This window comes from Olsenella sp. An290 (assembly GCF_002159535.1).
In the GTDB taxonomy this organism is placed as follows: domain Bacteria; phylum Actinomycetota; class Coriobacteriia; order Coriobacteriales; family Atopobiaceae; genus Thermophilibacter.
The window spans coordinates 1-84,579 of sequence record NZ_NFIU01000009.1; the positions used below are offsets into that span (position 1 = coordinate 1).

65 protein-coding genes and 6 tRNA genes are annotated in these 84,579 nt (G+C 65.8%); 50 read left to right on the forward strand and 21 right to left on the reverse strand.

Annotated features, from left to right (window positions below):
• Positions 1 to 133: 133 nt before the first annotated feature.
• The 3 genes from B5F84_RS06275 to B5F84_RS06285 form a co-directional block, all read right to left on the reverse strand.
• A tRNA-Lys gene (locus B5F84_RS06275) sits at positions 134 to 209 on the reverse strand.
• A 46-nt stretch (positions 210 to 255) separates the two neighbouring features.
• Positions 256 to 1,521: an aminopeptidase gene (locus tag B5F84_RS06280; protein WP_087322054.1), complete on the reverse strand. Its 1,266-nt coding sequence runs from the start codon at positions 1,519 to 1,521 to the stop codon at positions 256 to 258.
• Positions 1,522 to 1,613: 92 nt separating this feature from the next.
• Positions 1,614 to 1,688: transfer RNA gene (locus B5F84_RS06285), tRNA-Gly, on the reverse strand.
• Between the two features lie 124 nt (positions 1,689 to 1,812).
• Between B5F84_RS06285 and B5F84_RS06290 the strand changes: the two genes are divergently transcribed.
• Positions 1,813 to 2,352 carry a biotin transporter BioY gene (locus B5F84_RS06290; protein WP_087321952.1) on the forward strand — a complete coding sequence of 180 codons (540 nt, stop codon included), beginning with the start codon at positions 1,813 to 1,815 and terminating at the stop codon, positions 2,350 to 2,352.
• 790 nt (positions 2,353 to 3,142) lie between these two features.
• Here the strand turns inward: B5F84_RS06290 and B5F84_RS06295 are convergent.
• Positions 3,143 to 5,668, reverse strand: a complete 2,526-nt coding sequence (locus B5F84_RS06295; protein WP_087321954.1) for a hypothetical protein — start codon at positions 5,666 to 5,668, stop codon at positions 3,143 to 3,145.
• Positions 5,669 to 5,829: 161 nt separating this feature from the next.
• On the opposite strand from B5F84_RS06295, the gene B5F84_RS06300 reads away from it, so the two are divergent.
• On the forward strand, positions 5,830 to 6,798 hold the full coding sequence (locus B5F84_RS06300) for a WYL domain-containing protein (RefSeq protein WP_087321955.1): 969 nt from the start codon (positions 5,830 to 5,832) through the stop codon (positions 6,796 to 6,798).
• The gene (locus B5F84_RS06305; protein ID WP_087321957.1) at positions 6,788 to 7,759 is read left to right on the forward strand and encodes a WYL domain-containing protein; all 972 of its coding nucleotides are present in this window, start codon (positions 6,788 to 6,790) and stop codon (positions 7,757 to 7,759) included. The genes B5F84_RS06300 and B5F84_RS06305 overlap by 11 nt, the downstream gene beginning before the upstream one ends.
• On the opposite strand, the gene B5F84_RS06310 is transcribed toward B5F84_RS06305, so the two are convergent.
• On the reverse strand, positions 7,726 to 10,665 hold the full coding sequence (locus B5F84_RS06310) for a helicase C-terminal domain-containing protein (RefSeq protein WP_087321959.1): 2,940 nt from the start codon (positions 10,663 to 10,665) through the stop codon (positions 7,726 to 7,728). The genes B5F84_RS06305 and B5F84_RS06310 overlap by 34 nt on opposite strands.
• Positions 10,662 to 11,636: a D-alanine--D-alanine ligase gene (locus B5F84_RS06315; protein ID WP_087321961.1), complete on the reverse strand. Its 975-nt coding sequence runs from the start codon at positions 11,634 to 11,636 to the stop codon at positions 10,662 to 10,664. Before B5F84_RS06315 ends, B5F84_RS06310 begins: the two co-directional genes overlap by 4 nt.
• 103 nt (positions 11,637 to 11,739) lie before the next feature.
• Between B5F84_RS06315 and rlmN the strand changes: the two genes are divergently transcribed.
• A complete protein-coding gene (gene rlmN / locus B5F84_RS06320) occupies positions 11,740 to 12,819 on the forward strand; it encodes a 23S rRNA (adenine(2503)-C(2))-methyltransferase RlmN (protein WP_087321962.1) in 1,080 nt (359 codons plus the stop codon).
• Between the two features lie 77 nt (positions 12,820 to 12,896).
• Here rlmN and B5F84_RS06325 read toward each other — a convergent pair whose 3' ends face one another.
• The 9 genes from B5F84_RS06325 to rpmH form a co-directional block, all read right to left on the reverse strand.
• Positions 12,897 to 13,142, reverse strand: coding sequence for a hypothetical protein (locus B5F84_RS06325; protein ID WP_143786064.1), 246 nt, complete (start codon positions 13,140 to 13,142; stop codon positions 12,897 to 12,899).
• Complete coding sequence (locus tag B5F84_RS06330) at positions 13,143 to 14,009, reverse strand: ParB/RepB/Spo0J family partition protein (RefSeq protein ID WP_239378286.1); 867 nt, start codon at positions 14,007 to 14,009, stop codon at positions 13,143 to 13,145. It lies immediately after the preceding gene.
• Entirely contained in the window at positions 14,002 to 14,802 is an 801-nt protein-coding gene (locus B5F84_RS06335) for an AAA family ATPase (RefSeq protein ID WP_087321966.1), read from the reverse strand. Before B5F84_RS06335 ends, B5F84_RS06330 begins: the two co-directional genes overlap by 8 nt.
• A 142-nt stretch (positions 14,803 to 14,944) precedes the next feature.
• Positions 14,945 to 15,682, reverse strand: coding sequence for a 16S rRNA (guanine(527)-N(7))-methyltransferase RsmG (rsmG, locus tag B5F84_RS06340; RefSeq protein ID WP_158094504.1), 738 nt, complete (start codon positions 15,680 to 15,682; stop codon positions 14,945 to 14,947).
• 106 nt (positions 15,683 to 15,788) lie between these two features.
• Positions 15,789 to 16,367 (reverse strand): R3H domain-containing nucleic acid-binding protein, encoded by a 579-nt coding sequence (locus B5F84_RS06345; RefSeq protein ID WP_087321969.1) that lies wholly within the window; start codon positions 16,365 to 16,367, stop codon positions 15,789 to 15,791.
• Positions 16,368 to 16,427: 60 nt separating this feature from the next.
• Positions 16,428 to 17,186 carry a YidC/Oxa1 family membrane protein insertase gene (locus B5F84_RS06350; RefSeq protein WP_087321970.1) on the reverse strand — a complete coding sequence of 253 codons (759 nt, stop codon included), beginning with the start codon at positions 17,184 to 17,186 and terminating at the stop codon, positions 16,428 to 16,430.
• Between the two features lie 19 nt (positions 17,187 to 17,205).
• On the reverse strand, positions 17,206 to 17,442 hold the full coding sequence (gene yidD, locus B5F84_RS06355; RefSeq protein ID WP_087321972.1) for a membrane protein insertion efficiency factor YidD: 237 nt from the start codon (positions 17,440 to 17,442) through the stop codon (positions 17,206 to 17,208).
• Positions 17,443 to 17,763 (reverse strand): ribonuclease P protein component, encoded by a 321-nt coding sequence (gene rnpA / locus B5F84_RS06360; protein ID WP_087321973.1) that lies wholly within the window; start codon positions 17,761 to 17,763, stop codon positions 17,443 to 17,445.
• A 9-nt stretch (positions 17,764 to 17,772) separates the two neighbouring features.
• The gene (gene rpmH / locus B5F84_RS06365) at positions 17,773 to 17,907 is read right to left on the reverse strand and encodes a 50S ribosomal protein L34 (RefSeq protein WP_072373740.1); all 135 of its coding nucleotides are present in this window, start codon (positions 17,905 to 17,907) and stop codon (positions 17,773 to 17,775) included.
• 342 nt (positions 17,908 to 18,249) lie between these two features.
• On the opposite strand from rpmH, the gene B5F84_RS06370 reads away from it, so the two are divergent.
• From B5F84_RS06370 to gyrA, 7 genes are all read left to right on the forward strand, one after another.
• Positions 18,250 to 19,311 (forward strand): ATP-binding protein, encoded by a 1,062-nt coding sequence (locus tag B5F84_RS06370; RefSeq protein ID WP_087321975.1) that lies wholly within the window; start codon positions 18,250 to 18,252, stop codon positions 19,309 to 19,311.
• A gap of 65 nt (positions 19,312 to 19,376) precedes the next feature.
• Positions 19,377 to 20,930, forward strand: a complete 1,554-nt coding sequence (gene dnaA / locus B5F84_RS06375; protein WP_087321977.1) for a chromosomal replication initiator protein DnaA — start codon at positions 19,377 to 19,379, stop codon at positions 20,928 to 20,930.
• Between the two features lie 265 nt (positions 20,931 to 21,195).
• Entirely contained in the window at positions 21,196 to 22,296 is a 1,101-nt protein-coding gene (dnaN, locus tag B5F84_RS06380) for a DNA polymerase III subunit beta (RefSeq protein ID WP_087321978.1), read from the forward strand.
• 7 nt (positions 22,297 to 22,303) lie between these two features.
• Positions 22,304 to 23,395 carry a DNA replication and repair protein RecF gene (gene recF, locus B5F84_RS06385; protein WP_087321980.1) on the forward strand — a complete coding sequence of 364 codons (1,092 nt, stop codon included), beginning with the start codon at positions 22,304 to 22,306 and terminating at the stop codon, positions 23,393 to 23,395.
• Entirely contained in the window at positions 23,385 to 23,921 is a 537-nt protein-coding gene (locus tag B5F84_RS06390; protein WP_087321981.1) for a hypothetical protein, read from the forward strand. The genes recF and B5F84_RS06390 overlap by 11 nt, the downstream gene beginning before the upstream one ends.
• A 152-nt stretch (positions 23,922 to 24,073) precedes the next feature.
• Positions 24,074 to 26,110 (forward strand): DNA topoisomerase (ATP-hydrolyzing) subunit B, encoded by a 2,037-nt coding sequence (gene gyrB / locus B5F84_RS06395; protein ID WP_239378288.1) that lies wholly within the window; start codon positions 24,074 to 24,076, stop codon positions 26,108 to 26,110.
• 112 nt (positions 26,111 to 26,222) lie between these two features.
• Positions 26,223 to 28,979 carry a DNA gyrase subunit A gene (gene gyrA / locus B5F84_RS06400; RefSeq protein WP_087321985.1) on the forward strand — a complete coding sequence of 919 codons (2,757 nt, stop codon included), beginning with the start codon at positions 26,223 to 26,225 and terminating at the stop codon, positions 28,977 to 28,979.
• Positions 28,980 to 29,326: 347 nt separating this feature from the next.
• Here the strand turns inward: gyrA and B5F84_RS06405 are convergent, their stop codons facing one another.
• Positions 29,327 to 29,860 (reverse strand): bifunctional nuclease family protein, encoded by a 534-nt coding sequence (locus tag B5F84_RS06405; protein ID WP_087321987.1) that lies wholly within the window; start codon positions 29,858 to 29,860, stop codon positions 29,327 to 29,329.
• Between the two features lie 144 nt (positions 29,861 to 30,004).
• On the opposite strand from B5F84_RS06405, the gene B5F84_RS06410 reads away from it, so the two are divergent.
• The 5 genes from B5F84_RS06410 to B5F84_RS06430 all read left to right on the forward strand — a co-directional run bounded on the left by B5F84_RS06410 (position 30,005) and on the right by B5F84_RS06430 (position 38,418).
• A tRNA-Ile gene (locus B5F84_RS06410) sits at positions 30,005 to 30,081 on the forward strand.
• A gap of 86 nt (positions 30,082 to 30,167) precedes the next feature.
• Positions 30,168 to 30,243, forward strand: a tRNA-Ala gene (locus tag B5F84_RS06415).
• A 157-nt stretch (positions 30,244 to 30,400) separates the two neighbouring features.
• A complete protein-coding gene (locus tag B5F84_RS06420) occupies positions 30,401 to 30,823 on the forward strand; it encodes a hypothetical protein (protein WP_087321989.1) in 423 nt (140 codons plus the stop codon).
• 67 nt (positions 30,824 to 30,890) lie between these two features.
• Positions 30,891 to 32,729, forward strand: a complete 1,839-nt coding sequence (gene typA, locus B5F84_RS06425) for a translational GTPase TypA (protein WP_087321991.1) — start codon at positions 30,891 to 30,893, stop codon at positions 32,727 to 32,729.
• 487 nt (positions 32,730 to 33,216) lie between these two features.
• The gene (locus tag B5F84_RS06430) at positions 33,217 to 38,418 is read left to right on the forward strand and encodes a discoidin domain-containing protein (protein ID WP_087321993.1); all 5,202 of its coding nucleotides are present in this window, start codon (positions 33,217 to 33,219) and stop codon (positions 38,416 to 38,418) included.
• A gap of 430 nt (positions 38,419 to 38,848) precedes the next feature.
• Here B5F84_RS06430 and B5F84_RS06435 read toward each other — a convergent pair whose 3' ends face one another.
• Entirely contained in the window at positions 38,849 to 39,628 is a 780-nt protein-coding gene (locus B5F84_RS06435) for a TRIC cation channel family protein (protein WP_239378292.1), read from the reverse strand.
• Between the two features lie 143 nt (positions 39,629 to 39,771).
• On the opposite strand from B5F84_RS06435, the gene B5F84_RS06440 reads away from it, so the two are divergent.
• The 23 genes from B5F84_RS06440 to B5F84_RS06550 all read left to right on the forward strand — a co-directional run bounded on the left by B5F84_RS06440 (position 39,772) and on the right by B5F84_RS06550 (position 65,390).
• A tRNA-Ser gene (locus tag B5F84_RS06440) sits at positions 39,772 to 39,862 on the forward strand.
• Positions 39,863 to 39,903: 41 nt separating this feature from the next.
• Positions 39,904 to 39,993: transfer RNA gene (locus tag B5F84_RS06445), tRNA-Ser, on the forward strand.
• Positions 39,994 to 40,211: 218 nt separating this feature from the next.
• Positions 40,212 to 41,474: a DUF4013 domain-containing protein gene (locus B5F84_RS06450; protein WP_087321995.1), complete on the forward strand. Its 1,263-nt coding sequence runs from the start codon at positions 40,212 to 40,214 to the stop codon at positions 41,472 to 41,474.
• 416 nt (positions 41,475 to 41,890) lie between these two features.
• A complete protein-coding gene (rpsF, locus tag B5F84_RS06455; protein WP_087321996.1) occupies positions 41,891 to 42,178 on the forward strand; it encodes a 30S ribosomal protein S6 in 288 nt (95 codons plus the stop codon).
• A 46-nt stretch (positions 42,179 to 42,224) separates the two neighbouring features.
• Positions 42,225 to 42,731, forward strand: coding sequence for a single-stranded DNA-binding protein (gene ssb, locus B5F84_RS06460; protein ID WP_087321997.1), 507 nt, complete (start codon positions 42,225 to 42,227; stop codon positions 42,729 to 42,731).
• A 39-nt stretch (positions 42,732 to 42,770) separates the two neighbouring features.
• Positions 42,771 to 43,043, forward strand: a complete 273-nt coding sequence (gene rpsR, locus B5F84_RS06465; RefSeq protein WP_072373695.1) for a 30S ribosomal protein S18 — start codon at positions 42,771 to 42,773, stop codon at positions 43,041 to 43,043.
• Between the two features lie 28 nt (positions 43,044 to 43,071).
• Entirely contained in the window at positions 43,072 to 44,154 is a 1,083-nt protein-coding gene (locus tag B5F84_RS06470; RefSeq protein WP_087321999.1) for a DUF2232 domain-containing protein, read from the forward strand.
• A gap of 15 nt (positions 44,155 to 44,169) precedes the next feature.
• A complete protein-coding gene (rplI, locus tag B5F84_RS06475) occupies positions 44,170 to 44,697 on the forward strand; it encodes a 50S ribosomal protein L9 (protein WP_087322001.1) in 528 nt (175 codons plus the stop codon).
• A gap of 517 nt (positions 44,698 to 45,214) precedes the next feature.
• Positions 45,215 to 46,567: a replicative DNA helicase gene (gene dnaB / locus B5F84_RS06480; protein ID WP_087322058.1), complete on the forward strand. Its 1,353-nt coding sequence runs from the start codon at positions 45,215 to 45,217 to the stop codon at positions 46,565 to 46,567.
• 126 nt (positions 46,568 to 46,693) lie between these two features.
• Positions 46,694 to 47,974, forward strand: coding sequence for an adenylosuccinate synthase (locus B5F84_RS06485; protein ID WP_087322003.1), 1,281 nt, complete (start codon positions 46,694 to 46,696; stop codon positions 47,972 to 47,974).
• A gap of 15 nt (positions 47,975 to 47,989) precedes the next feature.
• Positions 47,990 to 48,958 (forward strand): DegV family protein, encoded by a 969-nt coding sequence (locus B5F84_RS06490; RefSeq protein ID WP_087322005.1) that lies wholly within the window; start codon positions 47,990 to 47,992, stop codon positions 48,956 to 48,958.
• The gene (gene purD, locus B5F84_RS06495) at positions 48,955 to 50,241 is read left to right on the forward strand and encodes a phosphoribosylamine--glycine ligase (protein ID WP_087322007.1); all 1,287 of its coding nucleotides are present in this window, start codon (positions 48,955 to 48,957) and stop codon (positions 50,239 to 50,241) included. Before B5F84_RS06490 ends, purD begins: the two co-directional genes overlap by 4 nt.
• An 857-nt stretch (positions 50,242 to 51,098) precedes the next feature.
• A complete protein-coding gene (locus B5F84_RS06500) occupies positions 51,099 to 51,812 on the forward strand; it encodes an NUDIX hydrolase (protein WP_087322009.1) in 714 nt (237 codons plus the stop codon).
• Positions 51,813 to 52,242: 430 nt separating this feature from the next.
• Positions 52,243 to 55,392 (forward strand): fibro-slime domain-containing protein, encoded by a 3,150-nt coding sequence (locus B5F84_RS06505; protein ID WP_143786065.1) that lies wholly within the window; start codon positions 52,243 to 52,245, stop codon positions 55,390 to 55,392.
• A gap of 60 nt (positions 55,393 to 55,452) precedes the next feature.
• Positions 55,453 to 56,910, forward strand: a complete 1,458-nt coding sequence (locus B5F84_RS06510) for a SpaH/EbpB family LPXTG-anchored major pilin (RefSeq protein WP_087322013.1) — start codon at positions 55,453 to 55,455, stop codon at positions 56,908 to 56,910.
• Positions 56,911 to 57,026: 116 nt separating this feature from the next.
• On the forward strand, positions 57,027 to 57,842 hold the full coding sequence (locus B5F84_RS06515) for a class C sortase (RefSeq protein WP_087322015.1): 816 nt from the start codon (positions 57,027 to 57,029) through the stop codon (positions 57,840 to 57,842).
• Between the two features lie 135 nt (positions 57,843 to 57,977).
• The gene (locus B5F84_RS06520) at positions 57,978 to 58,499 is read left to right on the forward strand and encodes a hypothetical protein (RefSeq protein WP_158094505.1); all 522 of its coding nucleotides are present in this window, start codon (positions 57,978 to 57,980) and stop codon (positions 58,497 to 58,499) included.
• Positions 58,500 to 58,523: 24 nt separating this feature from the next.
• Positions 58,524 to 58,811, forward strand: coding sequence for a helix-turn-helix domain-containing protein (locus tag B5F84_RS06525; RefSeq protein ID WP_087322018.1), 288 nt, complete (start codon positions 58,524 to 58,526; stop codon positions 58,809 to 58,811).
• Between the two features lie 490 nt (positions 58,812 to 59,301).
• The gene (locus tag B5F84_RS06530; RefSeq protein ID WP_087322020.1) at positions 59,302 to 59,934 is read left to right on the forward strand and encodes a hypothetical protein; all 633 of its coding nucleotides are present in this window, start codon (positions 59,302 to 59,304) and stop codon (positions 59,932 to 59,934) included.
• A 122-nt stretch (positions 59,935 to 60,056) separates the two neighbouring features.
• Complete coding sequence (locus B5F84_RS06535) at positions 60,057 to 60,449, forward strand: sortase (protein WP_087322022.1); 393 nt, start codon at positions 60,057 to 60,059, stop codon at positions 60,447 to 60,449.
• Positions 60,450 to 60,562: 113 nt separating this feature from the next.
• Positions 60,563 to 62,338, forward strand: coding sequence for an ABC transporter ATP-binding protein (locus B5F84_RS06540; protein WP_087322024.1), 1,776 nt, complete (start codon positions 60,563 to 60,565; stop codon positions 62,336 to 62,338).
• Between the two features lie 256 nt (positions 62,339 to 62,594).
• Complete coding sequence (locus B5F84_RS06545; protein WP_087322025.1) at positions 62,595 to 63,392, forward strand: hypothetical protein; 798 nt, start codon at positions 62,595 to 62,597, stop codon at positions 63,390 to 63,392.
• A 132-nt stretch (positions 63,393 to 63,524) separates the two neighbouring features.
• Complete coding sequence (locus tag B5F84_RS06550) at positions 63,525 to 65,390, forward strand: DUF6273 domain-containing protein (RefSeq protein WP_087322027.1); 1,866 nt, start codon at positions 63,525 to 63,527, stop codon at positions 65,388 to 65,390.
• 103 nt (positions 65,391 to 65,493) lie between these two features.
• Here the strand turns inward: B5F84_RS06550 and B5F84_RS06555 are convergent, their stop codons facing one another.
• Positions 65,494 to 66,378 carry a PfkB family carbohydrate kinase gene (locus B5F84_RS06555; protein WP_087322028.1) on the reverse strand — a complete coding sequence of 295 codons (885 nt, stop codon included), beginning with the start codon at positions 66,376 to 66,378 and terminating at the stop codon, positions 65,494 to 65,496.
• Positions 66,379 to 66,578: 200 nt separating this feature from the next.
• Between B5F84_RS06555 and purE the strand changes: the two genes are divergently transcribed.
• Genes purE through purN form a run of 5 tightly spaced genes read left to right on the forward strand, consistent with a single transcriptional unit; the run spans position 66,579 to position 71,476 of the window.
• On the forward strand, positions 66,579 to 67,040 hold the full coding sequence (gene purE / locus B5F84_RS06560) for a 5-(carboxyamino)imidazole ribonucleotide mutase (protein WP_087322030.1): 462 nt from the start codon (positions 66,579 to 66,581) through the stop codon (positions 67,038 to 67,040).
• 14 nt (positions 67,041 to 67,054) lie between these two features.
• Entirely contained in the window at positions 67,055 to 68,212 is a 1,158-nt protein-coding gene (gene srtB, locus B5F84_RS06565; protein ID WP_239378294.1) for a class B sortase, read from the forward strand.
• 13 nt (positions 68,213 to 68,225) lie between these two features.
• On the forward strand, positions 68,226 to 69,779 hold the full coding sequence (gene purF / locus B5F84_RS06570) for an amidophosphoribosyltransferase (RefSeq protein ID WP_087322031.1): 1,554 nt from the start codon (positions 68,226 to 68,228) through the stop codon (positions 69,777 to 69,779).
• Between the two features lies 1 nt (position 69,780).
• Positions 69,781 to 70,863, forward strand: a complete 1,083-nt coding sequence (gene purM, locus B5F84_RS06575; protein WP_239378295.1) for a phosphoribosylformylglycinamidine cyclo-ligase — start codon at positions 69,781 to 69,783, stop codon at positions 70,861 to 70,863.
• Positions 70,853 to 71,476 carry a phosphoribosylglycinamide formyltransferase gene (gene purN / locus B5F84_RS06580; protein ID WP_087322035.1) on the forward strand — a complete coding sequence of 208 codons (624 nt, stop codon included), beginning with the start codon at positions 70,853 to 70,855 and terminating at the stop codon, positions 71,474 to 71,476. Before purM ends, purN begins: the two co-directional genes overlap by 11 nt.
• A 136-nt stretch (positions 71,477 to 71,612) precedes the next feature.
• Here the strand turns inward: purN and rlmD are convergent, their stop codons facing one another.
• From rlmD to B5F84_RS06595, 3 genes are all read right to left on the reverse strand, one after another.
• The gene (gene rlmD / locus B5F84_RS06585; protein ID WP_087322037.1) at positions 71,613 to 72,833 is read right to left on the reverse strand and encodes a 23S rRNA (uracil(1939)-C(5))-methyltransferase RlmD; all 1,221 of its coding nucleotides are present in this window, start codon (positions 72,831 to 72,833) and stop codon (positions 71,613 to 71,615) included.
• A 330-nt stretch (positions 72,834 to 73,163) separates the two neighbouring features.
• Entirely contained in the window at positions 73,164 to 74,132 is a 969-nt protein-coding gene (locus B5F84_RS06590) for a hypothetical protein (RefSeq protein WP_087322040.1), read from the reverse strand.
• A 291-nt stretch (positions 74,133 to 74,423) separates the two neighbouring features.
• Positions 74,424 to 76,325: a C69 family dipeptidase gene (locus B5F84_RS06595; protein WP_143786066.1), complete on the reverse strand. Its 1,902-nt coding sequence runs from the start codon at positions 76,323 to 76,325 to the stop codon at positions 74,424 to 74,426.
• Between the two features lie 214 nt (positions 76,326 to 76,539).
• On the opposite strand from B5F84_RS06595, the gene B5F84_RS06600 reads away from it, so the two are divergent.
• From B5F84_RS06600 to B5F84_RS06625, 6 genes are all read left to right on the forward strand, one after another.
• Complete coding sequence (locus B5F84_RS06600) at positions 76,540 to 77,559, forward strand: SPFH domain-containing protein (protein ID WP_087322044.1); 1,020 nt, start codon at positions 76,540 to 76,542, stop codon at positions 77,557 to 77,559.
• A gap of 12 nt (positions 77,560 to 77,571) precedes the next feature.
• On the forward strand, positions 77,572 to 77,748 hold the full coding sequence (locus B5F84_RS06605) for an Arc family DNA binding domain-containing protein (RefSeq protein WP_087322045.1): 177 nt from the start codon (positions 77,572 to 77,574) through the stop codon (positions 77,746 to 77,748).
• 170 nt (positions 77,749 to 77,918) lie between these two features.
• Complete coding sequence (locus tag B5F84_RS06610; RefSeq protein WP_087322048.1) at positions 77,919 to 79,994, forward strand: elongation factor G; 2,076 nt, start codon at positions 77,919 to 77,921, stop codon at positions 79,992 to 79,994.
• Positions 79,995 to 80,138: 144 nt separating this feature from the next.
• The gene (locus B5F84_RS06615; protein ID WP_087322050.1) at positions 80,139 to 81,323 is read left to right on the forward strand and encodes an FprA family A-type flavoprotein; all 1,185 of its coding nucleotides are present in this window, start codon (positions 80,139 to 80,141) and stop codon (positions 81,321 to 81,323) included.
• Between the two features lie 26 nt (positions 81,324 to 81,349).
• Positions 81,350 to 82,585 carry a beta-N-acetylglucosaminidase domain-containing protein gene (locus tag B5F84_RS06620; protein ID WP_087322052.1) on the forward strand — a complete coding sequence of 412 codons (1,236 nt, stop codon included), beginning with the start codon at positions 81,350 to 81,352 and terminating at the stop codon, positions 82,583 to 82,585.
• 592 nt (positions 82,586 to 83,177) lie between these two features.
• Positions 83,178 to 84,579, forward strand: a 1,402-nt coding sequence (locus B5F84_RS06625; protein WP_204205522.1) for a beta-N-acetylglucosaminidase domain-containing protein, incomplete at its 3' end; no start/stop codon positions are given.

Consider the following 84,579-nt stretch of genomic DNA (forward strand, 5'->3'; position numbering starts at 1 on the left):
GTGGTGATGATTCTAGCACGGGTGCGTGCCGGCCCCGCGGGCAGGGCTACTCCCAGGCCCACTGGCCGTTCACGAAGACCGGGGTCTCCGCGCCGTCCGCGGCGATGCCACAGGGACGTCCGGCGATGATCGGTGGTGCGCCGTCAGGGCTTCGAACCCTGGACCTTGGGATTAAAAGTCCCCTGCTCTACCAGCTGAGCTAACGGCGCGTGGTGATGATTCTAGCACGGGTGCGTGCCGGCCCCGCGGGCAGGGCTACTCCCAGGCCCACTGGCCGTTCACGAAGACCGGGGTCTCCGCGCCGTCCGCGGCGATGCCCGTAATGTTGAGGTCGTCCGCGCCGACCATGAAGTCGACATGCGTGCTGCTCTGGTTGACGCCGCGGGCAAGGAGCTCGTCCTTCCCCAGGTTGGCGCCGCCCTCGAGGCACTCGGGGAAGCCCATGCCCAGCGCCAGGTGGCAGCTTGCGTTCTCGTCGTAGAGCGTGTCGTAGAAGAGCGTGGAGCTCTGTCGGATCGGCGTGTTCTTGGACACGAGCGCAAGCTCGCCGAGACGGCAGGCGTTCTCGTCCGTCTCGATGATGTGGCGCAGGACCTCGCGGCCCTGCTCGGCGTCAAACTCCACGACGCGACCGCCCTCAAAGCGCAGCCAGAAGTCGCGGACGGTCTGCCCGGCGTGAACGAGCGGCAGGGCGGAGTAGACGACGCCGTCGGCGCGCAGGCGATCCGGGCTGGTGAAGACCTCCTCAGTGGGAATGTTGGGGAAGAAGGTCACGCCGCCGCGCGTGCGGCCGGCGCCGCCGTCCCAGACGTGGCCCGCGGGAAGGCCCACGACGAGGTTCGTGCCGTTTGAGGACTCGTAGCGAAGCGCGTCGAAGCGGTGAGAGTTGAGGAAGCGCTTGGTCTTCTCGAAGGAAGCGTTGTGGGTCTCCCACGCGCTCTCCGGGTCATCCCCGTCGGCGCGCGCGACCTCCAGGATGAGCACCCAGAGGCGATAGAGCGCCTCGGCGGGAGAGAGGTCCGGGAAGACCGCGCGGGCCCAGGACTCCACGGGCACGCCGGCGATGCACCAGACGTTGTGCCCAAAGTCCATGCCGTCGCGGAAGGCGCGGCACTCGGTGTTGCGCGCCTTGGCGGCCGCGGCGGGCTTGGCGGGGTCTATCCCCTTGAGCACGGCGGGGTCGGATCCGGAGAGGAAGAGGAAGGCGGCCCCGTCCTCGGCCAGGGAGTTCAGCTGCTCGATCTGCCAGGACGGCGTGTGCTCAAAGAAGCTGAGGTCGCAGTTCTCGTAGGTGAGGCGCATGACCTCGTCATCCTTCCAGATGACGGTGACGTGACCCGCGCCTGCCTGATAGGCGGCGCGCACCACGCGGCGCGCAAAATCCGCGCGCTCCACGGGAGCCTGGAGCACGAGCTCCTGGCCGGGGACCAGCGTGGCGCCCTTGCGCACGAGCAGGTTGGCGTAAAGGTCCAGCTGGTCGGACAGCGCCTCGGTGGCGAGGCGGCATTCCTCGTCGGTCATGGGGAGAGAGGCCACAGGCGTTCCCTTCGTTCGGCAGACGGCGAGAGGGACCCGCCGCATGGAAAGGGCCCCTTTCGGGGCCCGATGTCTTCTGGAGCGGGCAACGGGACTCGAACCCGCGAATGTCAGCTTGGGAAGCTGATGCCTTACCACTTGGCGATGCCCGCGTGCGAGAGGATTCTACCACAGCGCGCAGGCGGGCGGCGCGACACCACGGGCACCCCATAATCGTCCCATCGGGCGTTCGGTATAATCTCACCCGCCTTTTCCGTACGACTCCAAGGGGGTTTCATGTCAGCTCGTCAGATCTGCCGCTGCGGCGTGGCCGTGGCGCTGCTTGCCGTTGCCTCGTACATCTCCGTCCCGTTTGGACCCGTGCCCTTCACGCTTCAGACGCTTGTGCTCGCGCTGCTGCCGGTTGCGCTGGGCGGACGCGACGCGCTCGTTGCCGTGGCGCTCTACCTGCTGCTGGGTGCCGCGGGACTTCCCGTCTTCTCCGGCATGTCCGGCGGCGCGGGTCACCTGCTCGGGCCGACCGGCGGCTATCTCTGGGGCTTTTTCGTGGGAACGGCGCTTGACGCGCTCGTCCTGCGCCTAAGGGCGATTCCCGAGCCCGTTCGCGGCGTGGCGGGCGCGGCCCTTCTGCTCCTGACCTCCTACGTCTGCGGAACGATCCAGCTCATGACCGTCATGGGAATGGGCGTCGAGGCGGCTCTGGCCGCGGCGGTCATCCCGTTTGTCATCCCGGACGTCGTGAAGATGCTTGTGGGCGTGAGCGTGGGATACCGCGTGCGCCGGGCGCTTTCCGTGAGTGCCATGGACCTGGCGTAGCGCGGCCGCGGCGGGTACGTACACGCCTGCCGGGTACGTACACTTGCGGCGGGTACGTACACGCCTGCCGGTTGCGTACACTTTCGCGGGTTACGTACACGTTTGCCGGTTGCGTACACTTTCGCGGGTTACGTACACGACCACACAGGCCATCTACCTGCATGGATGTAAAACCATCAGACAGGCAAGGCCTCTTTTCGTGTACGTAACCACCTGAAATGTACGTAACCGGCGCAAGTGTACGTAACCAGACGACAGGGTTGCCGGCGCACGGGGACGCGGACGGGCGCTTCGGGCCGGTACTTGGGTAGGAAGGCGTGACCGGGAAAGGTTTTGGCTTCATAGAGCACATGTGATGGCGAAGGGCTCCGATTCAATCGGGGCCCTTCTCGTTAGCCGTGCGTCGCGAGAAAAACAGCGCCCGCATCCTGCGACCAGCGGAATGCGGTCATCCCCGCGTCCTTTGACCGTAAGGTTTACGTCGGTGCGGGAAAACCTTCCCGGAAGGGTCCTCTCGTACCGTGTCTCTCGTCAAGAGAAAGGAGACACGATGAGGGAAAAGCCTACGAAGCGACCGGCACGGCGAGAAGAACCACGGGGCGGGAGACGCCGACGCGGTCCCGTCTCCCGCCTCACGGGCGGAGACCTCCCTCTTGGGGGCATGCCTCCCGCAACGGGCCACGCCGGGAGGGCACGCGGCCTCGGCAGCCTCTGCACACAAAAATGACGGCGGGCCGCGTGCTGCCCGCCGTCACTGATACCGTATGGGGCGCGATGGTCCCGAGCCGCGCTACGAGCGTCGAATCATCTCGGTCACGATCTCGGTCACCGCCGCGGCCTGATCGCCGGAGACGTTCTCGGCCACGTCATCAGGCGTGCGGCTGAGCGCGGGAAGACCGTTCTCGCCCAGGCCCATGACGGTGACGGAGCGCATGGAGGACCTCATGGCCGGCGTCGCGTCCGTGGACATCCAGTCGTAGTCCTGCTGCGCAAGCTCGTGGTGAAGGTCCTTGGCCGCCCCGGAGAGCAGGCGGACGAGCCTGCGGTCCGCACGACGGGTGGACTCGAGACCCTCCTTCGTGAGCACCGTGAGCTCGCCCGCACCGATGCGGTCGAGGTTCACGATGAAGCAGCCGCGCACCTCGGAGCGATGGTTCCTGAGGAAGGACCTCATGCCCGCATGGTCGAGGGAGGACCCGCCAAGAGCGACGAACCAGATGTCGTGCGAGACGAGGGCGTCATCGCCAAGGCCAAGAACTGCCTCGCGCAGCTCCTCCTCGGTCGGAGCGTCCTCGTCCTCCACAAGACGAAGGCCGTCTCTTGAGGTGGCGCCGCCACGCCAGAGCGGATCGTCCTCGGAGTCGCCGAGCCAGCCACCCTTTCCGGTTGCCTTCTTGGCGGTCTTCTCGGTGGCCTCGCCCTTCTTGGAGGGGGACGCCCCGTCATCGGCAGAGGTCTTCTCGGCCTGGTCCGCAGAGGACTCGGCGTCATCCGCGACAGAGGAGCCACCGAGCTTGGAGAAGAAGCCCTTCACGCGGTCGAGCAGGCCGGTGAGCGGATTCTCCTTGGCCTCGGGCTCGTCGGCGGCCTCGGAAGTGGAGATGGTCTCGATGGGCTCGGGAGCCTGGACCCCCGCGGAGGGAGCTGAGGTGGGAGCGGAGGCGTTGATCCGCTGGGCGGAGGGGTTGGTGTTGAAGGGATCGGAGGAGACGGAGGAGGGGTCGGGCAGGTCAAAGAGGGAAGCGCGACGCGCCATGGGGGAGACCTGCGGGCGATAGCTCGTCTTGCCCCACTCGGGGTCGGCCGGCGCGGTGGGGTGCGGCTTCTCGTCGGGCGTGACGGGCTGAGTCTCGTCAAGCGCAAAGGTCCCCTCGGTGGTGTCGAGCCCCGAGGCGTCCTTCTTGCCGACGCCACGGCTGCCCTCGCCGTCCATCACGAGCGAGAAGCGCCCGTCGGAGAGCAGGTCCTCGCGCGTGGCGCCAAGGTCGTTCTCGGCAGGGGCGGAGGCGACGGGGCGGGACGGCATGGTCGCCTCGGCCTCGTCGGTCACGAGCGTGAGAGAGGAGGTGGACTCAGGGGAGACGGAAGGGGCGGCCTCTGCGGCGGCATCCTCATCAGAGGGCTCGGCCGCCGGGGCGGAGACAACGGAATCGTCAGCCTCATCGGCGGGGGTGGCAGCGTCGGTGGCCCCATCCTTGGAAGGCGCGACCTCCTCGTCGGAGGCGGGCACAAAGGGGAAGAGGCGCGTCTGCTCGAGCTCGGAATCGGGCTCGGGTCCGTTCTCGACCGCGTCGCGCGGCTCCCCCGCCTCTTCGGCGGCGAGCTGCGAGGCGCCCGCCGGCTCCTCGGCCCCGGCCGGAGCCGGCCCGACGACGGCGTCGCGATACTCGATCTCGCACTCCTCGGGGAGGATGGCGAGCGAGCGAAGCACGTCCTCGCCGTGGCGCACGCCGAGTACCTCGACGCGCTCAACGGCGACGGCGGCGGACACGGGCTCGGGCTCGGAGCCGTCCTCGGCGTCGAAGGGCTCCTCAATGCCCTCGGCCGCCTCCTTGCGGCGGGTCTCAGACTCGCGCGGGGTCGGCACGAGGCCGCTCGGACGGACGTTCTCGAGGACGCCGAGCATCGCCGCAACGCCTGACTTGTTGTCGTTGGCGCCGAGGGTGCACGGCGAGAAGCGCTCGTAGATGGCCGCCACGGCCAGAAGCAGTGCGGGGAGGGAGGCAATGATGCCGATGATCCAGAACACGATGCGCGCGGGCGCGGGAAGGAAGCCCATGACCTGAATCAGCGCGCAGACGGCAACGAGAAGGCAGCAGGGCTCGGTGAGCTTGGTGACGAGCGGAAGGTAGGGGGCGATGGGCGTGGAGTAGAGGAAGTTCTCGTGCGGGGTGTCATAGTGGGCAACCACGACGATGGGGCGGTTTCCCTTGGACACGAGCGGGCCCGTGGCGCGGTGCACCGCAATGACGTTCTGGCTGCGGGCCTGGGGGCCGACGGTGAGGGACGGCTCGCGCCCAAAGAGGCGCATCACCACGAGCACCGCAGGAATGATCGCAAGGATGAAGCCCACGACGGTGAGGGCCACGACGCCAAACCCCGACACGAGCACGCCGAGGAACATAACGATGCCGAGAATGGCCGCGGACAGGCCGCCGAGCAGGGGCGCGTCGAACTCCTCGATCGACGGCTCGACCTCGTGCTGGCCCATGAGCCAGGAGATCGTCTGCGCAGCCTGGAGCTCCTCCTGGCTGTTGGCGGGTGCTATGCCCACCTTCTGGTTGAGGTAGTCCAGGTAATCGTGTGTCATGGCCATGCTGGTCGTCCTTTTTACGAGTCTCGGGGACCGAGTTCAGAGGCGTGCATACAATCAAAAGAGTATACGTCTTGTCTTCTTTTTTTCGTGGAAAAGACGCAGATGGGTCGCGCACCGTGCCGAGCGGCGCCGACAGACTGACGGGTGAGGGAGGTTTGGCCGTGAGGCTGACCAAGGACGACGAGCGGGCAAGAAGAATCGGCTCGCTTGCCCTGGAGTTCATGAACGCCGCGGGCCCCCTGCCCTCCTCCGAGATCGCGCGGCACTTCTACCCGGCCCTTTCCCCGGAAAGCTTCCGTCGTGCCTTCTCGCGCGACCGCGAGGCGCTGCTCACCTGCGGCATCGTCGTCGTCGAGCGACGGCGGCCAGGAGAGGAGTCCTCCTGGGAGGTCGACGAGGAGGCCTCCTTCCCCCAGGGGGCCGCGCTCGCGCCCCTCGAGGCCGCGGCGCTTGAAATCTCATGTCAACCCCTACTTGATGACCCGACCTTCCCCTTTGCGCGCGACCTCAGAATCGCCCTCGCCAAGCTGACGCGCTCCTTCGCGGAGGGCCTCGTCGTTGCGCCTGCCCGCCCGGACTCCGAGACGCGGACCACCGCGACCCTCAGGGAGTGCCTCATGGCGCACCACGCGGCGCGCATCGCCTACACGGACGCCCGGGGCCGCGAGTCCGAGCGCCTCATCGCACCCTACGGGTTCTTCTCGCTGGGGCAGGCGCTCTACCTCGTGGCCGCGCAGCTTGACGAGAAGGGCGCGCCCCTTGAGGGACACACCCGAACCTACCGTGCGGACAGGGTCCGGGCGGCCAGCCCGGTTCCAGCCGTTCCCGTTGAGGTCCCGGAGGACTTCTGCGTGGACGACTGGCGGCGGCTCCCCTTTCAGATGGGTGCCGCGAGGGTTCCCTGCACCTTCCTCGTCCCTGCCGAGCGGCAAGATGACGTGGGCCGCATAACCCGCGGCCAGGGCGCCCTTGAGCCCGCGGAGGGCGGCCTTGTCTGGGAAGTGGGCGCGTGCGACCTCACGGCCGCCGCGCGCTGGGCCGTGGCGCAGGGCATCGTGCCCCAGGCTCCGCCCGCACTCGTCGACGCCACCCGTACCATCCTCGAGGAGGTGATCGGGGATGTCGCGTAGGTCCCGGGAGATCGGCCGTCCCGGCTCGCTCAACGAGGCGCGCGAGCTCGTCGCCCTGCTCGCAAGCCTGAGTGACGCCGGCGACGCCCTCACCGCTCAGGCCATCGCCGAGAGGCTGGGCGTCTCGGAGGAGCGAGCGCACCATCTCATGACCCTCGTGATGACCTCGTCCGCGGCGGGCGGCGCCCCGCTCCCGCTCACGGAGGACGGAGCGGGCGAGCTCGCGCTGACCTTCTCGGGAGGCATGCACGGGAGAGCGGTCCGCCTCACGCGAGGGGAGACCACCGCGCTCGAGGCCGCGCTCGCCAAGCTCGGCATCCCGGGAGACGATCCGCTCCGCGCCCGGCTCGCGGGCGCTCTCGCACGTGAGGGGCGGGACCCCGACCTTGTGCGGCGCCACCTTGCCTCCGACGAGGTCGCCACCAACCCCGGCACGCTCGGCGCGTGCTCGCAGGCCTTGGCCCGACGCGAGGCCCTCACCTTTTGCTATGCCTCCCCGTCGGCCCCCGCGGGGGAGCGGCACGTCCTTCCCTCGTCCCTCCGGCACGAGGACGGCGCCTGGTACCTTGACGCCTATGACCTGGGACGTGCCGGGGAGCGCACGTTCCGCCTCGACCGCATGAGCGACGCCCATGCCACCCCGGCCGAGGAGCTGCCCCCGCGGGACGAGAAGGACCCCGCACGCAGCGTCCGCATACGCCTCGACGACCCGAGCCTCATAGACCAGCTGGACTGGCACGGCGCCACCGTCACGCCCCGGCCGGACGGGTCCGTGGAGGCGGAGCTCCCCCTCTACGGCGGGCCCTGGCTCGCGCGGATGGTCGCGGCCTGCGGAAGCTCCGCACACCTGGAGGACGCCGATCTTGCGGAAAGCTCCCGCGCGGCCGCGCGGGAGCTGCTGGGCCGCCTGCCCGCCCCGCAGGGCGCCTACTCGTGCCCTGTACGCCAGAGCCCGATGTAGCGCCCCACGCTCGCCGCCTCCAGCGTGGACACGCTCTTCGAGGGCAGCGAGCTAATGAAGAGCTTCCCGTACCCCTTGGTGGTGAGGCGGGAGTCCGCCAGCACGAGCACTCCCGTGTCGCTCGCCGAGCGGATGAGGCGCCCGGCGGCCTGCTTCACGGAGATCACCGCGTCGGGCAGGGAGTACTTCCACCATGCGCGGGCCTCGCGAAGGTCGCGCTCGCGCACGAGGGGGTCGTTGGGGCTCGCAAAGGGAAGCTTGGGAATGACCACGCAGCGCAGGGTGTCACCGGCGGCGTCAAAGCCCTCCCAGAACGAGCGGAGCGCCATGAGGGAGAGGGCGCGGTCCTCGGTGAAGCGCTGACGGAGACGGCGCGGAGACGAGCCGCGCTCCTGGCACGCCACCTCAAGGCCCTGCGCGGCCAGGCGTGGCCGCAGGCCCTCGTAGACGCGCTCCATGTCGCGTCGGTTGGTGAAGAGCGTGAGCACGGACCCGCCCATGGCAACGTGCACGTCAAAGAGCAGGTTCTCAAGGGCCGGCAGGTAGGCTCGGTCGCTCGGCGCCGGCAGGTCGCGCGCCACCACGACGGACATGTGGCCGTCAAAGTCAAAGCTCGAGTCCAGCCGCACCTCGCGGTGCGCTCCCGCGCCCGGCACGTCAAGCCCGACGGCATGGTTGAAGTGCGAGAAGTCCTCGCCCACGGCGATCGTTGCCGAGGTAAAGACGACGCTCTCCATCTCCGGCAGCCAGCGGCGGGCAAGGTCGGACCCCACGTCGAGCTTCTCCGCCACAAGCCGCTCCTGCGCGATCTTGCGCTTGGAGCGCGTGACCTGCGCGGAGTAGACGTAGGTAGGGTCGGTCCCGGCGCAGATGAGCCTGATGCCCGCCAGAAGGTCCCGCAGGAACCGCGTGGACTCTCCCAGGTCGGCCGCGAGCTGCGGCGCCTCGGCGGCGAGCGCCTCGCCCGCCTCGGCCAGCTGCTTGACCGCCTCCTCGAGCGCGTCTCCGGCGCGGCCGCCCGCCTCCTCGACGGCGCCCCACTCGGCCGTGGCCCGGGCCTCCTCGCCCAGCCAGAGCGTCATGGTGTCGTACCCACCGTCCGCACGGGCAATGCCGGCAAGCTCGTGGACTGCCACGAACAGGTCGGCCACGGCAACCGAGGCGCGCGCCACGCCCGCGGCGGCCTTTGCGAGCAGCCCTGTCACGAGCGTCGAGGACTCGAGCGGCATGACCTGCACCATGAGGTTGTGGATGACGCCCGTCTTGGCTCCGCCCAGAAGCTCGAAGGCGCGCCGGGCCTCGTCACCGGAGACCTCGACGGCCCACTGCCGCCGGGCCTCGGCCTCAAAGCCGTGGGCCTCGTCGACCACCCAGTGGCGGATGGGCGGCAAGATCCTGCCCTCGGCGTCCACGTTTCTCAGCAGCAGCGAGTGGTTGGTCACCACCACGTCGGCGGAGGCGGCGCGGCGGCGCGCGCCGTGGAGCGGGCACTCGTTGGGGAAGTACGGGCACCTGGCGCGCAGGCACTCGCCCGGGGTGGTCGTGAGCATGGCGCGGGGCACGTAGCGCCAGCGGATTCCCAGGGCGTCCACGTCCCCGTCAACGGACTGGCACGCGTAGGCGTAGGTCACCGCTATGGCCGTGAGCATGTCCGCGGCCACGGCGTTGTCCGAGCGCCCGTCGTGCGGGACCACCGCAAGCGGCAGCTCGTCGCGCGCCGCGCGGTCCAGCCGGTGCAGGCACGCGTAATGGTCGTAGCCCTTGAGGCTCGTGAAGGTGAGCCCTCCGGGCAGCGCCTGCGCGAGGGCGGGAAGCTCGTGGGAGATGAGCTGGTCGGTGAGGGCGTTCGTCTTGGTGGCAATGCCAACGGTCACGTTGTTGCGCCGGGCAAAGAGCGCCTCGGGGAGCAGGTACGCCACGGACTTGCCCACGCCCGTTCCCGCCTCGATGGCGCGATGGGTGGACGACGCTAGCGCATCGGCAACCTCGCACGCCATGCTCACCTGCTCCGGGCGCTGCTCCATCTCCCCGTACATCCGAGAGACCACGCCTCCCGGCTCAAAGCCGCGACGAATCTCCTCGGCCGAAGGCGCCAGGAGGGCACCGGCCTCGCTCGCATCCTGCCGCTGCTCGCCGCGCACCTCGCGGACAAGACGCGCACGGTGCGCCTTGAGCGAGAACGCGGTCGGCTCCACGTCCTTCTCGGCCGCCAGGTAGGAGAAGAGGGGCCGGAAGGGCCACGTCACCTCCTCGTGCATGCCGGCGAGAAGAACCAGGAGGCCCGCGGGCAGGTCCGCGAGCGCCTGGAGCAGGAGCGGCCAGAGGCCCGCGAGGGCGTCGACGTCATCGCTCGCGCGGTGCGTCACTGACGCGCAGCCAAAGGCCGCCGCCATGTCTGCCAGGCGGTGCGTGGTCAGGCAGGGAAGCGCGATGCGGGAGAGGGAGAGCGTGTCCACCCAGGTGTCGGAGACAAGGGCTCCGCCGGGCACCGCCTCGATGAAGGTACGGTCGAAGGTCGCGTTGTGCGCAAGGACGGGCGAGCCCGCCACAAAGTCCGCAAGAGCCGCCACCGCGTCACGGGCGCTCGGCGCGTCCGTGACGTCTCGGTTGGTGATGCCGGTGAGGCGCGTGATCTCCTCGGGGATGGGGCCCGTGGGGTGCACGAAGGTCTCGAAGCGCTCCACCACCTCTCGGCCGGAGAGGCGGGCGGCGGAGATCTCGATGAGGTCGCAGTCCCTGAAGGACAGGCCCGTGGTCTCCGTGTCCAGAACCACAAGGTCCTCCTCGAGCGCCCCGAAGTCGCGCCCGGCGGCGCGGGAGGCCAGGCTCAGGTAGCGATCCCGGACCTCGTCGGGCGTGCCGGGAATGATGAGCTCGGAGAGCGGAAGGTTCGTCCCGTCCCTCATGCGCCCGCCGCACTCTCGCGCCCCTCGAGCGCGTATGCCACGAAGCGCGCGCAGAGCTCGGGGAACTCGATGCCACCATGGCGCGCGGAGTCCGGAAGGAGGCTCTCGGCCGTCATGCCGGGGATCGTGTTGGTCTCAAGGATCACGGGCACGCCCTCCGGCGTGACGATGAAGTCGCTCCGCGAGCACCCGCGGCAGCCGAGCGCACGGTGAGCGCGCACCGCGAGGTCCTGGGCCTTGGCGTAGACGCCCGCCTCAAGACGGGCGGGGATGACATGGTGGAGCGCCGAGGGCTCGTACTTGACCTTGAGGTCGTAGAACTCGGCGCCCGTCACGATCTCCACGATGGGCAGGGCGCGGGCGTCGTCGTTGCCAATAACGGGAACCGTGATCTCCGTTCCCTCGACGCACTCCTCAATGAGCACGCGCCCGCCGTCCGCGCCGGCAAGCGCGATGGCGTCGTTCAGCACCGCTCGGTCGGTGACGCGCGTGATGCCGTAGCTCGACCCATTGGCCGCAGGCTTCACAAAGAGGGGCAGGCCCAGCCTCTCCAGGACCTCGTCGATCTGGTCCTCGGTGAGGCGCGTGCCCCCCGCCACATCGACGCCGCGAGGGGCGCGGATGCCCGCGGACGCGTAGACGGCCTTGGAGAGCTCCTTCTCGCTTCCCACGGCAGACGCCGCCACGCCGGAGAACGTGTAGGGGATGTGCAGGATCTCAAGAAGCCCCTGGACGCAGCCGTCCTCGCCATAGCGGCCGTGCATGGCCACAAAGGCCACGTCGTAGCCGCCGCGGGCGAGCCGGGTCACAAAGTCGCTCTCCGCGAGGTCAAGCAGGTCAACCGTAGTGAAGCCAGCCTCCCTGAGCGCGGCCTGGCACTCCCGGGCCGAGCTCAGCGAAATCTCTCGCTCGTCGGACCAGCCGCCGCACACGACGACCACCCGCTTGGTCAGCAGTTCTTCTCTGTCCATCAAAGCTCCTTGCCTGTGCGCCCGTACGCTAGACTCGTTCTTGGACCTATGACCTTCGAGGATACCCCACCACAGAGACGACACGCGGACGCGGAGGAGAAAAATGCGCGCAGACGACGGACAGAACGAGGCAAGCGAGAAGAACGCCCCGCTCAGGGACCTTCATTCCCTCACGCGCGGTGAGCTCGCGGAGCTGCTGTCCTCGCTGGGGCAGCCTGCGTTCAGGACCAAGCAGGTCGAGGAGTGGGTCTGGGTGAAGAACGCCCAGTCCTTTGACGAGATGACCAACCTTCCGAAGTCCCTGCGCGAGGAGCTGGCGCGTCACGTCACCCTGGGCGGTGCCGAGGAGATCGCTCGCCAGGCCTCTATCGACGGAAGCCGCAAGTACCTCCTGCGCTTTCCCGACGGCGTGTCCGTTGAGTGCGTGGGCATGCCCTCGGGCAACCGTCTCTCCGTCTGCGCCTCGACTCAGGCGGGCTGCGCCATGGGCTGCGCCTTCTGCGCGACGGGCTCCGCGGGCCTCACGCGCTCCCTCACCGCGTCAGAGATCTACGAGCAGGTCATGCACGTTCGCGATGACTTCAACACCCGTGTCACAAGCGTCGTTCTCATGGGCCAGGGCGAGCCCTTCATGAACTATGACGAGACGCTCCGCGCGCTTCGCCGCCTCAACTCGCCCGATGGCGCGGGCATCGGAGCGCGCCACCTCACGGTTTCCACCTGCGGCGTCATCCCCCAGATCATGCGCTTTGCCAACGAGCCCGAGCAGTTCACGCTGGCCGTCTCCCTCCACTCCGCGGTTCAGCAGACCAGAAACGCCCTCATGCCCGGCGTTCGCAAGTACTCTCTCATCAACCTCTACAGCGCGATGGGCGAGTACGTGGCCAAGACCGGACGCCGCCCGACGTACGAGTACGCGCTCATTGCGGGCGTCAATGACACCGACAACGAGCTCCAGGCGCTCTGTGACTTCTGCGAGGGGACGCTCGCGCACGTGAACCTCATCCAGCTGAACGACGTCGAGGGCTCCAAGTTCCGTCCGTCCACGCAGCTCAGGGCCGAGGACTTCGTGCGGCGCCTTGCCCGCGTGGGCGTTGAGGCCACCATCAGAAACTCTCGCGGCTCTGACATCGACGCCGCCTGCGGCCAGCTCAAGCAGCGCTCGCTCAGGTCCGGCCGCTAGTCCCTCTTTTATCTCGCGAATGGGCCCCATACTTCTTGTACGGGGCCCATTTTTAGTACATATGTTCTCTTTTGTACCTAGTAGCCGAGCGCTTCCCATTCTTTTCTGGTCTGCTGCCGATTAGGGAGCTCGTCTTCTTCCATGACCTGACCCTCGGCCTGCTCGATGCTCTCGTTGACCTGACGGTAGGCGTCCCGGACGGTAGACACCGTCTTCCTGAGCTCTGCCCGTGCCTCGTCCGTCAGGAGCACGCGATACGCCACTGCCGCGCACGTCCCCAGCACACCAAGAAGAACGAGGGGTCCTATCAGGCCTTTTTTCATTTAGGACCACGTCCTCGGACCGGCGAGCAGATCAACGATCTCACCAAGCTGCTCCTCCGAGGCAAACTCGATCTCAATCTTGTTTTTGCCTCGGACGTTCTTCACACGGACGTTGGTGTTGAGTGCCGTCCTCATCTGCTGGGCCGCACGCTTGAACGACTGCGGCGTCGGTGCGCGATGGGGCCGCTCTGTGGTCTCAAGCTGCGTGAAGAGGGGTGCGAGTGCTTCCGTCTGGCGTACGGAGAGCCGCTCCGCCACGACCTTCTGGGCAAGTCTCACCCGGCCGTCCTCACTGGGAACCGCCAGAATGGCCCGCGCGTGACCTGCTGAGATGCTCCCATCCTCAACATAGGCCTGCACCTCTTTGGGAAGGTCAAGCAGTCGCAGTGTGTTTGTGATCGCAGACCTGGACTTTGAAACGGCCTTGGCCAGCTCCTCCTGCGTAAGGCCCCTCTCCTTGATGAGCTGCTTGTAGCCACGAGCCTCCTCGAGGGGGGTGAGGTCTGCGCGCTGCAGGTTCTCAATGAGGGCAAGCTTGAACACCTCGTCATCCGAGATGTCCTTGATGATGACCGGCACCTCATCCAGCCCCGCTGCCTTGGCCGCCTGATAGCGTCGCTCACCTGCGACAATCTCGTAGTCCATCCCCTTCTTGCGAACAAGCAGCGGCTGAAGCACGCCATTCTGCCGAATGGAGTCGGTCAGCTCAGCAAGGTCCTCTTCCTTAAAGGTCTTGCGCGGCTGCCCCTTGTTCGGCTTGATCTTCGAGAGGGGAAGCGTTGAGTCGTTTCTCATTCCTGCTGTCTCGGCATCTGCCTCGCCAACGAGAAGACCAAGTCCCCTTCCCAGGCCACTTTTCTTAGCCACGTGCAACAACCTCCCTCGCAAGACGCGCGTACGCAAGGGCACCCTTGCTCACCCGTGCGTACTTGCAGACTGGAAGTCCGTGGCTCGGCGCCTCGGACAGCTTCACATTACGCGGAATGACCGTCTTGAAGACCTTCTTGTCAAAGTAGTTCCTCACTTCCTCGACAACCTGGTTGGAAAGCGAGGTGCGGCTGTCGAACATCGTCATGACAATACCAAAGATCTCAAGGTCAGGGTTCTTATCCCGCTGAACCATCTGCATGGACTCCAGGAGCTTTGCCACGCCCTCAAGTGCGTAGTACTCACACTGAATCGGGATGATGAGCGAGTCAGCCGCAATGAGCGCATTGATGGTGAGCAGGCCAAGTGACGGTGGGCAGTCAATGAAGATGTAGTCAAACTCATCCTTGAGTGGCTCCAGAGCCTTCTTGAGCTTCTGCTCTCGCTCCTCGGCAGACACCAGCTCAATCTCTGCCGTTGCAAGCTGAATCGTCGCCGGAACGAGAAAGACATTCTTCACGCAGGTCTCGTGAATCGTTTCCTCAATCGGCTGACCGTGGAGAATGACATCGTAAATGTCGTGCTCCAGCTCGTCCTTCTCGATGCCATAGCCGCTCGTCGTGTTGCCCTGGGGGTCAAAATCGATAATCAGGACCTTCTTCTTGTTCTCACCAAGACACGCGCAGAGATTGACGACGGTCGTTGACTTTCCAACGCCACCCTTCTGGTTGATCACGGCAATGGTTCTGCTGTCGCGCTGCGGAAGCCCGCGCTTGACGTCCTTGTAGCTCATCTGACCCCCTTGTCGTTCTTGTTCCTCTCTACTATACGTTATTGTTTCACGTGAAACCTCATCATCTGATCCTTAACAGAGAACCCCATGTTTCACGTGAAACATGGGGTTCAAACCCGTTCTGAAAACTCTGACAATTACGCTACATTCCCAGCGGTTCCTTCTTCGCCATTCCAGCCTTTCGAGGAAGCTTGATACGCGGCTTCGTTGTCTTCTGGTAGAAGAGAAGCTCACGATGTCCAAGCCCCTGGGGAAGCTCATAGGTTTCACGTGAAACAAACGCAAGCCCACAAATCGCTGCGGCACGCTCAGCTGCGGACAGCTCCTCGTCAGTTGGACGCGCCTTCTCAAGCACCAGGAAGCCAGACTTCTTAAGAAGTGGTGCCGCATACTCAATAAGAACGTTTGACTGGGCAACTGCTCGAGCGAAGACATAGTCAAAGGTTCCAAAGAGCTCACGGGGCAAGTCCTCCACACGGGTGTGTCGAGCCTCGACCTGCGCGCACCTCAGTGCGGAAGCAAATTCTTCAACGGCAGCGATTTTCTTTCCAACAGAGTCGATGAGCAGACCATGAGCGCCCGTCATAATCGCAAGTGGTAGCCCAGGAAAGCCCGCTCCCGTACCCATGTCAACGTATCGCGTCTTCTCGTCCATCTCAACAAGATCACTGGCCATAGGAAGAAGGGAATCGACCAAATGAAGGGTCACAGCCTCCGAGGGATCGGTAATCCTTGTGAGGTTCACCACCTTGTTCTTCTCGATAACCAAGAGAAGGTGATGAACCAGGCTTGATGCCTGCTCGGGACTACAGGCAATCCCAAAGCCCGAGAGCTCATCGATGAGCCTCTGCTCAAGCACATTCGTCGTTTCGATATCCATAGTGAGCTCCTGACAAAAACCCATGCATCAAAAGAAATTGTCACAGAAAAGGGGAGGATGCTCAACACATCCTCCCCTGACCATAGCGTATGTGAGAACCAAGACGCTAGACGGCGGTGATAACCACGTAGCGCTCGGGCTCCTCACCCTCAGAGTGGGTCACCACGCCGTCGTCCTCTCGGAGGGCAAGGTGGATGATGCGGCGCTCATAGGCATTCATCGGCGCAAGAGAGACCTTGGAGTGGCGCTGCTTGGCACGAGCCGCAGAGGAGCGGGCAATGTCCTCGAGCTTCCTGCGACGACGCGTCTTGTAGCCCTCAATGTCAACGACAATGGGGTAGTAGAACTTCAGACGGCTGCTCATGAGCGAGCTCAGGACCATCTGAAGCGCGTCCAGCGTACGACCGTGGCGGCCAATCAGCACGGCAAGGTCTCCACCGTTCACGTCGAGGATGAGCTCACCGCCCTCACCGTCATACTCATCGATGGAGGAGCCCGTCTCGCCAAAGAGTGCGAGAATGGCCTTGAGGTAGGAAACCGCCAGATCCGCGACCGTGTCGGTCTCCTCGTCGGTCAGGGCGATGCCCGCCTCAAAGTGCTCCCTGATGGAAGCGAACTCATCGGAGGCGTCGACGGGCGCGGTTGCCACGTCCTCCTCCACGTTCTGCTTGACTTCGTCCCCCATGACGTCTTCCTCCAAATTAATCAAACTAATTGAGCGATATAACAAGAGCTGAGAGCGTTGTTAGTTCTTCTTGTGCGGACGAGGCTTGCGCTCCTTGCGCACCACGTCGACCTCAATCGGCTTGTTCGCGGCCTCGAGCTCGGCCTCGCGCTTGGCCTTCTCGGTGATGCGCTGCGTGATGACCTTCTGCTGGACGACCTGCCAGAGAGACGAGGAGACGTAGTACAGCAGGACGGCCGCCGGCACACCCCAGCCAAACCAGAGCATCATGAGCGCCATGACGCCGCCCATGGTCATGGTCTGGGTGCGCTGAGACTCGCTCTGGGTCTTGACGCTCATGACCATGGGGATGAACGTCAGGACGCCAAACAGCACGTCAAAGAGGATGTAGGGGACGGCAGCCACCCAGCCGGAGTTCTGGAGCACGGTGGCCACGGACTGAGAGATGGACGGCAGGATGCCAAAGAACGAGGCGTCGGCGGGCACCTGCTTGGCCACGGTGAACAGGCCAAAGAAGACCGGCATCTGAAGCAGGATGGGCAGGCAGCCGCCAAGCGGGTTGAACTTCATCTCGGCGTAGACCTTGCGCATCTCCTCGGACAGGCGCACCGGGTCGTCCGCGTAGCGCTCCTGGATCTCCTGGAGCTTGGGCTGAACGAGCTGCATGCGCACCGTCGACTTGGTCGAGTGCGCCATGAGCGGGGTCAGGATGAGACGGATGATGACCGTCAGGATGATGACGGCCAGGCCCCAGTCCCCGACGAAGCCCTCGATGCTCGCGAGCACCCAGGTCAGAAAGTTAATAAACCATTCCCACATGGTTCCTCCGCTCCGTCCCTCAGGGGACGGGATCGTATCCTCCAGCGTGCAGGGGGTGACACCTCAGCAGCCTCCGAAGGGCGAGCCAGAGGCCGCGCGCGAGGCCGTGGCGCAAAATGGCCTGACGGGCGTACTCCGAGCAGGTGGGCACGTAGATGCACCGGGGGCCCAGCAGAGGCGACAGCCGCCGCTGATAGAAACAAATGGCCCTGTCGGCCGCGCGGGCGGCGACAGAGCCACGACGTCCTCGGTCCATCTAGCGCGCCGCCCGGGCAAGCAGCCTCGAGAGCGACGCCGCGACCTGCTCGGGCGAGCTGTCGTGCGTCCTCGAGGTGGCAAACAGCAATACGTCGCAGCCGCCCCCGGGAAGCGAGCACAGGCGCGCGGCCTCGCGGAGGACGCGCTTGCACCTATTCCTGAAGACGGCGTTGCCAAGCCTCTTGGCTGCGATGAAGGCCACCCTCCCCGGGTGGCCCTCCTCGCACGGTGTCACGCGAATGCGCAGGAGGGCGTCGTTGTAGCGCCTCCCGCGCGAGAAGACCCTCTCAAAATCTCGCTTGGATTTGATGGTCTCCATCGGTCCTTGTTAGACGGTGAGGCGCTTGCGGCCCTTGGCGCGGCGACGGGCCAGGACGGCGCGGCCGCCCTTGGTGGCCATGCGGGCACGGAAGCCGTGGGTGGTGGCGCGCTTGCGCTTGTTGGGCTGGTACGTACGCTTCATAGCTATTCCTCCCGATTGGGTATGAACGTCCTTTAGAGCAATAAGCTCAGAGATTGTAAGGGTCCTGCTCGCCGGCTGTCAATTTCTTCACCCAAGAATCTCCTTGTGACCTTGACAAATCCGCACCCCTGCGCGTGGGACCGCGTGAAACCAATCGCAACCAACTTTGCATAACGGTGAAACGCGTCCGTACAATGCTATGATTTTTCAGCGGCTCTCAGCTGTGTTACTCCTGTTTTCGACATGTTTTTATCCGGTGTTGAAAACTTTCGTTCACATTGAAACCGCAGTGAAAAGTTTTCTTCATCTGTTCAGCGCGTGTTGAAAAGAACGGAGACCAAGGTGCCACGGGACTTCTATCCCTTCGTCGAGAAGGACCACGAGGAGGACGGGAACGGCCCGGACGAGCCCGTGGTCGAGCACCCCGCGCGCATCGCCGTGTACGACGACGTCGCCTCGGCGCCGCGCGTGGTGATGATCGAGCCCCAGGACGTGCGCAGCTACCTCGAGGAGATCACCTCGGCGGTGAGCCGGCTCGTGCGCGAGCAGGGCGGCACCATCCCGTTCATGGTCATCCGCGAGATCGTGGAGAACTTCATCCACGCCTACTTCCAGGCCCCCACCATCACCATCCTGGACGGCGGCAACACCATCCGCTTCTCCGACCAGGGCCCCGGCATCCGCGAGAAGTCGCTCGCCCTCGAGTACGGGACGTCGAGCGCGACGGAGGGGATGAAGCGCTACATCCGCGGCGTTGGGTCGGGCCTTCCCTACGTGCAGCAGTACATGGTCGACAAGGGCGGGAGCCTCGACATCGAGGACAACATCGCGGGCGGCACCGTGGTGACCATCTCCACGCGTCCGCAGGAGGACGCCCGGGCAACGGCAAACGCCGAGGTCACGCCCGACGAGGCGGCGCCGGCCGCGTGGGGGCAGCCCGTATGGCCGCAGCAGGGCGGCGCCTCATGGCCGCAGCAGCCGGCATGGGGGCAGGCGCCGGCCCAGCAGCCCGGCTGGCCCGCATACCCCGCCGCCGCGGGCTGGGCGCAGGGAGCGGTGCCCGCACCGATGCCGGGCGCGCCAGTCGCCGGAGCGGGCGCGCCCGGCCAGGCCTTCCCGCAGCAGCCGTTCCCGCAGCAGCCCTGGCCCGCCCAGCAGCCCGCGGCTCCGGCCGCCCCGGCACCCGCACCCGTGACGCCGCTCGACGAGCGAGCGCGCCAGGCGCTTGCCCATCTCGCCGCGCGCGGCGAGGCGGGGCCCTCCGACCTCACGCAGGCCTTTGGGCAGTCCGCGTCCTCGTGGTCGCGGACCCTCCAGACCCTCGCCCGCATGGGCGCGGTCACCAAGGGGGCCCAGAAGTACCGCCTCACGGAGTATGGGCAGGCGCTCGCCGCATCCTCGTGACGAGGGGTTATCAACAATAGCTATACTGGGTTCCACGCTTTTCAACATTCGTGGATACGGAACCTATGGAACTCACGCTTGAATCCGACGCCGACGCGCTCTGGCAGGACGCGCTCGACCTTCTGGCCGCAGATGACAAGGTGGCCCAGTCATTTGTCGCGATGCTGCGCAACTGCGCTCCCGTCTCGATGGAGGACGGGACGCTGCGCGTGGCAACGCCCATGCGCCTTGTGCACAAGACCGTCTCAAAGAACGCAAGGGTCGTGGAGGAGTACCTCTCCCAGGCGGCCTTCGAGCCGGTGCACCTTGAGGTGGAGTTTGCCTCCTCCGAGGCGGCGCCCCGCCCCCAGCCGCAGAGCTCGAGCATGTCGCCCGAGGAGGTCGCCTCGTGGACCCGCGAGACCGAGCGTCCTTCTCGCCCGCAGACCCCGCAGAAGATCGCCGAGGACACCTGGGACGAGCGCTCTGAGGGCAAAACCGACGAGGAGAACCGCCGGCGGCGCGAGAAGAACCCGCTGGTCGAGGAGATCTCGCCCGCGACCTCCAAGCTCACCTTTGAGCGGTTCGTGCGCGGCGAGGAGAACGACATGGCCTACCAGGCCGCCCTCCAGGTCGCAAACGGCATGAACAGCAACTACAACCCCCTCTTCATCTACGGCAAGAGCGGGCTGGGCAAGACACACCTCCTGCGCGCGATCCAGAACTACATCGCGCGCAACGACCCGTCGCGGCTCTGCGTCTACCGCGACGCCTCGAGCTTCATCACCGACTACACCGAGGCCATGCGCCACTCGGAGCGCTCGGCGGCGTCAGTCCTGAGGCAGAACTACACCGACATCGACGTCCTCATCATCGACGACATCCAGAAGATGGCCGGCAAGGCCGGAACGGTGGGCTTCTTCTTTGACACCTTCAACGAGCTCATCGGGAACGGCAAGCAGATCGTCCTTGCGGCCGACCGCACACCCGCACAGCTCGGCATGGGCAAGGACGGCTTCGACGAGCGCGTGACGAGCCGCCTGGCCTCGGGCTTCTCCATGTCCATCCAGGTGCCGAGCTACGAGCTCAAGCTCCGCCTCATCGAGACCTTCTGCGAGCGCATGCGCGAGGACGCCGAGCGCGAGAACGTGCCGGCGCTCTCGGGCGTGGTCCCCGACGCGGCCATGAGCCACATGGCCGAGCTCGCGGGCACCAACATCCGCGTGATCGAGGGCTTCTGCCAGCGGTGCCTCTTTGCGGCGACGGCCGCCGAGGGGCGCGGCCGCGAGATCAGCCGCGAGGAGATCGGCGCGATCGCCAAGGAGTGCTGGCCGTCGACGATGCGCTCGGTCTCCATCGAGGACGTGCAGAAGGCCGTCGAGAAGGCCTACGACATCGACCACGCGAGCCTCGTGGGAAGCAAGCGCCACAAGAACGTGATGGAGGCGCGCCACGTGGCCATCTGGCTCTCGCGCGAGCTCTGCGACCGCACGCTGGCAGACATCGGCAAGCACTTCGGCGGGCGGAGCCACGCCACGGTGATGCACAGCATCAGCGTCATCGACGAGACCAAGCGCGAGGACAAGGCCTTCTACGACCGCCTCATGCAGATCCGCGACTCCATCGCGGGCAACGCGTGAGGGAGCCGTGTGCGATGCGGCGGGAGGTTCTTGTCGACAACCTTGTCGATATCATGTGGGAAGCGTCTGAAAACCCGCTCGGCCGTGTGGAAAGAGTTTTCGACAGTGAGGGGAGTGTTGGGAGATGTTGAGGGGCACCCGCCCGAGAAGACCCAAGGGCAGCTATCCCTACCTCGCCTTCTAAGGGTTTTTCTACTTTTTGACACGCCCTATTACTACTGCTGTTCTTAAAAGATATCTAGAGAAATAAGAGAAAGGGTCGCACATGAAGTTCACCGTCAGCCAGTCGTCCCTCATGAGGGCCCTCTCCGTGGTGGCCAAGGGCATGGGGACCAACTCGACCCTCCCCATCCTCTCGGGCGTCTACATCCGCGCGCACGAGGGGGCCCTGGAGTTCCAGACCAACAACCTCACCATCTCGATCCGCCACCTCATCCCGGCAAACGTCGAGGAGGAGGGCGAGACCGTGGTCTCGGGCAAGGTCATCACCAACATCGTGAAGACCCTTGCGGACTCGGCGGTGACCTTCGAGGGTGGTGACCGGCAGATTACAGTTTCCTGCGACAAGTCGACCTTCCGGCTCAACACGCTCAACCCTGCGGACTGGCCATCCTTCCCCGAGCTCACGCCCGACCGCACGATCGAGCTTCCGAGCGAGCTGCTCTCCCGGATGGTGGACAAGGTCTACAAGGTGACCTCGCGCGAGACCTCGCGGCCCATCCTCCAGGGCATCCTGCTCACGGTCGAGGACAACACCATTCGCCTCGTGGCCACGGACTCCTTCCGCCTGGCCGTCTGCGACTCCTCCGTGGAGGCCGCGGCGGGCGAGACGTTCCGCGCCATCGTGGGCGGCGCCGTCTTCCACGACGTCCTCACCATGCCCTCCATGACCGACACCATCCAGATCGGGACGACGGAGAGCCAGGTGGTCTTCACCTTTGGCAATACGACCTTCGTCGCCCGCCGCATCGAGGGCAACTTCCCCGACTACAAGCAGCTCCTCCCGCCCTCCTGTGGCACGGCGGTGACCCTGGCCACCGACGAGTTCTCCGCGGCGCTCAAGCGCGTCTCCGTGATCGCGCTGCAGAACGCCTCGGTGCGCTTTGACATCGACGTCGAGGCGGGTCTCATGAAGCTCTCCGCGAGCTCTCCCGAGCAGGGCGAGTCCACCGAGCTCCTGCCCGTCGAGGCCGAGGGTCAGAGCCTTGCCATCGCCCTCAACTACCACTACGTCTTCGACTGCGTGAACGCGGTCTCGGGCGCAGGCGAGCTGCGCCTTGAGCTCCAGGGCCCCACCCAGCCGGGCATCTTCAAGAGCAACGGCAAGGTCAACTACCTCTACCTGCTCATGCCGGTCCGTCTGTAGGCAGCGCGTGGGACTTCTGGTAGCACACCTATCCCTGGCCGACTTCCGCTCCTTCGAGCGCCTGGAGCTTGAGCCGTCGCCCACCACGACGGTGCTCGTGGGCCCCAACGCGGCGGGCAAGACGAACACCGTCGAGGCCCTGCAGATGCTCACCGCGGGCTACTCCTTCCGGCGCCCCTCGCCGCGCCAGCTCGTGCGCGAGGGGGCCAGCTCCGCGCGCATAGACGCTCGCCTCCAGGGTGACGGGCGCGTGGTGGACATGCGCTGTGACGTGGTCGACGGGCGCCGGCAGTTCTCCCGTAACGGGAAGCGCTGCCAGGCGTCCGAGGTGCCCGAGTCGCTCATGTCGGTGCTCTTCTCGCCGGACGACCTGAGCCTCGTGAAGCGCGGCGCGTCGCACCGCCGCCGCGAGCTCGACGACTTTGGCTGCCAGGCGAACCGCGGCTACGCCAACGTCCTCGCCGCCTACCAGCGCTCCGTGGAGCAGCGAAACCGCCTGCTCAAGGAGGAGCGGCCGGACCCGGCGCTGCTCGACGCGTGGGACGCCTCGGTCTCGCTGGGGGGCGCCACGCTCCTCGAGGCCCGCCTCAGGCTCTTTCGGCGCCTGGCCGAGAAGGTCAGTGCCATCTACGGGCGAATCTCCCACGGCGAGCCGCTCGTCTGCTCGTACGAGTGCACGCTCGGCCCGGACGTGGGGGAGCTCGGCAGGGACGAGCTGCGCGAGCTCCTCTGGGAGCGCCTGAGCGCCGGGCGCGCCGAGGACCTGCGGCGTCAGCAGACCTGCGCGGGGCCCCACCGCGACGACGTGACCTTTCTCATTGACGGGCGCGACGCCCGGGCCTTTGGGTCCCAGGGGCAGCAGCGCTCGGTGGTGCTGGCGCTCAAGATGGCGGAGGTCGAGGTTGCCCACGACATCCTTGGCTCGCGGCCGCTTCTGCTGCTCGACGACGTCATGAGCGAGCTCGACGAGCGCCGCCGCGACGCCGTCATCCGTTTTGCCCAGCAGGGCATCCAGACGGTGGTCACCACCACCAACCTGGGGTACTTCTCGCGCGAGCTCCTGGACTCGTCCGAGGTGGTGAGCTTTGATGGCCGATGAGCTGAGCGAAGCCCTGCACCGTCGCGAGGCCTCCCCGAGCGCGCTCGGCGACGTCTTCTCCTCGTTTCTGGAGGAGCGCGCGGGCGCGGCCGGGCGCGTCACGCGGGCCTGGTACGCCGCGAACGGCGACATCGAGCGGGCCCACACCACGGGGACCTTTGTGCGGGAGCCGCGTCGCGGCGAGGCGGGCCCCGTGCTTGTTGTCTACGTGGACTCGAAGGCGCGCGTGACGGACTTCTCCGCCAACCGCGAGGTCTACCTCGCCCGCCTTGCGCACGCGGGGCTCCCCTTCTCGAAGATCGAGTTTCGGCTGAGCAGGTACCCGCGGCGCGAGCCGCAGGCGCCCGCGCGGGAGAAGGGGTCCTTCTCGCCCGCGGCCTCCCGCGCGCAGGTGACGCTGACGGCCGAGGAGGAGGCCAGGATCGAGCGGATGTGCGCCACCTTGCCCGCGTCCCTGCGCGAGAAGGTCTCTGAGGCCATGAGGGCGTCTTATTGCCGTCAGCGCGCTGAACGTGCGGTGGAATAGTCGAAAATCGTGAAGGTGGCCTTAGAATCTCTCTCACGGCCTCATAAGCGGTATCATGACTATGTATGGCTCGGCGATGTGCCGTGGCCTCAACCAATAGTCACCTTCATCGGCACGTCAGGAAGGAACCCCTTCCGGGAGAGGGAGAGCGCGTGACAAAAAAGAACGAGCACGAGTACGACGCCGGGGAGATCAAGATCCTCGAGGGTCTCGAGGCGGTTCGCAAGCGCCCGGGAATGTACATTGGCTCCACGAGCGCGAGCGGCCTGCACCACCTTGTCTACGAGGTCGTTGACAACTCCGTCGACGAGGCGCTCGCCGGCTTCTGCACCAAGATTTCCGTGACCATCCACGCGGACAACTCGATTACCGTCGTGGACAACGGCCGCGGCATCCCGGTGGGCAAGCACCCCGTGAAGAAGATCCCGACGCTCGAGGTCGTCATGACGATCCTCCACGCGGGCGGCAAGTTTGACAACAGCGCCTACAAGGTGTCCGGCGGCCTGCACGGCGTGGGCATCTCCGTCGTGAACGCGCTCTCCAAGCGCCTGGTGGTGCAGGTCAAGCGCGACGGCGGCATCTACGAGATGGAGTTCGCGCGCGGCAAGACCGTCCGCAAGATGGAGAAGGTCGGCACCTCCAAGGCAACGGGCACCACCACGACCTTCTGGCCGGACGAGGAGATCTTTGAGACCACGGTCTACGACTTCGACACCCTGCACGACCGCCTGCAGGAGATGGCCTTCCTCAACCGCAACCTCAAGATCACGCTCACCGACGAGCGCGAGCTCACCCCGCGCGTGGAGGAGTTCTGCTACGCGGGCGGCATCGTGGACTTTGTGAAGTTCCTGAACGAGGGCAAGGAGGTCGCAGACGGCCTCAAGAAGCCCATCTACCTGGCGGGCAGGACCGAGGACGGCACGGACCCGGCCAAGGCGGGCGAGGTCGAGGTGGCCATCCAGTGGAACACCTCGTACTCCGAGACCGTGATGAGCTTTGCCAACAACATCTTCACCCCCGAGGGCGGCATGCACCTCGAGGGCTTCCGCACCGCGCTCACGCGCGTCATCAACGACTACGCGCGCAAGCAGAACATCCTCAAGGAGAAGGACTCCAACCTCACGGGGGACGACATCCGAGAGGGCCTTTCCGCCGTCATCTCCGTCAAGCTCGGCGACCCGCAGTTCGAGGGTCAGACCAAGGCCAAGCTCGGCAGCTCCTTCATGCGCCCGCTCGTCATGAAGATCGTGTCCGACGGCCTGGCCGAGTACCTCGAGGAGCACCCCAAGCAGGGCCGCACGATCGTCAACAAGGCGATGCAGGCGAGCAAGGCCCGCACGGCCGCGCGCAAGGCCCGCGAGGCCACGCGCCGCAAGTCCCTGCTCGAGACCGCGCACCTGCCCGGCAAGCTCGCGGACTGCTCCGTGCGCGACGCCGAGGTCACCGAGCTCTTCATCGTGGAGGGCGACTCGGCAGGCGGTTCGGCCAAGGACGGCCGTCGCCGGGACATCCAGGCGATCTTGCCCCTGCGCGGCAAGATCTTGAACGTCGAGCGCGTGGGCGACCACCGCGCGTTCTCCTCGGACACCATCCAGTCCCTCATCACGGCCATCGGCACGGGCGTGACCGGCGCCGGCGGCGAGGGCGGGGACTTTGACATCTCCAAGGCGCGCTACCACAAGATCATCATCATGACGGACGCCGACGTCGACGGCGCGCACATCCGCATCCTGCTGCTCACCTTCTTCTACAAGTACATGCGGCCGCTCATCGACGCCGGCTACGTGTACGTGGCGTGCCCGCCGATCTTTGGCATCAAGGTCCGCAAGAAGATCCACTACGTCTATCCCAACGGCCGCGAGCCGGAGGAGGAGATCCTCAAGCGCACGATTCGCGAGCTGGGCTTCTCCTACGACGAGGAGGAGGACGAGGACGGCGCCACCAACGGCAAGGTCAAGAAGCGCAAGAAGGCCTACACCGTCCAGCGCTACAAGGGCCTCGGCGAGATGGACCCCAAGCAGCTCGCGTCCACGACGATGGACCCGCGCACGCGCATCCTGCAGCGCGTCTCCATCGACGACGCCGCCGCGGCCGACCGCGCGGTGCGCGAGCTCATGGGCAGTCAGGTGGAGTACCGCCGCGACTACATCGAGCGCCACGCGCACGACGCGCGCTTCCTCGACGCATAGTCACCTCCCGACGGGGTGTGCAAAGGGGACAGGCACCTTTGCACGCTAAGAACCCGTGCAAAGGTGCCTGTCCCCTTTGCACACCAGAGAAAGGCCCCACGTGGCAGACGATATGAACAACACGCCCGACGCGGGCGCCGAGCTCCCCGAGGACCTGCAGCGCCTGCTCGACCGCGCACAGGCCTCCGACGAGGGCGCCGACGTCTACGATCCCGACGAGGAGTCGGAGGACGCCGAGGACGACGACGGCGAGCTCGAGGAGGAGTTCGGCCAGGCCGGGCGCGGCATGGACGCCGGCATCACCGACGAGCACGGCGGAGCCCTCCAGATCTCCGAGTTCGGCCACGAGATGCGCCAGAGCTTCATCGAGTACTCGATGTCGGTCATCACGGCGCGCGCCCTCCCGGACGTGCGCGACGGCCTGAAGCCGGTCCACCGCCGCATCCTCTACGCCATGAACGAGTCGGGCATCTTCCCCAACCGCCCGCACAAGAAGTCGGCCTGGACGGTCGGCGAGGTCATCGGCAAGTACCACCCGCACGGTGACTCGGCCGTCTACGACACGATGGTCCGCCTTGCCCAGTGGTTCTCCATGAGGACGCCGCTCATCGACGGTCACGGCAACTTCGGCAACATTGACGGCGACTCCGCGGCCGCGATGCGATACACGGAGAGCCGCCTGGCAAAGCCCGCCATGGACCTCCTGCGCGACCTGCAGAAAGACACCGTTGACTGGCAGCCCAACTACGACGAGTCCCTCCAGGAGCCGCAGGTCCTTCCCGCGCGCTTCCCCAACCTGCTGGTGAACGGCTCCTCGGGCATCGCCGTTGGCATGGCCACCAACATCCCGCCGCACAACCTCGGCGAGGCGATCGAGGCCGCGTGCCTGCTCATCGACAACCCCGACGCCACGACCGACGACCTCATGCAGGTCATGCCCGGCCCGGACTTCCCCACCGGCGCCGTCATCATGGGCGTCGACGGCATCCGCGAGGCCTACGAGACCGGCCGCGGCTCCATCACGGTGCGCGCCAAGGCGCACGTGGAGTCCACCAAGACCGGCCGCAACCGCCTTGTCTTTACCGAGATTCCCTATCAGGTGAACAAGGGCACCCTGCAGGAGAAGATCGCCCAGCTGGTGAACGAGAAGCGCATCGAGGGCATCTCCGACATGCGCGACGAGTCCAACCAGAAGGGCATCCGCCTGGTCATCGAGCTCAAGAAGGACGTCATCCCGCAGGTCGTCCTTAACAACCTCTACAAGTACACGCAGCTCCAGACCACCTTCGGCGTGATCAACCTGGCGCTCGTGGACGGCGTGCCAAAGTGCCTCACCCTGCGCGAGATGCTGCAGCACTACATCGACCACCAGGTCGACGTGGTGACCCGCCGCACGCGCTTTGACCTCAAGAAGGCGCAGGCGCGCGCCCACATCCTCGAGGGCTACCTCATGGCCCTTGACCACATCGACGAGGTCATCTCCATCATCCGCGCCTCGCGCACCGACACCGAGGCCTCCCAGCGCCTCATCGAGCGCTTTGGCTTCACCCCCGAGCAGACCACGGCCATCCTCGAGATGCGCCTGCGCCGGCTCACCGGCCTCTCGCGCGACCAGATCGAGGAGGAGCTCGCGGGCCTGCGCCGCGCGATCGCCTACTACGAGGACCTGCTCGCCCACGAGGAGAAGATCCTTGCGGTCATCAAGGACGAGATGCGCGAGATCGGGCACAAGTTTGCCGACAAGCGCCGCACGGAAATCTCCGTCGAGGGCACCAAGGAGCTCAACGTCGAGGACCTCATCGCCGACGAGGACATGGTCGTCACCGTCACGCACGCGGGCTACGTCAAGCGCACGCCGGTTGCGACCTACCGCTCCCAGAAGCGCGGGGGCAAGGGCGTCCAGGGCGTGAACCTCAAGGACGAGGACTTTGTCGAGGACCTCTTTGTGGCGTCCACCCATGATTACGTGCTCTTCTTCTCCAACAGGGGCAAGGTCTACCGCCTTAAGGTCCACGAGCTGCCAATCGCGCAGCGCACGGCCCGCGGCACCGCCATGGTGAACCTCGTGCCGTTTGCCGAGGGCGAGCACGCGATGGCCGTCATCACCTGCCGCCACTTCCCCGAGGACGAGTACCTGATGTTCGCCACGAGGAACGGCGTGGTCAAGAAGACCGCCATGAGCGCCTACGACCGCACCCGTCGCGACGGCATCATCGCCATCAACCTCAAGGACGGCGACGAGCTCGTGAACGTGCGCCGCGTCCGTCAGGGCGACAAGGTGGTGCTGGTCTCCACGGACGGCAAGGCCATCCTCTTCCCCGAGTCCGACGTGCGCCCGATGGGCCGCGACACCTCGGGCGTCCGCGGCATCACGCTCAAGGGCGACGCCAAGATGCTCGGCATGGAGATCACCAACGGCAACGGCGACCTCTTCGTCATCACCGAGAAGGGCTACGGCAAGCGCACCCCCATCTCCGAGTATCCCGAGCACAAGCGCGGCGGCCAGGGCGTCTACACGATCGCGATGACCGCCAAGAAGGGCAACCTCGCCGCGTGTCGTGTCGTTGGCCCGCAGCACGAGCTCATGATCGTCTCCGGTGACGGCGTGATCATCCGCGTCAAGGTGAAGGACATCTCCAAGCTTGGGCGCTCCACGCAGGGCGTCAAGGTGATGAACCTGACCGACGGCGACCACGTGAGCGCCGTGGCGCGCATGGTGGCCAGCAAGAAGAAGGCTCCCAAGCACGACGAGAATCAGGGCATGCTCGACCTTGCCTCGGCCGGCGCGCGAGATGCGGACGAGCCCGAGTCCATCGACATCGGTGGCGAGGAGGAGCTCGACGACACGCTGCTCGATGACGAGGAGTAGCAACTGAGAGTCTGCCGAGCGTGCGCTCGGCTAGGAACGCAGGCCCCACCCCCTGGGCGCAAAGCGTGGTCCGGGGGGTGGGGCTTATGGTTGAGCGGCGACGGCGCGGGGGCGGAGCCGCGCCGGTGCGACGGCGCCGCGGTTTGACCGGCGACTGAGTCGCAGCCGCGCGGCTCCTACGAATGTTGGGTACTTTTTTCGCGATGAGCGAAGTACCCAACACTTGAGGTGCATCTCTGAGCTGGGAAAACGCCGGCAGAAAAATGTTGGGTACTTCGCGAGACGCGAAAAAAGTACCCAACACTCGCAAAGTCAAATCAGAACGTGACCGAGCTGGGCGGGAGCGGCTACTCCTCGCCCGCGTTTGGGCTCACGTTGAAGTCCTCGGGGGACAGGCTCTCCACAAACTCGTGGAACTCGGCAAGCTCCCGCTCTTGCTCATCCTTCTCAACCGAGCGGAAGTCGGGAAGCGCCGCCACGGAGAGCACGTCTTCCTCCGCAAAGATGGGGGCCTCCGCCCGCACCGCAAGCGCAATGGCGTCCGACGGGCGCGCATCCACAAGCACCTGCCCGCCATCGTCGCGCAGCAGCTCTACCTGTGCAAAGAAGATGGTCCCCTCAACTCCGACAATGCGCACGCTGGAGCAGCTCGCGCCAAGCGCCTCGATCGAGGAGACAAGAAGGTCGTGCGTCATGGGCCGGCGCCCCTCGCGCGGGTTTACGCCCATGGAGATGGCCGTGGCCTCGATGGACCCGATCCTAATGGGGAGCTGCAGCTCAGGTGAGCCGTCCTGCTCGTCACGGGGTCGGAGTACGACAAGCGAGGGGAGCGGCCCGGAGCCTACCACGACGCTCTCTATGTCCATTCGCCTAAGTGCCACGAACCATCCTTTCTCTTGCTCGCATATCCTACCCAATTGGGCGTGTCGGAACACGCCTCATGTCCCCCGTGAGCGAATCGAAAAGAAAATGCCAAAATCTCGTTGACGCGGCCGGGAGACCTGTGTAATATATCTCCTTGCGTTGGGCCTGTAGCTCAGTTGGTCAGAGCGTCCGGCTGATAACCGGGAGGTCACAAGTTCGAACCTTGTCAGGCCCACCACTTTCCTGACAATAGTCACCCCAGCGTTAGCCGAGTCGCCGCTGGGGTGATTATTCTTTACCGGGACAGGTTGTCCCGGACCCAGAGGGGACGTAGCTCAGCTGGGAGAGCGCGGGCTTTGCAAGCCTGAGGCCGTGGGTTCGAACCCCATCGTCTCCACCATCAGATCGGCCGGGGCCTTCGGGTCCCGGCTTTTTTGTCGTGCCGCTCTTGGGGTGCGCGGAGCTCGCCGGCCGCCCGTCCGCCAGCACCCCCCGCGCCCCGCGCACCAGCCCCGCTGCGGTATCATTCGGGCGAGAAACACGACGTAAGGAGTGCCATGTCACACAGCGAGGACCGGCGCGAGGGCGTCTCCCCCCAGACCGACGAGCTGGCGAGCGCCCTCATGGGCGACGCGCTCGACCTCATGGCCGCCGGCAGGGAGTTCGAGGTCCTTCTGGTCATCGAGGACAAGGCCGGCGAGGTCACGAGCTATGAGTTCAAGGACGACGGCCCCGAGGCCTGCCTCGAGGGCGCGCACGAGCGCGTGACGTCGCTCCCCCATGCCGTCCGTTACGCCATCGCGTACGAGGGCGCCGTCGAGGATGACTCCGGCAGCTACGCCGACGCGCTCCTCCTGGAGTTCGGAGAGCGCGGTTATCGCAGCTATTCGGCCTACTCGCTCGTGGACGGCAAGGGCGCAGGTGATGGTTTCACGTGGACCGACCCCGCGCCGGCCGGAGAGTTGCCCCCGCTGCTGTAAAGTACCGTATGGCGAGAAATACCAGCCGCCGGCCGAGAAGTGTCGGCGCACAGAGCGAGAGGGACCCATGCGTCAGGAGAACATCAGGAACATTGCGATCATCGCACACGTCGACCACGGCAAGACCACGCTCGTTGACCAGATGCTCAAGGCGACGGACGCCTTCCGTGAGAACCAGCAGGTCCAGGAGCGCGTGCTGGACTCCAACGACCAAGAGCGCGAGCGCGGAATCACCATCCTGGCGAAGAACATCTCTATCGAGTACAAGGGCGTGAAGATCAACGTCATCGACACGCCGGGTCACGCCGACTTTGGCGGCGAGGTCGAGCGCGTGCTGCGCATGGCCGACGGTGCCCTGCTGCTGGTGGACGCCGCCGAGGGCCCCATGCCGCAGACCCGCTTCGTCCTGCGCCACGCCATCGACGCGGGCCTGGCCATCATGATTGTGGTCAACAAGATCGACAAGCCCGCCGCGGAGCCGGAGAAGGCCGTCAACACCTCTCTCGACCTCATGGCCGACCTCGGTGCCACGGACGAGCAGCTCGAGTTTGCCATGGAGCACGTCATCTACGCCTCCGCGGTGAACGGCTTCGCGCGCCTGGACCCCGAGGACGGCAACCAGGACATGTTCCCCATGCTCGACATGATCGTGGACGAGCTGCCCGCCCCCGAGGTCGACGTGGACGGCCCGCTGGCCATGCAGTGCGTGACCATCGACCACTCCGAGTACGTGGGCCGCATCGGCATTGGCCGCATCTACTCCGGAACCATCCACGCCGGCGACAAGATCCTTGTGGTGAAAAACGACGGCTCCCGTGCCATGAGCCAGGTCAAGCAGCTCTTCACCTTTGACTATCTGGGCCGCAAGGAGTGCACCGAGGCCCAGGCCGGCGACATTGCGGCCGTCGTGGGCATCGACTCCACTGACATCGGCGACGTCTACACCGACCCCGAGAACCCCGTCGAGCTGGAGCCCATCGAGATCGACCCGCCCACGCTCTCCGTTGTCTTTGAGCCGTCGACCTCGCCGCTCGTGGGCCGCGAGGGTGATATCGTGGGTGGCCGCCAGCTCAAGGAGCGCCTCATGCAGGAGCGCGAGAACAACGTGACCATGCGCATCGAGGAGCTGCCGGACAAGACGGGCGTCGAGGTGGCCGGCCGCGGCATCCTGCACCTCTCCGTCCTCATGGAGACCATGCGCCGCGAGGGCTTTGAGTTCCAGGTTGGCCGCCCGCGCGTGCTCTTCAAGAAGGACGGGAACGGCAACCTTACCGAGCCCGTCGAGCAGGCCGTGGTGGAGTGCCCGGGCGAGTACTCCGGCAAGGTCATCGAGGTCTTTGGTAACGCCGGCGGCACCATGACCACGATGGACACGGGCACCACCCAGACCCACCTCGAGTTCAAGATCCCCACGCGCGGCATCATGGGCCTCAAGAACCGCATCCTCAACGTCACCCATGGCGAGGCCGTCTTCTACCACACCTTCCTCGAGTACGGCCCCTACGCCGGCGAGATCGGCGTGCGCCAGAACGGTGCCATGATCTCCATGAGCACCGAGAAGGCCGTGGCCTACGCGCTCGGCACGCTCCAGGAGCGCGGCACCCTCTTCGTGGCCCCCGGCGACGAGTGCTACGAGGGCATGCTCGTGGGCGAGCGCTCCAAGGCGGGCGACATGGTCGTGAACATTGCTCGCACCAAGAGCCTGGGCAACCAGCGCTCCTCCACCGCCGACATTGCCGTGCAGCTCACGCCGCCGCGCACCTTCACCCTGGAGGAGGCGCTCGAGTACATCATGGACGACGAGCTCGTGGAGATCACGCCCAAGAGCGTCCGCATGCGCAAGCGCCTGCTCTCCGAGATCGAGCGCCGCAAGTGGGCCGTCCGTAACGGCAAGGTCAAGAAGTAGCAGCCGGCACGACCAACCGCCGCATCTATATATAGATGTCTTCGGCGCCGCGTTCTTCTCGCCCTGGGGCGGGGGACGCGGCGCCTTTTGTTTTCAGCAGAGCGCCGGGCGAGAAGAACCTCACGGCGCATCCCAACAGAACCGTTGAGCGGTCAAAAACAACCGTTCACGGAACGACGGGATAGTCTGCCGTCAGCTCCTTGAGAGGCGGGCGTGAGGCTCAATGCTGCATTTTGCAATCTAATTGGCGGAAATGAGTCATCATTACGTCATATTTTAGTGAGATATGCGACATTGGTACCTCGCTTGTATGACCAATCACTCGCAATGCTTCCCAAAAGCTCGCGGCACGGTTGCCAAACGGCAGCAGAAAGGGAGCAAAACCGTTCCGGCTCTTGTGAGCTAAAGTATCTCTGAATAGCGCTCATTGGGAGTGCTGTGTCGATTTTTGGCGCATGGACAAAGGAAGCTAAAAGGGAGGAAGTGCATGAGCAAGCGTTTTGCAAGGAGCCTTACGGTCTTCTGCATGCTCGCGTTCGCGCTGCTCGTTGCCGGCGCAGGGTTCTTTGCGCGTCCCGCGTACGCGGAGACCGTGAACCTGGCTCTGGGCAAGAGCGTGACGGCGAGCTCGCATGAGGCAGACAACGTTCTGCCCGAGAACGCCGTCGACGGCAACACGACGGACAAGCAGAACTCCAGGTGGGGCAGCAATCAGGGTGATCGCCCCGCATGGATCACCGTTGACCTGGGCCAGAGCTGCAAGATCAGCTCCATCGAGGTCTACTGGGAGCGTCACACGGCCCTCAAGTACGAGGTCCAGATCTCCAACGCCGACGCCAACCCCGGCGTGGACGGCGAGTGGACCACGGTCTACTCCTACGACAAGGAGGAGCCCCCGGCCGATACCCACGAGGTCTTTGAGCTCGATCAGGTGACGGACGCCCGCTTTGTCCGTCTCTATATTGAGAACTACCTCCCGGCCGACCCCACGGTTTCTGGTGACGTCCGCTGGGACACCATCTCTATTTATGAGCTCATGGTGAACGGCGAGGGCACCGGCGAGTCCACCCAGGACCCGCAGCAGAACGTCGCTCTCAACAAGGGCGGCCAGGCGAGCTCCGTTGAGGCCGCCACGCTCGCGGCGGACAAGCTGACCGATGGCGACACGTCCACCAAGTCCTCCCGCTGGAGCAGCTCCGTGGGCGCCAAGCCCTCCTGGGTCTACATCGACCTCGGCGCGTCCTATGACGTGAGCACCATCCGCCTGTACTGGGAGCGCCGCAACGCCACCAACTACAAGGTTCAGATCTCCAACGCCGAGACCGTCCCCACGGACGACTCCGGCTGGACCGATGTCTACACCAGCACCTCCGCTCCCGCGAACAAGATGGAGGACATCACGGTCGCGGACGGCCCGCAGAAGGCTCGCTTCGTGCGCGTCTACATCAGCGACTACGTGAGCGCCGATCAGTACGGCGACGGTGAATGGAACTCGGTCTCCCTCTACGAGATCGAGGTCTACGGCGGCGACGCCCCCATGTCCCCCGGCGACCTTGCCGATCAGATCGTCGTGAACGCGCCCCAGAAGGGTGACACGCGCCTTGACGTGACCATGCCCGAGGCCGAGGGCTACAAGGTCGAGTTCCGTGGCGCCGACTTCGAGCAGATCGTCGACAGCGAGTTCAACATCAACACCCCGCTCGTCAACAAGGACGTGAAGCTCGCCTTCAAGATCACGGACACCACGACGGGCTCCTATCAGCTCGTCGAGCGGACCGTCACCATCCCCGGCGAGTACGAGACCAACCCCGGCGCCGAGGCTCCCGTCATTCTGCCGGAGCTCTCCGAGTGGGCCGGCGGTGAGGGCACCTTCACGGTTGGCGCCTCCACCAAGATCTACTACACCGACGCTTCCCTCAAGAGCGTGGCAGAGCTCTTTGCCGCTGATCTCTCCGAGGTTCTGGGCCTTGACCTCACGGCCGAGCAGGGCGAGGGCGACGGCATCGTCTTCACCCAGAGCAGCGATGCCGAGCATGTGGCCCTGGGCGAGGAGGGCTACACCCTCTCCGTCACCGGCTCTCGCGTCACCGTGACCGGCTCCGCCAACGGTTCCGAGTGGGACGCCACCACGAGCGCCAACTGGGGTGCCCAGACGCTGCTTCAGGCCTTCGAGCAGGGCAAGGGTTCCATGGCTCAGGGCGAGGCGCGCGACTACCCGCTCTACAAGGTCCGCGGCATCATCCTTGACGTGGGCCGCAAGACGTTCACGATGGACTGGCTCGATCAGCTTGCGCGCGAGATGGCGTACTACAAGATGAACGACCTCAACGTCCACCTGAACGACAACTTCATCGGCATCGAGAGCTACGTTGCCGACGGCATCGACCCGGCCGACCTCGAGAAGGGCGCCTACTCCGGCTTCCGCATGGAGTCCGACATCACCGAGGGCACCGAGTACACCTTCGGCGGCAAGCAGTTCACGGCTCGGACTAACCTCACGAGCTCTGACCTCTCCTACACCAAGGACGAGTTCGCGAACTACATCAACAAGTACGCCGAGCTCGGCGTGAACATCTCCCCCGAGATTGACACGCCCGCTCACTCGCTCGCCATCACCAAGGTCTTCCCCGACCTCTCCTATGGCGTGATGCGGCACCGCAACCGCGACCACCTCGACATCATCAACCAGTATGATGCGGTTCTCGACATGGCCGAGACCATCTGGGGCGAGTACGTTGGCGAGGGCGATGCCTTCAGCGGCGCCCGCTACATCAACATCGGCGCCGACGAGTTCAACGTCTCCGGAAAGGGTGACCACGACACCGGCAACGCGCTCGCTACGGGCGTGGCGTACCGCATGTTCGTGAACGACCTCTCCAACTTCATGCTGGACAAGGGCTACACTCCGCGCGTGTGGGGCTCCCTCTCCAACTACTCTGGCGACAACTCGATGGTCGAGCGCGCCGACGAGGCCCAGGTTCTTCTCTGGAACTCTGGTTACGCGGACATCACCGAGATGTACAACATGGGCTACCAGCTCATCAACTGCGATGACGGTACCTACTACATCGTGCCGGGCGCCACGTACTACTATGACTACCTGAACCCGAGCACCATGTACAACGCGGCCATCAACACGCAGAACGCCACCATCCCGGCGGGCGACCCGCAGATGGTCGGCGGCATGTTCGCCGCGTGGAACGACATGATCGATCGCAACGCGCTCGGCATCTCCGAGTACGACGTCTACGACCGCCTGCACCAGTCCATGGGCCTCTTTGCCGCCAAGCTCTGGGGCAAGCCCGCCGACGCCCTCTCCCTTGAGGAGGCCCAGGGTGTCATGAGCAGCCTCGGCCTCGCGCCGGGCACCAACCCGGGCTACGCCATGGACGCCAACGAGGACGGCACCTACGTCCAGCTGGGCATGGATGACCAGACCGACGCCTCCGGCATGGACCGAGGCATCGCCGAGCTCAAGAACGCCACCATCGAGGACCTTGGCTACACGGGCGCCCTCAAGCTCAACGGCGGCGAGTCCTACGCCAAGCTCAACGGCATCGAGACCCTCGGTCTTGGCTCCGACCTGCGCGTGAAGGTCATGCGCACCTCCGACTCCACCGAGGAGCAGGTGCTCTTTGAGTCCCCGTACGGCAAGATCCTTGCCGTCCAGGACGGCACCGGCAAGGTGGGCATCTCCCGCGAGGACTATGACTTCACCTTTGACTACACCCTGCCCGTGGGCGAGTGGGTCGAGCTTGAGTTCAAGAACGTCAAGGACCAGACCTCGCTCTTCGTGAACGGCCAGCTGGTCCAGACCGTTGGCTCGGGCACCCGTGGCGCCGAGCACGCCACCAACATGTTCCCGCTCGCGTACGTGGGCTCCGCCACCAACGCGTTCGAGGGCTACGTGAACGACGTCTACGTGACCGCGTCCCCCGACGTGACCACGACCGAGTACGCCTCCACCATCTCGCTGCTCTATGCCGTCCAGACTGCTGACGCGGTGCTGGCCGAGCAGGACGTCCCGGGCCTCGCCGACGCCATCGAGGCCGCCAAGGCGGTCATCGACCAGGTGAACCCGGAGAAGTCTGCCATCGACACGGCCGCTGCGGCCATCGATGACGCGCTCGCTGGCGCGGATTACGAGAAGGCCGACTACACGATGGTCGAGAAGTACCTCGCGCTCGTGCCCGAGGACCTCTCCGCCTTCACCCCTGAGACCGCCGGTGTCCTCGAGCAGGCCATCGCCGGCATCCGCGAGGGCCTTCCCGCGGGCATGCAGGAGACCGTTGACGGCTACGTGTCCACCCTCGTCGCCGCGCTCGACGGGCTTGAGCTCCAGCCGGCGCGCGACCTCAACTTCATCGACAGCGCCACGCTGACCGCCACCGCCTGCTCGCAGCAGTCCAACAGCGGCGCCGAGGGCCCCGCCACCAACGTCCTTGACGGGAGCGTGTCCACCCTCTGGCACACCCTCTGGAACGGTGACGGCTGCGACGAGCACTGGATCGAGCTCTCCAAGAAGGATGGCTCCCCCATGACGGTGAACGGCCTTGAGTACACGCCGCGCTCCGGCGGCGGCAACGGCACGGCCACGAGCTATCGCGTCGAGGTCAAGAACGCCGACGGCGGCTGGGACACCGTTGCCGAGGGCACCTGGGACACCTCCGGCGCTGCCAAGACGGTCTCCTTTGACACGGGCTACACCACCACGGCCGTGCGCCTGGTGATCGTTGAGGGCGTGGGCGGCTTTGGCTCCGCTGCCGAGATCCGTCTTGGTGACGGTGCCGTGAGCGCCGACGTCGAGGGCCTGCAGTCCGTCGTCGACTTTGCCAAGACGCTCACCGAGGGCGAGTTCACCACCGAGTCCTGGACCGCCTACCAGGAGGCCCTGGCCGCCGCTCAGGCGCTTCTCGACACCGAGAACCCCGATGCGACGCAGGTCGAGGCCGCCAAGGCCAACGTCCTTGCCGCTCAGGTGGCCCTGCGCTTTGTTGCCGAGGACCCCGAGCCCGAGCCTGAGCCCGAGCCGGTTGACAAGACCGTCCTTACGCAGCGCGTCGCGACGGCCGAGGAGCTTGCTGCCAGCGGCTCCTACACCGACGAGTCCGTCAAGGCCCTGCAGGATGCGATCGACTCCGCCAAGGAGGTCCTCGCTCAGGATGACGCCACGCAGGAGGCTGTCGACGCCGCTGACGCCGCGCTCGCGGCCGCGATTCGCGACCTTGTCGAGAAGCCCGGGCAGACCGTCGACACCTCCGAGCTCAAGGACGCCATCAACGACGCCGCCTCGCTCGTGAAGGACGACTACACCGCTGAGTCGTGGGCTGCCTTCGAGGAGGCCCTCAAGGCCGCCAACGAGGCGCTCACCTCCGACGACCAGGCCAAGATCGACGCTGCCCTTGAGGCGCTGAACGAGGCCAAGGCCGCGCTCGTCGAGGCCACCACGCCTGGTGGCGGCGAGGAGCCTGGTGGCGACCAGAAGCCTGGCGACACCACGCCCGGCGGTGACACCAAGCCTGGCGACACCACCAAGCCTGGCACCGGTACCTCCAAGCCCGGAACCACCACGGGCACGGGCTCCACGGTGCCTGAGACCGGCGACAACAGCCTACCCGTCATGGGTGCGGCCCTGACCGCCGGTGCCGTGCTTGCCGCTGGCCTCCTCCTCCGCCGCAAGGCCGAGTAGGGCTCGCGCAGAGCAAACCCTAGGCGGGGGCGACGCGTACACGGCGCGTCGCCCCCGCTTTTATGTGGGGTGGGAGCCGCTGGGGGTGTGCCGCTGCCGGCGGTGAGCTGCCGGCGGTGACAGAAAAGCCTTCCAGTGCGCGCGTGCCAGCGCACACTGGACGTTATTCTCGTCCGTTCGGACAGAACAATTGACGAGTGCACGCTCCGCCGCGCGCACTCGGCGCATTTTTGCTCAGAAGCGAGAAACCCAGTTCAAGAAACCCAGCCCAGATGCACGTCTCGCTGGATAAAAGTGACGGGACCGGCGGACACCGCAGCGTCATCAGCTCCATGCTGATGCTGTCAGTGATAAAGAGAAGAACGAACCGCGAGGCACTCGAAAGCAAAGGAGCAGTGCGCCCGGCCTGGCGCAGGAGCGACCCCGCGCCCTATAGCCCCTTGGGAGCCGTAGGCCGCCCTGACTCCCCGGGGTGCTTGCGCGTGGCACGCGTGACGCGCGAGACAACGCGAACCTGACGCTTCACGAGCCTTACGCTGCGTCTAACGTGCGGCGCCAGGTCAACGTCGGCAGGCGTCTGGACGTTGTAGTGAAGCGACCAGCGCCTCAGGCCAATGGTCACGGCAATGCAGAGCGCCGACCCCCAGAACTTGCTCACGGAGCCCACCACAACGGCAAGGTAGTAGACCGCCGCCCCGCCGAAGGCACAGAGCGCATAGAGGTTAGAGCGCTGGAAGATGCGCGGAACCTCACCGAGAAACACGTCGCGCAGCATGCCGCCGCCCACGCCCGTCATGATGCCCATGAGGACGCAGCTCGCCGGGAGAAGACCGTGGACGAGCGCCTTATCGGTGCCCACGAGCGCGAAGAGCGCCACGGCCGTGATGTCGAGCCACTCAAGCAGCCGCCCAGCCCTGTCGAGCGGCTGCGGGAAGAAGAACGCAACAAGGCCCGTGGCCACGCTCAGGGGAATCGCAAAGGGGGACTCCAGCATGTAGACGCTGCCCACCTGCATCATGATGTCGCGGATGAGCCCGCCTCCCAGCCCACAGAGCAGCGCGAGCCCAACAAACCCAACGGCGTCGAGGTGCCGCGCCCGCGCCACCATGACGCCGCCCGCCGATCCCACGACTACGGACGCAAGGTCAACCCAGGTAGGAAGGGAGACGGCCGCGAGCTCGGGGCCGGAGGTGGTGAAGATGTCAAGCACGGTGGTTCCTCGAATCTCGCGCCTGCCTAAAACTGCTCGTACATTGTTACGCAACGTGCCGTCCGCCGAGACGAGAAAAACAACCAGATTGACGCTCGCATTGTGGCGCGGCTTACGCTATACTGACCGCTGCACCATCACATGGAGAGTTGTCCGAGTGGCCGAAGGAGCACGATTGGAAATCGTGTAGGCGCCTAAAGCGTCTCCAGGGTTCAAATCCCTGACTCTCCGCCAGAACTTATTCGCGGCGCCTTCGGGCGCCGCGTCACCCTTACGGAGGGGTGGCAGAGTGGTTGAATGCGGCGGTCTCGAAAACCGTTTACCCCTTCGGGGGTACGAGGGTTCGAATCCCTCCTCCTCCGCCATACGAGCATAAGACCGGTCCTCGGGCCGGTCTTTTTCATGCCGAGATCACCGGCATACAGAATTCGTTCAGCTTGCATACACCAAGCTCACACCTGGGACGCAGCGAACAGCCATTGCGGTGGCATGAGGATGACCAGCGTCTTCCCTTTAGGGTACGCTACACATCAGCGCGACATGCGCGGCCACCCGGCCGCACTGCCTCAAGAAAGGGACTCACATGGAATATGACAGTGACCTCGAGGGTTTCCGCTCGGACCGCTATCTCGCGCGCTCCTGGGCGCTGCTGACCCGTGAGCGCGGCTGGATCAAGGTTGTCCTGCTCATGACGATTGCTCTGCTTGTGCCCATTGCGGGCTGGCTCGGCGTCATGGGCTACGTCCTTGAGTGGGCGCGCCACACGGCATGGGGTGCCACGAGCGGCCCCAAGCGAAAGGGCGTGAAGCTTGGCGAGTGCTTCTCGACCGGCTGGCGCGCGTTTGTGGTCATGCTGGTGTGGTACTTCTGCTGCGCGGTGATCTCGGCGATCTTTGACGTTGTCCCCGTCTTTGGTGACCTTCTCGTCTTCCTGTGGTCCATCGTAATGATCGGCATGCACGTTGTGGTGTGCGTTGCCGTCCTGCGGGCCACCATCTACCAGAAGATCGCCCCCGGCCTTCGCGTCGAGACCATCTGGAAGATGGTCAGCCACGACCCTCGCGGCCTGCTGCGGGTGCTGGGGATGATGATCGGCCTTGGGCTGATTGCTGGCGCCGTGATGACGCTTCTCTTCACCGTCATGCTGACCTCTATCATCCCGCAGCTCATGTATGCGATTGGCTATTTCTACGAGTACGGCTACTACATGAGCGACTACGTGCTGACGCAGTACGTAATCAACACCATCGTCGCGATTCTGGGCTCTCTGGGCCCCTCGCTGCTCGTTGCGGCCGTCATCTCGACCTTTGCGGTCTCGATGATCTCCCTGCTGGCCTACACGGCGCTTGCGCTCTGGATGCGCCAGTTCAACGTCCCCGCCTGGGGCCGTGACGAGGACCCCCTGCCGCCCTTCCTGACCGACCCGCGCGACCAGGGCTTCTCAACGCCTTCGACCCCTGACAGCACTCCCGTGGCGCCTACCGGTGTCTCCGAGACCCCTGTCGAGAAGAACGACGAGCCCGTCCAGGACAGCACGACCGAGGTCCCCGAGCCGATCATTACCGAGCCCGTGGCTGCCGATGCGCCCGAGCCCGTGGTCGAGCCCGCGGTCGAGCCCGTGCCTGAGCCTGCGGCCGCGAACCCCGATGTGCCGGACGACGCAGTCACGGAGATCGTGGTCGAGGGCGACATCGAGGTCGCCACGACCGAGCTCCCGTCCGCAGGAGAGCTCGAAGCCGAGCCGGAGCCCGAGGGGACGCCAGAGCCCGAGGCTCCCGCCACCCCGGCCCCCAAGGACCCGGACGACCCCATGACCCCACCGGACTTCTCAAACGCCTGGAAGTAGCGCGGAGCCCCAAGCCCGCCTCCCCCGCGGAGGCGGGCTTTCTTGTAGAGGTGACGGTCACGCAAAAAGTGGGCCGCGCGAGAAAAACGATGCGCCGCGCGACAAGAGAGGAGCCCCCTGCGCGCGACAGGTCCTTCTCGGCCGCCCAATCGTGGGGAAGCGGTGGAGGTTTGGGGCCAAAACGGTTCTTTCCGGTAGGGGGAGACAGGGTCCAACTGGGACATCTTTGCAGGTGAAAGCTACCGGGAAGCCATCGGTACGTTTTGCGTCACCAGCACCGGGTAAGCTAGGTGCAGGGGTTTCGTGGAGGCTGAGCAAGGGGACGGCGCAACTATGGTATGATGCTTCGCCGAACCTTTCCTGCTCCGGGTGCGCCTTCATGTCCCGGAGCCATTAGCCCAGAGGAGGTGAACCGCATGAAGGCCTATGAACTGCTGTACTTTGTCGACCCCACCTGCAACGAGGAGACCCGCGCCGGCGTTATGAAGCGCATCGAGGTTGCTCTTGGTGATGGCACCGTCGACAGCGTCGAGGACTGGGGCAAGCGCAAGCTCGCCTTTGAGATCGACGACCTCACGGAGGGCGACTACACCCTCATCAACTTCCACGCAGATCCCACCGTTATCGCCGAGCTCGACCGAGTTCTGCGCATCAACGACGCCGTGAAGCGCCACATGGTCGTGCGCCGCGTCGACAAGGACTAGGCATGGAAGCGCGGGCGCAGGCCCGCATGAGAGAGGGAGTGAGAAGATGAGCATCAACAGGGTCAACATCTCGGGCAACCTCACGCGAGACCCCGAGCTGCGCATGACCGGCGGCGGCACGCAGATTCTCTCCTTTGGAGTGGCCGTCAACGATCGCCGTCGCAACCCGCAGACCAACGAGTGGGAGGACGTTCCCAACTTCGTGGACTGCGTCGTGTTTGGCGCCCGCGCCGAACCGCTCTCCCGCTTCCTCTCCAAGGGACAGAAGGTTGCCGTTGAGGGCAAGCTTCGCTATAGCTCCTGGGAGACCAAGGACGGGCAGCGCCGCAGCAAGCTCGAGGTGATCGTCGACGAGATCGACTTCATGTCGCCGCGCGGCCAGCAGGGAGGCGGTGCGGGCGGCTACCAGCAGCCGGCGCCCTCGTTCCAGCAGGGACCCTCCTATGCCGCCCCGGCGCCCCAGGGCTCCTATGCGCCCCAGGCGCAGGCGGCCCCGCAGCCCGTCCAGACCCCGCCGTCGGCAGACGTCTACGACGAGGACATCCCGTTCTAATCACCTGGCGGCCCGCGCCGCCAACAGAAAGGCAATGACATGGCTCAGCAGAAGCAGGATTTTCAGCGCCAGCCGCGTCGCAAGTACTGCCAGTTCTGCAAGGAGGAGACCGAGTACATCGACTACAAGGATGTGCAGCTTCTCCGCAAGTACATGACCGACCGCGGCAAGATCAAGCCGCGCCGCGTCACTGGCGCCTGCACGCAGCACCAGCACGACATCGCGCTCGCGATCAAGCGCGCCCGCGAGATGGCTCTCTTGCCGTACACCGTCCCCGTGGTCTCCAGCCGCGGCGGCCGCAACCGCGGCTAAGAGCCCCAAGCACTGAGAGAAGCGCGCGATGAGCGAGTGGCCCAACAACGGAGGTCCCGTCCCGCCCCAGGGCAGTGACGGCTCCCGTTCCGAGGCCACGGACGAGGGCCTGGTCCCCGCGGGCCAGACCAGCCGCGACAACGGTCGCAGGCCGCTCTCCGTCACGGCCTCGGTTGCCCTCTGCGCAATTGGCGGGGTGATCGCCTCCTCGTCGATGACGCTCTTCGCGCCCGTCTTTGTCGCCTATGGCCTGGCGGCGCTGCTCCAGCGTCACGGCCTGCGCGACATGGCGCTGGGCCTCCTCGCGGCGATCGCCGCCGCCCTGATCACGGGCGTCCCCCAGGGGACGGTCGTGGCCGTGGGAAGCGTCATCGCCTGCCTGGCATCGGCCCTTGTCGCCGGCATCTGGGTCAAGGGGAAGGTGACCGCCGGTCTAGGGTGCGTCATCGTGGCGGTCGTGGCCGCCGTGAGCCTTGGCGCGGACGCCGCCCTCGCCACCCTTGAGGGAACCACCCTCAGCGCGTCCGTCCAGGGCCTGCTGGGAGCCATACAGCAGCAGGCGTCCGAGGCCCCGGCCTCGGTGCTGCCTCAGGTTGACCTGGTGAGCGACCTGCTTTCGCTGCTCTGGCCCACGTCCTACGTGGTCCTGGGCCTGTGCGAGAGCGTCGCCGCCATGCTCGGCTCGCTGCTGGCAACGGTTCCGGCTCCCGGCGAGTCGCGGGAGGTGCCGCACCTGGCCCTCTTTGACCTGCCGCTGTGGGTCGTCGGCGTGTTCGTGGCCGCCGTCGCCGGCATTGCCGTGGCGCTCACGGTGCCCGGCGTGCCCGAGCTGGTCCTCATGGTCGCGGCAAACCTTGCCATGGCCGTGAGGTTTGCCCTGGCCGCGCAGGGGCTTGCGGTGCTCTCCTGGCTCATGCGGGAGAAGCGCGTGGGCGCTCTGCTCAAGCTGGCGGCATGGGTGGTCGCGTTCCTTCTTGAAGTGCAGTTCATCGTTATGACCGTCGTGGGTCTCGTTGACGTCTGGGCGAACTTCCGCCACCTCACCCGAGGCGGCGGGCCCGATGGCGCGGACGCCACGAAGCAGGACAAGGAGCCGGCCTCGGCCGGCTGACCGAAGGAGTTTCCCATGAAAGTCATCCTCTTGGGTGAGCTTCGGGGCAAGGGCGGCGAGGGCGACATCGTAGACGTCGCCCAGGGCTTCGCGGAGAACTTCCTGTTCCCCAACAAGATCGCCCAGCCCGCCACCCCGGGCAACATCAAGCAGCTCGAGGAGCGTCGCCACAACATCGAGAAGCGCGAGGCCGAGCGCATCGCCAACGCGGAGGCCACCAAGGCCGCCCTCGATGGCAAGTCGGTGACCGTCGACGCTAAGATCGGCGAGGAGGGCCAGCTCTTCGGCTCCGTCACCCCCGCCCAGATCGCTGACGCCATCCAGGCTCAGCTTGGCGTTGAGGTCGACCGCAAGCGCGTCGCCCGCGGCAACAACATCAAGACCTCCGGCAAGCACGCCGTCGAGGTCAACCTCTACCGTGAGATCACCGCCACCGTCAACGTCCTCGTGGGCGTGACCGAGGAGGAGACCACGGACGAGGAGACCGCCGAGACCGCTGAGGTCGAGGCCACCGAGGCCGAGGTCGCCGCGACCGAGGAGTAGCCTCACTTTTCAACGCACGACGCCGTGAGCTGCGAGTTTCTACAATAACCGCAGGTCAGGATTGTGTAAGAGAGCGCCCCGTCAGTTAACGCAGCTGACGGGGCGTTTTTCTCGGCCTTTCAGAACACCATCATCTAGCTGCTGTTTTGTAACTGGCATGCTCTTTGAGGACCATATTCCGGCAGTTTGCGGACAGGTGTTTGGCCGCCTTGGGTAAGGCCCACGTATGTTGAAAACCCTGCGTTTGCGCAGGATGCAAAATTGTTGAAAACGTTGAAAACGAAGAAATCCCCGGTCAGCGCGGTCTGGTTCTGAACAAGGCGGCATTGGGGCATGCCGCACGTCACGATGCGACTTGACAAGCGGGGCTGGCGCGACAGCCCGGCCCGCCGCCCGCGTCCGACCGATGTCCCGTATCGGTCCCTTCCCGTCCACACCCGGCGTGCGATAATTACCGTGCCCGTTCGAAGAAGGAGACAGAGTGGCCCAGAGCGAATACGAAGTCAACCCCACGCGCATGACCGCCAACGAGAACGCCGTCATGCCGCAGGACCCGGAGGCCGAGGCCTCTGTCCTCTCCGCCATGATGGTCTCCGCGGAGGCCCTCCAGGAGTGCCTCATCGACCTTGAGCCGGACGACTTCTACTACCCGTCCAACCGCACGGTCTTCATTGCGATGCGGGAGATGTTCGAGAAGAACATGCCCATCGACACGATCTCCCTCGCCGACTACCTGCGAAGCTGCGGCGAGCTCGAGCGCGTGGGCGGCCGGAGCTTCCTTCTGGGCCTGGGGAACAACTCGCTTGCCCTTGTGGGCTGGCGGCGCCACATCGAGATGCTCCATCGCGACACCACGCTGCGCAAGATGATCAGCGCCTCCGCGCAGATCACGGCGCTCGCCTACGACGCCCCCGAGGACACCAAGGAGGTCGTCGACCGGGCCGAGCGCATGCTCCTGGACGTCACCAACCGCGACGTCCACAAGAACGAGCAGTCGCTCGAGGAGATCATGGGCAACCTCTACGAGGAGCTCGGGCGTAGCAGCACCGAGAGCGACAAGCCGCTCGGCGTCATGACGGGCTTCCCCAAGATCGACGAGACGCTTCTTGGCCTGCGCCCTGGCCAGATGATCGTCATCGGCGCCCGACCGGGCGTGGGCAAGACCTCCTTCGCGCTCAACCTTGCCACGAACGCGGCCTTCAACGGCGCCTCCGTAGCGCTCTTCTCGCTTGAGATGTCCAAGGTGGAGATCGCGCAGCGCCTGCTTGCGGCCAACGCGCGAATTGGCCTCCAGGAGATCCGCTCCGCGCGCATTCGCGACGACCAGTGGCCGCAGATCCTCAAGGCCACCAACGACCTCTCGCAGCTCGACATCATGATCGACGACACCCCCGGCACCACGGTGACGGAGATTCGCGCCAAGGCGCGCCGCATCCTACGCGGCAAGCCCCTGGGCATTGTCATCGTGGACTACCTTCAGCTCATATCGCCTCCGGCGGGCGGGCGCCGCGCGGACAGCCGCGCCACGGAGGTCTCCGAGATGAGCCGTGGCATCAAGATCATGGCCAAGGACCTTGAGGTGCCCGTCGTCGCGCTCTCGCAGCTCAACCGTACCGTCGAGAACCGAACGGGCAAGCGCCCGCAGCTCTCCGACCTGCGCGAGTCCGGCTCTATCGAGCAGGACGCCGACATCGTTGCCCTGCTCGACCGCTCGATGAACGAGGACGAGGCCTCCCGCGAGGACCGTCCGGCCCTGAACGAGACCACGTTCATCATCGCCAAGAACCGCTCCGGCGCGCTTGCGGACGTGGCGCTGACCTTCCTCCCGGGCTCCACCAAGTTCGTCGAGGTCGACGGCTTCCACGACTAGCTTCGTTTGCGGAGAGGGTGGCGCGCCCGCGCGCCGCGGTTCGTGTCGGTTTGCCCTGTCGCCTTTGTCGAGTTCGGAGTGCCGTATAATCTCAACGTATGTGACTTCTAGACGAGAGGGACGCGCATGTCGGCATCAGTGCTCGTGGGTACTCAGTGGGGCGACGAGGGCAAGGGTAAGGTCACCGACCTCATCTCGGGGGACTTTGACGTCGTGTGCCGGTACGCCGGTGGAGCCAACGCCGGCCACACGGTCATTGCCAACGGCAAGAAGCTGGCCCTTCACCAGGTTCCCTCCGGCGTCATGTACGAGGGCACCTACCCCGTGATCGGCAACGGCTGCATCGTCGACCCCGAGATCCTGCTCCAGGAGATCGACATGCTCGCCGAGCAGGGCATCTCCGCCGAGCACCTCAAGATCTCCGGCAACGCGCACATCGTCATGCCCTACCACAAGGACCTCGACGGCGCGCACGAGAAGAAGCTCGGCAAGAACCTCATCGGCACCACCAAGCGCGGCGTCGGCCCCTGCTACATGGACAAGATGAACCGCACCGGCCTGCGCATCCAGGACATGCTGGACGAGAAGATCTTCCGCCAGAAGCTCGAGAGCGCGCTCGCCTACACCAACCCCATTCTCGAGAAGGTCTACGAGCTCCCCACCTACACCGTGGAGCAGATCTGCGAGACCTATCTGCCCTACGCGGAGCGCATCCGCCCGTACATCGTGGAGAGCAGCCTCTTCCTCAACGAGCAGCTCGAGGCCGGCAAGAACATCCTCTTTGAGGGCGCCCAGGCCACGATGCTGGACATCGACCACGGCACCTACCCGTTTGTCACCAGCTCCAGCTGCACCGCCGGCGGCGCCGTCACCGGCTCGGGCGTCGGTCCCACCAACATCGACCGCGTCCTCGGCGTGGCCAAGGCCTACCTCACGCGCGTGGGCTCGGGCCCGTTCCCCACGGAGCTCTTCGACGAGGTGGGCGACAAGCTCGGCGAGGTCGGCCACGAGTTTGGCGTGACCACCGGGCGCAAGCGTCGCTGCGGCTGGTACGACGCCGTCGTGGTGAACTACGCCGCGCGCGTGAACGGCCTCACCGACCTGGCCATCACCAAGCTCGACGTCCTCGGCTGCCTGGACGAGATCAAGGTCTGCGTGGCCTACGAGTGCGACGGCGTGGAGTACCGCACCGTGCCCGAGCACCAGAGCGTCTTCTATCACGCCAAGCCGGTCTACGAGACCCTGCCCGGCTGGAAGTGCGACATCTCCGGCATCCGCAACTTCTACCAGCTCCCGCGCGAGGCCAAGGACTACATCGACTTCCTCGAGCAGCTCGCGGGCGTCCGCGTCTCCATCATCACGGTGGGCCCGGACCGCGAGCAGACCATCGACCGCTACTGGCACTAACGGGCCGCACGGGTCGTGGGACAGACGGACTTTGCGCTGGTGTGTGACGCGGGGTGCGACCTGCCGTCCCTCTACCTCGAGCGGACGGAGGCCACCGTGGTCCCCTCTGCTGCCGTCACGGACGCCGAGGGTGGCACCGCCGCGCTGACCTGGGAGTTCGAGAAGACCTATCGGGCCCTGGCCGCGCGCGGGCGCACGCAGATCGCCTCCGTCCACTCCGCGCGCGCCTTCTCCGCGGAGCTCGCCTGCGCCGAGGCCGCTGCGGCGGCCTGCGCCGACGTTGCCGACGTGCAGGTCATCGACTCGGGATCGGGATCTGCGGCCACGGGCATGGTGCTCTTTCGCCTGGCCTGTCACCGTGCCGATGGCGTGTCGTTCGAGCGCTCCGTGGCGGCTGCGCGCGAGCTTGCGCGCCACGTCCGCCTGCTCGTGATCCCCGACCCCTCCGCGCACTTCTCGCGCCGGCGGACCCAGCGCCGCCGTCGGGGGCTTCTCAACCGCGCAACCTCGTCGCTGCGCGTCCGCATCTCGGGCGAGCGCGGCCTCTACCTGGTGACGCGCGGCGAGATCACCCAGCTTGCCCGCGCCACCGACCTCTCCGAGCTCACGGGCCGCCTCGCCCACGCCATGAGCGCGGTGGCCGCCACGGAGGGCGAGCTCGTCTACGCTACCCTGGAGACCGGCGACCAGCGCGCGCTGCGCGTTATGGAGAAGCCGCTCGACACAAACGAGTTCGAGGCGCGTCACCTGGGCACGCTGCGCGCGACGCACGCCGTGGAGACCATCATCGGCACGGGTGCGGTGGGCGTTGCGTTTGCGCCGAGCAGGGACTACTGGCGCGCGGCGGACGACCTGCCCATTACGGCGGCCGTCCCGGAGGCGCCCGACGCCCCGCCCGGTACGACGCCCGGCCCGCGCCCGGGTTTGCCCGGCCACCCCACGGAAACCCGCGCCCCAGGCGCTCACGAAGGAGGACGCTCATGAACAACACCAAGGTCGACATTCTGCTGCTTGGCTCCGGCGGCCGCGAGCACGCGCTGCTGGCAAAGCTCGCCGAGTCCCCGCGCGCGGGCCGACTCTTCGTGGCGCCCGGCAACGGCGGCATGAACGCCGCCGCCGAGCCCGTGACCGATCTTGACATCGAGTCCCCCGTGGCCGTGGCCGAGTGGGCGAGCTCGCACGGGATCGGCCTGGTGGTGATCGGCCCGGAGGCCCCGCTCGTCGCGGGCGTGGGTGACGCCGTGCGCTCCGCGGGCATCCCGTGCTTTGGCCCCAACGGGGACGCCGCGCGCATGGAAGGATCCAAGAGGTTTGCCAAGCAGGTCATGAGCCGTGCGGGCGTTCCCACCGCCGCCTACCGCTCCTTCACCGACGAGGCCAGCTGCGTCGAGTACGTCGAGCGCACGGGCGGACCGCTCGTGGTCAAGGCGGACGGCCTTGCGGCGGGCAAGGGCGTCATCGTGGCCAAGACCACCGAGGAGGCGCTGGCCGGCGTGCACGAGTGCTTCTCGGGCGCGTTCGGCGAGGCCGGGGCCACCGTCGTGGTTGAGGAGACCCTCGAGGGCCCGGAGTGCTCGCTGCTCGCCCTCACCGACGGCACGACCGTGGTGCCGCTGGCCACGGCGCAGGACCACAAGCGCGCGCTCGACGGCGACAAGGGCCCCAACACGGGCGGCATGGGCGTGTACTCCCCGGTCCCCGAGCACCTGGTCTCGGCCGAGGACCTCACCGCGATGGTGGAGATCGAGCGCCGCGTGGTCGCCGAGCTCGCGGCCGAGGGCATCACGTACTCCGGCTGCCTCTACGGTGGCTTCATGCTCACCGCCGAGGGCCCCAAGGTCCTGGAGTTCAACGCGCGCTTCGGCGACCCGGAGACCCAGGTCGTCCTGCCGCGCATGAAGGCCGACCTCATCGACGTGTTCCTGGCCTGCGACAACGGCACCCTCACCGAGGACATGATCTCCTGGGACGACGACTGGGCGGTCTCCGTGGTGCTGACCTCGGCGGGCTATCCGGGCTCGTATGAGAAGGGCAAGGTCATCACCGGCATCGAGCGGGCCGAGGAGCTCGAGGGCGTGACCGTCTACCACGCGGGCACGGCCGAGAAGGACGGCGAGCTGGTGACCGCCGGCGGGCGTGTGCTTGACGTCACCGCCGTGGCCCCGACCTTCCAGGAGGCCCGCGAGCGCGCCTATGCCGCCTGCGAGCTCATCGACTTCGACGGCAAGACCTACCGCAGCGACATCGGCCTGCGCGCCGTCAAGTAGGGTTCCGCGCTCCGTTCGAGGCTTGCATGCGGCCCGCGGGTGGGAGACCACCTGCGGGCCGCGGTTCTTTCCGGTTGCGGCCCGGCCGCGGTCCCACCTGGGGCGATGCCGCGCGCGGAGGCTCCCTCGCCCGCCGCGCGCCTTTCCCCGCCGGCCCTTCTCGCCGGGTACGTACATTCCCGGCGGTTACGTACACTTTTGGCGGTTACGTACACGCTTTCCGGTTACGTACACTCCGGACGGTTACGTACACTCTTGCTCAGGCCATCTACCAGGGAAAATGCAAAACCACTCTCCGCAAGGCTCTCTTTTTTGTGTACGTAACCGGAAGAAGTGTACGTACCCGGAAAGCGTGTACGTACCCGGCGAGCTTGAGCGCGCCCTGCCCAACAATCTGGCGAGAGGAACCTCGGCTCAGCAGGTGCCCCGCCGTCTGGAGCGTATTGCGCGTGGTCATCCGCCCCGCCGCCCCCGGTTACGTACACTCCCGCCGGTTACGTACACTTTGGACGGTTTCGTACACGAAAAAGTCCCCTTGGATGGGTCAGCTCCAGCATTTCCGCAGGTAGAAGACTTGGGCTGGTGTGTACGTAACCCCCGGGAGTGTACGTAACCGGAAAGAGTGTGCGTAACCGCCAAAAGTGTACGTAACCGGAGCGGGCGGCGCGTCGGGCGAGAAGAACCGCCGGGCTGCGTCCCCCGCCCCCGCACGCACCAGCCGCCGCGCGCCACGAGCGCCCCCCGCCCATCTCCTTCTCAGAACGTGCATCTCTCTGTCGTACAGTGTGGGTGCCGCAACGTGAAGGGGCGCGGGGTCGGCTGCCCGCGCGCCCGCAGCCACGCAGGAGGATGATCGCATGGCCCAGAAGAACGAGCTTACCGACGACCGCTCCAACGCGTTCGATGACATCCGCGACACGGTGGCGGCCTTCACCTATGACGGGGACCGCTCGTCTCAGGACCACGTGTCCGGCACGCCCGAGCGCCGCGCCCTCGTCCTTGGCGACGACGACCCGCGCGACAAGGCCCTCGCCGAGCGCCCCATCAGCGAGGACGTTGCCTGGACGGGTCGCATCTTCAACGTCGACCGCCTGCGCGTGGAGCTTCCCGACGGGCGCAACGCGGTTCGCGACGTGGTGCGCCACACGGGCGCGGTCGCCATCGTTGCGCTCACGGACGACGGGCGAATCTGCCTGGTGCGCCAGTACCGCACGGCCCTCGGCCGCGTGACCGTTGAGATTCCGGCGGGCAAGCTCGCCCCCGGCGAGGATCCGCTCGAGTGCGCGGAGCGCGAGCTCCTTGAGGAGACGGGCATGACGGCGGAGCGCATGGCGTTTCTCACCACCATTGCGAGCTCGGCGGGCTTCTGCGACGAGCTCATCCACATCTACATGGCCACCGGCCTCACCTTCTCCAAGTCGAGCCCCGACGCGGACGAGTTCATCAACGTCGACCTCGTAGAGGTGGGAGAGCTCATCGACGCGGTTCTTGACGGGCGGATCGAGGACGCCAAGACTGTGGTCGGCGCGCTGGTGTGCGACGCGATCTCCCGGCGACTCTCGGAGGAATAGGCGCGGCATTCTGCAGCAGCACCAGCTTGGCTCAGCGCGGGGTCGTCAGGGGCGGCCCCGCGCTGTCGTTTCATGCCCACGCCGACCGCTCGCACCCGCAACAGAGCCCTCAGCAAACGCGCCTCCCGAGGCCCTGCCGCACGGCACCAAGCCCCGGCTCCGGCCAACACAAAACCAAAAAGTACGCGCCCCCTCAATCAAAGGAGAACGGTGTTTGTTCCCCATAATGTCCTTTGGTTCCCGATTTATGCACCTACATCTACCTTTTGGGAACATCTCAAACTTCTCAAAACCATTTGTATGCCTGAAGGTTAAGATACGAGACACGCCAAATTGTGGGAGGGGCCACGCTTCTGTACGGGGCTGGCCGCCGCCCACGGCTGAAAAGTAGGGCGGGGCCAACGGCTTCGAGTTGTGAGGGAGTACCACCGTGGACGCCAAGCGAAGCAAAATTGTGACCGGAGGGGGGTTGCTCGCTGCCGTATGCCTGGCCGCGGTTCTAAGCGTCGGTAACGCGCTCGTTCTCCCCTCCGCAACGTTTGCCGAAGAGGCGACGACAGAGTCGAGCGCCGGAGCAAGCTGGGAGTCCTCCCTCCCCAAAAACATTCCCTCCCGTTGGGACCGCGCCGTCGTGACTGTGGCGCGGAGCCAGGTTCGCTATACCGAGAAGTCTCTGTCTGCGGTCGCAAACGAGCAGGCCACGGGGTCTGCGTTCTTCTCGCGCTATGACGAGTGGGCCGGCGAGCCCTCCACGGAGTGGAACACGCTCTTTGCGTCCTTCTGCCTTGAGAACGCCGGCGTTGAGGGCATGCCTCAGGACACCGACGCCCAGGCGTGGGCAGAGAAGCTGCAGAAGAACGATCCTTCTCTGTATGTTGCCGCGGCCGACCACGCTCCCGAGCCTGGCGACCTTGTGTTCTTCCGCTCAGACGAGGGCGAGAAGAACGAGGCGGCTCGCGTGGGCATTGTGTCCGAGGTGACCGAGGCCACGGACGAGACGCCGGCCCAGATGAAGGTCGTTGAGGGTGACGTTGACGGTGCGGTTGTTGAGACCGCCTACGACCTTGATGACGAGAGCATCCTCGGCTACGGCTTGCTCCCCGAGCAGCCGGCGGATGATGTTACCGCTGAGGGCGCCGATGCTGACGACACGGTGACGCTTGACGACACGCTCACCTACGAGGCCGAGGACTACACCGTTGCCGTGAAGGTGTCCGGCGAGGCCACGGTCTCCGAGGGCGCCGATTCCGCCGAACCTGCCAGCGAGGCGGAGGGCCTCTCCATGGAGACCGTCGCGCTGGACGGCAGCACTCCGGAGTACCAGGCCGCCGAGGCCTACCTCGAGGACAATGATCCTGAGAGCGTGGTCAGCGTCTCCGCTCTCGAGTTTGAGTTCACCTATAACGGTCAGGCGCTCGACGTCTCCGACTGTGACGTGACCGCTGAGGTCACTCCGAGCGAGCAGCTGCAGGCCGAGGCCAACGCCATCGAGACCTCCGAGGACACGGCGGACGAGGCCGAGGTTGGCATTGCCCTCACCGCGCTCCAGAGCACCGAGGGCAGCGAGGCCCAGGAGCTCGACACCGTGATGGTCGAGAAGGACGCGACCGAGCGGCCGACGATGACGCTTGCGCTCGACGCTGCTGCACCCGCGCTGCAGCTTGTGGCTCGCGAGGCACTGAATCCTACGTTTACGGTGCAGTATTACGCGAACCTCACAACGCTTGTCCGAAACGATGACGGATATCTGAGAATTCTTGACACAAGCGGTAATGGTGACGGTACGGGGGGCAATCTCCCGACGAATGGCGGAAGTTTGCCGCAAACAGGCCTTTATGTCGAGGACGATGGCTCCCTCGAGTCCACGACGACTCTTATGCAGCTATACAAGGAGAAGAGCTTTAACTACTTTGATGCTCCGGGCCTGCCGTATGTGAACATCTTCCGTGATAATGGAAACTACACTGCTAAAGAGGTCTGGGTGCTGAAGGACGGTAAGTCGGCGTCGAGCACGAACCCTGATGACTGGGAGACCTACGGGCCCATCGGACAGGCGACTGAGCTTCACTTTACGAACAATCCCGATAAGAAGGACGATCCGGACACCATCTATATTGAGGATGGAATGGTCATTCGCCTGGTCGCAGATCAGACGGAGAGCAACTACAACAATGCCGCTACGTTCTATGATTATGACATCACAAACGACGGTAGAAATACTTGGGATGGGACGAACGGTGCCCATGGAATCAACAGCAATAGTAATTACCAGGGTACTGGAGCTAAGCTTGCTTTTGGCAATGCCAATACGGGCACGGGCCTGGACACTCAGTCCTGGAATGGTAACACGCTCAACAAGTATAACAACGCGAGTATCGAAGGCTGTACGTTCGGCCTGGTGAAGGGCCTCGATGACCAGGGGCATATTGTATATGCCGACGACATAAGCGCTCCCAAGCTCTTCGACGACGGTTCGGCAATTGGAAAGAGGGAAATAACCAATTATTCTCTCGACTTTAATCGAGCTGGGGATACTTATACGCTCTCCGCAGTAAGTGGCGCAGGACTCGACAATCTTGAGAACTTTACGAGACTTGATCACTATGTCAACGGTGAGATGTTCTGGCAGAACAGGGTAATTTATACAAATAACTTCTGGCCGATGGACGGAAACCGAGGCACTGATGGCCTAACCGGCGAATACTATAACCGAGGCGATTTCGTCGGGTATGGCGGCAATGATATGTATCCGCCAAGTGATGACAGCAAGGCTCACAATAACCTGTTCGGAATGGTGTACAGCGTTAACTTTAAGCTGACTGAGGACTACGTCGGCCCGCTGGAGTACTACTTCTTCGGCGACGATGACATGTGGGTATTTCTCGATGGCAGGCTGATCTGCGATATCGGTGGCGTGCACAGCTCTGTTGGCATGTATGTCAACCTGTGGGACTACATCAAGCAGGGCGATGCAGGCGAGCACACGCTCAAGTTCTACTACACCGAGCGCGGTCTCTCTGGCTCCACGTGCTACATGCAGTTCACCCTGCCGTCCGTCTCCTCTAACACCCCTTCGTATCAGAACAGCCAGCTGAAGGTTCAGAAGGAAGTCGTAGGCAGCGCAGATCCCAATACCGAGTTCAGCTTTGATATCAGCATCGAGCATGAGAACGAGGTAGTTGAAGGTTCTGACTATTCAATCGTCCGCTACGACGCAGAGGGCAACCGCGTCGAAAGCTCGCTGCTGACCGGTGGTGAGGGCTCCTTCAAGCTCAAGGCCAACGAGTACGTAATCATCGACTACCTGCAGCATGGGACCAAGTACACAATTAAGGAAACGGGCGCTGAAGGCTTTGAAGTCAGCAACCAGATTGATTACGGCACCACAAACAAGTCTGAGACGGTAGTCGGCACGATAGCTCCGGGCATTAGCAACTTCGTGTTGTTCACCAACACGGCACGACCCAAGCTGCCCGACACCGGCGGACCGGGAGCACTCATCTTCACCCTTGGCGGAGCCGCCGTCATTGTGACCGGCCTTACGTATGGGTTCTATCAGCGGAAGCGTTCTTCTTGCTGAGCGTTTGAATCAAGTCCTGTAGGAAAGTTCCAACTGGGAAGGAATGAGAGGAAGTAACCTATGAAGCATTTGAAGAAGTTCATAGGGGCGGTCGCCGCCGCACTCATGGTCTTTGCCATGACCGTGACGCCCGCGTTTGCCGCGAGCGGCACCAACGACAACAGCGGCTCCATCACCATCAACGACGCTGAGCCCGGCCACACCTACAACGCGTATCAGGTTCTCGTCCTCGAGAGCTACAACACTGACAAGGGCGCGTACTCCTACAAGGCGAACGCCGACTGGGCTGAGTGGCTTGCAACCCAGACCCAGTACGTCTCCGTCGACGCCCAGGGCTATGTGACTTGGGTCAAGGATGCCGATGTTGCCGCCTTCGCTAAGGCTGCCATCGCGCATGCCAAGGAGGCCAAGATTGCTGCAAAGGGCACTCAGAAGGCCCCCGCTGCCGCTGAGGGCGCGCAGTACTCCACCGTCACGTTTAGCAACCTGAACCTCGGTTACTACCTCGTTGACACCACGGTCGGCACGCTCTGCTCGCTTGACACCACCACTCCTAGCGCCACGATGGAGGAGAAGAACGAGCTGCCTCCTGTGAAGAAGGAGGTCAAGGAGGACTCCACTAACAACTGGGGCGACGAGAACAGCGCCGAGATTGGCGATACCGTCGAGTTCAAGACCACCATCACCGCCAAGAAGGGCGCGGAGAGCTACGTCCTCCACGACGTCATGTCCAAGGGCCTGACGCTCAACGCTGACTCCATCAAGGTTCAGGTCGGCGGCACTGATCTTGCTGCGGCTAACTACACCCTCAAGACGTCCGACCTGAACGACGGCTGCACCTTCGAGATTGAGTTTACTCAGAGCTACCTCGATACCATCACCGCGGATACCGACATCGTCGTGACCTACAGCGCTGTGGTGAACGAGAATGCCGTCATCTTTGTTGACGCTAACACCAACAAGACCAAGCTGGCGTTTGGCGAGGATCACCGTGACGAGACCACGTGGGATGAGACCAAGACCTACACCTACAAGGTCGATGTCGTGAAGACTGACGGTGACAACAAGGTGCTTGACGGCGCCGAGTTCAAGCTCTACGACGCCAAGACTAGCGGCAACGAGATCGCCCTTATCGAGGTCTCTGATGGCGTGTATCGCCTCGCCAAGGATGATGAGACCGGTGTCGATCACATCACCACTGTTAACGGCCAGCTCGAGATCAAGGGCCTTGATGCCAACACGACCTACTGGCTCGAGGAGACCAAGGCCCCTGAGGGATACAACAAGCTCTCCGGTCGTGTTGAGATTGCTGTCAAGGATGCCAACATCGACGCCACGGTCAACGGAGGCGTCTGGCACGAGGGCGACGGCGGCATCCACGTCGTCAACAAGGCCGGCAACATCCTGCCCTCCACCGGTGGCATGGGCACCACGATCTTCTACGTGGCCGGCGGCGCCATCGTCATCGCCGCTGCTGCGACGCTCGTGTACCGCAAGCGCATGGAGAGCAACCGGTAAGTATGCATAGGCCTGCGTGAGCGGGCAGTCCCGGCTCCGCCGGGGAGGTTCTACCTCCCCGGCGGACGCGGGGGACCACGATAGCCTAACGGCTACAGTGGCAAGGAGAGGCCAGCGTGAGCAAGAGCACCAGGAGAACCGCATCAAACGTCGTTCTTATCGTCCTTCTTATCGCTGGTTTGTCCCTGCTGCTGTATCCAACGGTCAGCAACCTTTGGAACTCGATGCACATGTCGCAGGCGATCGTCGATTACTCGGAGGAGGTGTCGGACATGAACGCACAGGACTACACGGCGTTCTGGGAGCGTGCGGAACGCTACAACCAGGAGCTCGCCCAGGACCCAGACCGCTTCCAGATGACCAACTCTGAGCGGGCGGACTATGAGAGCCAGCTCAAGGTGTCCGACACCGGCATCATGGGTTACATCGAGATCCCAACCATCGGCGTGTCCGTTCCCATCTATCACGGGACGGAGGAGTCCGTCCTGCAGGTTGGTGCCGGGCATCTTGAGGGAAGCTCGCTGCCAACGGGCGGATTGGGGACGCATTGCGTGCTCACGGGTCACCGCGGGCTGCCGAGCTCCGAGCTGTTCACGGACATTGACAAGCTCGAGGTCGGCGACGTGTTCGAGCTGACCGTGCTTGACCGCACCATGACGTACGAGGTCGACCAGATTCTCACGGTTGACCCGTATGACATGGACGCGCTTGCCATCGATCCGCAGCAGGACTACTGCACGCTCGTCACGTGCACGCCCTACGGCATCAACACGCATCGCCTGCTCGTCCGCGGGCATCGGGTGTCCAATCGGACCGCGGAGGACGAGGTTGCCGCTCAAAAGGTGAGCCCCGTTGTGCCCGTGGCGGTTGCGGGCGGCGTCTTGGTTGCGGCTGGAATTGCTCTGCGAGCCCTTTCTCGCAGGAAGAACTAGGAGGGACATCGTATGAAGTGGCTCAGAAGACTCACGGCACTTGCGATGACGGTGCTCGCTTTGAGCCTTACGGGCGTTGCGGCCTACGCGCACGAGGTACCCGATCCGTCGCGCACGGGGACGATTTCCGTCAGCATGAAGTATGACGGTCAGCAGGTTCCCGGCGGCACCGTGACGCTGTATCGCGTGGGGGACGTTGTCTCGGATAACGGCGACTACCTGTTTGCGCTTAACGATGCCTGCGCTGACAGCGGGGTGTCGCTTGACGACCTGCAGTCTCCGGACGCTGCGGAGGCGCTTGCGGCGTGGGTGACGTCTCACGACGTTGCCGGCACCACGGTTGAGGTTGGCGCTGACGGCACGGCCACGTTTGGTGACGTTGCGCTGGGCCTTTATGTCATGGTGCAGAACGAGCCGGCTTCTGGCTACTACGCCATCGACCCCTTCCTCATTGGCATGCCGCTGACCGAGGACGGCGCGTACGTGTACGATATTGACGCAAGCCCCAAGCTTGAGCTGCAGAAGAAGCCCGTGACGCCGCCCACGGAGGAGACCGCTCCCGAGACGGGCGACCCCGCGACGCCCGTGGCCGCCTTTGCGCTGTGCGGAGCCGCGCTTGTGGGCGTTGCCCTGGTTGCGCTTCGCGCGCGCCGCTAACGACGGTTTTGCGAGGACGTAGGGATGCCTGCCAACACGGTCATCATCTACTCTCCGCGCCGGCTGACGCCGACGGAGCGCAGCATTCTTGCATACGTGCTCGACCACGAGGGAGAGGCCTGCTCCAAGGAGGAGCTCGCCGCGACCTTGGGACGCAGCAAGGTGACGGTGAGCAAGTCCATCTCGCGCCTGCGCGCGGATGGGCTGCTCCTTTCTGAGCCGTGCTACGACGAGAATGGCGCCCAGCTTGCAAATGCCTACCGCCTGGCACCCTCCGGGGCTTCCGCCGTCTCCCGCGAGTCTACACGCTGATTCAAGCGCCTTCGCAATGAGCATGTGAGCGTGGCAGTTCGCTGCCCGTGATTGAGCCGCCCAATCTGATCGCGGGCGGCTCTTTTCATATCTTGCCGGGCGCCGCGCGCCGTTGAGGGCGGCTGTCCGACGGTGCTTATACCACATGACGCCGCGTTCCCGTCAATATACATTTTTTATTAAGTGTGAAGGATAAGGCGTGTAAAACGTGGCAGGCTTCCACTTGGTCGGGGCGGGTCTTCCGCCATATCTCAGTATTGCTGGGTGATCGGCGGCTTTGGGCGCCGGGACAAAGAGTGCCGTGCGATACCTTGAGACGGAAGTGGGAACGCGTCATGAAGTGGGAACCAAGAAGGAAGAGTCGCCTGTTTGCCTGTGTTATGACGCTCCTGTTGAGCGTAACGATCAGCCTTGTGGCGGCACCCTCCGCGTCCCTGGCCGACGGTTTTGAGGATCACGTCCTTAGAACCGCCCTTCCGCCAAACACAGCATGAACATGTTTGACTACTGGCTGATCGACAGACTGGCCGTCGACTACTCGTGGAACAATCTGCCCGGATACCGCGACCAGGGGATAAACGCGGGTCATAACCTGCGCTTTGTGTACTCCACCCGAGGGGAGAGCGCTCCCAACACAGGCTTTTTTGGCGGCCCCCTCATGGGAATTGTGGGCAACACGCTTGATGAAAACGGATACCCAACGCTCTCGGTCACATACGGTGGCGAATCCCTTGCCTATCTGTTCGATATGAGCAATGAGGCAAGCGGCCAGCCGGGCAAGGCAACCTATCCGGGAGTGAGCGGGCTCTTCCGAGTCGACGACGAGGGATATTACTACTATGACTCCCGTCATGAGTTTGCCTCGCTCGACGCTGCCACCCATCACGTCAACGTGTATGACACGTGGGCGGTCAAGGCGTCGCCTCTTCCGATGTCCAACCACGACGGGCAGTTCTTCCCGCTGGACCGGCCGACCACCGTCTTTGACCTTGTCGACGGTGCGCTTGTGCAGAAGGACGTTGCCGACCCGAGGTCCCTCTTGTTATTTTGCCCGTCTTCCCCACAGGGGAGGCGGGCTTTTCCTTTATGCGGATACCGCATGCTATATTTCATAAAAATATAAAATATATTCAGGTTAAGAGCAGCATTAGAGAATAATGGTGTGACATTCTCTCTCCGGATGCCTCCTTGGTCTTGGGCCTTGGTGCGGCCGCCGCAGGCTCCCCAAGGCCTGTCTCGGGCCCCATGCCGGAGCTTTCCGTGGGGGAGGAGTCCTACGTGGGCTCCGTCGAGCTGCCAACGCTGGGGCTGGAGCTGCCGGTGGCGTCGGGCCCCCGGGACGGGCACGTTGACCTGGCGTGCCGAATCTCTGGGTCGGTGTACGAGGGCGACCTCGTCCTTGCGGGGAACGATCACCGCGCCGCCTTTGGCGGGCTGGGGCTCCTGCGCCCGGGGGACGCGGCGTACGTGAGCGATACGCTGGGCCACCGGTTTGCGTTCGTGGTGGAGGCCGTGGGGGCCTCCGCGTCCGACCGCGCCGGCGCAGCGCTCACGTTGCTCACGCAGACGGACGCGGGGGAGCCCCTGGTGGTGACCTGCGTCGCGGCTGCCGAGCACTCTGGCGACTTCGCGTACTAGCGGGACGGCACCGCCGGGCAGCGCGGGCCCCATGCGCGTGCGGCGCACGCAATGCGGGGCCGGTGCTACCCTAGTCCCCGCACGTTTCCGCACGACCAGACGGAGTCTTCCCCATGCCTAGCACGCACCCCTCGCTCTTCTCGCGCTTTCTTTCGTACTATCACGGCCAGCTGCACCTCTTTGTGATCGACACCCTTGCCGCCATCACGGTGGCTGCGATCGACCTGGCCTTCCCGCAGATTCTCCGCACGCTCACGGGAGGCCTCTTCACGGAGGGGCCGTCCGCCATCATGGGGGCCCTTGTCTACCTTGCCGTGGGCCTGGTCCTCATGTACGCCGTTCGCTTTGCCTGCCGCTACTTCGTGATCTTCTGGGGCCACGTCATGGGCGCGCGCATGGAGAGCCGCATGCGTGAGGACCTCTTTGACGCGTACGAGCGCATGTCCTTCTCGTACTTTGACCATCACAAGACGGGCGACCTCATGAGCCGTCTGGTGTCCGACCTCTTTGACATCTCCGAGGCGGCGCACCACGGGCCCGAGTTTGTCCTCATTGGCATTGTGGAGGTCACGGGCTCGTTCATCATCCTCTCGACGATCAACCTGCCGCTCACGGGCGTCCTCGCGCTCATTGCGTGCCTGCTCGTGGCCTACAACGTGTACGCCAACTGGCGGATGCGCGCGGTCTACATGGAGAACCGCGTGCGGATCTCCGGCGTGAACAGCCGTCTGGAGGACTCGCTCGCCGGCGTCCGCGTGGTCAAGAGCTTTGCCGCCGAGGACGTGGAGCGCGCCAAGTTCCGCGCGAGCAACGGCGCCTACCTCGACTCCAAGACGCGCATGTATCGCGCCATGGGCCGCTACCAGGCCGCCATCGCCGTCATGATGGGCGCGCTCAACACGGCCGTGGTGGTGCTCGGCGGCTGGCTGATCGCCGAGGGGCAGATGAGCGCCATCGACCTGGCAACGTATGCGCTCTACATCTCGCTCTTCACGCAGCCGATCACGTCCATCCTGGACTTTACGGAGACCTTCCAGAAGGCCATCGCGGGGTTCCGGCGCTTCTGCGAGGTCCTGGACACCCAGCCGGACATCCAGGACCGCTCGGACGCCGTGCCCCTGCGCGTGACGGAGGGCGCCATCAGCTATCGCGACGTGCGCTTTGCGTACAAGGACGCCGACGGCACCGCAGACGACGAGGTCATTCGTGGACTCACGCTCGACATTGCCCCCGGCGAGACCGTGGCCCTGGTGGGTCCCTCGGGCGGCGGCAAGTCCACCACCTGCTCGCTCCTGCCGCGCTTCTATGACGTGGACGCCGGCTCCATCTCCATTGACGGGCAGGACGTGCGCGGCGTCACCCAGCGGAGCCTGCGCGAGGCCATTGGCCTTGTCCAGCAGGACGTCTACCTCTTTGACGGGACGATCGCCGAGAACATCGCGTACGGCTCGCCCGACGCCACGATGGAGGAGATTCGTGCCGCCGCGCGCAAGGCGAACATCGCGGACTTTGTGGAGAGCCTGCCGGACGGCTACGAGACCGAGGTCGGCGAGCGCGGCAGCCACCTCTCCGGCGGCCAGAAGCAGCGCGTGGCCATTGCGCGCGTCTTCCTCAAGAACCCGCCGATCCTCATCTTTGACGAGGCCACGTCCGCGCTCGACAACGAGTCCGAGCAGGCCGTCCAGGAGTCGCTGTCGGAGCTCGCCCGCGGGCGCACCACGCTCGTGATCGCGCACCGCCTCTCCACCATCAAGAACGCGGACGAGATCGTGACCATGGAGGGCGGCCGGGTCTCCGAGCGCGGCACCCACGAGGAGCTGCTCGCCCGCGGCGGCACGTACGCGCGCTACTACGAGATGCAGTTCTCGGACGGGGCGCCCGCAAGGTAGGCGACCGGTTTCCAGGGAACGGTTCCAGGGGATGGAAGGAGATGGTGCCGGCGCGCACCTGCCTCCCGTTTTCCTTTCTTTCCCAAGTTTTCCTTTCTTTCCTAATTGGCCGCGAGCTGGGCGTTTTTGCCTCTGGGGTTGGGCAGAATATGTGACCTGCCGTCCGTGCCGAGCGAATGCGTATACTAAACAGCAAATCTGCTGTGACCCTACGCCGCCCTGCGGCCGCCGGGTCCTGCGACGGGGGAAGAGGGGCATGGCTAGGAACCGCGACATCGCGCGCGTGCAGAAGGGTGCGCTCACGGCTGACGAGGCCGAGAAGCTCTTCTCCACCGTTGACCACACCGGCCACTCGGACGAGGAACGTGCCCGTCGCCAGCGCGCCCATCGCAAGGAGAAGGGCGTCTCCCTTGACATTGACCCGCTCTCCGAGGAAGACCCCTCGGGCTCCAACGTGGGGAAGGTCATTGCCAAGACGGCCGTCACCTTTGTGATGCTGCTCCTGGTCCTGGTGGTGGCCGGCCAGGTGTTCTTTGGCCTGGTTCGTCGCTCCAACACCTCCGACCTCACGCAGAGCGTCACGGTGCGCACCGTGGCCTCGGCCCTGCGCGGCGGCGTGGAGTGGGGCAACGGCTTCACGCAGTTCCCCGAGGACTTCTCCGTCCAGGAGGCGGACGAGAACACCGGCCGCGTGGAGGTCACCGTCACGGACACGAGCTCGGAGAACGCGCTCGAGTGCTTTGCGGGCTCTGGCGTGCAGGCTCAGGCGTTTGCGGTGAACTGCCTACTCAATCCCAACATCAACACCGTCGTGTACCACGTCAACGTGCACATGAGCGAGGACGGGGAGATTCAGCAGTCCGCGCTCTTTGGCTTCCTCAAGCCCACGGGTGACGTGACCTCGTACATCACGTACGTGTGGACCAAGACGCAGTCCGCCGACGGCGTCCAGCTCTCGCTGCACATCACGGGACTTGACGACTCCATCCAGGGCGAGCTGCGCGACAAGATCACGACGTCCTTCACGCCCGTCCAGGTGCTCAAGGGGGAGTAACCCCCGGTCCCGGGCCCTCAACTTGCCTTTAAGTTTCAGCCTTTCGGCAGGATAGGGCTCTTTTCCCTCCCGAATGTGTCGATTGCGTGATACCGTAAAAAGTCGGAGGGAGAAAGGGAAAGGGGGCCTTCCGTGAAGTGCAAGAACTGTGACGCGGAGCTGCCCGAGAACGCGCGCTTCTGCCCGGACTGCGGCACGCCCACCGACGGGGTGCCCACGTCAAAGAAGCTCGAGGAGCCGCTTGAGCCGATGGGCCTGGGCGCGGTGCCGCTTGTGCCCATTGCTCCGCCTCCACGTGCGTCCAAGGTGGTGCCGAGGATTCCTCGGCCGTACGTTCCGCATTCCAACCAGCGCCCCGCGCGCTACGCGTCCTCGCATCACTCGCCGCTCATCTGGCTTGACGAGCCGGAGCGCCGCCGTGCCGAGCGCCTTGAGAAGGCCGAGCTGCTCGAGCGCCGCCGCCGCGCGTCGCGCCCTGCCGGAGACGCCTCCCGCTCCGAGGAGGAGGCACCTCAGGATGTGACCGAGGCCGCCGAGCGCACGACGGACGAGAAGGACCGTGCGCCCGAGGAGACGGTCGAGGTTACGGCCGCCGAGCAGGAGCTCGCCGCCGAGGAGGAGCCCGAGCTGGCCGAGGGCGCCGTCGAGGACGGGGTCGCGCCGGAGGGGGTCGCGCTCGACGACGCCGCGGCCGAGGCTGCCGTGGACGACGGGGGCGAGGCGGAGTCTGGGACGGCTGAGGAGGCCGAGGCCGCCGAGGAGCCCGAGCCTGCCGTCAGCCAGGACCCCGAGGCTGACGCCGAGGAGACGGACGACGAGCCCGAGCCTGACGCCAAGGTGACGGATGCCACCCCCGTGGCCGACGCGGAGGACGCCGAGCCCTCCGACCAGGAGCCGGAGCCGGAGCCCGAGGCCCCCGAGAACACCTCCGACCCCGAGCCCTGGGGCGAGGACGCCTGGGAGGAGGGTGACGCCGACGTAACCTCGGCCTTTGACCGCATGCCCGACGACGGTGTCCGCCGCATCCTGGGCATCCGCCTCGACCGCTTTGTGGCGATCTGCGTCGTGGCGCTTCTTGCCGTGGTTCTTATCGGCGGCTTCATTGGATGGACCGCGACGGGCTGGTTTGGCCCGCTTGCCGACAGGAGCGAGCAGGCGCCGGCCGTCCAGCCCCCCTCGGACGGCAGCATCCCGCCGCTTGACCAGTCCGAGCCCGCCGAGGAGGAGGCGCAGCCCCTCGAGGGAGGCCCCGAGATCAAGGCCGCGCTCGCCGACTACACCTGGGCCGAGCTCTCCCAGCTCTCCGGCCTCATCGCCGCGGCCGAGGACGATGCCGCCGCGCTTGACATTGCCAAGCTCTACCACCTCTGCACCGAGGAGGGCACCCTCGACATCCAGGCCACCAAGGACCTCACGCTGAACGACGGCACGGTGGTTCCGATCACCATTGCCGGCTTCCGTCACGACCAGAAGGCCGACGGGTCCGGCGTCGCGGGCATCTCCTTTGTGGCCCGCGGATCGGCCTCCTCGCAGCCGATCAGCGCGTCGGGCCAGGTCACGAGCTGGGAGGACTCGACGCTGCGCGTGTGGATGAACGAGGGCCTCATGGCGAACCTCCCCACCGAGCTCGCCGACCTCGTGGTCCCCGTGACCAAGCTCACCAACTCCCCGGCCGGCACGGGCGGGGCTCAGCAGTCGACGCAGGAGAGCCTCTGGCTGCTCTCCTACTCCGAGATCGTGGGCGAGCTGGGCCAGAACAGCAAGCGCTATGCGGCGTACCAGTCCGAGGGCGCCCAGTACCAGGTCTTTGCCGACGCCGGCGTGAGCTGGGCCGCAGCCTCGCCCGCGCTCATCCTTGAGTCCGGCGAGTACTGGTGGGAGCGCTCTCCGGAGCCCACCAATAACCGCTGGTACATGTGCGTGTCCGCCAACGGCGAGCCCTCCTACGGGCACCGCCCGGGCACCGCGGACGCCATCGTCATGGGCTTCTGCCTGTAGGCGGCCCACCCAGACACGACGACGGGGCGGGAAGGCAGCGCGCCTTCCCGCCCCGTTCTTCTTGCCCAGCGTCCGCCCTGCGGCCTTGGGACGCGCGCAGACGCTACGCGAGCAGCGCCGTCACGTTGCCGAGGACGCTCTCAAAGCTGACGCCGCGCACCTCGTAGTCGGGCTGCGCGGGCGTGATGCGCATGGCGTCGCGTACGAGGCTGCCGGCAAACTCCGTGGCCGCCTCGAGCCCCCTGCCGGCAAAGATCGCGGCCGTGAGGCCGGACGCAAAGAGGTCGCCCGTGCCGTGCAGCATGAAGGGCAGGAGCTCCCCGGAGACCTCGCTCACCTGAAGGTCCTTCTCGCCCGCCACGCCCAGGTAGTTGCGGATCACTTGCTCGCCCCCGCGGACGACGCCCTTGATGACGACCGAGCGCGCGCCCATTTCCACGAGCGCCTCCATCATGCGCGTCACGTAGGCCTCGTCGACGTCCTGGCCCTCGTAGGGGATGCCCGTGAGGATGGAGGCCTCGGTGAGGTTGGGCGTGAGCACGTCGGCGCCGTCCACGAGGTCGCGCATGGCCGCGCACATCTCGTCGGTGTAGGTGGGGTACTTGGAGCCGCCGTCCCCCATCACGGGGTCAACGATGCGCAGCGCGCCCGGGTGCTCGCGGTAGAGGCGCAGGATGGCGCCGACCTGCTCGGCCGAGCCCAGAAAGCCCGAGTAGATGCCGTCAAGCTCGATGCCCTCCTCGGCCCACGCGTCGAGGTAGTCGTTGAGCATGGGGGTCGTGTCGTGCATGTAGAAGACGGGGAAGCGCGTGTGTGCCGAGAAGAGCGAGGTGGGGACCGGGCAGACGTCGATGCCGGCGGCCGAGAGCACGGGAATGGCCACCCCGAGCGAGCACTTTCCGTAGCCGCACAGGTCGTGGACGGCCGCGACGCGCGGCAGGTAGCCGTCGTGGCGCTCGTACAGGGGCATGGTGCTGGCGTTGTTCATGGGATTCTCCTTGTCCGCGGACTGATGGACCAGCGTACAGGGGCAAGCATAGCCGTTCTTGCGCCCGGGCGGCGTCGTGGCCGCGGCCCAACCAAATTCGCAGCAAATTTGAACCCAGCTGCTTTGGGGGAAGCACGGCCCCTCAAAGGGGGCAATGTCCCTATACTAGAGACCGTATGTGACCGCGTGAGAGGAGCATCATGGCAGACCAGCCGCTCGTGGGAATCATCATGGGTTCCAAGTCCGACCTACCCACCATGGAGGCGTGCACCCAGCAGCTCGAGGAGCTCGGCGTTCCGTACGAGCTCGTGATCGCCAGCGCGCACCGCACGCCGGACAAGGTCCACGAGTGGGCCGGCTCTGCGGCCGAGCGCGGCCTGCGCGTGATCATTGCCGCCGCGGGCAAGGCCGCCCACCTCGGCGGCGTCGTGGCCGCCTTCACCCCGCTGCCCATCATCGGCGTCCCCATGAAGACGTCCGACCTTGGCGGCATGGACTCGCTGCTCTCCATGGTGCAGATGCCCTCCGGCGTGCCCGTGGCGTGCGTCGCCATCAACGGCGCCAAGAACGCGGCCATCTACGCCACGCAGATCCTGGGCGCCACCATGCCCGAGTATCGCGAGAAGATCGTCGAGTTCAAGCGCCAGATGGCCGAGGCCTAACCTAAGGAGCGAGCATGGCATCGCACTTCAAGCAGCCGGACGAGAAGCCCCGCCGCACGTCCGGGGGAGGGGGAGCCCAGGGCTCGACCTCGCCTCGCATGGGCGGCAACCCGCGGGCCCATCTGCACACCCGCCGCGGCGGCGACGAGTCGTACCATGCGCCGCAGGGCAACCCGCACGCCGCCGGAACCCCGCGCTCCAGCGCCGGCTTTGTTCCGGTGATGACCGAGCCCGCGTCCGGTCAGCAGGGCGAGAACCGACGCCGCTACGAGCCGCACTTTGTCGACACCGACCCGTACGACCTCTCCGGGCGCCGGTCCAAGAACCCCAAGAAGCGCGCCGCGCGGGTCATCTCCATCACCCTGTTTGTGGTGGGCATTGGCCTCATCCTGGCCGCTGGCGGCATGTGGATCTACAACCAGTGGCAGTACAGCGAGCAGGACCGTATCAACGAGGAGCTTGCCACCTACGCCGACGTCTCCGACGACGGGTCCACGCCGCCCCAGGTTGACTGGGAGGCCCTCAAGGCCGTGAACCCCGACGTGGTGGGCTGGGTGCAGATTCCGGGCACCACGGTCAACTACCCGGTCTACCAGGGCGAGAGCAATGACTCCTATCTGCGCACCAACGCCGAGGGGTCCTACTCCATCGGCGGGCAGATCTTCCTGGACTATGAGAACGCAAAGCCCGGCATGGTTGACTCGCAGACCATCATCTATGGCCACCACCTGCGCAACGGCACCATGTTCAAGCCGGTCTCCGACATGGAGAACCAGGAGATGTTCGACGGAGTGTCCACGGTCTGGTACGTGACGGAGACGGGCACCTACGAGCTTGAGCCGCTTCTGCTCTACCACACCGAGGCCACGGACACCAACGTCCGCAAGTTCAACTTTGACTCCGTGGACGACTTCCACTCCTACCTGAACGACCTCCTGAGCAAGTCGGTGACCAAGCGCTCCGACGCCTCCGAGCTCATCGAAGGCGCCTCCAAGGCGCTCACGCTGGTGACCTGCTTCTACGACGACTACGAGAAGGGCCGCGTCATCCTGGTGTGCGTGCCCAAGGAGTCGGAGCCCGTCGACGCGGCCGCCGGTGGCACGGACGGCGCGGCCGATGCCGCCGGTGCCGACGCTGCGATGGACGGCGCGACCGACGCGCCCGCGGCGTAGGGTGGTGCGGGGCATGGGAGTCGTGGTACCGCAGGGGGACGACCTGCGCGAGGAGCCCTGCGAGGGGCTTCACGAGGAGTGCGGCGTCTTTGGCGTCTGGGCCCCCGGGCGTGACGTCGCGCGCATGACCTACTTTGCGCTCCGGGCGCTCCAGCACCGCGGGCAGGAGTCCGCGGGCATTGCGGTGGGCGACGGGCGCACGGTTCTTGTCCGTAAGGACCTGGGCCTTGTGACCCAGGTCTTCTCGGACGCGGACCTCGCCGCCATGCCGGGCAAGGTGGCCTGCGGCCACTGCCGCTACGGCACGGCCGGCGCCAAGGGCTGGGAGTCCGCGCAGCCGCACCTCTCCACCATCAACGACGTCATCATTGCGCTGGCGCACAACGGCACGCTGGTGAACTTTGACGCGCTGCGCCGCGAGCTCATCGAGATGGGGGTTCCCTTTAGGTCCAACACGGACTCCGAGGTCGCGGCCAAGCTGATCGGCTACTTCACGCAGCGCGCGGGGCGCCTGCGGACGGGCATCGCGCACACGATGCGCATGCTCGAGGGCGGCTACGCCATGGTGCTCGTGCGCGAGAACGCGCTGTACGCGTTCCGCGACCCCCACGGCATCCGGCCGCTGGTGCTGGGGCGGCTGGGGGACGACGGCTGGGTCGTGGCGAGCGAGACCTGCGCGCTCGACATCTCCGGCGCCACCTTCGTGCGAGAGATCGAGCCCGGCGAGATCGTGCGCATCTCCGACGACGGGATCCGCTCGGAGCGAGGGTGCAGGCCGGGCTGCCGCGCGGACTGCATCTTCGAGCACGTGTACTTCTCGCGCCCTGACTCCCTGAAGGACGGGACGAGCTTCTACCTCATGCGCCACAACATGGGCCGTCGGCTTGCGCGGGAGACCCCCGTTGAGGCCGACCTGGTGATTTCCGTGCCGGACTCCGGGACGCCCGCCGCCGAGGGCTTTGCCCAGGAGCTGGGGATTCCGTTTGGCACGGGCCTCATCAAGAACCGCTACGTGGCGCGGACGTTCATCCAGCCCACGCCGGAGCTCCGCCAGATGGGCGTGCGCCTGAAGCTCAACGCGCTGCCGGATGTGGTGCGCGGCAAGCGGCTGGTGATGGTTGACGATTCCATTGTGCGGGGGACGACCTCGCGGCAGATCGTGCGGATGCTCAAGGCCGCCGGCGCGACCGAGGTGCACGTGCGCTCGGCCTCGCCGATGGTGCTCTGGCCCTGCTTCTACGGGATTGACACGGGAAGCCAGGACCAGCTCATCGCCGCGCAGATGTCGCTCGAGGAGATTCGCGCGCACATCGAGGCGGACTCGGTGGGGTTCCTCTCCATCGAGGGGCTGCTCGGCTGCGTTCCGGCGGGGAGCTACTGCACCGCGTGCTTCACGGGCGAGTATCCCGTCGAGATACCGCGCTCGTTCTGGGAGGAGCGGTTCCTGCCCGGCTTTGAGCCGCGCAACCTCAGCCAGGCGTCCGAGATGTCCCGGATGCCCCTGAGCGCCGCCGAGCAAGTGCTGAAGGGGGACGTCCCCCATGTGCCATCAGACAGAAAGGACTGAGATGACTGAGCATGTGAGCTACGAGGACGCCGGCGTCGACACCGCCGAGGGCGCGCGCGCCGTCGATGCGATCAAGGCCGCCGTCGCGGCCACCAACAGGCCCGAGGTCATCGGTGGTCTGGGCGGCTTTGGGTCGTGCTTCTCGGCAGCTGCGCTCAAGGACATGGAGGAGCCGATCCTGGTCTCCGGCACCGACGGCGTAGGCACCAAGCTGGCCATCGCGCAGCTGCTGGACCGCCACGAGACCGTGGGCGAGGACCTCGTTGCCATGTGCGTGGACGACATCGTCCCCATGGGTGCCGAGCCGCTGTTCTTCCTGGACTACGTGGCCATTGGCAAGCTGCGCGCCGAGCACGTGGCCAAGATCGTGGGCGGCATCGCCGAGGGCTGCCGCAAGTCCGGCTGCGCGCTCGTGGGCGGCGAGATGGCCGAGCACCCCGGCGTCATGGCCGAGAACGACTACGACCTCGCCGGCTTTGTGGTGGGCGTGGTTGACCGGCCGCGCATGATCGGCCCCGACCTCGTGCGCGAGGGCGACGTCATCCTGGGCCTGCCGAGCTCCGGCATCCACTCCAACGGCTACTCGCTCGTGCGCCGCGTGGCCATCGAGGGGCGCAGCGTCGAGGAGCTTGAGACGCCGCTTGACGAGCTGGGCGGGGAGTCGCTCGCCGACGCCGTCATGCGCCCGACCACGATCTACGCGGGCGGCCTTCTCGCGGCGCTGCGCGCCGGCGCGCCCATCCACGCGATGGCGCACATCACGGGCGGCGGCATCACCGAGAACCTTGACCGCGCGATGCCCGAGGGGCTTGACGCGCTGGTCTACCGCGGCGGCGAGGCGGGACCTGCTTGGGACATGCCGCCCGTGATCGACTACATGGTCCGCGCGGCCGGGCTCACGATCGACGAGGCCTACCGCACGTTCAACATGGGAGTGGGCATGGCCGTCATCTGCGCGCCGGAGGACAGGGGCGCCGTGACGGCCGCCCTTGAGGAGCAGGGCTTTGCTCCGTTTGTCATGGGCGAGGTCATCGCCGGCACGCCCGGCGCCAAGGGGAAGGTCGTGTACCGAGATGGCGAGTAGCGGGCTGCGGCTGGGCGTCCTCATCTCCGGGAGCGGGACCAACCTCCAGGCCATCATTGACCGGATTGCCGACGGGACGCTTGACGCGTCCATCGAGCTCGTGGTGAGCTCGCGGCCGAGCGCCTACGGGCTCAAGCGCGCCGAGGCGGCGGGGCTCCAGACGCTGACGCTCTCCAAGGAGATCTACTCCGACCCGGAGCAGGCCGACGAGATCATTGCCTCCGAGCTGCGTCGTCACGGGGTCGAGTACGTCATCATGGCGGGGTACATGCGCAAGGTGCACGATCCCATCCTGGCGTCGTTCCCCAATCGCGTGGTGAACCTGCACCCGGCGCTGCTTCCGAGCTTCCCGGGGGCGCATGCCATCGCCGACGCCTACGAGCGCGGCGTCAAGGTCACGGGCGTGACCGTGCACTTTGCGAATGCGGACTACGATGCCGGCCCCATCATCGCGCAGCGCGCGCTGGCGATCGAGGAGGGCTGGTCGGTCGAGGAGCTCGAGGAGCGCATCCACGCCATCGAGCACGAGCTGTACCCCGAGGTCGTGGGGCTGCTCGCGGCCGGTCGCGTCCATGTGCGCGACAACGGGACCGTGGCGATCGACCCGGCCTAGCGCCGGGGACGGGGATGCGCCTGGGTCGCAGGCGCTAGGCCGCGGGCCTGCGGGTTGTTGGTATGCGGGCGGGGCCCTCGTGCGGAATGCGTTCCGCCGGGGCCCCGCCCTTTTGCGGTCGCCGTTTTCCGGGGCGCTATTTCCGGGTGAGGGCCGCCACCGTCTCGACGTGCTTGGTGTGCGGGAACATGTCGACCGGGGACAGGCGCTCGATGCGGTAGCCGAGCTCGCGGAGCAGCGCGAGGTCGCGAGCCTGCGTCACCACGTTGCAGGAGACGTAGACCACGCGCTCCGGCCTGAGCGCCGCCACGCCGGCGATGAACTCCGGCGTGCTCCCCGCGCGCGGCGGGTCCATGATGATGGCGTCAAAGTGCTCGGCGTGGCCCTCCCGGGCCATCCATGCGGTGGCGTCGGCGGCGACAAAGCGGCAGCGCCCCGCCACGTCGTTGGTGACGGCATTGCGCCCGGCGCAGGCGACGGCGCCGGAAACCTGTTCAACGCCGACGACGCTTCGCTCGGCCGCGGCGTGTGCGGCGCAGATGCCGATGGTGCCCGTGCCGCAGTAGGCGTCGAGGACGCGCCGGGCGTCGCTCGCGCCCTCGAGAGCGAGCTGGTAGAGGACCTCGGTCTGGGCCGGGTTGGTCTGGTAGAAGCTCGTGGGGCCAATCTCAAAGCGGCAGCCGAGGAGCTCGTCGTACATGTGGCCGGGCCCGAAGAGGGTTCGGCAGCGCCGTCCCAGAATGGCGTTGGTGCGACGGTCGTTGACGTTCTGGACGATGCTCGTCACCTCGGGGCAGGCGTCGCGGAGCGCGGAGACCAGGCGCTCCGTTCCTCGAAGCTCGTCCACGCGGGTGACGAGCACCAAAAGGACGTCGTCGGTCTTCCACCCGCAGCGCACCACGGCGTGGCGCAGCACGCCCGTGCCGCGGTCTTCGTCGTAGGCGGGGATGTGCAGGCGCTCGGCCACTTTGGCCACGGCGTTGAGGATGCGCCTTGCGCGCGGGTCTTCGACGAGGCAGTCCTCGCAGGGGACGATGCGGTGCGTCCCGGCGGCGTAGAAGCCGCAGGTGATGTGGCCACGTCCGGAGCCCTGGCGATGGGGGCGGTTGGGGCCGGCCGAGGTGGCGGGCCGGCCGGGCTCAAAGGCGAAGGGGGTTGCCGCCTTGTGGCGGTAGCGAAGGGGCTCGTCCATTCCGCGGATGGCCTCGAGCTGGCCGCCGTCCTCGCGCACGGCCGCCCCGAGGAGCTCCTCAACCTGGTTCTGCTTGCGCTTGAGCTGTAGGGGGTAGGGGACCGCGAGCCATTCGCAGCCGCCGCAGTCGCGAGCGATCGGGCAGGTATATGTCTTGAATCCCATGAGTCCTCCGAACTAGCCTGCCTGCCCATGATATCCGACCTCGTGCGATTGGTTTGCCCCGTTTGGGGGCGCATGGGTTTGGGCGCGGCGCGCGGTCGGGGTTCTGCCGACGCCGCGCGCGGGGTCTTGCGGCCCCTTTGCGAGTGTTGGGTACTTTTTTGCGGAAATCCGAAGTACCCAACACTCGAACAAGCCTTCTACCAGCATGTTTGCAAGCCGAAAAATGTTGGGTACTTTGAAAAGGAGAGAAAAAGTACCCAACACTTGAAGGCAGGTCCGGGCGCGTCGCGCGGGCCTGGCGCTCGGGCTCCAGCCGGGCCGAGGCGCGCCCTAGAAGAGCGTCCTTTTGTGGTCGTTGAGCCAGGCGAACAGGCCAACCTGCAAAGACCGCTGCCGAGGCGTCGGCTCCAGGTGCTCTCGGCCAATTCTCTGCTCAAACAGCCAGGTGAAGTCGTCGAATTTCCCGAGCGTCCCAACCTGTCCCGGGGTCGCAGAGACGGTCTTGATGTGCATGGCCTCGAGAACGTTTCTTCGAGTTTGGGTGTGGTCAAGACGGAATCGGCCCGTATGGAAGAGCGCGCTGTCAAACTCGAGGTCGGACTGGTAGTCCGGCAGAAAGAGGTCGCCCTTGAGGTAGCCTGCCTCCAGAAGGCGCTGGGCGTGCTCGTCAATCTTGATGATCTGGTTTGCGGATATGACCAGAGGGCCACGTCCCCCAAGGTCGGGCGGCATGCCGAAGTGCATGGCCAGCTGGACCTCCATGGGGGAGGCCGTGGCCTCGACCACGTAGCGGAGCGCCGCGCGCGCCCGACGGGCCCCATAGGCGTGGGGAGGAAGCCGGTCAAGATAGCGCCTCAGGTCATCCAGCGTGACGAGCTGCTCCCTCTCGCAAACGTAATCGCGCCCCCGATCGGAGAGGGCGAACGTCGAGCAGAGGCAGCAGCCAAGCTCGACGGTCTCCCAGAGCGTCCTCCCAGCCGCCATCTGGAGGAAAGTGAGCTCGGGCGATGAGACAAGAGCCCCGCCGCCAAGCCGCCTGAACGACCCCTCGGGCAGTTGGGTCCGGCACACGTGCACGCACACGTTGCCCATCCGGTGCTTTCCGGCCGCATATGGAATGACCAGGTGAAGCGGCCTTCCCACCTCCGGCGAAACGGGAAGACCCTCCCGCCTGACCAAGCGGGCGTTGGCCTCCGCATAGGCAAAGAGGCCCGGGTCCGCCGCCTCGGGAATCGCTTCGCCGTCCTGCTTGGTAAGCCAATACCGAAGTGCCGACTCATACCCCAGACAGAGTCCCATAAGCACCTCCCTCTCTCGGTCAGGCCATCCTAGCAGGGGCTTTGATACCGTGGGGAGGGTACTCGTCCACGGGGCTTCCAGCTGGCTTCCCCTTGGCCCACAAAATGGCGCCCCAGGTCGTTTGACCTGAGGCGCCATGGGCGCCGAGGGCGAGACCCTCGGCAAAACTTCTTTTTTGGGCTACCGCTCACGCGGCAGAACCGACCGTTGGACAGCCGCGCGCACCGTGGGCCGCCCTAGCGCTTCGCGGCCGTGCGCGCTCGTCTCCGCCGTGGGGCGGACGCGACTGCCCTACGAGCGCCGGCGCACGACGACGGCGGCCCCAGCGGCGGCGATGCCGGCGCTGCCCAGCACCAGCACGCTAGCCAGGCTGGTGGGGTCGCTCGTCTCGGGGACCGAGCCGCCGCCTGCGGTCGCCGGCCGAGTGGTGCTCGAGGAGCCGCCCGCGGGCTGCTCGGAGGCCGACGGTCCCTGCGGCGTTGCCGGGTCCTCCGACGCGCCGGGCGTCTCGGGCTCAGGCTGCGGTTCGGGCTCGGGCTCCGGCTCCGGTTCCGGCTCGTCCGGCAGCACCTGGCCCGCGTAGTCGAGCGGCGTCACGAGGTCGCCGGTCGCGGGGTCAAAGTCGCTCGCGGCAAACGGCTCGCTGAGGTCCCCGGCCTTGAGGTAGGCGCGCAGCTCCCCGAGGAGCGCCGAGCAGCGCTCGTACACCTGCTCGGCGGCCACGCTCGCCGCGTGGTTGGCAACCTCGCCGCGCTTCTCGGCGGGCGTCTCGCGCATGAGCTCGTCGACCTGCTCGTTCTGCGCCACGAGCTGCGCCTGGAGCGCGTCGAGATAGTCGTGCGCGCCGTCCGCGAGCGCCTCGCGGTTGTTGTAGCAGAGGGTGTTGATGTCCATGAGGACAAACGGCAGCGTCTCGTTCTCCTCCTCGACCATGGCCGCCGCCACATCGTCAGAGCCCTGGTTGCCCTGGTGGTCGGCGCTCATGGAGAGGTCACCAAAGTAGGGGCTGACCTCGGTGATGAGCGCGGAGTAGAGCGGGATGGCAATGGAGAACTCGGCGCGCGAGAGCGCCTCCCACTGGATGGTGGCAATGTCGGCGGGCAGGTCCTCGCGAATCTCGAAGAGGTGCGACTCCACGGTGCGGTTGTTGCCGATGGCGTAGAGCGCGTCGTTCTCGTTGGCGTCAAACGCCGTCCCCTCGCCTCGGGCCGCAAAGAAGCCGATCATGTCGAGCGTGGTCCAGCCGCCGCGCGCGGGGGTGAAGAAGAGCTCGGGGGCCGCGATCGAGGTGATGCCCGCGGCGCCAGCGGTGTAGCGCTCCTCGGGAAGCGTCACGCCAAAGTAGGAAAGTCCCTGGTAGTAGCGGGTGTTCTGGCCCGTTCCCTGGGCATCGTCGGCCTTGCCGTACGTTGCGGCCAGGTCAACCTCACCGGACTCGTCCGTGACCAGCAGGCCGTTCTCCTGCGGCAGCGAGATGATGTCCTCGGAGTGCAGGCACTTCTCGGCATCGTCGAGGTCAACGGAGAAGCGCAGGTTGCTCATGTTGGGGTTGACCGACGCCTGGTCCTCGGGAAGCTGGAAGGCGACCCACTGGTGGCCGGACAGCGTGATGAAGACCCACGACTCATCGGCGTCGTTTATGAGGAGCTGGTCGTTCGTGCAGGTGCCCTGCTCGTCGACGAGCTGGCCGAGCAGCTCGACGCCCTCGCGCGCCGTGGCGCACTCGCCCAGGACGACGCTGGCGTAGCTGTACTCGCCGATGCCCGTGCTCGTGAGCGGGTCGACGGCGGCGATGTCCTGGTTCATGCTGGTAGACAGCGTGGAGGAGCAGGAGACGCCCTTCTCGTTGACGCCCGCCTCGGAGTACGCGTCAAAGCGGCCGCCCCAGTCGCTCGGGTGGTCGCGCACGTAGGTGTAGCGGTACGAGCGCTTGGGGGAGGTGTAGGAGAAGTCGGACTCGTCCGAGGTGTAGGTGACGTTGTCCTGCGCCTCCTCGACGCCAAAGATCTTGACGTGGCGCGGGGCGTAGTCCTCCGAGCGGCCGGAGTAGCGCGCGCCGTTGGCGGTGTACGCCGCGGGCATCCACACCTGCGTGCAGGCAAGCGCGAGCCCCGGGGACGCCAGGACCAAGCCCAGCGTCAGCGCGCCGGCAGCGACCGAGCGCAGGGCGCGCGAAAGCATCTTTTTCTGCATGTTCACCCTTCAATCTTTCTTTCAGGTACCGGACCCGCACAGTGTACGCGCGCCAGGCTGACCGCTCGCCGTCAGGGCGCGCTCGTTTGCCGACGTGAAACGTTGCGTCTCGCTTTCCGTCTTCATCCCATTGACAGGAAACCAATCTGATATCACAATGACCTCAGTCGAGGCGGCCATCACGGGACCGCACGGCACCAGGAAAGGAAACGCCATGACCGCAGAAAAGACCGCCCGCGCCGCCTCTGGGTGGCCCATGCTCTTTGTGACCCTTGCCGCCTACGCGGCCTCCATCTGGGGCATGGTCCAGGGCATCGTCATCCTGGCCACGGCCGAGGAGGCCGGCGTCCCCGCGCCCGTCACCGGTCCCGTGCTGCTCGTCGGCGGCATCGTGCTGCTCATCGTGGCCATCATTGTCACCTGTGGGTTCTTCTCGCTACAGCCCGGGCAGGCCCGCGTGCTCGTGCTCTTTGGCAACTACGTGGGCACGGTCCGCGAGTCGGGCTTCTACTGGGTGAACCCCTTCTACAGCCACAGCCTGGGCTCGGACGGCACCGGCGCCTCCGTTGACATCAGCCTGGAGGAGGGCGCGCCCTCCGTGAAGGCCGCGGCGGCCACCAAGGCGCTCTCCACCAAGGTCTCCCTGCGCGCCCGCACCCTCAACGGCGACCGCCTCAAGGTCAACGACAAGATGGGCAACCCCATCGAGATCGCGACCGTCGTGGTCTGGCACGTGGCCGATACCGCCAAGGCCCTCTTTGACGTGGACCACTACCCCAGCTACGTGGCCATGCAGACCGAGACCGCGCTGCGCCACGTGGCGAGCGTCTACGCCTACGACCACATGGAGGACGACGACGCCTCCAACAGCTCCATCACGCTGCGCTCCAACATCGAGGAGGTCTCCGCCACCCTCAAGGAGGAGCTGGACCGTCGCCTCGCCCCGGCCGGCGTCTCCGTGGACGACGCCCGCCTCACGCACCTCGCCTACGCGCCGGAGATCGCCCAGGCGATGCTGCGCCGCCAGCAGGCCGAGGCCATCATCGCCGCGCGCAAGAAGATCGTGGAGGGCGCGGTCTCCATGGTGGACATGGCGCTCAAGGAGCTCTCCGACGGCGGCGTCGTGGAGTTCGACGAGGACCGCAAGGCCGTGATGGCCTCCAACCTGATGGTCGTGCTCTGCGGCGAGTCCGAGGCCCAGCCCGTGCTCAACACCGGCTCGCTCTACCAGTAGGGCGCTGACGACGTGGCCGCGCGCAAGCAATATCCGCTCCGCATAGACCCCGAGGTCTGGGCCGCGGTGGAGCGCTGGGCCGCGGACGAGATGCGCTCCGCCAACGCTCAGGTCGAGTGGATCCTGCGCGACGCCCTGCGCCGCGCAGGCCGCTCGCCCAAGAAGGCCGAGAAGAACGACGAGCAGTGAGAGCGTGCAAGGGGGACAGGCACTTTTGCACGCATGCGTGCAAAAGTGCCTGTCCCCCTTGCACGCCCCCACCGTTCTTCTCAGCCGCTGCCCGATATGTGCGCAACGGCGTGCCCCGAGGTGGGTATGGTGTGTCACATCGTGCATAGACTCCGTTCAAGGGAGGCATCATGGCAGCAAAGGGTAGCGAGAAGGTCAAGAACGTGGTCCTTGTGGGCCAAGGCGGCGTGGGCAAGACCATGCTGGCCGAGGCCATGCTCCACCTGACGGGGCGTACCACCCGTCTCGGCGGCCACGCCGGCACCAAGCCCACGCTTGACTACGACGGCGAGGAGGGCGAGCGCGGCTTCTCCATCTCCACCTCCATCGCCCCGGTTATCTGGGAGGGTACGCGCCTGAACGTGCTCGACGCCCCGTGCTACCCGGACTTTGTCGGCGACGCCTACGCTGCCATGAGTGCGTGCGAGACCGCGCTCTTCATGGTCGACGCCGCCTCCGGCCCGGGCACCATCACCACCCGCCTCTGGTACGCGGCCGAGGAGCTCTCCCTTGCCCGCGCCCTCTTCATCAACCGCATCGATCGCCCCGACGCCGACTTTGACCTGGCGCTCGAGACCCTGCGCGAGCGCTTTGGCAACAGCCTTGCCGCCGTCACCATTCCCATGGGCTCCGGCGACGCCTTCTCCGGCATCATCGACGTCGTTCACATGACCGCCCGCCACCTCGAGGGCGGCAAGCCCGTCGTCGAGGACGTCCCCGCCGAGTTCGCCGAGGCCGCCGAGGCCGCCCGCGCGCAGCTCACCGAGCTCGTCGTCGAGGCCGACGACGAGATCATGATGAAGTACCTCGAGGGCGAGGAGGTCACCCAGGACGAGCTCGAGGGCCTGCTGGCCAAGGCCATCCGCGAGCGCGTCTTTGTCCCCGTCTTTGCCGGCAGCTGCGTGCGCGAGGAGGGCGTCATCTCCTTCATGGACGCCGCCGTGGCGTGGTTCCCCACGATGGCCGACTTTGGCCGTATCCCGCTGGTCAACGGCGAGCAGCTTGACATCTCCCCGGACGATGACCGTCCGGTCGTCTTTGCGTTCAAGTCCCTCAACGACCCGCAGAACGGCCGCCTCTCCTTCCTCAAGGTGCTGGCCGGCACCGTCACGCCGGGCATGGAGCTCACCAACGCGCGCACGCGCAAGAACGAGCGCCTGGGCCACCTCTACCAGATGTGCGGCAAGGAGACCACCGACCTCGCGCAGGCCGCCGCGGGCGACATCGTGGTGGTGCCCAAGCTCGAGGCCATGACCGGCGACACGCTGTCCGTCACCGGCAAGGTCGAGGCCGCCGCGTTCCGCTTCCCCAACTCGCTCTACCGCATTGCCATCGAGCCCGACTCCCGCGGCACCGAGGGCAAGCTCTACGCCTTCCTCGAGAAGAGCGCGGACGCCGACCCCACCCTGCGCGTGGAGCGCGACGAGGACACCGGCCAGACCGTCATCTCCGCCATCGGCGAGGCGCAGGTCAGCGTTCTTCTCGACCGTCTTGAGGACCGCGCGGGCATCACCGCCCACACCGTGGCGCTCAAGATTCCGTACCGCGAGACCATCCGCCGCGTGGCCTCTGCCCAGGGCCGCCACAAGAAGCAGACCGGCGGCGCCGGCCAGTACGGCGACTGCTGGCTGCGCATCGAGCCCAACCCGGGCGCCGGCTACGAGTTCGTGGACGAGGTCGTGGGCGGCCACATCCCGCGCGGCTTCATCCCGGCCATCGACAAGGGCGTCCAGGAGACCATGCGCGAGGGCGTGCTCGCCGGTTACCCCATGATTGACGTCAAGTGCGCCGTCTACGAGGGCTCCTACCACCCGGTCGACTCCAACGAGATGGCGTTCAAGACCGCCGCGCGCATCGGCTTCCAGAAGGCCGTGGCCCAGGCCGAGCCCGTGCTTCTTGAGCCCATGGCGCACCTGCGCATCACCGTGCCCGAGAGCTACGCCGGCTCCGTGATGGGCGACGTCTCTGCCTCCCGCGGCCGCGTGGAGGGCATGGAGGCCGGCACCGGCGCCACCGCGGGCGAGACCACCATCGCGGCGACCGTCCCGTACGCTGAGGTCACCGACTACGCCACGCGCCTGCGCTCGCTCTCGCGCGGCACCGGCGAGTTTGAGATGGAGATCTCCGGCTACGAGCAGGTCCCGCACGACATCCAGCAGCGCCTGGCGGAGGAGTACGCCGCCCGCCGCGCCGCCGGCGAGAAGTGATGTGCAAAGGGGACAGGCACTTTTCCACGCCTTCCCACGCGGCGCCATCGTGACCCCCACGCGGGCGGTCGGTCCCCCCGGGCCGGCCGCCCGTTCTGCTAGAATGCGGTCGAGTGAAGCTTACTTTCACCACGAGGAGGACCCATGCTTTCCGCTGTGCAGATCAAGCCCGATGTCTACTGGGTCGGCGCGCTCGACTGGAACGCGCGCGAGTTCCACGGCTACACCACCGAGGCGGGCATCACCTACAACGCCTACCTCATCATCGACGAGAAGGTCACGCTCATCGACACCGCCAAGGTCACGTTCAGGGACGAGCTCCTCGAGCGCATCTCCTCGGTGATCGACCCCTCCAAGATCGACGTGCTCATCGCCAACCACGTGGAGATGGACCACTCCGGCTCCACGCGCGTCATCAACGACCTTGCGCCCAACCTGGAGATTTACTGCTCCGCGCCGCAGGGCGTCAAGAACATGACCGCCCACTTTGGCGATCTCAACTACCACGGCGTCAAGACCGGCGACACCCTCTGCATTGGCAAGCGCACGCTGGCCTTTGTGCAGACGCCCATGGTCCACTGGCCGGACAACATGGTCACCTACGACGCCTATGACAAGATCCTCTTCTCCAACGACGCCTTCGGCCAGCACTTTGCGAGCTCCGCGCGCTTTGACGACGAGAACGACATGTGCGAGGTCATGCACCAGGCGCGCAAGTACTACGCCAACATCGTGCAGCCCTACCGCGCGCAGGCCACCGCGGCCGTGAAGGCCGTCCGCGGCCTGGGCCCGGACGCCATCGACATGATCTGCCCCGCGCACGGCGTCATCTGGCGCTCCCACGTGGAGGACATCCTCAAGGCGTACGAGGGCTTTGTCTCCGGCGAGGTGCGCGAGCGCGCGCTGGTGGTGTACGACTCCATGTGGCACTCCACCGAGAAGATCGCCCGCTCGCTGGTGGACGGCTTCCTCGCCGCGGGGATTCCGGCGCAGCTCATGGACCTCAAGGAGAACCACATCTCCAACGTCATGGAGGTGTTCCTGGACTGCAAGTACGTCTGCGTGGGCTCGCCTACGCTCAACAGCCAGATGCTGCCCACGGTGGCGAGCTTCCTCACCTACATGAAGGGCCTCTCGCCCAAGAACGAGAACCGCATTGGCCTGGCGTTTGGCTCCTACGGCTGGGCGCCGATGGGCCCCAACAACGTGGCCAAGGAGCTCGAGGCCGCGGGCTTCCAGATGCCGGTGAAGACCCTCGCCATCAACTGGATTCCGTCTGACGAGCAGCTCACTGCCGCCGTCGACGTTGTGAAGGAGCTCACGGCGTAGGCCGGCCCCGCATCGAGTGCTGCGACATGCCCCGCCACCCTTGTCGTGCCGGCAAAGGTGGCGGGGTTGTTCGTGGGGCCTCGGGCCGAGCATACACGTTCTGCGGGCGGGCCAAAAATGACCTGCGGATATACGATTTCGTAGCAAGATTTGTATGCTATTCGCGCGCTGGCGAGAAGGACCTCGCGCCGCTGTGCCTGGCCGCCCAGCCCGCCCGTGCAGACGAGTCGCCCTCCGACTACCAGATCTACCCTTCCGTGCACGAGATGACGTACGGCGACTCCTGGATCCTGCGCCCCTCCGCCAACGTGCTCGTGGAGGACGGCATCGACGCCGACACGCGCGCCCGTCTCGACGAGGCCCTCGCGCTCAAGGACATCGACGCCACGCCCGTGACCGAGGTCCCCGCGGGCGGCTACCAGATGAACGTCCTCGTGGGCGTGAAGGGCTCGGGGGGCGCGGTCGACACCTACGTTGACCAGCTCGTTTCCAGCGGAGCCCTCACCCCGGCGGACGGACTCTTCGAGAAGAGCGACGCCTACCTCCTGGCCTCGCTCAAGGGGGACGCCCACGCGGCGGACACCATCGTGGTCCTGGGCAGCGACACCGACTCGGCCTTCTACGGCCTCACGACCCTCTACCAGATTTTCCAGCAGCTCGAGGGAACCCTCCGGCTCCGGGGCTTCGTCTGCTCCGACTGGGCCGACGTGGTCTCGCGCGGGTTCATCGAGGGCTACTACGGCAACCCCTGGAGCACCGAGGACCGCGTGAACCTCATGACCTGGGGCGGATGCTACAAGCTCAACGCCTACGTCTACGCGCCCAAGGACGACCCGCTGCACCGCACCAACTGGCGCGGCCTTTACACCGACGAGGAGATCGCCCGCGAGCTCCGTCCCCGGGCCGAGGCCGGCAACCGCTCCAAGGTGCGCTTTGTCTACGCGCTCGCGCCCTTCCACAACTCTGACGGCGCGCGCCGCCCCTTCCGCTTTGATTCCGAGGCCCACTACCAGGAGGACCTCGCCGACCTCAAGGCCAAGTACCTCCAGACCATCGACGCCGGCGTCCGCCAGATCGCACTTCTTGCCGACGACTCGACCGACTGGGGCCGCCTTTACGGGAACGAGGCCACCTACCTGCGAATCCTCAACGACCTCACGAGCTGGATCCATGAGCTCCAGGCCCTGAGAGACGCCGATGGCACGCCCAGGTACGCCACCCTCGGGGTCCTTGCCCTGCGCAAGGGCTTCCAGAGGAGGTAGCGCGCCTTCCCAGGCACGCCACCATCGGGCCGCCCGCGCGAGCTTCTCTTGCCGGGCGGCCCTTCTTGTAACGGCGCCGACAGCAGGGCCCCTCCGGTTACGTACACTCCGGTCGGTTACGTACACTCTTTCCGGTTACGTACACGAGAAAAGGTTCTTCTCGCAACGGCGTTTATCGTTTTTGCAGGTAGATGGCTTGGGTCCATGTGTACGTACCCAGCAAAAGTGTACGTATCCGGAAAGAGTGTACGCAACCGCAAAGAGTGTACGTAACCGCCAAAAGCGTACGTAACCGCCAAAAGTGCACGTACCCGGCGCGCCGGCGCGCCCGCGCGCCCTCGTCGCGGGAGGCGCTGGCGAGAAGAACGCAGGGCCGGGAGCCCGTCGCCCCGCCGCAACAACTGGCATTCCGATGCAGGTACCAGTGCGTGCAGGGCGGACCGTTTACCGCGCGCCGGCGCCCGTTTGCACAAAAGTGAGAGCAGCCTTAAAGATGCGTCCATAGACTTTCGTGGTATGTGGGTCGAGCGCTCGTTTTTCTTGGCCCTGTTGTTGCAGTCAATACTCCGTGAGGAGATGAAAGGGGGAGCCCATGCGATTGAGCAGGGTCTCAAGAGGTCGAGCCGTTGCGCTTGGTGCTGCGGCGGCCTTTGTGCTGGCCTGCGGATGTCCGGCTCTGGCACGTGCCGCCGAGGGCGACTACACGATCTACCCGACCCCGCACGAGGTGGCCTACGCCGAGGGCGAGGTCGACTTTGGCGGCACCGTCAACACCATCGTTGAGAGCGGCATCGACGGCTACACCAAGACGCGCCTTGCCGACACCCTGGCGCTCGCGGACGTGGAGGGAACGCCGGCCGACGCCACGAGCGACGACGGCGAGGGCCTCGAGGTCCTCGTGGGCGTCGAGGGCTCGGGCGGTGTCGTTGACACCTTCGTGGACGGCCTCGAGCAGTCCGGCGCGGCGAGCGTCGACGACGCCCTCTTCACCAAGACCGACTCCTACTTCCTGGCCGCCATCCCCGCCGAGGGCGACGCGCCGGACCGCATCGTGGTCCTGGGCCGCGACACCGACTCCGCCTTCTACGGCCTCACCACGCTCTACCAGGTCCTCCAGCAGGACGCGGACGGCGCGATCGACGCGATCAGCGTGAGCGACTGGGCCGACGTGGAGACCCGCGGCTTCATCGAGGGCTACTACGGCAACCCCTGGAGCACCGAGGACCGCTGCGAGCTCATGCGCTGGGGCGGCCACTACAAGCTGAACGCCTACATCTACGCCCCCAAGGACGACCCCAAGCACAACGCCCAGTGGCGCGAGCTCTACACCCCCGAGGAGCTGGAGGACATCGCCGCCCTCGCCGAGGCCGGCAACGCGTCCAAGTGCCGCTTCATCTACGCGCTGCACCCGTTCATGAACGACGCCATCCAGTTCGGTGGCACCTACGAGCAGGACCTCGCCGACCTCAAGGCCAAGTACCTGCAGGTCATCGAGGCCGGCTGCCGCCAGATCATGGTGTCCGCCGACGACGCGGCAGACCCGGGCTCCACGAACTACCTCCGCCTCCTCAACGACCTCACGGACTGGATCCACGAGCTCCAGGAGGAGGAGAACCCCGACGGCACCCCCAAGTACGAGGGCCTGAAGGACGTCATCCCCTTCGTGGCGGCCAACTACGCGGCGGCCGGCGAGTCCTGGTACAACCAGCTCCCGGACAACATCCGCCCGATCATGACCGGCACCCGCGTCTGGGGCAAGGCGGATAACTCCACCATTTCCCAGTTCATCCGCAAGTCGGGCACCGAGCCCTTCATGTGGATCAACTGGCCCTGCACCGACAACACCCGCGACCACCTCTCCATGGGCGGCTACGAGAACGCCCTCGGCGCCGACGTCGAGCCGGGGACGCTGCTCGGCTGCGTCATCAACCCGATGCAGCAGTCCGAGCCCTCCAAGGTCGGCATCTTCATGAACGCCGACTTCTCCTGGAACA

What these genes read in the sequence shown, in the direction of transcription:
- B5F84_RS06280 (WP_087322054.1), bottom strand. Translation starts at nt 1,521, where the DNA reads ATGACCGACGAGGAATGCCGCCTCGCCACCGAGGCGCTGTCCGACCAG.
- B5F84_RS06290 (WP_087321952.1), top strand. Translation starts at nt 1,813, where the DNA reads ATGTCAGCTCGTCAGATCTGCCGCTGCGGCGTGGCCGTGGCGCTGCTT.
- B5F84_RS06295 (WP_087321954.1), bottom strand. Translation starts at nt 5,668, where the DNA reads ATGGCCATGACACACGATTACCTGGACTACCTCAACCAGAAGGTGGGC.
- B5F84_RS06305 (WP_087321957.1), top strand. Translation starts at nt 6,788, where the DNA reads ATGTCGCGTAGGTCCCGGGAGATCGGCCGTCCCGGCTCGCTCAACGAG.
- B5F84_RS06310 (WP_087321959.1), bottom strand. Translation starts at nt 10,665, where the DNA reads ATGAGGGACGGGACGAACCTTCCGCTCTCCGAGCTCATCATTCCCGGC.
- B5F84_RS06315 (WP_087321961.1), bottom strand. Translation starts at nt 11,636, where the DNA reads ATGGACAGAGAAGAACTGCTGACCAAGCGGGTGGTCGTCGTGTGCGGC.
- rlmN (WP_087321962.1), top strand. Translation starts at nt 11,740, where the DNA reads ATGCGCGCAGACGACGGACAGAACGAGGCAAGCGAGAAGAACGCCCCG.
- B5F84_RS06325 (WP_143786064.1), bottom strand. Translation starts at nt 13,142, where the DNA reads ATGAAAAAAGGCCTGATAGGACCCCTCGTTCTTCTTGGTGTGCTGGGG.
- B5F84_RS06335 (WP_087321966.1), bottom strand. Translation starts at nt 14,802, where the DNA reads ATGAGCTACAAGGACGTCAAGCGCGGGCTTCCGCAGCGCGACAGCAGA.
- rsmG (WP_158094504.1), bottom strand. Translation starts at nt 15,682, where the DNA reads ATGGATATCGAAACGACGAATGTGCTTGAGCAGAGGCTCATCGATGAG.
- B5F84_RS06345 (WP_087321969.1), bottom strand. Translation starts at nt 16,367, where the DNA reads ATGGGGGACGAAGTCAAGCAGAACGTGGAGGAGGACGTGGCAACCGCG.
- B5F84_RS06350 (WP_087321970.1), bottom strand. Translation starts at nt 17,186, where the DNA reads ATGTGGGAATGGTTTATTAACTTTCTGACCTGGGTGCTCGCGAGCATC.
- yidD (WP_087321972.1), bottom strand. Translation starts at nt 17,442, where the DNA reads ATGGACCGAGGACGTCGTGGCTCTGTCGCCGCCCGCGCGGCCGACAGG.
- rnpA (WP_087321973.1), bottom strand. Translation starts at nt 17,763, where the DNA reads ATGGAGACCATCAAATCCAAGCGAGATTTTGAGAGGGTCTTCTCGCGC.
- rpmH (WP_072373740.1), bottom strand. Translation starts at nt 17,907, where the DNA reads ATGAAGCGTACGTACCAGCCCAACAAGCGCAAGCGCGCCACCACCCAC.
- dnaA (WP_087321977.1), top strand. Translation starts at nt 19,377, where the DNA reads ATGGAACTCACGCTTGAATCCGACGCCGACGCGCTCTGGCAGGACGCG.
- dnaN (WP_087321978.1), top strand. Translation starts at nt 21,196, where the DNA reads ATGAAGTTCACCGTCAGCCAGTCGTCCCTCATGAGGGCCCTCTCCGTG.
- B5F84_RS06390 (WP_087321981.1), top strand. Translation starts at nt 23,385, where the DNA reads ATGGCCGATGAGCTGAGCGAAGCCCTGCACCGTCGCGAGGCCTCCCCG.
- gyrA (WP_087321985.1), top strand. Translation starts at nt 26,223, where the DNA reads ATGAACAACACGCCCGACGCGGGCGCCGAGCTCCCCGAGGACCTGCAG.
- B5F84_RS06420 (WP_087321989.1), top strand. Translation starts at nt 30,401, where the DNA reads ATGTCACACAGCGAGGACCGGCGCGAGGGCGTCTCCCCCCAGACCGAC.
- typA (WP_087321991.1), top strand. Translation starts at nt 30,891, where the DNA reads ATGCGTCAGGAGAACATCAGGAACATTGCGATCATCGCACACGTCGAC.
- B5F84_RS06430 (WP_087321993.1), top strand. Translation starts at nt 33,217, where the DNA reads ATGAGCAAGCGTTTTGCAAGGAGCCTTACGGTCTTCTGCATGCTCGCG.
- B5F84_RS06450 (WP_087321995.1), top strand. Translation starts at nt 40,212, where the DNA reads ATGGAATATGACAGTGACCTCGAGGGTTTCCGCTCGGACCGCTATCTC.
- rpsF (WP_087321996.1), top strand. Translation starts at nt 41,891, where the DNA reads ATGAAGGCCTATGAACTGCTGTACTTTGTCGACCCCACCTGCAACGAG.
- ssb (WP_087321997.1), top strand. Translation starts at nt 42,225, where the DNA reads ATGAGCATCAACAGGGTCAACATCTCGGGCAACCTCACGCGAGACCCC.
- rpsR (WP_072373695.1), top strand. Translation starts at nt 42,771, where the DNA reads ATGGCTCAGCAGAAGCAGGATTTTCAGCGCCAGCCGCGTCGCAAGTAC.
- B5F84_RS06470 (WP_087321999.1), top strand. Translation starts at nt 43,072, where the DNA reads ATGAGCGAGTGGCCCAACAACGGAGGTCCCGTCCCGCCCCAGGGCAGT.
- rplI (WP_087322001.1), top strand. Translation starts at nt 44,170, where the DNA reads ATGAAAGTCATCCTCTTGGGTGAGCTTCGGGGCAAGGGCGGCGAGGGC.
- dnaB (WP_087322058.1), top strand. Translation starts at nt 45,215, where the DNA reads ATGACCGCCAACGAGAACGCCGTCATGCCGCAGGACCCGGAGGCCGAG.
- B5F84_RS06485 (WP_087322003.1), top strand. Translation starts at nt 46,694, where the DNA reads ATGTCGGCATCAGTGCTCGTGGGTACTCAGTGGGGCGACGAGGGCAAG.
- purD (WP_087322007.1), top strand. Translation starts at nt 48,955, where the DNA reads ATGAACAACACCAAGGTCGACATTCTGCTGCTTGGCTCCGGCGGCCGC.
- B5F84_RS06500 (WP_087322009.1), top strand. Translation starts at nt 51,099, where the DNA reads ATGGCCCAGAAGAACGAGCTTACCGACGACCGCTCCAACGCGTTCGAT.
- B5F84_RS06510 (WP_087322013.1), top strand. Translation starts at nt 55,453, where the DNA reads ATGAAGCATTTGAAGAAGTTCATAGGGGCGGTCGCCGCCGCACTCATG.
- B5F84_RS06520 (WP_158094505.1), top strand. Translation starts at nt 57,978, where the DNA reads ATGAAGTATGACGGTCAGCAGGTTCCCGGCGGCACCGTGACGCTGTAT.
- B5F84_RS06525 (WP_087322018.1), top strand. Translation starts at nt 58,524, where the DNA reads ATGCCTGCCAACACGGTCATCATCTACTCTCCGCGCCGGCTGACGCCG.
- B5F84_RS06530 (WP_087322020.1), top strand. Translation starts at nt 59,302, where the DNA reads ATGAACATGTTTGACTACTGGCTGATCGACAGACTGGCCGTCGACTAC.
- B5F84_RS06535 (WP_087322022.1), top strand. Translation starts at nt 60,057, where the DNA reads ATGCCGGAGCTTTCCGTGGGGGAGGAGTCCTACGTGGGCTCCGTCGAG.
- B5F84_RS06540 (WP_087322024.1), top strand. Translation starts at nt 60,563, where the DNA reads ATGCCTAGCACGCACCCCTCGCTCTTCTCGCGCTTTCTTTCGTACTAT.
- B5F84_RS06545 (WP_087322025.1), top strand. Translation starts at nt 62,595, where the DNA reads ATGGCTAGGAACCGCGACATCGCGCGCGTGCAGAAGGGTGCGCTCACG.
- B5F84_RS06555 (WP_087322028.1), bottom strand. Translation starts at nt 66,378, where the DNA reads ATGAACAACGCCAGCACCATGCCCCTGTACGAGCGCCACGACGGCTAC.
- purE (WP_087322030.1), top strand. Translation starts at nt 66,579, where the DNA reads ATGGCAGACCAGCCGCTCGTGGGAATCATCATGGGTTCCAAGTCCGAC.
- srtB (WP_239378294.1), top strand. Translation starts at nt 67,055, where the DNA reads ATGGCATCGCACTTCAAGCAGCCGGACGAGAAGCCCCGCCGCACGTCC.
- purF (WP_087322031.1), top strand. Translation starts at nt 68,226, where the DNA reads ATGGGAGTCGTGGTACCGCAGGGGGACGACCTGCGCGAGGAGCCCTGC.
- purM (WP_239378295.1), top strand. Translation starts at nt 69,781, where the DNA reads ATGACTGAGCATGTGAGCTACGAGGACGCCGGCGTCGACACCGCCGAG.
- purN (WP_087322035.1), top strand. Translation starts at nt 70,853, where the DNA reads ATGGCGAGTAGCGGGCTGCGGCTGGGCGTCCTCATCTCCGGGAGCGGG.
- rlmD (WP_087322037.1), bottom strand. Translation starts at nt 72,833, where the DNA reads ATGGGATTCAAGACATATACCTGCCCGATCGCTCGCGACTGCGGCGGC.
- B5F84_RS06590 (WP_087322040.1), bottom strand. Translation starts at nt 74,132, where the DNA reads ATGGGACTCTGTCTGGGGTATGAGTCGGCACTTCGGTATTGGCTTACC.
- B5F84_RS06595 (WP_143786066.1), bottom strand. Translation starts at nt 76,325, where the DNA reads ATGCAGAAAAAGATGCTTTCGCGCGCCCTGCGCTCGGTCGCTGCCGGC.
- B5F84_RS06600 (WP_087322044.1), top strand. Translation starts at nt 76,540, where the DNA reads ATGACCGCAGAAAAGACCGCCCGCGCCGCCTCTGGGTGGCCCATGCTC.
- B5F84_RS06610 (WP_087322048.1), top strand. Translation starts at nt 77,919, where the DNA reads ATGGCAGCAAAGGGTAGCGAGAAGGTCAAGAACGTGGTCCTTGTGGGC.
- B5F84_RS06615 (WP_087322050.1), top strand. Translation starts at nt 80,139, where the DNA reads ATGCTTTCCGCTGTGCAGATCAAGCCCGATGTCTACTGGGTCGGCGCG.
- B5F84_RS06620 (WP_087322052.1), top strand. Translation starts at nt 81,350, where the DNA reads ATGCCCCGCCACCCTTGTCGTGCCGGCAAAGGTGGCGGGGTTGTTCGT.